The sequence below is a fragment of the Amycolatopsis sp. NPDC050768 genome (assembly GCF_040654155.1).
Taxonomy (GTDB): domain Bacteria; phylum Actinomycetota; class Actinomycetes; order Mycobacteriales; family Pseudonocardiaceae; genus Amycolatopsis.
Genome location: NZ_JBFAHL010000003.1, coordinates 227,765 through 339,518, shown reverse-complemented (window position 1 = coordinate 339,518; position 111,754 = coordinate 227,765). Strand labels below are relative to the sequence as shown.

Annotated in this window: 113 protein-coding genes, 5 pseudogenes and 1 riboswitch (1 of these 119 only partly in view); of the genes and pseudogenes, 72 read left to right on the top strand and 46 right to left on the bottom strand. The window is 70.5% G+C overall.

Translation table 11 applies throughout. The annotated features are described in order from the left end of the window. Positions 1-46: 46 nt before the first annotated feature. The 4 genes from AB0H62_RS11705 to AB0H62_RS11690 form a co-directional block, all read right to left on the bottom strand. The gene (locus AB0H62_RS11705) at positions 47-496 is read right to left on the bottom strand and encodes a hypothetical protein (protein WP_360585724.1); all 450 of its coding nucleotides are present in this window, start codon (positions 494-496) and stop codon (positions 47-49) included. 122 nt (positions 497-618) lie between these two features. Further along, a complete protein-coding gene (locus AB0H62_RS11700) occupies positions 619-2,163 on the bottom strand; it encodes an amino acid permease (protein ID WP_360585722.1) in 1,545 nt (514 codons plus the stop codon). Positions 2,164-2,238: 75 nt separating this feature from the next. Next, positions 2,239-3,225 carry a serine hydrolase domain-containing protein gene (locus AB0H62_RS11695; protein ID WP_360585720.1) on the bottom strand — a complete coding sequence of 329 codons (987 nt, stop codon included), beginning with the start codon at positions 3,223-3,225 and terminating at the stop codon, positions 2,239-2,241. Positions 3,226-3,320: 95 nt separating this feature from the next. Next, on the bottom strand, positions 3,321-4,451 hold the full coding sequence (locus AB0H62_RS11690) for a glycerophosphodiester phosphodiesterase (RefSeq protein ID WP_360585718.1): 1,131 nt from the start codon (positions 4,449-4,451) through the stop codon (positions 3,321-3,323). Between the two features lie 219 nt (positions 4,452-4,670). Between AB0H62_RS11690 and purD the strand changes: the two genes are divergently transcribed. The 11 genes and pseudogenes from purD to AB0H62_RS11635 all read left to right on the top strand — a co-directional run bounded on the left by purD (position 4,671) and on the right by AB0H62_RS11635 (position 14,686). Next, entirely contained in the window at positions 4,671-5,936 is a 1,266-nt protein-coding gene (gene purD / locus AB0H62_RS11685; protein WP_360585716.1) for a phosphoribosylamine--glycine ligase, read from the top strand. A gap of 88 nt (positions 5,937-6,024) precedes the next feature. Further along, on the top strand, positions 6,025-6,414 hold the full coding sequence (locus tag AB0H62_RS11680) for a PE domain-containing protein (RefSeq protein WP_220245152.1): 390 nt from the start codon (positions 6,025-6,027) through the stop codon (positions 6,412-6,414). Continuing rightward, a complete protein-coding gene (locus AB0H62_RS11675) occupies positions 6,395-7,006 on the top strand; it encodes a DUF3558 domain-containing protein (protein ID WP_255638546.1) in 612 nt (203 codons plus the stop codon). The genes AB0H62_RS11680 and AB0H62_RS11675 overlap by 20 nt, the downstream gene beginning before the upstream one ends. Before the next feature lie 8 nt (positions 7,007-7,014). Continuing rightward, complete coding sequence (locus AB0H62_RS11670; RefSeq protein WP_360585713.1) at positions 7,015-8,598, top strand: hypothetical protein; 1,584 nt, start codon at positions 7,015-7,017, stop codon at positions 8,596-8,598. Next, a complete protein-coding gene (locus tag AB0H62_RS11665; protein WP_360585711.1) occupies positions 8,595-9,353 on the top strand; it encodes an ESX secretion-associated protein EspG in 759 nt (252 codons plus the stop codon). The genes AB0H62_RS11670 and AB0H62_RS11665 overlap by 4 nt, the downstream gene beginning before the upstream one ends. A gap of 143 nt (positions 9,354-9,496) precedes the next feature. Then, entirely contained in the window at positions 9,497-9,808 is a 312-nt protein-coding gene (locus AB0H62_RS11660) for a hypothetical protein (protein ID WP_220245149.1), read from the top strand. A gap of 59 nt (positions 9,809-9,867) precedes the next feature. Next, a pseudogene (locus AB0H62_RS11655) lies at positions 9,868-10,176 on the top strand (WXG100 family type VII secretion target); the annotation flags it as partial. Positions 10,177-11,880: 1,704 nt separating this feature from the next. Beyond that, positions 11,881-12,096 (top strand): annotated as a pseudogene (locus AB0H62_RS11650) (transglycosylase SLT domain-containing protein); the annotation flags it as partial. A gap of 44 nt (positions 12,097-12,140) precedes the next feature. Continuing rightward, positions 12,141-13,307 carry an aminotransferase class I/II-fold pyridoxal phosphate-dependent enzyme gene (locus AB0H62_RS11645; RefSeq protein WP_220245148.1) on the top strand — a complete coding sequence of 389 codons (1,167 nt, stop codon included), beginning with the start codon at positions 12,141-12,143 and terminating at the stop codon, positions 13,305-13,307. 122 nt (positions 13,308-13,429) lie between these two features. Continuing rightward, positions 13,430-13,615: a hypothetical protein gene (locus tag AB0H62_RS11640; protein WP_220245147.1), complete on the top strand. Its 186-nt coding sequence runs from the start codon at positions 13,430-13,432 to the stop codon at positions 13,613-13,615. Between the two features lie 156 nt (positions 13,616-13,771). After that, a complete protein-coding gene (locus tag AB0H62_RS11635; RefSeq protein WP_220245146.1) occupies positions 13,772-14,686 on the top strand; it encodes an alpha/beta hydrolase in 915 nt (304 codons plus the stop codon). 14 nt (positions 14,687-14,700) lie between these two features. On the opposite strand, the gene AB0H62_RS11630 is transcribed toward AB0H62_RS11635, so the two are convergent. The 3 genes from AB0H62_RS11630 to AB0H62_RS11620 all read right to left on the bottom strand — a co-directional run bounded on the left by AB0H62_RS11630 (position 14,701) and on the right by AB0H62_RS11620 (position 17,200). Continuing rightward, entirely contained in the window at positions 14,701-15,513 is an 813-nt protein-coding gene (locus AB0H62_RS11630) for an SAM-dependent methyltransferase (protein WP_220245145.1), read from the bottom strand. 92 nt (positions 15,514-15,605) lie between these two features. Further along, positions 15,606-16,184: an HAD family phosphatase gene (locus AB0H62_RS11625; RefSeq protein WP_360585708.1), complete on the bottom strand. Its 579-nt coding sequence runs from the start codon at positions 16,182-16,184 to the stop codon at positions 15,606-15,608. Continuing rightward, entirely contained in the window at positions 16,181-17,200 is a 1,020-nt protein-coding gene (locus tag AB0H62_RS11620) for a GntG family PLP-dependent aldolase (RefSeq protein ID WP_220245143.1), read from the bottom strand. The genes AB0H62_RS11625 and AB0H62_RS11620 overlap by 4 nt, the downstream gene beginning before the upstream one ends. A 137-nt stretch (positions 17,201-17,337) precedes the next feature. Between AB0H62_RS11620 and AB0H62_RS11615 the strand changes: the two genes are divergently transcribed. The 3 genes from AB0H62_RS11615 (at position 17,338) to AB0H62_RS11605 (ending at position 19,178) form a co-directional block, all read left to right on the top strand. Further along, a complete protein-coding gene (locus AB0H62_RS11615; protein ID WP_220245142.1) occupies positions 17,338-17,847 on the top strand; it encodes a SigE family RNA polymerase sigma factor in 510 nt (169 codons plus the stop codon). A gap of 370 nt (positions 17,848-18,217) precedes the next feature. Next, positions 18,218-18,541: a hypothetical protein gene (locus tag AB0H62_RS11610; protein ID WP_255638545.1), complete on the top strand. Its 324-nt coding sequence runs from the start codon at positions 18,218-18,220 to the stop codon at positions 18,539-18,541. Between the two features lie 37 nt (positions 18,542-18,578). Further along, positions 18,579-19,178, top strand: coding sequence for a TetR family transcriptional regulator (locus AB0H62_RS11605; protein WP_360585705.1), 600 nt, complete (start codon positions 18,579-18,581; stop codon positions 19,176-19,178). A 3-nt stretch (positions 19,179-19,181) separates the two neighbouring features. Here the strand turns inward: AB0H62_RS11605 and AB0H62_RS11600 are convergent, their stop codons facing one another. After that, positions 19,182-19,886 (bottom strand): FCD domain-containing protein, encoded by a 705-nt coding sequence (locus AB0H62_RS11600; protein WP_220245139.1) that lies wholly within the window; start codon positions 19,884-19,886, stop codon positions 19,182-19,184. Positions 19,887-20,050: 164 nt separating this feature from the next. Between AB0H62_RS11600 and AB0H62_RS11595 the strand changes: the two genes are divergently transcribed. Genes AB0H62_RS11595 through AB0H62_RS11580 form a run of 4 tightly spaced genes read left to right on the top strand, consistent with a single transcriptional unit; the run spans position 20,051 to position 25,206 of the window. Continuing rightward, complete coding sequence (locus AB0H62_RS11595; RefSeq protein WP_220245138.1) at positions 20,051-21,358, top strand: extracellular solute-binding protein; 1,308 nt, start codon at positions 20,051-20,053, stop codon at positions 21,356-21,358. Position 21,359: 1 nt separating this feature from the next. Then, complete coding sequence (locus AB0H62_RS11590; protein ID WP_220245137.1) at positions 21,360-22,265, top strand: sugar ABC transporter permease; 906 nt, start codon at positions 21,360-21,362, stop codon at positions 22,263-22,265. Between the two features lie 2 nt (positions 22,266-22,267). Next, complete coding sequence (locus AB0H62_RS11585) at positions 22,268-23,155, top strand: carbohydrate ABC transporter permease (RefSeq protein ID WP_220245136.1); 888 nt, start codon at positions 22,268-22,270, stop codon at positions 23,153-23,155. Then, positions 23,152-25,206, top strand: coding sequence for an alpha-galactosidase (locus tag AB0H62_RS11580; protein ID WP_360585702.1), 2,055 nt, complete (start codon positions 23,152-23,154; stop codon positions 25,204-25,206). Before AB0H62_RS11585 ends, AB0H62_RS11580 begins: the two co-directional genes overlap by 4 nt. Positions 25,207-25,264: 58 nt before the next feature. Here AB0H62_RS11580 and AB0H62_RS11575 read toward each other — a convergent pair whose 3' ends face one another. Genes AB0H62_RS11575 through AB0H62_RS11565 form a run of 3 tightly spaced genes read right to left on the bottom strand, consistent with a single transcriptional unit; the run spans position 25,265 to position 27,821 of the window. After that, positions 25,265-26,269, bottom strand: a complete 1,005-nt coding sequence (locus tag AB0H62_RS11575) for a beta-propeller fold lactonase family protein (protein ID WP_360585700.1) — start codon at positions 26,267-26,269, stop codon at positions 25,265-25,267. After that, entirely contained in the window at positions 26,266-26,880 is a 615-nt protein-coding gene (locus AB0H62_RS11570) for a bifunctional 4-hydroxy-2-oxoglutarate aldolase/2-dehydro-3-deoxy-phosphogluconate aldolase (RefSeq protein WP_220245133.1), read from the bottom strand. The genes AB0H62_RS11575 and AB0H62_RS11570 overlap by 4 nt, the downstream gene beginning before the upstream one ends. Next, positions 26,877-27,821: a sugar kinase gene (locus tag AB0H62_RS11565; protein WP_360585697.1), complete on the bottom strand. Its 945-nt coding sequence runs from the start codon at positions 27,819-27,821 to the stop codon at positions 26,877-26,879. The genes AB0H62_RS11570 and AB0H62_RS11565 overlap by 4 nt, the downstream gene beginning before the upstream one ends. A gap of 188 nt (positions 27,822-28,009) precedes the next feature. On the opposite strand from AB0H62_RS11565, the gene AB0H62_RS11560 reads away from it, so the two are divergent. From AB0H62_RS11560 to AB0H62_RS11545, 4 genes are read left to right on the top strand one after another with little or no spacing between them, the layout of a single operon-like run. After that, the gene (locus tag AB0H62_RS11560; protein WP_360585695.1) at positions 28,010-30,067 is read left to right on the top strand and encodes a hypothetical protein; all 2,058 of its coding nucleotides are present in this window, start codon (positions 28,010-28,012) and stop codon (positions 30,065-30,067) included. Between the two features lie 33 nt (positions 30,068-30,100). Continuing rightward, positions 30,101-30,805 carry an SDR family oxidoreductase gene (locus tag AB0H62_RS11555; protein WP_360585693.1) on the top strand — a complete coding sequence of 235 codons (705 nt, stop codon included), beginning with the start codon at positions 30,101-30,103 and terminating at the stop codon, positions 30,803-30,805. A 28-nt stretch (positions 30,806-30,833) separates the two neighbouring features. Next, positions 30,834-31,982 (top strand): galactonate dehydratase, encoded by a 1,149-nt coding sequence (gene dgoD / locus AB0H62_RS11550; protein ID WP_220245129.1) that lies wholly within the window; start codon positions 30,834-30,836, stop codon positions 31,980-31,982. Next, positions 31,976-32,866 carry a DUF4380 domain-containing protein gene (locus AB0H62_RS11545; RefSeq protein WP_360585691.1) on the top strand — a complete coding sequence of 297 codons (891 nt, stop codon included), beginning with the start codon at positions 31,976-31,978 and terminating at the stop codon, positions 32,864-32,866. Before dgoD ends, AB0H62_RS11545 begins: the two co-directional genes overlap by 7 nt. 4 nt (positions 32,867-32,870) lie before the next feature. On the opposite strand, the pseudogene AB0H62_RS11540 reads toward AB0H62_RS11545, so the two are convergent. Continuing rightward, positions 32,871-33,572: pseudogene (locus AB0H62_RS11540) on the bottom strand (SDR family oxidoreductase); the annotation flags it as partial. Positions 33,573-33,649: 77 nt separating this feature from the next. On the opposite strand from AB0H62_RS11540, the gene AB0H62_RS11535 reads away from it, so the two are divergent. The 8 genes from AB0H62_RS11535 (at position 33,650) to AB0H62_RS11500 (ending at position 41,822) form a co-directional block, all read left to right on the top strand. Then, positions 33,650-34,192: a TetR family transcriptional regulator gene (locus AB0H62_RS11535; protein ID WP_360585999.1), complete on the top strand. Its 543-nt coding sequence runs from the start codon at positions 33,650-33,652 to the stop codon at positions 34,190-34,192. 148 nt (positions 34,193-34,340) lie between these two features. Beyond that, on the top strand, positions 34,341-35,768 hold the full coding sequence (purB, locus tag AB0H62_RS11530) for an adenylosuccinate lyase (RefSeq protein WP_360585689.1): 1,428 nt from the start codon (positions 34,341-34,343) through the stop codon (positions 35,766-35,768). Positions 35,769-35,860: 92 nt separating this feature from the next. Next, entirely contained in the window at positions 35,861-36,967 is a 1,107-nt protein-coding gene (locus tag AB0H62_RS11525) for an alpha/beta fold hydrolase (RefSeq protein WP_220245125.1), read from the top strand. Between the two features lie 220 nt (positions 36,968-37,187). Continuing rightward, on the top strand, positions 37,188-37,991 hold the full coding sequence (locus AB0H62_RS11520) for an ABC transporter substrate-binding protein (RefSeq protein ID WP_220245124.1): 804 nt from the start codon (positions 37,188-37,190) through the stop codon (positions 37,989-37,991). Between the two features lie 48 nt (positions 37,992-38,039). Then, positions 38,040-38,816, top strand: coding sequence for an ABC transporter substrate-binding protein (locus tag AB0H62_RS11515; RefSeq protein WP_360585686.1), 777 nt, complete (start codon positions 38,040-38,042; stop codon positions 38,814-38,816). A gap of 6 nt (positions 38,817-38,822) precedes the next feature. Beyond that, a complete protein-coding gene (locus AB0H62_RS11510) occupies positions 38,823-39,593 on the top strand; it encodes an amino acid ABC transporter permease (protein WP_220245122.1) in 771 nt (256 codons plus the stop codon). Continuing rightward, positions 39,590-40,330, top strand: coding sequence for an amino acid ABC transporter ATP-binding protein (locus AB0H62_RS11505; RefSeq protein WP_304504320.1), 741 nt, complete (start codon positions 39,590-39,592; stop codon positions 40,328-40,330). The genes AB0H62_RS11510 and AB0H62_RS11505 overlap by 4 nt, the downstream gene beginning before the upstream one ends. Before the next feature lie 133 nt (positions 40,331-40,463). Beyond that, positions 40,464-41,822: an FAD-dependent oxidoreductase gene (locus AB0H62_RS11500; RefSeq protein ID WP_360585683.1), complete on the top strand. Its 1,359-nt coding sequence runs from the start codon at positions 40,464-40,466 to the stop codon at positions 41,820-41,822. On the opposite strand, the gene AB0H62_RS11495 is transcribed toward AB0H62_RS11500, so the two are convergent. Together AB0H62_RS11495 and AB0H62_RS11490 are read right to left on the bottom strand one after the other, a co-directional pair. Beyond that, entirely contained in the window at positions 41,758-43,002 is a 1,245-nt protein-coding gene (locus AB0H62_RS11495) for an alpha/beta hydrolase (protein WP_220245120.1), read from the bottom strand. The genes AB0H62_RS11500 and AB0H62_RS11495 overlap by 65 nt on opposite strands. A gap of 66 nt (positions 43,003-43,068) precedes the next feature. After that, positions 43,069-43,860 carry an SAM-dependent chlorinase/fluorinase gene (locus AB0H62_RS11490; protein ID WP_220245119.1) on the bottom strand — a complete coding sequence of 264 codons (792 nt, stop codon included), beginning with the start codon at positions 43,858-43,860 and terminating at the stop codon, positions 43,069-43,071. A gap of 47 nt (positions 43,861-43,907) precedes the next feature. Between AB0H62_RS11490 and AB0H62_RS11485 the strand changes: the two genes are divergently transcribed. The 17 genes from AB0H62_RS11485 to AB0H62_RS11405 all read left to right on the top strand — a co-directional run bounded on the left by AB0H62_RS11485 (position 43,908) and on the right by AB0H62_RS11405 (position 59,642). After that, positions 43,908-44,792, top strand: a complete 885-nt coding sequence (locus AB0H62_RS11485) for a phosphoribosylaminoimidazolesuccinocarboxamide synthase (RefSeq protein ID WP_220245118.1) — start codon at positions 43,908-43,910, stop codon at positions 44,790-44,792. 32 nt (positions 44,793-44,824) lie between these two features. Continuing rightward, positions 44,825-45,658: a patatin-like phospholipase family protein gene (locus AB0H62_RS11480; RefSeq protein ID WP_220245117.1), complete on the top strand. Its 834-nt coding sequence runs from the start codon at positions 44,825-44,827 to the stop codon at positions 45,656-45,658. A 63-nt stretch (positions 45,659-45,721) separates the two neighbouring features. After that, entirely contained in the window at positions 45,722-46,243 is a 522-nt protein-coding gene (locus AB0H62_RS11475; RefSeq protein ID WP_255638544.1) for an NADPH-dependent FMN reductase, read from the top strand. A gap of 75 nt (positions 46,244-46,318) precedes the next feature. Next, positions 46,319-47,026 (top strand): DUF2334 domain-containing protein, encoded by a 708-nt coding sequence (locus AB0H62_RS11470; RefSeq protein ID WP_220245116.1) that lies wholly within the window; start codon positions 46,319-46,321, stop codon positions 47,024-47,026. Between the two features lie 38 nt (positions 47,027-47,064). Continuing rightward, on the top strand, positions 47,065-47,640 hold the full coding sequence (locus AB0H62_RS11465; protein ID WP_220245115.1) for a TetR/AcrR family transcriptional regulator: 576 nt from the start codon (positions 47,065-47,067) through the stop codon (positions 47,638-47,640). A 269-nt stretch (positions 47,641-47,909) separates the two neighbouring features. Next, the gene (locus AB0H62_RS11460) at positions 47,910-49,445 is read left to right on the top strand and encodes a class I adenylate-forming enzyme family protein (RefSeq protein WP_220245114.1); all 1,536 of its coding nucleotides are present in this window, start codon (positions 47,910-47,912) and stop codon (positions 49,443-49,445) included. Between the two features lie 74 nt (positions 49,446-49,519). After that, the gene (locus AB0H62_RS11455; RefSeq protein WP_360585678.1) at positions 49,520-50,125 is read left to right on the top strand and encodes an SRPBCC family protein; all 606 of its coding nucleotides are present in this window, start codon (positions 49,520-49,522) and stop codon (positions 50,123-50,125) included. Further along, the gene (locus AB0H62_RS11450; RefSeq protein WP_360585676.1) at positions 50,122-51,516 is read left to right on the top strand and encodes an aldehyde dehydrogenase family protein; all 1,395 of its coding nucleotides are present in this window, start codon (positions 50,122-50,124) and stop codon (positions 51,514-51,516) included. The genes AB0H62_RS11455 and AB0H62_RS11450 overlap by 4 nt, the downstream gene beginning before the upstream one ends. Then, a complete protein-coding gene (locus AB0H62_RS11445) occupies positions 51,513-52,601 on the top strand; it encodes a zinc-binding dehydrogenase (protein ID WP_360585674.1) in 1,089 nt (362 codons plus the stop codon). Before AB0H62_RS11450 ends, AB0H62_RS11445 begins: the two co-directional genes overlap by 4 nt. After that, the gene (locus tag AB0H62_RS11440) at positions 52,598-53,392 is read left to right on the top strand and encodes an MBL fold metallo-hydrolase (protein WP_220245111.1); all 795 of its coding nucleotides are present in this window, start codon (positions 52,598-52,600) and stop codon (positions 53,390-53,392) included. The genes AB0H62_RS11445 and AB0H62_RS11440 overlap by 4 nt, the downstream gene beginning before the upstream one ends. Positions 53,393-53,402: 10 nt before the next feature. Continuing rightward, complete coding sequence (locus AB0H62_RS11435; RefSeq protein ID WP_220245110.1) at positions 53,403-54,167, top strand: SDR family oxidoreductase; 765 nt, start codon at positions 53,403-53,405, stop codon at positions 54,165-54,167. A 5-nt stretch (positions 54,168-54,172) separates the two neighbouring features. Next, complete coding sequence (locus AB0H62_RS11430; protein ID WP_360585671.1) at positions 54,173-56,500, top strand: xanthine dehydrogenase family protein molybdopterin-binding subunit; 2,328 nt, start codon at positions 54,173-54,175, stop codon at positions 56,498-56,500. Then, a complete protein-coding gene (locus tag AB0H62_RS11425) occupies positions 56,497-57,171 on the top strand; it encodes an enoyl-CoA hydratase (RefSeq protein WP_360585669.1) in 675 nt (224 codons plus the stop codon). Before AB0H62_RS11430 ends, AB0H62_RS11425 begins: the two co-directional genes overlap by 4 nt. Beyond that, positions 57,168-57,986 carry an FAD binding domain-containing protein gene (locus tag AB0H62_RS11420; protein ID WP_220245107.1) on the top strand — a complete coding sequence of 273 codons (819 nt, stop codon included), beginning with the start codon at positions 57,168-57,170 and terminating at the stop codon, positions 57,984-57,986. The genes AB0H62_RS11425 and AB0H62_RS11420 overlap by 4 nt, the downstream gene beginning before the upstream one ends. Beyond that, positions 57,983-58,453 (top strand): (2Fe-2S)-binding protein, encoded by a 471-nt coding sequence (locus AB0H62_RS11415; RefSeq protein WP_360585667.1) that lies wholly within the window; start codon positions 57,983-57,985, stop codon positions 58,451-58,453. Before AB0H62_RS11420 ends, AB0H62_RS11415 begins: the two co-directional genes overlap by 4 nt. Beyond that, positions 58,450-59,052 (top strand): hypothetical protein, encoded by a 603-nt coding sequence (locus AB0H62_RS11410; protein WP_360585665.1) that lies wholly within the window; start codon positions 58,450-58,452, stop codon positions 59,050-59,052. Before AB0H62_RS11415 ends, AB0H62_RS11410 begins: the two co-directional genes overlap by 4 nt. Positions 59,053-59,090: 38 nt before the next feature. Beyond that, positions 59,091-59,642 carry a TetR/AcrR family transcriptional regulator gene (locus tag AB0H62_RS11405; protein WP_360585663.1) on the top strand — a complete coding sequence of 184 codons (552 nt, stop codon included), beginning with the start codon at positions 59,091-59,093 and terminating at the stop codon, positions 59,640-59,642. 43 nt (positions 59,643-59,685) lie between these two features. Here the strand turns inward: AB0H62_RS11405 and AB0H62_RS11400 are convergent, their stop codons facing one another. Together AB0H62_RS11400 and AB0H62_RS11395 are read right to left on the bottom strand one after the other, a co-directional pair. Beyond that, positions 59,686-60,321: an MBL fold metallo-hydrolase gene (locus AB0H62_RS11400; RefSeq protein ID WP_220245103.1), complete on the bottom strand. Its 636-nt coding sequence runs from the start codon at positions 60,319-60,321 to the stop codon at positions 59,686-59,688. A 28-nt stretch (positions 60,322-60,349) separates the two neighbouring features. Then, the gene (locus tag AB0H62_RS11395; protein ID WP_360585661.1) at positions 60,350-61,276 is read right to left on the bottom strand and encodes a DUF5937 family protein; all 927 of its coding nucleotides are present in this window, start codon (positions 61,274-61,276) and stop codon (positions 60,350-60,352) included. 348 nt (positions 61,277-61,624) lie between these two features. Between AB0H62_RS11395 and AB0H62_RS11390 the strand changes: the two are divergent. The 3 genes and pseudogenes from AB0H62_RS11390 to AB0H62_RS11380 form a co-directional block, all read left to right on the top strand. Then, positions 61,625-62,616: pseudogene (locus AB0H62_RS11390) on the top strand (MFS transporter); the annotation flags it as partial. A 140-nt stretch (positions 62,617-62,756) separates the two neighbouring features. After that, on the top strand, positions 62,757-64,253 hold the full coding sequence (locus tag AB0H62_RS11385) for an aldehyde dehydrogenase family protein (protein ID WP_220245101.1): 1,497 nt from the start codon (positions 62,757-62,759) through the stop codon (positions 64,251-64,253). Positions 64,254-64,313: 60 nt separating this feature from the next. After that, positions 64,314-65,477: an alpha-hydroxy-acid oxidizing protein gene (locus tag AB0H62_RS11380; RefSeq protein ID WP_360585659.1), complete on the top strand. Its 1,164-nt coding sequence runs from the start codon at positions 64,314-64,316 to the stop codon at positions 65,475-65,477. Between the two features lie 7 nt (positions 65,478-65,484). Here the strand turns inward: AB0H62_RS11380 and AB0H62_RS11375 are convergent, their stop codons facing one another. The 3 genes from AB0H62_RS11375 to AB0H62_RS11365 form a co-directional block, all read right to left on the bottom strand. After that, positions 65,485-65,766 (bottom strand): hypothetical protein, encoded by a 282-nt coding sequence (locus AB0H62_RS11375; protein WP_220245099.1) that lies wholly within the window; start codon positions 65,764-65,766, stop codon positions 65,485-65,487. Continuing rightward, a complete protein-coding gene (locus tag AB0H62_RS11370) occupies positions 65,763-66,896 on the bottom strand; it encodes an alpha/beta fold hydrolase (RefSeq protein ID WP_360585656.1) in 1,134 nt (377 codons plus the stop codon). Before AB0H62_RS11370 ends, AB0H62_RS11375 begins: the two co-directional genes overlap by 4 nt. Before the next feature lie 111 nt (positions 66,897-67,007). Next, positions 67,008-68,594, bottom strand: coding sequence for a GMC family oxidoreductase N-terminal domain-containing protein (locus tag AB0H62_RS11365; RefSeq protein WP_220245096.1), 1,587 nt, complete (start codon positions 68,592-68,594; stop codon positions 67,008-67,010). Between the two features lie 218 nt (positions 68,595-68,812). On the opposite strand from AB0H62_RS11365, the gene purS reads away from it, so the two are divergent. Beyond that, positions 68,813-69,052 carry a phosphoribosylformylglycinamidine synthase subunit PurS gene (gene purS / locus AB0H62_RS11360; protein ID WP_204092648.1) on the top strand — a complete coding sequence of 80 codons (240 nt, stop codon included), beginning with the start codon at positions 68,813-68,815 and terminating at the stop codon, positions 69,050-69,052. Beyond that, positions 69,049-69,726, top strand: a complete 678-nt coding sequence (purQ, locus tag AB0H62_RS11355) for a phosphoribosylformylglycinamidine synthase subunit PurQ (protein ID WP_220245095.1) — start codon at positions 69,049-69,051, stop codon at positions 69,724-69,726. The genes purS and purQ overlap by 4 nt, the downstream gene beginning before the upstream one ends. Before the next feature lies 1 nt (position 69,727). On the opposite strand, the gene AB0H62_RS11350 is transcribed toward purQ, so the two are convergent. Together AB0H62_RS11350 and AB0H62_RS11345 are read right to left on the bottom strand one after the other, a co-directional pair. Beyond that, positions 69,728-70,369 (bottom strand): TIGR02452 family protein, encoded by a 642-nt coding sequence (locus tag AB0H62_RS11350; protein WP_360585653.1) that lies wholly within the window; start codon positions 70,367-70,369, stop codon positions 69,728-69,730. A gap of 184 nt (positions 70,370-70,553) precedes the next feature. After that, on the bottom strand, positions 70,554-71,159 hold the full coding sequence (locus AB0H62_RS11345; RefSeq protein ID WP_360585651.1) for a TetR/AcrR family transcriptional regulator: 606 nt from the start codon (positions 71,157-71,159) through the stop codon (positions 70,554-70,556). Positions 71,160-71,242: 83 nt separating this feature from the next. On the opposite strand from AB0H62_RS11345, the gene AB0H62_RS11340 reads away from it, so the two are divergent. Next, on the top strand, positions 71,243-72,631 hold the full coding sequence (locus AB0H62_RS11340; protein ID WP_360585649.1) for a serine hydrolase: 1,389 nt from the start codon (positions 71,243-71,245) through the stop codon (positions 72,629-72,631). Positions 72,632-72,723: 92 nt separating this feature from the next. Here AB0H62_RS11340 and AB0H62_RS11335 read toward each other — a convergent pair whose 3' ends face one another. Then, positions 72,724-74,463, bottom strand: a complete 1,740-nt coding sequence (locus AB0H62_RS11335; protein ID WP_220245092.1) for an ABC transporter ATP-binding protein — start codon at positions 74,461-74,463, stop codon at positions 72,724-72,726. Next, complete coding sequence (locus AB0H62_RS11330) at positions 74,460-76,088, bottom strand: ABC transporter ATP-binding protein (RefSeq protein WP_220245091.1); 1,629 nt, start codon at positions 76,086-76,088, stop codon at positions 74,460-74,462. The genes AB0H62_RS11335 and AB0H62_RS11330 overlap by 4 nt, the downstream gene beginning before the upstream one ends. 143 nt (positions 76,089-76,231) lie before the next feature. On the opposite strand from AB0H62_RS11330, the gene purL reads away from it, so the two are divergent. Beyond that, positions 76,232-78,514, top strand: a complete 2,283-nt coding sequence (gene purL, locus AB0H62_RS11325; protein WP_220245090.1) for a phosphoribosylformylglycinamidine synthase subunit PurL — start codon at positions 76,232-76,234, stop codon at positions 78,512-78,514. A gap of 112 nt (positions 78,515-78,626) precedes the next feature. Then, positions 78,627-79,199, top strand: coding sequence for a TetR/AcrR family transcriptional regulator (locus tag AB0H62_RS11320; RefSeq protein WP_360585646.1), 573 nt, complete (start codon positions 78,627-78,629; stop codon positions 79,197-79,199). On the opposite strand, the gene AB0H62_RS11315 is transcribed toward AB0H62_RS11320, so the two are convergent. The 5 genes from AB0H62_RS11315 to AB0H62_RS11295 form a co-directional block, all read right to left on the bottom strand. After that, positions 79,180-80,268: a pentapeptide repeat-containing protein gene (locus tag AB0H62_RS11315; RefSeq protein WP_360585644.1), complete on the bottom strand. Its 1,089-nt coding sequence runs from the start codon at positions 80,266-80,268 to the stop codon at positions 79,180-79,182. The genes AB0H62_RS11320 and AB0H62_RS11315 overlap by 20 nt on opposite strands. 3 nt (positions 80,269-80,271) lie before the next feature. After that, the gene (locus tag AB0H62_RS11310; protein WP_220245087.1) at positions 80,272-81,147 is read right to left on the bottom strand and encodes a hypothetical protein; all 876 of its coding nucleotides are present in this window, start codon (positions 81,145-81,147) and stop codon (positions 80,272-80,274) included. Positions 81,148-81,363: 216 nt separating this feature from the next. Continuing rightward, on the bottom strand, positions 81,364-82,260 hold the full coding sequence (locus AB0H62_RS11305) for a lysozyme (protein WP_360585642.1): 897 nt from the start codon (positions 82,258-82,260) through the stop codon (positions 81,364-81,366). A gap of 172 nt (positions 82,261-82,432) precedes the next feature. After that, entirely contained in the window at positions 82,433-83,248 is an 816-nt protein-coding gene (locus AB0H62_RS11300; protein WP_360585640.1) for a lysozyme, read from the bottom strand. A 211-nt stretch (positions 83,249-83,459) separates the two neighbouring features. Continuing rightward, positions 83,460-84,137 (bottom strand): type VII secretion system-associated protein, encoded by a 678-nt coding sequence (locus AB0H62_RS11295; RefSeq protein WP_360585638.1) that lies wholly within the window; start codon positions 84,135-84,137, stop codon positions 83,460-83,462. Between the two features lie 58 nt (positions 84,138-84,195). Between AB0H62_RS11295 and AB0H62_RS11290 the strand changes: the two genes are divergently transcribed. The 7 genes from AB0H62_RS11290 (at position 84,196) to arfB (ending at position 89,983) form a co-directional block, all read left to right on the top strand. Then, positions 84,196-84,576, top strand: coding sequence for a sterol carrier family protein (locus AB0H62_RS11290; RefSeq protein ID WP_220245083.1), 381 nt, complete (start codon positions 84,196-84,198; stop codon positions 84,574-84,576). A gap of 186 nt (positions 84,577-84,762) precedes the next feature. Further along, on the top strand, positions 84,763-85,641 hold the full coding sequence (locus tag AB0H62_RS11285) for a helix-turn-helix transcriptional regulator (protein WP_220245082.1): 879 nt from the start codon (positions 84,763-84,765) through the stop codon (positions 85,639-85,641). A 427-nt stretch (positions 85,642-86,068) separates the two neighbouring features. After that, entirely contained in the window at positions 86,069-86,308 is a 240-nt protein-coding gene (locus tag AB0H62_RS11280) for a DUF397 domain-containing protein (protein ID WP_220245081.1), read from the top strand. Then, positions 86,295-86,666 carry a hypothetical protein gene (locus tag AB0H62_RS11275; protein WP_360585636.1) on the top strand — a complete coding sequence of 124 codons (372 nt, stop codon included), beginning with the start codon at positions 86,295-86,297 and terminating at the stop codon, positions 86,664-86,666. Before AB0H62_RS11280 ends, AB0H62_RS11275 begins: the two co-directional genes overlap by 14 nt. Positions 86,667-86,891: 225 nt before the next feature. Then, positions 86,892-88,418 (top strand): amidophosphoribosyltransferase, encoded by a 1,527-nt coding sequence (gene purF / locus AB0H62_RS11270; protein ID WP_220245079.1) that lies wholly within the window; start codon positions 86,892-86,894, stop codon positions 88,416-88,418. Between the two features lie 30 nt (positions 88,419-88,448). After that, positions 88,449-89,519: a phosphoribosylformylglycinamidine cyclo-ligase gene (gene purM, locus AB0H62_RS11265; RefSeq protein WP_354864990.1), complete on the top strand. Its 1,071-nt coding sequence runs from the start codon at positions 88,449-88,451 to the stop codon at positions 89,517-89,519. A gap of 35 nt (positions 89,520-89,554) precedes the next feature. Continuing rightward, complete coding sequence (gene arfB, locus AB0H62_RS11260; RefSeq protein ID WP_255638540.1) at positions 89,555-89,983, top strand: alternative ribosome rescue aminoacyl-tRNA hydrolase ArfB; 429 nt, start codon at positions 89,555-89,557, stop codon at positions 89,981-89,983. Here arfB and AB0H62_RS11255 read toward each other — a convergent pair. The 3 genes from AB0H62_RS11255 to AB0H62_RS11245 form a co-directional block, all read right to left on the bottom strand. Continuing rightward, on the bottom strand, positions 89,980-90,723 hold the full coding sequence (locus AB0H62_RS11255) for a GNAT family N-acetyltransferase (RefSeq protein WP_220245077.1): 744 nt from the start codon (positions 90,721-90,723) through the stop codon (positions 89,980-89,982). The two genes, arfB and AB0H62_RS11255, sit on opposite strands and share 4 nt — an antisense overlap. 192 nt (positions 90,724-90,915) lie before the next feature. Beyond that, on the bottom strand, positions 90,916-91,575 hold the full coding sequence (locus AB0H62_RS11250) for a VanZ family protein (RefSeq protein ID WP_220245076.1): 660 nt from the start codon (positions 91,573-91,575) through the stop codon (positions 90,916-90,918). A 258-nt stretch (positions 91,576-91,833) separates the two neighbouring features. Beyond that, positions 91,834-92,730 (bottom strand): Gfo/Idh/MocA family oxidoreductase, encoded by an 897-nt coding sequence (locus AB0H62_RS11245; protein ID WP_360585632.1) that lies wholly within the window; start codon positions 92,728-92,730, stop codon positions 91,834-91,836. Between the two features lie 43 nt (positions 92,731-92,773). Beyond that, positions 92,774-92,909, top strand: a riboswitch (cobalamin riboswitch). 13 nt (positions 92,910-92,922) lie between these two features. On the opposite strand from AB0H62_RS11245, the gene AB0H62_RS11240 reads away from it, so the two are divergent. The 4 genes from AB0H62_RS11240 to AB0H62_RS11225 are packed head-to-tail and all read left to right on the top strand — an operon-like array spanning position 92,923 to position 97,010. After that, positions 92,923-93,567 (top strand): hypothetical protein, encoded by a 645-nt coding sequence (locus AB0H62_RS11240; protein ID WP_360585630.1) that lies wholly within the window; start codon positions 92,923-92,925, stop codon positions 93,565-93,567. After that, positions 93,557-94,633, top strand: a complete 1,077-nt coding sequence (locus AB0H62_RS11235; protein WP_360585997.1) for a CbiQ family ECF transporter T component — start codon at positions 93,557-93,559, stop codon at positions 94,631-94,633. The genes AB0H62_RS11240 and AB0H62_RS11235 overlap by 11 nt, the downstream gene beginning before the upstream one ends. Next, the gene (locus tag AB0H62_RS11230; protein WP_220245073.1) at positions 94,630-96,228 is read left to right on the top strand and encodes an ABC transporter ATP-binding protein; all 1,599 of its coding nucleotides are present in this window, start codon (positions 94,630-94,632) and stop codon (positions 96,226-96,228) included. Before AB0H62_RS11235 ends, AB0H62_RS11230 begins: the two co-directional genes overlap by 4 nt. Continuing rightward, positions 96,225-97,010, top strand: coding sequence for an ECF transporter S component (locus AB0H62_RS11225; RefSeq protein ID WP_220245072.1), 786 nt, complete (start codon positions 96,225-96,227; stop codon positions 97,008-97,010). The genes AB0H62_RS11230 and AB0H62_RS11225 overlap by 4 nt, the downstream gene beginning before the upstream one ends. Positions 97,011-97,043: 33 nt before the next feature. Here the strand turns inward: AB0H62_RS11225 and AB0H62_RS11220 are convergent, their stop codons facing one another. Together AB0H62_RS11220 and AB0H62_RS11215 are read right to left on the bottom strand one after the other, a co-directional pair. Further along, positions 97,044-97,898 carry a 3-hydroxybutyryl-CoA dehydrogenase gene (locus tag AB0H62_RS11220; protein ID WP_220245071.1) on the bottom strand — a complete coding sequence of 285 codons (855 nt, stop codon included), beginning with the start codon at positions 97,896-97,898 and terminating at the stop codon, positions 97,044-97,046. Positions 97,899-98,001: 103 nt separating this feature from the next. Next, positions 98,002-98,190 carry a DUF3073 domain-containing protein gene (locus AB0H62_RS11215; protein ID WP_220245070.1) on the bottom strand — a complete coding sequence of 63 codons (189 nt, stop codon included), beginning with the start codon at positions 98,188-98,190 and terminating at the stop codon, positions 98,002-98,004. A 207-nt stretch (positions 98,191-98,397) separates the two neighbouring features. Here AB0H62_RS11215 and AB0H62_RS11210 point away from each other — a divergent pair, with 207 nt between their 5' ends. After that, complete coding sequence (locus AB0H62_RS11210) at positions 98,398-99,294, top strand: hypothetical protein (protein ID WP_360585627.1); 897 nt, start codon at positions 98,398-98,400, stop codon at positions 99,292-99,294. On the opposite strand, the gene AB0H62_RS11205 is transcribed toward AB0H62_RS11210, so the two are convergent. Genes AB0H62_RS11205 through AB0H62_RS11195 form a run of 3 tightly spaced genes read right to left on the bottom strand, consistent with a single transcriptional unit; the run spans position 99,275 to position 101,992 of the window. Further along, the gene (locus AB0H62_RS11205; RefSeq protein WP_360585625.1) at positions 99,275-100,213 is read right to left on the bottom strand and encodes an asparaginase; all 939 of its coding nucleotides are present in this window, start codon (positions 100,211-100,213) and stop codon (positions 99,275-99,277) included. The genes AB0H62_RS11210 and AB0H62_RS11205 overlap by 20 nt on opposite strands. Then, positions 100,210-100,776, bottom strand: a complete 567-nt coding sequence (locus tag AB0H62_RS11200; protein WP_220245067.1) for an aerial mycelium formation protein — start codon at positions 100,774-100,776, stop codon at positions 100,210-100,212. The genes AB0H62_RS11205 and AB0H62_RS11200 overlap by 4 nt, the downstream gene beginning before the upstream one ends. Before the next feature lie 49 nt (positions 100,777-100,825). Beyond that, positions 100,826-101,992 carry a folate-binding protein gene (locus AB0H62_RS11195; protein ID WP_220245066.1) on the bottom strand — a complete coding sequence of 389 codons (1,167 nt, stop codon included), beginning with the start codon at positions 101,990-101,992 and terminating at the stop codon, positions 100,826-100,828. A gap of 31 nt (positions 101,993-102,023) precedes the next feature. On the opposite strand from AB0H62_RS11195, the gene AB0H62_RS11190 reads away from it, so the two are divergent. Next, complete coding sequence (locus tag AB0H62_RS11190; protein WP_360585623.1) at positions 102,024-102,869, top strand: aminodeoxychorismate lyase; 846 nt, start codon at positions 102,024-102,026, stop codon at positions 102,867-102,869. Here the strand turns inward: AB0H62_RS11190 and AB0H62_RS11185 are convergent. The 4 genes from AB0H62_RS11185 to AB0H62_RS11170 all read right to left on the bottom strand — a co-directional run bounded on the left by AB0H62_RS11185 (position 102,851) and on the right by AB0H62_RS11170 (position 105,599). After that, positions 102,851-103,294, bottom strand: a complete 444-nt coding sequence (locus tag AB0H62_RS11185) for a hypothetical protein (RefSeq protein ID WP_220247230.1) — start codon at positions 103,292-103,294, stop codon at positions 102,851-102,853. The genes AB0H62_RS11190 and AB0H62_RS11185 overlap by 19 nt on opposite strands. 5 nt (positions 103,295-103,299) lie before the next feature. Next, the gene (locus AB0H62_RS11180) at positions 103,300-104,148 is read right to left on the bottom strand and encodes a biotin-dependent carboxyltransferase family protein (RefSeq protein ID WP_360585621.1); all 849 of its coding nucleotides are present in this window, start codon (positions 104,146-104,148) and stop codon (positions 103,300-103,302) included. Next, complete coding sequence (gene pxpB / locus AB0H62_RS11175; protein ID WP_360585619.1) at positions 104,148-104,756, bottom strand: 5-oxoprolinase subunit PxpB; 609 nt, start codon at positions 104,754-104,756, stop codon at positions 104,148-104,150. The genes AB0H62_RS11180 and pxpB overlap by 1 nt, the downstream gene beginning before the upstream one ends. Positions 104,757-104,984: 228 nt before the next feature. Continuing rightward, positions 104,985-105,599, bottom strand: coding sequence for an FABP family protein (locus AB0H62_RS11170; protein WP_220245062.1), 615 nt, complete (start codon positions 105,597-105,599; stop codon positions 104,985-104,987). A 57-nt stretch (positions 105,600-105,656) separates the two neighbouring features. On the opposite strand from AB0H62_RS11170, the pseudogene AB0H62_RS11165 reads away from it, so the two are divergent. Next, a pseudogene (locus tag AB0H62_RS11165) lies at positions 105,657-106,058 on the top strand (MerR family transcriptional regulator); the annotation flags it as partial. A gap of 117 nt (positions 106,059-106,175) precedes the next feature. Here the strand turns inward: AB0H62_RS11165 and AB0H62_RS11160 are convergent. The 6 genes from AB0H62_RS11160 to AB0H62_RS11135 form a co-directional block, all read right to left on the bottom strand. Then, entirely contained in the window at positions 106,176-106,484 is a 309-nt protein-coding gene (locus tag AB0H62_RS11160) for a DUF1416 domain-containing protein (RefSeq protein WP_220245061.1), read from the bottom strand. Further along, complete coding sequence (locus tag AB0H62_RS11155; RefSeq protein WP_360585616.1) at positions 106,485-107,321, bottom strand: sulfurtransferase; 837 nt, start codon at positions 107,319-107,321, stop codon at positions 106,485-106,487. 33 nt (positions 107,322-107,354) lie between these two features. Beyond that, positions 107,355-107,786 (bottom strand): DUF4395 domain-containing protein, encoded by a 432-nt coding sequence (locus tag AB0H62_RS11150; protein WP_220245059.1) that lies wholly within the window; start codon positions 107,784-107,786, stop codon positions 107,355-107,357. An 81-nt stretch (positions 107,787-107,867) separates the two neighbouring features. After that, complete coding sequence (locus tag AB0H62_RS11145; RefSeq protein ID WP_360585614.1) at positions 107,868-107,966, bottom strand: putative leader peptide; 99 nt, start codon at positions 107,964-107,966, stop codon at positions 107,868-107,870. A 102-nt stretch (positions 107,967-108,068) separates the two neighbouring features. Then, a complete protein-coding gene (locus tag AB0H62_RS11140; RefSeq protein ID WP_360585613.1) occupies positions 108,069-108,515 on the bottom strand; it encodes a thioredoxin family protein in 447 nt (148 codons plus the stop codon). Positions 108,516-108,522: 7 nt separating this feature from the next. Beyond that, on the bottom strand, positions 108,523-109,422 hold the full coding sequence (locus AB0H62_RS11135; RefSeq protein WP_220245057.1) for a DUF2993 domain-containing protein: 900 nt from the start codon (positions 109,420-109,422) through the stop codon (positions 108,523-108,525). Positions 109,423-109,600: 178 nt separating this feature from the next. On the opposite strand from AB0H62_RS11135, the gene AB0H62_RS11130 reads away from it, so the two are divergent. From AB0H62_RS11130 to pstS, 3 genes are all read left to right on the top strand, one after another. Further along, entirely contained in the window at positions 109,601-110,338 is a 738-nt protein-coding gene (locus AB0H62_RS11130; protein ID WP_220245056.1) for a response regulator transcription factor, read from the top strand. Between the two features lie 76 nt (positions 110,339-110,414). Next, positions 110,415-111,314, top strand: coding sequence for a mycothiol synthase (gene mshD / locus AB0H62_RS11125; protein WP_220247229.1), 900 nt, complete (start codon positions 110,415-110,417; stop codon positions 111,312-111,314). Between the two features lie 223 nt (positions 111,315-111,537). Then, positions 111,538-111,754: the start of a phosphate ABC transporter substrate-binding protein PstS gene (gene pstS / locus AB0H62_RS11120; protein WP_220245055.1), read on the top strand. 914 nt of this gene lie beyond the right edge of the window; the window shows 217 of its 1,131 coding nt (coding positions 1-217); its start codon is at positions 111,538-111,540; its stop codon lies off the right edge, out of view.

Genomic DNA, 111,754 nt, shown 5'->3' with positions numbered 1-111,754 from the left:
GCGAAGGTGGTGCCGAACGGCAGGTCCTGGCCGTCGCCGAGGGCCATCAGGGTAGCGATGACGGGGTAGGTCGCCGGCTTCTCGAGGAACGGCGGCAGAGCGTGCTGCTGTCGAGCACGATCTTGCCGGTGTTTCGCGGGAACATCGACGCGTAGACGGCGCCGCGGTAGGTGCCGTAGGACGTGCGGTAGTAGTTCAGCTGCCGCGCGCCCAGGGCTTGGCGGATGCGGTCCATGTCCTGGGCGACGCTCTTGGTGTCGAGGTACGGCAGGTAGGCGACGGCGTTCTTCGCACAGGTGTCGGCGACGCGGCGGGCGTAGGCGACGTTGGTGCCGATGTCGCCGCCGGGCGCCGGGTACGGGTCGGCGAGGGTGGGGGCGCGGTCGGCGCGGACAGTCCACAGAGGACTGGAGTTGAGTTGCCGATGCCGCGGTCGTCGAAGCCGATGAGGTCGTACTGGCTCAGCAGCCGCTTCCCGACGGCCGTGGTCGACCACCCGCTCGGCTGGTCGAGGCCGGATCCGCCGGGCCCACCCGGGCCGATGGCCAGCGGTTGGTGTTTCGTGCCGGCGATGCGCGAGATCGTGAGGGTGATGGTTTTCCCGGGTTGATACCGGGTCTATCCCAGTTCTTTGAGCTCCCGTTCGACGGCTTCCAGTTCCGCTGCGGATCCCTGCACCTTCGGGCCCGTGAACCACTTGCGCGCCGACACGACCCACCACAGGGCCGCGCCGCCGAGCACGATCAGGAACGCGATCGGCGTGTAGTTGAACGAGTCGACCGTGACGGGTGAGCCCTGCGGCAGCATGAACAGCACGAAGATCACCACGACCCACGCCGTCGCGACGATGCCGATCGGCTTGCCCCAGCGCCCGAGGTTCCACGGCCCCTTCTCGAAGCTGTCGCCGCGTCGTACCCGCAGGAACACGGGGATCACGTACGCCACGTACAGCCCGACGGTCGCGATCGACGTGACCGCCGCGTACGCCGTGGCGCTCCACAGGTACGGCAGCGCGAGGATCAGCGCGCCGCCTGCCGCGAGCCACACGGCGTTGGTCGGCGTCTGCGTGCGCTTGTTGATGCGGTGCCAGATCTTCGAGCCGGGGATGGCGCCGTCGCGGGCGAACGCGTAGATCATCCGCGAGTTGGCCGTCACCGAGGCCATGCCGCAGAACAGCTGCGCGCCGATGCAGATCAGCAGCAGGAACTTGCCCGTGACCGCGCCGGTGGCGTCGATGAAGATCTGCGCCGGCGGCACACCCGTGGCCGAGTTGACGGCGCCGTCGTAGTCCTGGATGGCGAACGTGAGCCCGATCAGCAGCACCCACCCCGCGACGAGCGACACAAGGATCGAGTTGATGATCCCGCGCGGCCCGGCCTTCGCGGCGTTCTTGGTCTCCTCCGTCATGTGCGCCGACGCGTCGTAGCCGGTCAGCGTGTACTGCGCCAGCAGCAACCCGAGCGCGAACACGTACACCGACGAGCTCCAGCCCGTCTCGTTGGCGAAGTGCCCGAACACGAACGACGCTTCCTGGTGCTTCGCCGGCACGAACACGAGCACGCCGACGATCACCAGCACCCCGATCAGGTGCCACCACACGCTCACGCTGTTGAGGATCGCCACCACGCGCACACCGAACGTGTTGAGCGCCCCGTGTACCACCAGGATGATCGCCAGCAGCAGGATCGTGTGCCCCGGCGTCGCGGAGTAGCCCCACTGCAGGTCGAGGAACGCGTTCAGGAACAGCGCCGCCCCGAAGTCGATGCCCGCCGTCACGGCGATCTGGCCGATCAGGTTGAACCACCCTGTGAACCACGACCACGCCGGCCCGTTGCGCGTCGCCAGCTTCGCCGCCCAGTAGTACAGACCACCGGCCGTCGGGTAGCTGGAGCACACCTCCGCCATGCCGAGCCCCACGAGGATCACGAAGAGGCCGACGAGCGGCCACCCCCAGATCATCGCCACGGGCCCGCCGGTCTTCATGCCGAAGCCGTACAGCGTAAGACATCCGGACAGGATCGAGATGATCGTGAACGACACCGCGAAGTTCGAGAACGACGACATCGTGCGCTTGAGCTCCTGCGCATACCCCAGCGCGTGCAGCCGGGCGCTGTCCTCGTCGTGGCGGTCGGGTTCGGCGGTCTGCTGGTCGGAGACATCCATCGGGCACCCCACCTGAAAGGTATGTGGACAGACCTTTGAAGTTCCGGAGAAGCTAGCCCGGCGCGTCTACGGGTGTCAAGGTTCCGCCACCAACTGCCCTCCGAGCCACCTGGTCAGCGGCCACGCACCCTCGGAAGTGTTGGAAACAACGGTGAACACCAGGCCGTCGGACGGGCGCGAGACGCTGCGGAACGAGACGCCGTAGTCGTAGCCCTCCAGCATCACCGTGGTGTCGTCGGGTGGGAGCCAGAAGCCGAGCCCGTAGCGGAGCTGTTCGCGGGTCGAGGTTTCGGCGCTGACCACGGCCGTCATCCGGGCCACCCACTCCGGCGGCGCGATCCGGCCGGCATGCAGCGCGGCCCAGAACGCGGCGAAATCTCCGGCCGACGAGTAGATCCCGCCATCACCACTGCCCACCGCGGGGAGGCTGAACACGTTGGTGCGCCCGTCTTCCAGGTACCCCGTGGCCGCATCGCCGGGCAGCTGGTCCGACCGGAGGAACGACGTGTGCGCCATCCCGGCGCGAGCGGTGACACGCGAAGCAACCAGATCCGCGAATGGCACACCCGCGGCCCGTTCCGCCACGAGAGCCAGTACCGCGAACCCGCCGTTGTTGTAGCAGAACTGCGACCCCGGCGGAAACCGTTGCGGGAACCCCTCCAGCGCAGGCAAATACGCCGCCGCCGACGTGAACGACTGTGGTTGCGCCGGTGGCAAGGCGTCCTCGTCGCAGTAGTCGCCGATGCCCGAGCGGTGGGCGAGCAGGTGCTCCACCGTGACCGAAGAGTCGATCAACGGCAAGTCCGCGCCCAGCAGGGCGCGCACTCGAGTGCCCAAAGCCAGCTTGCCCTCGACGATCAAGATCACCACGACAAGAGCCGTCAAACCCTTGGTACCACTGGCGATCGCGAACCGTGTGTCCACTGTGTTCGGTACGCCGTACCCGCGGTGCGCCAAGCCGTACGCACGCGCGAGCACCACCTCGCTGCCTCGGCTGACGGACACGACGCCGGAAAACCCGGTGTCGCGCGCCAACCGGTCGATCTCCTCCCCAACAACCATGCCGACAACACTAGGAACCCGTACCGACAAAAAACAGCAGGCCCGTCCACCATCGGGTGAACGGGCCTGCTGAAAGCTTTGCTGCAAAAGAAAAATCAGTGACCCAGGAAATCGTGCAGCGACTCCAGCGCCGTGTCCGCCTGGTCGGCGAAGAAGCCGTCCACGCCGGCCTTGAAGAACGCCGCCTCCTCCGCGAACACGTTGCCGAACGCCGTCGGGCTGGCGGACGAACGCAGGTTCGCCGGCAGGAACGGGTTCTCGTTGCGGAAGGTGTACGGCTGCACCTTCAGGCCAACGCGATGCGCGTCGGCGACCAGCGAGGTCGGCTTGCCCAGGTTGTCCGAAGCGTCGCGCGGGATGATCTGCGCCTTGTCCGGGCCGAGGTACTTCGCGTACTTCGCGACCTCACGCAGACCGGCCGGCGTCACGATGTCGGCGTACGTGCGCTTGTCACCGGCGGCCACGAAGTCGGCCGGCGCACCGGAGGCCTCGGTCAGCTGCAGCAGCGGCACCCGCACCTGCTTGTGCAGCTCCTTGAGGTTCGTCACCTCGAACGACTGGATGATCACCGGCGCGTCGGAGCGGTTGAGGCCGTTGCGGTTGAGGAACGCGACGAGCTTCGGCTCGGTCGGGTTGCCGATCGACTTGAAGTACGTCGAGTGCTTCACCTCGGGGTAGGTGCCCAGCGTGCGGTGCAGCTCCTTGCCGAGCCGCCGCGTGAGGTCGATGACCTCCTGGTAGGTCGCGATCTGGAAGCGGCCGTTGTAGAGCTGGTTGTTCGGGCGGTTCTCCGGGATCCGCTCCTTCGCGCGCAGCGTCTTGAGCTCCGCGAGCGTGAAGTCCTCGGTGAACCAGCCGGTCATCGTGACGCCGTCGATGACCTTGGTGGCCTTGCGCGAGGCGAACTCCTTGTGGTCCGCGACGTCAGTGGTGCCGCCGATCTCCGGCTCGTGCCGCGCGACGAGCTGGCCGTCCTTGGTCGGCACGAGGTCGACGTCGACGAAGTCCACGCCCATGCGGAACGCCAGTTCGTAGGAGGCGAGCGTGTGCTCCGGGCGGTAGCCGGGCGCGCCCCGGTGTCCGACGATCACGGGGTCATCGTGCCCGTGCGCCGCCGTGCCCGCCACCTGCTGCGGGGCCGCCGTGGCGGGACCGATCGCCAGGCTCGCGACCCCGAGCAGGGCGAGTCCGGACAGGGCGAGCACACCCACGCGTTTGCGCTTCATGGAGGACCTTTCTCTACCGGGCATCCGTCCTTTACGACGGGTTTGCCACGACTACCGCGCCACCCTCACGGCCGCAAGCGTCGGGCGGGCGGCACAGGACGGACAAGGGGCTGACAAGCCGGTAAACGGTGCATGGAATCCGCTTTCGGACAGTGCTGCGCAGACCGCTCGCGGACGGCGAAATGCCCACGCCCACCCGAGCCCGTTACCCTGTTCGGCGTGCGCGTACTGGTAATCGGGTCCGGCGCCCGGGAGCATGCACTTGTCCTCGCGGTGTCCGGCGATCCCGCCGTCACTGCGCTCGCCTGCGCGCCCGGCAACGCCGGGACAGCCGCGGTCGCCGAGCAGATGGGTGTCGAACCGGCTGATCCCGAAGCGGTCGCTGCCCTGGCGAGTGAGTGGAAGGCCGACCTCGTGGTGGTCGGCCCCGAGGTCCCGCTGGTCGCGGGCGTCGCCGACGCGGTGCGGAAGGCGGGCATCGCCTGCTTCGGACCGTCGGCCACCGCCGCGCGCATCGAGGGCTCGAAGGCGTTCGCCAAGGACGTGATGGCCGCCGCGAACGTCCCCACCGCGCGCAGCGAGGTCGTGGACACGCCGGCGCGCCTCGACGCCGCGCTGCAGCGCTTCGGCCCCACCTGGGTCGTGAAGGACGACGGCCTCGCGGCCGGCAAGGGCGTGGTCGTCACGCAGGACGTCGAGGTCGCGCGCAAGCACGCCCTGATGCTCCTCGACGGTGGCCACCCCGTCCTCCTGGAGTCCTTTCTGGACGGCCCGGAGGCCTCGCTGTTCTGCTTCGTCGACGGCCGCACCGTGGTCCCGCTGCTGCCCGCGCAGGACTTCAAGCGCGTCGGCGACGACGACGCGGGCCCGAACACCGGCGGCATGGGCGCGTACGCCCCGCTGCCGTGGGCCCCGGAAGACCTGGTGGACGACGTGGTCGCCCGCATCGTGCAGCCCGTGGTCGACGAGCTCGACGCGCGCGGCGCCACCTTCTCCGGCCTGCTCTACGCCGGCCTCGCGCTGACGTCCGAGGGCCCGCAGGTCATCGAGTTCAACTGCCGCTTCGGCGACCCGGAGACCCAGGTCGTGCTGGCGCTGCTGCGCACGCCGCTGGCCGGCCTGATGCACGCGACGGCGACCGGCAAGCTCGCGCAGCAGCCGCCGCTGGAGTGGTCGGGCGGCGCGGCCGTGACGGTCGTGATCGCGGCCGACGGCTACCCCGGCAAGCCGCGCACCGGCGACGTGATCACCGGCGGCGAGTTCGAAGGCGTGCTCCACGCGGGCACGCGGCGGCGCGAGGACGGCGCCGTGGTGTCGGCGGGCGGGCGCGTGTTGTCCGTGGTCGGCACGGGCAAGTCGCTCAAGTCGGCGCGCAAGCACGCGTACGAGACGGTGGAGCGCGTGCACCTCGCGGGCTCGCACCACCGCACCGACATCGCGCTCAAAGCGGCCAACGGTGACATCACCATGCCGGTGAACGCCTGAGTTTTCGCTTCCCGATCACCCGGCGGTTGGTAGCCTCGTAGCGGGGCCGAACGGTCACTGTCCGTAGACATCACCGAGGGGGAGCGTTATGGCGGGAAGCAGTCCGCTGTCCGACTTGGCGTCGTCCGTCCCGGCCGCGCCCGGCGTCGCGGACCTCATCGTGGCGCCGGAGAAGCTGCTGGACGTGGCGAAGGCCGTCGACGAGCAGGCCAACGCGCTCGAGGACAAGCTGCTCACCCGCCTGGGCGAGCTGCGCATCGACACGCCCTCGGCCGACGCGGTGAGCGTGAACTCCGTGGCGGCGTGGAACATGATCGTCGCGGAAGGTGATCACTCCTACGCGGCCGAAGCGCGGGCGTACGTCGCCAACCTGCGCCGCCTCGGCGAACAGCTGCGGGGCGCGGCGCAGACGTACCAGGCGAGCGAGGACGACAAGGCCGCGGCGTTCGGGGACCGTGGTGCGCACGGCATCCACTAGCGCTCTGTCTTTCAGCGCGGCCGCGGTGCTCGCGCTCGGCGTGGCCGGGTGTTCGTCCGGCGATGCCGGCACGGCTGTGCCGGTGCAGACCGCGGTGAGCTCGGCTTCGCAGGCAGCGAAGGCTTCCCAGTTGCCGTCGCGCCCGGCCGACCTCTCGCTCACCGGCGTGGACCCGTGCGACCTGCTGGGCCAGGCGCAGCTCGACGAGCTGCAGGTCAACGCCGTGCCGCGCAAGGCCGCGGATCCGCAGGACGGCCCCACGTGCGTGTTCGACGCGGACAAGACCGAGCCGTTCCACGCGTACCACCTGCGCACCGTCACCGCCGACCTGCAGGAGTGGCTCACCGGCGCGCGGCGGAAGAACAGCATGACCACGGCGCCGTTCGCGGTCGAGGGCTACCCGGCGCTCACGAACTACCGCGCGGCCGGCACGCCGTCGGACTGCGAGGCGCTCGTCGGCGTCGCGAAGGGCCAGACGCTGGCGGCGCAAGCGTTTGCGGTCACCGCCGGCGCGTTCACCCAGCAGCAGCTGTGCGATCAGGCGACGCAGGCGGCCGACCTCGCGCTGCAGTACCTCAAGACACGGACCTAGGAGGGCGCGTGGAGATCTCCGACCTCGCGGGCAAGATCCGCGACCAGCGCTTCGACGGGTGGACGGACACGTCCCTCGCGGACGAGATCCGGAAGTTCTCCGACGGCGACGGCATCGGCAGCATCGGCACGGCCGTGGACGCGCTGAAGGCCGTCGCGACCGCGCTCGCCGAGACCGACCAGGCGCTGCGCACGCAGCTGACGCAGCTCGGCGTCGAGTGGCAGAGCCAGGCGGGCGGTGCGGCCGGGCAGGTGTTCACCGACCAGGCCGGGTTCTCCCAGGACGCCATGCGGAAGGTGTCGAACACCGCCGAGCTGCTCTTCGCCCAGGGCGAGGCCTTCAACCGCACCAAGTTCAAGCTGCCCGACCCCGCCACCCTGATGAAGGGCGCCGGCGGCTACACGCTCGGCGACTCCGTGCTGAGCCTCATCGGCTTCGAGACCGACCACGCGACGGCGGTCGACACCGCGCAGAACGCACGAAGCCAGGCGCTCGAGGCGTTGAACGCGTACGCGCAGCAGAGCGGCGAGAACCTGCTGTCGTCGGAGCCGTTGAGCCAGCCGCAGTCGCTGTCGATGACGCAGCCGGACGGGCGCAAAAGCGTGCTCGACCTGGCGGGTTCGGCGGTCGACGTGACGCCGGACGGTGGCGTGCGGCCGGCTTCGGCGTCGGTGCAGTCGCGGCACGTGGATCCGTCGGTGGTGCAGCCCGTGGCGAACCGGGTGGCGGTGGATCCGCCGACGCCGGCGTACGGGATCGCGGTGCCGCCGCGCGCTGGTGGGTCGGCCGGTTCGGGAGGATCGGGTGGGTCGGCTGGGTACACAGCGCCGGCTTCGGCTCCCGGTCGGCCTGTTTCTCGGCCCGTCTCTGGCCGGCCTTCGACGCCACCGCCTCCGCCTGGTTGGGAAATGCCGCGGGGTGGCGGTCAGCCGGAGGCGCCTGGACGGCCCGGGTTCGGTGGGCCGGTTCGGGGTGGTGGGCCCGGTTTCGGTGCTGGTTTCGAGGGCCGGCCTGGTGCCGGCCCTGGTTTTGGCGGTGGTGCTGGTTCTGGTGGTGCTGCGCCGGGTGGTTCGTCGACCGGGCCTGACGCTGTGCTCGGCCGCGGTCCGGCCGGCGGGACTGGCGGCGGGACCGGTGGTGGCGACCCGGCGTTGAGCCGGGGCCGGATGGTCGGCAGTGGTCCGCAGTCACCCGTCGTGCCGGAGGAGAGCGTCGGCGGTCCCGCCGCGCCGCCGCGGCCGGGTGCGTCGGCCGGTGAGCTCGGCGCGGGTGCCGCGGCGCTCGGCGCGGGCGTGGCCGGCGGTGCGCTGGCCGGCGATCGCGAACGGCAGGGCCGGGGTTTCGGTGGTGCACCATCGAAGGGCCCCGTGCGTCCGCTTCCGGTGGAGTTGCCGGAGGAAGAGGCGATCGCGCTCCGCAAGACCGAGCAGATCGAGCCCAAGCAGCCCTCGGGCGACGCGAAGTTCCTCGCCCCCGCGGCCACGCAGAACGAGGACGACGCGGACCACGTGCGCCGCTTCGGCGTCGACGACAAGGACCTCTTCACCGACCCCCGCCTGGTCTCCGACGACGTGATCGGCGACGACGCGTGAACCTCGTCCTCTCGACGCTCGAGTTCGACGTCCTGTGGGAGTCGCTCGAGCTGGGCCGCCGCCCGGCCGCGCTCGGCGTGCCCTCACCGGGCCGCACCCATTCCGAACGCGCTGCGTTGATCGAACAGGTATGGGAGGGACTTTCGCGCCGCCGCCTCGCGCGCGGGCGCCGCGCGTCGGGCGAGCTGTTCGACCAGCTGCACCTGCTGTCACGCCCGCAGTACGCCCTCGACGTCTGGGTCTGGGCCGACCGCGAGATCCACGGGCGCGCCGTCAGCCGCGGCAGCCAGGCCGTGCTCGCCGTCGTCGACCGCGACGAGGTCTGGCTCATCCCCGCCGACGAGGGCGCGCTGGCCGAAGCCGCCGTGCCCGTCGCCGGGGAGCTGTCCGAAGGCGTCGGCCAGAGCGTGTCCGTGCCCCACGCGACCCTGGTCGCCGCCGACACCAAAGCCGGCGGCGACCCGAAAGCCCTGGTCACGGTGCTGGAGGACCACGGCCTCGCCCTGTGGGAAGCCCAGGAGCTCGCCGGCATGCTGCTCGGCCAGGAAGCCCGCGGCCAGTTCACCGCCGAACGCACCCTCCGCGACGGCACTATCCGCCGCTCGCCCCACCCCACGGCCTTCTTCGACACCGACGCGGGCCGCTACCTCTTCCAGCTCACCGACGACTCCGACGGCCACACGTGGGCCACGGTCACGCCGGCGGACAACGCGGTGCTTGTGGAGCGGGTGCACGAGCTGCAGGCGGGTTTGTGAACCGTTCCTGGCACGCCGGGGTGGATTCGTCGAAGATCCGTACCGGGAGTGCGGCCGAGGTCTTAAAGTGGGCCGGGAACCGACCTGGTCATGCCCACGTCTGATCGGTCGGATGTTGGTTTTCGTGAAGGGGAGAGCGGACCGTGGCTGTCTACGACGTCGACTCGATGGCCATCGCGGCGCGACAGGTCGAGAAGCTGAAGGACGAATACCAGAAGTCCAAGGAAAAGCTCACCGGCATGGACCACGAAAAGGACAGCCCGTTCGGCGGGATGCCCGGCTCGCAGGACGCCCACAGCGCAGTCGGTGAGTTCAAGAACGGTGTGCACAGCCAGTTCGACGCCGCGGGCCAGCACATGGACGCGCTTGCGTTCGCCATGCGCAAGGCCGCCGGTCTGATGACCGAAATGGACGAGGTCGGCAAGAGCGACCTCACCGTTCACGTCGACAGCTGAGGCACTGCCGCAAATAGGACAAAGCAGGCTCGCGGGAACAAAAGCAGGGGGAGCGTCAAGTGGCTTTGGATGGGGTCGGTGCCGGGACTCCGGACAATTGGAAAGCGTTCACGGACAAGGTAGACCAAGTCGCCAAACTCAACGTGGACGCCATCAACAAGGCGGCCGATCAGTTCCGCGGCGCCGCCACCGACGCGGCCGACCACTCGCAGGCACTGGACAACACCACGAAGGCGCTCGACAGCAGCGTCTGGTCCGGCGGCGCGGCCGACAGTTTCTTCGACTACGTCCGCACCGTCCGCAGCGCGGGCGCCAAGGTCGAGGCCCACCTCGGCGACGTGGCGACCGACCTGACGAACCTGGCGAAGAACCTCGCCGACATCAAGTCCAAGGTCACTCAGGGCAAGCTCGGGGATGCGGAGAAGGCGGTCAACGCCCGCAACCAGAAGGCCCAGACGGACATGAACGCCGCGGCAGCCGCGGCCAAGACCGCGGCAGACGAGAAGAAGCCCGGACCGAGCCCGACCGTCGAGCAGATCAAGGCGACGGCGAAGACGGACATCAACAACCTGACGACGCAGTACGACGGCGAAGTGCAGGGACTGCTGACCCAGGCCAACACCATGATCGGCCAGTCGCAGACCCTCATGAAAACCCAGATCGAGGGCGGTTACGACAAGGTCCCCCTGCCCGGCAAGGACGGCACCGTCCCCCAGAGCACCGGCGGCCTCCACACCCCCTCCCACCACGGCGGTGGGGGCGGCGGAGGAGGCGGCGGTGGCGGTGGGGGCGGCGGCCTCGGCCCCAGTGGCGGCCCGCCCGGGTCCCCGCCTCCGGGCAACGTGCAGGAGTGGATCGACGAGGCCATCAAGATCCTTCAGGCCAACGGCGTGAACGTCACGGAAGCCGACGTCAAGAACATCTGGGCGATCATCCAGCACGAATCGGGCGGTAACCCCAACGCGATCAACAACTGGGACTGCGTGCCGCTGGACACGGCCATCCTCACGCGGCGTGGGCTGCTGAAGCACCACGACGTCGAGGTCGGCGACGAGACCATCGGCTACAACCCGCAGACCCGGCGCAGCGAGTGGACCCGTGTCACGCGCGTGGTCCACCACGAGAACGCGTCGCTCGTCACCCTGGCCAACTCGCGCTGGGCGGCGACCACCACGCCGAACCACCGCTGGCTGAACCTGCCGCGGGTCGCGGTCGCCAACGACGGTCTGGTTGTCTGCCCGGAATGCGGGTGGGAACCGCGCGCGAGCACCGCGCCCGCGAACGGGGTGGCTGTGCACCGCAGCAAGATCCACGGTGTGGTCGCGGCAGCGCAGCGCAACGTCCACGCCGACGAAGCTCGCTTCGTGACGACCGACGAGGTCGGCAGTCGTGACCGGATCCTGCTCGCGGCACCCGCCGACACGGACTCGGCGCTCGACGTGACGGTGCGCGAGGCGGCGATCCTCGGCTGGATCGCGGGTGACGGCCACGTCGAGACGCGCCGCCACCGGCCGACGATCTCGATCGTACAGTCCAAAAAGGACATGGTGGCGAAGCTGCATGAGCTGCTCGACGGCGTGCCGCACGCGGTGTACGTCGACGACCGCGGTGGCTGCGGACCCCGGCACCAGTTCCGGATCGACTACGACTACGCGCAGGACCTGTTGCACCGCGCGGGAAATCCGAAGTCCGAGGCTGTGCGACAGGTTCTGGCGATGTCGACCGCGCAGCGTGAAGCGTGGCTGGAGGCCGTGACCGACGCGGAGGGCACGCGGCACCTGCGCCCCGGGTACACCAAGCCGAAGGTCACGATCTACCAGGCGCCGGGCGAGGTGCTCGAGGCGATCACGCTGGCCGTCTACCTCTCCGGCGCTCGGCCGCGTGTGTCGGTCACCGATCGCACGGGTGAGCATGAGACGTGGCGCCGCGAGGCTGCCGTGCGGGCGAACAACCCGGTGGTCACCGGGGCGTTCCTGCACCGTGAGCCGGCCGGGCGCGCCGACGTCTGGTGCGTGACGACCGAGCTCGGCACCTGGACCGCGCGCGAGGGCGACCACGTGTTCCTCACCGGGAACTCCAACGCGGCCGCCGGGCACCCGTCCAAGGGCCTGATGCAGTGCATCGACTCGACGTTCCAGGCGCACAAGCTGCCGGGGCACGACAACATCTACAACCCGGTCGACAACATCATCGCCGGGGTGCGGTACTCGCTCGACCGGTACGGGTCGATGGGCAACGTGCCCGGTATCGCGGCGATGGCGCACGGTGGGGCGTACCGCGGGTACTGACCAGCGATAGGCACGGCATCGCCGCCCCAGGTTAGCCTGGCCGCATGGTCGACATCGGTGCTTTCGGTGGGCCCGCGCTGCGGGCCGGTGTTCCCCCGTTCCACGTGATGGACGTGCTGTCCGCGGCGCAGGCGAGGCAGCGCAGTCACGGGGACCTGGTGTCGCTGGCGGCGGGGCAGCCGTCGGCGGCCGCGCCGGGAGCGGTGAGGCGGGCGGCGAAGGCGGCGTTGGACGAGCACACGCTGGGCTACACCGAGCAGCTCGGCATTCCGGAGCTGCGTGAGGCCGTCGCGGGGCATTACCGCAGGATGTACGACGTCGACGTGACCGCGCAGGACGTGGTGATGACCACCGGCTCCTCTGGTGGCTTCCTGCTGAGCTTCCTCAGCGCGTTCGACCCCGGGGCGCGCGTGGCGATGGCGCGGCCGGGCTACCCGGCGTACCGGAACCTGCTGAAGGTCCTGGGCTGCGAGGTCGTGGAGTTCGCGACGACCGTGGAGACCAACTTCCAGCCCACCGTCGATCTCCTCGACGAGCTGGGGCCGCTCGACGGGCTGATCGTGGCGAGCCCCAGCAACCCGACGGGCACGGTCCTGCCGCCCGGGGAGCTGGCGGCCATCTCCGGCTGGTGCGCGTCCCACGGGGTGCAGCTGGTCAGTGACGAGATCTACCACGGCATTTCCTACGAGAAGCAGCTCGACTGCGCGTGGCAGTACGGCCGCGAAGCGCTCGTGCTGGGCTCGTTCTCGAAGTACTTCGCCATGACGGGCTGGCGGCTGGGCTGGATGCTCGTGCCGCAGCGGTTGCACCGGGCGGTGGACGTGCTCACGGGCAACTTCACGATCTGCCCGCCCGCGATCGCGCAGCACGCGGCCGTCGCGGCGTTCACGCCGGAGTCGTACGCGGAGGCCGACGCGCACGTGGAGCACTACCGCCGCAACCGGGATCGGCTGTTCGCCGGGCTCAAGAAAATCGGTCTCGACAAGCTCGCCCCCGCCGAAGGGGCCTTCTACGCGTACGCCGACGTCTCCGCGTACACCAACGACAGCCTCAGCTGGTGCCAGCGCCTGCTCGCCGACACGGGTGTGGCCATCGCGCCGGGGGTGGACTTCGACCCGGTGGACGGCGGGAAGTTCGTGCGGTTCTCGTTCGCGGGGGCCACCGAGGACGTCGACGAAGGGGTCCGCCGCCTGGGGGAATGGCTCAGGTGAACCGGTCAGGGGGAACCCGGATATCCCCCTGAACGTTGGCCTGGACGAGAGAGTTTTCGCGCCGCGGGTGGCACGCTGGACAGCACCGGGCCGGCGTGGCGCGGAAACGTCATGGAGGAGCCATGTTCTGGAAGATCGTCGGAGGGCTCATCGTCGCCTGGATCGCCTTCATGGTCCTCGGCGCGGTGATCGGCTTCGTGTTCAAGGCCGTGCTGTGGATCGCGATCATCGGCGGCGTGGTGTTCCTGGGCACCGCGGCCTACGGCGCGATCAGCGGCAAGAAGGACGCGAAGCGCATCGGGCGCTGACAGCTCGGACTTCAGGGGGCCCCGACCTTCGGTGCGGCGACCGGCCACGACGGCTGGGCGCCGCATCGGCGTGTTCGCACCCTGACGTGATCCTCATCGCTTCCTCACATCGGTCCGCCACCGTGGAGCGCGTACCGCTCCGCCGAAGAAGGACCGATGACCACCACTCGAACCGCCGGGTCGCTGCTGGCTCTGCTGTGTGCGCTCGCCGTCACGGCCTGCTCGGCCAACACCAACGCCACCGCCAACGCCCCTGACCAGTCGGCGCAGCAGACCTCGACGCAGCAGGCCTCAACAACAGCGCCGGTCACCTCCACGCAACGGCTGCCCGCCACCCCGCCGCCGCCGTACGAGGTCACCGTGCCGGAGCGTACGCGCAAGACCGCGCAGGGTTTCCCCGTCAACACCTGTGTGCCCGACCGGTTCGACCCGCAGGTGCTCAGCCTCACCACCTCGGACGGCTTCCACCTGCCGGCGATCGAGCTGGGGTCCGGTGACCGCGGGATCCTCCTCGACCACGAGTCCGGCTACTACATCTGCTCGTGGCTGGGCACCGCGGAGAAGCTCGCCGCCAAGGGCTACCACGTGATGGTGTTCGAGTACCGCGGCCACGGCGCGGCGCAGAAGAACAACGGCTCCATAACCGGCAACTTCGACACCGACACCAGCGCCGCGCTCGCCGAGCTGCACCGCTGCGGCGCGAAGTCGATGCTGCTGGGCGGCGCTTCTTGCGGCGGCAGCTCGGCCGCGCGGCTCGCGGCCAAGGAACCGCAGCTCGTGGGCCTGCTGATCCTGTCCTCGCCGAGCAACTGCGGTGGTGACTCGGTGGCGGCCATCCGCAAGGTCACCAAGCCGGCGTTCTTCGCCGTCGAGCCGGACGACTACAGCGGCAACATGATCGGCGAGGTGAAGAAGCTCTACGAAGCGTCCGGAGCGCCCGCGGCCGACAAGCACCTGGAGATCCTGCCCGGCGGGACCCACGGCACGGACATGCTGCGGGACCCCAAAACCAAGGACCAGGTGGAAAAGCTGATCTTCGACTTCGTCGACTCGTGTTTCCGGCGAGCCTGACGCTCCACAGTGGACTAAGGAACCCGCGCCACCCCGGCCAGCGTCGTGAAGTTCGTCGGCGTGAGCGGCGCCAGGCGCGGGCCGCCCGGCCACCACAGGTGCGGGTGGGTCAGGCCGGGCGGCAGGAGCTCCAGCCCGTCGAACAGCGACGTGATCTGCTCGCGCGTGCGGTAGAGCGTGTCGAGGCCGGTGGTGGCGAAGCGGGCTTGCAGTGAGGTCGCCAGCTCGGCGGCCGCACTGCCGTCCGCGGGGTTGTACTGGTGCAGCAGCACGAGGTACGAGCCGGGCGCGAGCGCGTCGACGTAGGCCTTCACCACCGCCTGCGCCACGGCGAAGTCGGGGATGTGGTGCACCACCGCGCACAGGATGAGGCCCAGCGGACGCTCGAAGTCCAGGTGAGCCGTCACGTCCGGGTGCGCCAGCGTGCGCTCGTGGTCGAGCAGGTCGGCGCCGACCATGTGGGTGTAGTCGTTCTCCGCCAGCACCGCGCGGCCGTGGGCCTGCACCACCGGGTCGTGGTCGACGTAGACCACGTGCGCCTCGGGGTTCACGCGCTGGGCGACCTGGTGCGTGTTCTCCACCGTCGGAAAGCCCGAACCGAGGTCGAGGAACTGGTCGATACCCAGGCGGTCGGTGAGCATCCGCACCGCGCGCACCAGCCACTGCCGCACTTCCTGCGCCATCGTCTGCGCGGCCGGCGCGAGCTCCAGGATCTGGCGCAGCACGGCGCGGTCGGCGGCGTAGTGGTCACGGCCGCCCATCAGGGCGTCGTACACCCGCGCGTTGCTCGGCCGGTCGAAGTCGACCGGCGCGAGGTGGTCGGCCACAGTGCACCTACCGGAGAAGATCGGTCAGGACGCGCATAGCTTAGGTGATCGAGTTGACGCCGAGTGGGCGGCCGGGTCGCGAAGGTGAGGCCTCAGTCGAGCGCGGCGCGGGCGGCCTCGGCGCCGTCCCACAGCTGCGCCCGGATGCCGACGGCGCGCGCTCCCTCCACATTGGACTCGCGGTCGTCGAAGAACAGGCACTCCTCCGGCTTCGCGTCGAGTTTTTCCAGCAGCAGCCGGAAGATCTCGGCGTCGGGCTTGGCGAGTTTCACGTCACCCGAGAACAGCGTGACGCGGAACAGCTTCGCCCACTCCTGCTCGCGCACCCACTTGCCGAACGACGAAGGCGCGTTCGACAGCAGCGCCAGCGCGGCCCCGGCCTCCGACAGCGCTTCGAGCAGCTCCAGCGACGACGGCGCCAGGTTCGACCAGCCTGCGACGTCGATGGCCGTGAGCTCCTCCGACATCGTGTCGTCCACGTGGGCACCCAGGCGGTCGCCGATCGACGTCCAGTACGCGAGGTCGCTCGACCCGCGGTCGTACGGCTCGCGCACCGCCCAGTACACGGGCTCGAACTCCTCGGCGGGCACGCCCATCGTGGCCGCGAGCTTCGGCAGCGCGGTGGTGCGCGTGCAGAGGACCTCGCCGTAATCGAAGACGATCCAGTTCATCGCGCGCCCGCCTTGATGCGCTGCAGCGCGTCTTCGACGGCGGTGGGTTCGAGATCGCGGTGCAGCACGAAGCGCACCTTGCCGGCCATCGGCAGCGCCTGGATGCCGAGCGAACCGAGCCACTCCAGGGCCACGCCCAGGTCGGGGACCTCGGCGAGCACGATGTTGGTGTCCGGCGTGGCGACGCCCCAGCCGTGCTCGGCCAGGCCCGCGGCCAGGCGCCGGGCCCGCTCGTGGGTCTCGGCCAGCTCACCGACGTTCTCCAGCGCGACCAGGCAGGCCGCGGCGAGAATGCCGCCCTGGCGCACGCCGCCGCCGAGCATCTGGCGCATCCGGCGCGCCTGCTCCACGAACTCGACGCTGCCCGCGACGACCGAGCCGACCGGCGCGCCGAGGCCCTTGCTGAAGCACGCGCTCACGCTGTCGACGCCGACGGTCAGCGTCGCCGGCGGCACACCCAGCGCGACGGCCGCGTGCCAGATGCGGGCGCCGTCGAGGTGGACGTTGAGCCCGGCCTCCTTCGCGACGGCGACCAGCCGCGCGTGCTCCTCGGGCGGGGTGACGGCGCCGCCGGCCGCATTGTGCGTGTTCTCCAGGCACAGCAGCGTGGTGCGCAGCGTGAAATACGGGCCGGGGTTGCCGATGGAGGCGCGCAACAGCTCGGGCGTCGGGCGGCCGGGGCCGGCGTCGTGCTCCAGGATGTCGGGCATGCCGCCGGCGAGCCACGCGGCGGAGCCGAGCTCGTTGGTGAGCACGTGGGCGCCGCGCGTCGCGAGGAAGCGGTCGCCGCGCTTGAGGTGCACGGACAGCGCGATGAGGTTCGCCATGGTCCCGCTCGGCGTCCACAGCGCGGCGGGCATGCCGAGCGTCGCGGCGGCGCGCTCTTCGAGCTGGGCGATGGTCGGGTCGGTGCCGATCACGTTGTCGTCGACCTCGGCCTCGGCCATGGCGGCCCGCATGCGCCGATCCGGGCGGGTGACGGTGTCGGAGCGGAAATCGAGCGGAGTCGAGGTCACGCCGCGATCACATCACACCGCCACCCGCGCGATCAATGCGGCGGGGGGTGGAAGGAATCGGCAGTCTCGTGCAACCGTGGACGCCCCCGGTTCCGTCCTTGAGGACGGATGAGCAGAAGAGCGGAGCAGCGGACCGCGTGGACCAGCGCGACGAAGACGAGTTCGCGGAGTACTTCTCCGCGAAGCGGGACGCCGTGCGCCGGACCGCGTACTTGCTCTGTGGCGATTGGCACAAGGCCGACGACCTCGCCCAGACGGCGTTCGTCGCCCTGCACCGGAGGTGGAAGAAGATCAGGGACCGCGCCGCGACCGACGCGTATGTGCGCAAAACGCTCGTGCGCGCCGTCATCGACGAGTCGCGCCGGCCGTGGCGCCGGGAGTGGCAGGCCGACGTCATGCCGGAACCGATGCCGGACACGCCCGGCCTGGCCGAGCGCGTCGCGACGAGGGAAGACCTGCTGGCGGCGCTGAAGGAAGTGCCGCCGAAGCAACGCGCGGTGCTCGTGCTGCGGTTCTTCGAGGGCCTGGACGTGACTGCCGCGGCGAAGGCGCTGGGCTGCAGCGAGGGCAACGTGAAGAGCCAGACCGCACGGGGCCTGGCGAACCTGCGACAGGTGCTGGAACGGGAGGTGGAGGCCAATGGATGAGCATGACGCGGAGTCGTTGTTCTCCGGCCTGCCCGGTGCGGTGCCGCCTCCGTCTTTCACGAAGGACGACGTCGTCCGCGAGTCGCGCCGGCTGACGCTGCGCCGCCGCAACCGCATTGCCGCTGGTGGGAGCGCCGTTGTACTGGCTTTGGTGGGCTTCGGCGCCTACGGGCTCGTGACCGGAACGGGCGGTAAGCCCGATTCCGCCGCTGTCATGAATTCGGCCGAAGCTCCCGCGCAACCCGGTGCGTCGGCTGCGCGTCCTTTGGGTACTGGGGAGGGGAACTTCCCGGCTCTGCCACCTCAGCAGGGAGGCAGTGGAGACGGGAGGACCGGCCCTCGGGTCGAAGGCGCCTCTGGGTGCGAAAAGGTGGACTGGGAGCTCGCCACAGCCCTCGCTGGCGAGCTCCCAGGTCACTTCACCGCCACGGAAGCCTCCCAGGGCAGCATCTGTACGACGGGTGCCCGCGGAGCCGGGTTCCCCCTGCCGGACGGCTCGATCTCTGCGGCCGTGTTCCCGCGCGGGGCGCCGGTGACCTACCCGGTGCAGTCGGCGGGTGCGGTGACTGAGCGTGCCGCCACCGGTACGGGCGGGACCCTCGTGCTGGTGAGTGTGCCGGGGATGTTCGGGCACCCCGCGCCGTACGCCGGTGACCTGGCGCGCTTCGCCGCATCGCTGGCCCCCCGGTTCTGACGGGCGGTTGATGGGGCGGCTGGCAGAATGACCGGCCATGACGGCAGCAGCAACCACCCCGAAGGGCGAGCGCCGGCGAGCCACCCTCGTCGAAGCCGCGGCGGAGCTGCTGGCCGAAGGCGGGTTCGACGCGGTGCGCCACCGGGCCGTCGCCGAGCGGGCCGGCCTGCCGCTCGCGTCCACGACGTACTACTTCGACTCGCTCGAGGACCTGGTGACCGCGGCGGTCGAGCACCACTCGCAGATGGAGCTGGCCAACGGGCGGCAGCAGCTGGAGGAGCTGGCGACCCGCAACCGCGGCGTCTCGGCGACGGTGGAGCTGGTGCTGGACCTCCTGCTGGGCCCGCCTTCCGGTGACCCGGAGGCCGACGCGGAGGCGGTGCTGCTGCGGTACGAGCGCCTGGTGGCCACCGGGCGGCGGCCGTACTTGAGGCCGTTGATGCGGACGTTGTCGGACCAGTTGAACGAGCTGCTGGTAGAGATCTTCACCCGCTCGGGGACGCCGGTGGACGGCCTGGAGCTGGAGAAGCTGGTGGCCCTCGTCGACGGCGCGGTGGTGAACGCCTTGATCGCGGTGGACCCGGCTCCTCGTGCTGCGGCGGCGAGGATGTTGCAGGCCGCGCTCGCCGAAAGCTGACCCCTAGCGCCGCGACTTCTTCGCCTTGTCCAAGTCGTCCCGGGACTTCGTCACCAACGCGAACATCGCACTCTCCGCCGCCCCCGGATCGCGCGCCAGGATCGCGTCCAGGACCTTGCGGTGTGACGGCACGGGGTTGTCCGACGGTCCCGACCCGTGCACCAGCTTGTCCCGCTCCGCCAGGCCGATCGCGATGACGCGTTCCACCTGAAGGAGGAAGTTGTTGTGCGTCGCGGTCATCAGGGCGCGGTGGAAGGTCAGATCGGCGCGGACGCTGGCTTCGGGGTCGTCGCCGGCGGTGGTCATGTCGTCGAGGGCGGCTTGCAGGGCGGCCAGGTCGGCGGGATCCGCGCGTTCGGCGGCGATGCGCGCGGCGGCGGGTTCGACGACGGTGCGGACCTCGGTCAGCTCGTCGAGCAGGCCCGGATCGTCGCTGGCCGCGGTTTGCCAGCGCATGACGTCGGTGTCGAGCATGTTCCACTGCTCGCGCGGCTGGACGAAGGTGCCGCGCTTCTGGCGGGCGTCGATCATTCCCTTGGCTGCCAGCACTTTCAGCGCCTCGCGCAGGGCGGTGAGGCTGATGTCGAGCTCTTCGCGAAGCGCGGGCAGGTCGAGCACGGTGCCCTCGCCCCACTCGTCGGACAGGATCCGCGCGGCGAGCGTCTCCACGGTCTGTCCGTGCAGACCGCGGGGCCGGTGTTCGGACAATGGAGGTCCCCTCAGTCGGCAGTGCGGAGTCATCCTACCTCGGACGCGATTACGTCATAAATTATGAATACATCTTGACAGCCGCCAGCCCGGTTGCAAGTCTGTGCCAGCAGTCACTCCCCCGCAGGGGAGCGACGCTCCATTCAGACAAAGGGGTCACAGCGATGACGACTGCAGAAGGCCTGTCCCGCCGTCATTTCCTGCGCAACGCCGGCATCGTCGGCCTGGGCGCGCTCGGTTCGAGCAGCTTTCTCGCCGCATGCGCCACTTCGGCCTCCAACGGCCCGGTGAAACAGGCCGCCGGTGCGGTCACCGTCCAGTCGAACCTCTCCTCGCCGCAGGCGAAGGTCGCGATCGAGGCGCTCGCCAAGGCGTTCGGCGACAAGGGCGGCGCGACCGCGACGGTCAACACCGTCGCGTCGGAAACCTTCCGCACGCAGCTGCCGAGCTACCTGACCTCGGCGAACCCGCCCGACAGCTTCACCTGGTACCCGGGTTCGCTGCTGTCGGGCTACGCCAAGAAGGGCCTGCTGCTCGACGTCGGCGACGTGTGGCAGACGATGGGCAACTACACCCCGGCCATGCGCAGCCTCTCCGGCGACGGCGCGGGCCACCAGGTGTTCGTGCCCACGAGCTACTACTTCTGGGGCTTCTTCTACCGCAAGTCCAACTTCGCCAAGTGGGGCGTGACGCCGCCGAGCACCTGGACTGAGTTCCTCGCGCTGTGCGAGACGTTGAAGGGCAAGGGCATCTCGCCCATCGGCCTCGGCGCGGGCGGCGGTACCCAGTGGACCGCCTCGGCGTGGTTCGACTATCTCAACATCCGCATCAACGGCGCGCAGTTCCACCGGGACCTGCTCGCCGGCCGCGGCCGCTTCGACGACCCGAAGGTCAAGAAGATCTTCGACCCGTGGCGTCAGGCGCTGCCCTACACCGACCCGAACGGCACGGCGCTCGCGTTCCAGGACGCCACCACCGTGCTGCTGCAGGGCAAGACCGGCATGGTGCTCACCGGCACCTTCTTCGCCGACGCCGCTCCGAAGGACGCGCTGGACGACCTCGACTTCTTCCAGTTCCCGATCCTCGACCCGAGCGTGCCCGTCGCCGAGGAGGGCCCGACCGACGGCTTCTTCGCCAGCGCCCGCTCGCCGCACGTGGCCGAGGTCAAGGAGTGGTTCAAGTACGTGGCCACGGCCGAGGCGCAGGAGCTCTACATCAAGAACTCCTCCGGCACGGTGCTGCCCGCGAACCCGTCGGCGAAGAACAACGGCACGCCGCTGGTCGTGAAGGGCAAGAAGATGCTCGACGAGGCCAAGGAGCTCACGCAGTTCTTCAACCGCGACTCCTCCGACGCGCTGCAGCCGACGGCCGACGCCGCCCTGATCCGCTTCATCCAGAAGCCCAACGAGCTCGACTCGATCCTGAGCGACTGGCAGACGGCCGCGGCGAAGGTCTGGCAGGGGCAATCCTGACATGGCGGTGCTCGCTGCCCCGGTGAAGCGTCGACGGCGCGCGGTCCGCCGCGTGCCGCCGACGCTGCTCCTGTTCGTGCTCGTGCCCGTGGCCGTCGAGGGCTTCTGGGTCTTCTGGCCGGCGCTGCAGGGGTTCTACCTGTCGCTGACCAACTGGGACGGGGTCTCCGCGCCGACGTTCGTGGGGCTCGACAACTACGCCGAGATGTTGTCCGATGACATTTTCGGCACGGCCGCGCTCGACACGGTGATCTGGATCGTGCTGTTCGGCGGGTTGTCGGCTGCGGGCGGGCTCGGGCTCGCCATGCTGCTCAACCGCGAGCGCAAGGGCGTCGGGTTCTACCGGGCCGCGCTGTTCACGCCCGTGGTGTTCTCGCTCGTCGCCACGGCTCTGATCTGGCAGGCGATCTACCAGCCGGACGGCGTGTTCAACAACGTCCTCGGCGCGATCGGTCTGGACAGCTGGAAACACTCGTGGCTCGCCGATCCCGACACCGCGCTTTACGCGGTGCTCGTGCCGGCGTTGTGGCGCCAGCTCGGTTACGTGATGGTGCTGTACCTGGCCGGCCTCAAGGGCATCGACCCCGCGCTGTACGAGGCGGCCAAATTGGACGGTGCCACGGGGTGGCAGCAGTTCCGCCACGTGACGTGGCCGCAGCTGCGCAGCGTCAACTCCGTGGTCCTGTCGGTGATCATCATCGACTCGCTGCGGTCGTTCGACGTGGTGTGGTCGATGACGAAGGGTGGGCCGTACCACTCGTCCGAGCTGCTGAGCACCTACATGTACTCGACCGCGTTCCAGTCGCTGCGGCTCGGTTACGCGTCCGCGCTGGCCGTGGTGATCTTCGTCCTCGCCTTCGGTGTGATCGTGACCTACCTCGTGCGAGCGTTCCGGGAGGACCAGTGAGCGTGACCACGACCCGGCCGGCACCCCCTGCCGCGCCGGAGGAACGAGTTCCCGCCAAGCCCAACCACCAGCGCGCACGCCGCACGTTCGGCTTCCACCTGCTGGCCGGCGGCCTGTCCGTCCTGTGGCTGCTACCGATCGTGCTGGTCATCACGACCAGCGTCCGGTCCTTTTCGGACATCGCGAGCAACGGCCTCGGCGCGCTGCCGCACTCGTTCGACCTCAGCTCGTTCGGTGAGGCGTGGGGCGTCGGCGGCGGTGGCCACGCGATGCTCAACAGCTTCATCGTCACGATCCCGACCGTGCTGCTGTCGCTGCTGCTCGCGTCGGCCGCGGCGTTCGCGCTGAGCCGGTTCCAGATCCCGTTCCGGCGCACGATCATCCTCGTGATGCTGTCGGGCAATCTGCTGCCGCCGCAGATTCTGCTGGTGCCGGTGTCGAAGCTGTCCGAGCTGCTCGGTATTTACGACACGCTCACCGCGCTGATCATCGTGCAGGTCGGCTTCGGGCTAGGCTTCTACACGTTCGTGTTGCAGGGTTTCATGCGGTCCATCCCGGACGAGATCCAGCAGGCGGCGCTGATCGACGGCGCCGGGCCGATCACCATCTTCTGGCGCATCATCCTGCCGATGACGCGTCCGGCGCTGGCGGCGCTCGGCGCGCTGGCGTTCACCTGGACGTTCAACGACCTGCTGTGGTCGATCACCGTGCTGCGCACCGAAACCGTGATGCCGGTGACGCCGGCGTTGCTCGGCCTGCAGGGCCAGTACGTGTCCAACTGGAACGTGATCGCGGCGGGTTCGGTGATCGCCGCCGTGCCGACCGTGGCCGTGTTCCTGCGGTTCCAGAAGCACTTCATCTCCGGGCTCGCGATCGGGGCGATCAAGTGAACCAACAGTGGACGCTCGAACTCGAGTCCACTTCGTACACCGTCACGCTGGAGCCGGGTAACCGGTGGCTGGAGCTCGTCGCGTGGGGTCCGCGCGGCGTCGAGCGTGGTCCGTCGCCGCTGGCCAACCGCGGTGACGTGCACTTCATCACCGACGCGGACGCGGCTCCGGTGGAGTACGCGCCGCGCGGGCTGCGACCGTTCTCGGGCGCGGACCTCGTCGTGGCGGGGGATTCGTGGTGGCGCTTCGACGCCGACGAGTCCACGGAAACGTTGCTGCGGCTGGCTTTTGTCGACGAGGTGACCGGGCTGCGGGCGGTGCAGTGTTACCGCGCGGAACCGGGTACCGATGTGCTGTGCCGGTGGGTCGAGTTCACGAACACCGGCGGCGCGGCCATCGAGGTCGACCGGCTCGGTTCGGCGGGCGTGTGCGTGCCGACCGGGCCTGACGGCGCGCGGCTGACCTACCTGACCGGGCAGTGGGCGCAGGAGTTCACGCGCCGCTCGACCGTGCTCGAAGCGGGCGGATTCCGCATGGAGAGCCGCTTCGGCGTGCCGGGTCACCAGTACGTGCCGTGGCTCGCGGTGGAGGACGCGGGCTCGCCGGACGGCCCAGCGTACGGCGTTTCCCTGGCCTGGTCGGGTTCGTGGGAGCTCGACGCCGAGATCGAGCCGAGTGGGCTCACGCGCGTGCGCGCGGGCCGGCTGGCCAATCCCGGCCCGATCCTGCTCCAGCCCGGTGCCGAACTGTCCACTCCGGAGCTGGCACTGGCGTCCAGTGTGGACGGACTCGCCGGGCTGGCCGACGTGTGGCACGCGTACTCGCGCACGCTTGCCGGGCCGCGGCTCGAGAAGCGCCGGCCGGTGCTCTACAACTCCTGGGAAGCCACCGGTTTCGAGGTCAACGGCGCGCGGCAGCTCGACCTCGCCAAGCAGGCCGCGGACCTGGGCGTGGAGCTGTTCGTGGTGGACGACGGCTGGTTCGTCGGCCGCGACGACGACACCGGCGGCCTGGGCGACTGGACGCCGGAGCAGTCGTCGTTCGAGGGCGGCTTCGGCGCGTTCGTCGACTCCGTGCGCGCGCTGGGCCTGGACTTCGGCCTGTGGGTGGAGCCCGAGGCGATCAGTCCGAAGTCGAAGCTCTACGCGGAACACCCCGACTGGGTCTACCGCCTCGACGGCCGCCCCGCGACGCTGATCCGCAACCAGCTCCTGCTCGACCTCGGCAAGACCGAGGTGTTCGAGTACGTGCGCGGAGTGCTCGACGAGCTGCTCACCGCGTACCCGATCTCCTATCTCAAGTGGGACATGAACCGCCCGCCGACCGAACGCGGCCGACCCGGCGCGCCGGCGGCGGACCTCGACGCCGAGCACGTCGCCAACTACCACCGGCTGCTCGACCACTTGCGCACGACGTACCCCGACCTCATCGTCGAGTCGTGCGCCGGCGGCGGTGGCCGCACGGACCTGGCGACGGTGTCGCGCAGCGATGTCGTGTGGCCCAGCGACAACACCGCGCCGCTGGATCGGCTGCGGATCCAGGACGGGTTCCTGCTGATGCACGCGCCGCACCTGATGAGCTCGTGGGTCACCGACGCACCCGGCGTGTTCGACCCGCGGCCGCGCTCGCTGCGGTTCCGGTTCGTGCTCGCGATGGCGGGCGTGCTGGGCATCGGGGCCGACCTGTCGCACTGGAATGCCGACCAGCGGGCAGAAGCCGCGGAGCTGATCGCGCGGTACAAGGAGTTGCGGCCGATCCTCCACACCGGACGGTGCCGCGTCCTTTCCGGACCTGCGGCACCCACGGCGGCCAGCCAGTACACGCTCGGCGACCAGACCGTGGTGCTCGCCTGGAACACCGGTCAGCTCGTGGGGACGCCGCTCGTGCCGGGCCGCTCGTCGCGCATCAAGCTGCACGGGTTCGACGCGGCTGCCACCTACCGCGACGAGGCCGGCGTGGAGTACTCCGGTGCGCACCTCATGCACGTGGGTCTGCCCGTCGAGTGGACCGCTCAGCACGACGCGGACGCGTTCGTCCTCACCCAGGTCTGAACACAGCGAAACGCCCTGCCGGCTTCACTGGGCCGGCAGGGCGTTTTCCGCGTCCGGATCAGAAACTCAGCGGCAGCACGAAGCTCGGCGACCCCGTCGGGATCTTCGCGACCTCGGCCTTGCCCAGCTCGTCGAGCGGGAACGCGGTCAGCACGTCGTCGAACTGCGCCGCGACGTAACAAACCCCGTCCACCACGGCGAAGTGCCGAGGGTGCGCACCACAAGCCTGGTCCGCGACGGCCGCGAGCGGAGAGCCAGAGAACGACGTGACGCAGTCCGCGCCACGGTTCGACAGGTACACGCCCGAGTCCAGGATCTCCAGGTGCGCCACGATGTTCTCGCCCTCAAGCGCACCGTGCGTGGCCGGTGTAGAAGAGACCACCTCGAACGCGCCCGGCGACGTCTCCCGGACCGTCAGCACCGCACTGGACAGCTCACAGGCCACGTAGGCCAGGTCAGAGCCCGGAATCCGCACGAGCTGCCGCGGACCACTGCCCGCCGGTAGCTTCGACACGGCGAGCGGCGTCAGCTCACCGGCATCGGACAGCGTGTAGCTGCGGATCTCGTCCGTCCCCAGGTCGACGGCACTCACGATGGACCCGTCGGCGCTCGGCACCGCCATGTGGACGTGAGCGGCTTCCTGGCGCACCTCGTTCGGCCCGGTCCCACTGTGCTGCACCAGATCCGTCCGGCCCGTGATCCGCCCTTCGGCCGACAGCCCGAACACCGCGAGACTGCCCCCGGTGTAGTTGGCGCACAACAGGAACCGGCCGTCCGGTGTCACCGCGAGGTGGCACGGGTGCGCGCCGCCGCTCGGCACCTCGGAATCCAGCACGGTCAGCGCACCGTCCACAAGCGACACTGACGAGACGGCGCCGGAGTCGGTCTCGTTGGTCGTGTACAGCACCGGCAACGTCGGGTGCTTGACCAGCCACGACGGCGACCGCAGCTCCAGCGTGGAGTCGAGAACAAGACCGGCGGAATCGCGGCGGAACGTGGAGATCCCGCCGCCCTTCCCGCCCATCTCGGCGGTGTAGCAGCCGACCAGTACGACGTCCGTCACGAGCCCTCCCTCACCATCGCGGCCACCCGGGCGCGGATGTCCTCGGCGGTCCCGCGCGTGAGCGCCGAACCCATGCCGACCGCGACCGCGCCCGCCGCGAGCCACTCTGGCACGTCCTCGGGAGCGATTCCACCTGTCGGCACGAGCGGCGCCTGGGGCAGCGCCGCGCGCACGTCCTTGACCCACCGCGGGCCCAGCGCAGTGGCCGGGAAGACCTTCACCGCGTCGGCGCCTTCTTCGAGCGCCCGCACGATTTCCGTGACGGAGCCCGCGCCCGGGAACGCGGCCGCGCCGTACCGGTGACCGGTGCGGATCACGGCGGCCTCGACGTTGGGCGACACCAGGAACCGCGCCCCCGCGCGGATCGCGAGCACGGCCGAGGCCTCGTCGAGCACCGTGCCCGCCCCGATCGTGGCGTCGGGGTACGCGGCAGTGAGCTCCTCGATCGCCGCCAGTGCACCGGAGTTGGTGAGCGGGACCTCGATCGACCGCAGGCCCGCGTCCAAGGCCGCACGAGCGGCGACCACGGCGGACGCGGCATCCGCGGTCCGCACGATGCCCACCACTCCCTGGCGCAGGGCCGCGTGCGTGATCTCCCAGCGGTAGCTCATCGGTGTACCTCCTCGCCGCCACCGAGGGCGGCGCTCGTGCGGGCCAGTTCGGCCCGGTCGGGCAGTCCTTCCAGATCCGTCCGCGTGCCGACGACCAGCGCCGCCGACACCGCACCGGCCAGCAGCGCCTCGGCGGGCGAACCGCCGCGCAGCCAGGACGACAGGTAGCCGGACGTGAGCGCGTCGCCCGCGCCCACCGGGTCGACGACGTGCGTGACCAGGGTTTCCTGGCTCCACTCGTACTCGGCCGTGACCGCGCGCGCCACCTTGTCGCGCTGCTTCACTACAACAGTGCCGACGCCCTTGGCGATCAGCTCGGGCGACGTCGCGTCGAGCAATTCCAGCTCGTCTTCGCCGGCGAACACCAGATCCGCCTGGTGCAGCAGCGGTCCCACGGTCTCGCGCCACTGCGCCGGCGACGCGAGCTTGAGCCGCACGTTGGGGTCGAACGCGATCGTCGCCCCCTCCGCGCGCGCCAGCTCGAACAAGGCCAGCACGGCGTCGCGCGCGGACAGCGACAGCATCGCCGTGATCCCCGAGACCAGCACGAGCCGCGCACCACCGAGGCCCGCGGCCCGGACGTAGTCGGCGGAGAGCGAGCACGCCGCCGAACCCGCACGGTGGTACTGCACGTCGATGCCGCGGCCCGGGGTGTCGTCGCGCAGCAGCAGTCCCGTGAACCCGGCCGGGTCCACCTCGACGCCCGAGACGTCCACGCCCTCGGCCCGCAGCGCGCTCAGCACGGCCGCGCCCGACGAGTCGTCGCCGACGCGGCTGAGCCAGCGCACGCGGTGGCCGAGGCGCGCGAGGCCGACCGACACGTTGGCTTCGGCCCCGGCCACGGAAGCCTGGAAGGTGTGCGCGCGCCGCAGCGCGACGCCGGGTTCCGCGAGCAGCAGCCGCATCGCTTCGCCCAGGGTGAGGACTTCGATGTCGTTCATCGCGGGAAGCATACCGCGTGAAATCTTAATTTAGGATTTATTCTTGACGCGACCTCCGCGGCCCCGGCATGCTGCTCGCGGGCCGGAAGATCACGGCCCCCTTCGGCGCTGTTTCGACGACGAAAGGTGTCGCCACAATGCTCCCGCGCTCCCCACGCAGATCCCGCAGAGCACTCACGATCACGGCGGTGGTCGCTGCCGCCGCCACCGTGCTCGGGCTCGCGACCCCCGCTTCCGCGGCCCCGGCCTCGCTCTTCCCGCAGCAGACCACCGCGGCCGACCAGGGCGCCCCGGACTACTACAACTCCGGTCTGGCGCAGACGCCGTACATGGGCTGGAACAACTACTTCGGCATGCCGACCGTGACCGAGGCCGGCGTGAAGGGCGTCGCCGACTACCTCGTCTCCAGCGGCCTGGCCAAGGCCGGCTACAAGTACGTCTGGATCGACGGCGGCTGGAACGCCAAGGTCCCGCGTGACGCGCAGGGCAACCTCGTGCCCGACCCCGCGCGCTTCCCCTCCGGCATGGACGCGCTGGTCAAGTACATCCACGACCGCGGCCTGCTCGCCGGCATCTACACCGACGCCGGCCCGTCCGACGGCAAGAACTGCGCCGCGGGCAGCCAGGGCTACTACGAGCAGGACACGAAACGCTTCGCCACGTGGAAGTTCGACGCGATCAAGGTCGACTTCCTCTGCGGCATCGCGAACAACCTCGACCCGGCGAAGGCGTACACCGAGTTCAGCGCGGCCCTGCAGAAGGCGGGCCGCAAGATGATCCTGAACATCTGCAACCCGGTGACCGACGACTGGGGCGTGCCGCACACGCCGAGTCAGACGGCCGGCGTGTCCTACACCTTCGGCCCGCTCGTGGCCGATTCGTGGCGCACCAACACCGACGTGGCCTTCGGAACCCCGTACGAGGGGATCTACAAGGACATGCTGCGCAACGCCGACGTCAACGCGGCGCACCCCGAGGCCAACGGGCCGGGGCACTGGAACGACCCCGACTTCCTGATCCCGATGCGCAAGACGGAGCAGGGCACCCTCGAGATGAACGAGGAGGAGTCGACCACCCAGCTCGTGCTGTGGGCGGAAATGGCTTCCCCGCTCATCATCGGCTCCGACCCGCGCACGCTGCCGCAGTCGATGATCGACACGCTGAAGAACCCCGAGATCATCGCCGTCGACCAGGACAAGCTCGGAATCCAGGGTGTCCGGGTGGCCAACAACGGCTCCACGGACACCTACAGCAAGCGCCTGTCGAAGGACGGCGACCGGGCGGTCGTGCTGCTCAACCGCGGTGACGCGGACACGCAGATGACGCTGAACTTCGCCGACGCCGGCCTCACCGGCAACGTCTCGATCCGCGACCTGCGCGCCCGCGCCGACCGTGGCACGGCGACCGGCACGTACACCGTCACGGTTCCCGCGCACGGCACGGCGTTCCTGAAGCTGCACGGCACGGACCTGGTGCCCGGCACCAGCGTCGCGAGCGGCGCTTCGGCCAGCCCGGCCGTGGTGCGCACCGGCGACAAGACCGTCACGTTCACCCGTGGCCCGCTCGGCGTGCTGCAGACGCAGGGCCTCGGCAAGGGCGCCTCGGTCATCGGCGGCCCGTTCCTCGGCCAGCCGGCCGCCAACGCGCACGGCTCGAACATCGACGTCTACGTCCGTGGTCTGGACAACGCCGTGTGGCAGCTGACCTACGACGGAAAGCGCTGGGGCGCCTGGCACCGGCTCGGCGGGAACCTCACCGACTCGCCGTCCGTGACGGCCGACGGCACGCTCTACACCCGCGGCACCGACGGAAAGGTCTGGACCCGCACCACCGACGGTCGCTGGTCCTCGCTCGGCTCGCCCAACGACGCGCAGATCTACGGCCGCCCCGGCGCCGCGACCTCGACGACCGGCACCACGGTCGCCGTTCGCACCCCGGACGACGGCGTGTGGGTCCGCACCCGCGACGCCGGCGGCGCGTGGTCGGACTGGACGAACATCGGCGGCACCATCTCCAGCAGCCCCACGCTCGTGGCGCAGGGCGACAAGGTCTCGGTGTTCGCGCTGGCCAGCGACTACACGCTGTGGCAGAACGACCGCAACGGCACCACGTGGGCCGGCTGGTTCAAGCAGCCGAAGTACCCGTCCGGCAACGTCGTGGGCACCCTCGGCGGTGCGGCTGACGCGAATGGCGTCTGGCTCGGAGTGCGTGGTCCGGACGACCATGTCCGCGTAGACAAGCTCTGAGCACCAGGCTCTGAGCACGAGGAGGATTTGGCGATGTCCACACCAGACAACCCGACGGCCGTGGTGACCGGTGCCGCGTCAGGCATCGGCGCGGCGACAGCGCGGCGGCTGCAGGCCGACGGCTACCGCGTCGTGGGTGTGGACCTCGCCCCCCTCCCCGACGACCTCGCCGGCGTGCGCGGCGACGTGACCGCCGACGAGACCTGGGCGCAGGTCGTCGAGCTGGCCGGCGAGGTAGACGCCCTGGTCAGCAACGCGTACGTGCCGACGACCGGCCCGCTGCACGAGATGCCGCGGGAGCAGTGGCAGCACCAGCTCGACGTGAACCTCACCGGTTCCTACCTCGCGGTGAAGGCGTGCCTGCCAACGCTTCGAGCCCGGCGGGGTTCCGTCGTACTGGTGTCTTCGGTGCACGCGCGGTTCGGCCTGCCGGGCCACCCGGCGTACGCGGCGAGCAAGGGCGCGCTGGTTTCGCTGGCGCGCCAGCTCGCCGTGGAGTACGCGCCCGAGGTGCGCGTGAACTCGGTGCTGCCCGGACCCGTGCGCACGCAGGCGTGGGACCGGCTCACCGAAGAGGACATCGAACGCAGCGCGCGGGCGACCCCCGCCGGACGCCTCGGCGACCCGGCCGAGGTCGCCGCCGTGATCGCGTTCCTCCTCTCGCCGGCGGCCTCGTTCGTCACGGGCGCCGACCTGACCGTCGACGGCGGCTGGTCGGCCGCCAAGGATTCCGCTTAGACCGCGTCTCATAGGAAATGGGGGCCAGGTGAAGATCACCGGTATCGAGACGTTCCTCGTCGCACCACGTTGGTTGTTCCTGAAGGTGAACACCGACGAGGGCATCTCCGGCTGGGGCGAGCCCGTGGTCGAGGGCCGCGCCGAGACGGTGCGCGCGGCGGTGCACGAGATGGCCGAGCTCGTCGTCGGCCAGGACCCGCTGCGCATCGAGGACCACTGGCAGACCTTGCGCCGCGGCGGGTTCTACCGCGGCGGGCCCGTGCTCTCCAGCGCGCTCGCGGGCTTCGACCACGCGCTGTGGGACATCGCCGGCAAGGTGCACGGGGTGCCGGTGCACGAGCTGCTCGGCGGGCCCGTGCGCGACCGCGTGCGCGTGTATTCGTGGGTGGGCGGCGACCGTCCTTCGGGCATTTTCGACGCCGTGTCCGCGCAGGTGGAGGCCGGTTTCACGGCAGTGAAGATGAATGTGGCGGGACCGCTCGCGCCCATCGCGTCACCCGCGGAAGCCAACGCGGCGCTGGCCCGGGCGCGTGAGGCGCGTGAGGCGCTGGGCCCGGAGCGCGATCTCGCCATCGACTTCCACGGCCGCGTCTCGCCCGCGATGGCGCGCCGGCTGGTGAAGATGCTCGAAGAGGTCCAGCCGATGTTCGTCGAGGAGCCGGTACTGCCGGAGACGCAGGGTGGCGCGTTGGCGTCGGTCGTCGCCGCGTCGACGGTGCCGATCGCGGTCGGCGAACGGCTGTATTCGCGCTGGGAGTTCAAGCCGGTGCTCGACGCGGGCGTCGCGGTGGTGCAGCCCGACCCGTCGCACGCCGGCGGCATCTCGGAGCTGCGGCGCATCGCCGCGCTGGCCGAGGTCTACGGCGCGAGCATGGCGCCGCACTGTCCGCTCGGCCCGATCTCGCTGGCGGCGTCGATGCAGGTGGCCTTCGCGACGCCGAACTTCCTGATCCAGGAACAGAGTCTGGGCATGCACTACCACCAGGGCACCGAGGCGCTGAGCTACCTGACGGACTCCGCACTGTTCCGCTTCACCGACGGCTACGCCGCGCGGCCGACCGCGCCCGGCCTCGGCATCGAGGTCGACGAGCAAGCCGTGCGCCGCGCCGACGAGGTCGGCCACCACTGGCGTTCGCCCGTGTGGCGCCTGGACGACGGCGGGCTCGCCGAATGGTGACCGACGTCGTGTGGCTCGACAACGGCGTGCTGCGCCTCGGCGTCGTCCCGGCGCTGGGCGGGCGGCTGTTGTCGGTGACACACGAAGGCATCGAGCTCCTGTGGCGCAACCCGGCGTTGCTGAGTCCCGACCTGCAGCCGCTCGACGGCCACGTCCTGGCCCCGAACTCCGGCCGGATGGGCGACTGGGTCAACTACGGCGGCGACAAGACCTGGCCCGCGCCGCAGGGCTGGGACGGGCCCGGCCAGTGGGCGGGGCCGCCGGACCCCGTGCTGGACTCGGGCCCCTACTCCGTCTCGGGCCTCACCGAGCTGTCGGTCACCCTGACCAGTGGCGTCGAACCCCGCACGGGCCTGCGGTTCACGCGCGAGCTGACGCTGGGCTCCGGCGCTTCGTACACGCTGCGGCTCACCGCGGCGAACTGCTCCGAGGGGCCGGTGCGCTGGGCACTGTGGAACGTCACCCAGCTCCCTGGCGGCGGCACCGTCACGGCCGGGCTCGCGGGCATGCGCACGCCGGCTGTCGTGGAGCTCGTGGCGGGCACCGGAAACCCCGAGTACACAGTGGACGGTGGGACGCTCGTGGTGCCGCCGCAGGACGTCGTCGGCAAGCTCGGAGTGCCGGACACCGCGGGCCGGGTCTCGTGCACCGTCGGTGAGACCACGCTCACGCTGTCCTTCGACGTCGACCCGGCCGCGGAGTACCCCGACGCGGGTTCGCCGCTCGAGATCTGGCTGGAGCACCCGCTGCCGGAACCCCTCGCCGACCTGGGCGACCTCGATCCGCCGGCGCGCATCGTGGAGCTGGAGGCGCTCGGCCCGCTGACCACGCTCGCTCCCGGTGAGACGACATCGCTGACCGTGACCGGAACCGTTTCGGGCTGACGGCTCAGGCGTTCCAGCCGCCGTCGACGCGCAGGTCACTGCCGGTGATGTAGGAGGCGGCGGGCCCGGCGAGGAACGTGATCAGGGCGGCGACCTCGTCCGCGGTGGCGTAGCGGCCGAAGGGCAGGTCCGCGAGGACGCGCTGCCCCAGCGGGGAGTCGTGCGGGATGCCCATGTCCGTCTCGGCGAAGCCCGACACGACGGTGTTGACGGTGATCCGGCGCGGCGCGAGCTCGTGCGCCCACGAGCGCGTGTAGCCGCTCACGGCCGCCTTGGCCGCGCTGTAGTCGGCGAGCCCGGCGGTGTAGGCGCGTTCCCCGGCGATGGAGCCGAGGCTGATGACGCGGCCGCCGTCGGGCATGTGGGCGAGCACGCGTTCGGTGGCGGCGACCAGGCCGAGGACGTTGACCGCCCAGATCCGCTCGCGGTCGGCCTGCGCGATGGTGCCCGTGGTGCCGCCGATGAGCGTGCCCGCGCTGTTGACCAGGACATCGATGCGGCCGAACCGCTCGGCGACCGCGTCGACCATGGCGTTGACCTGCGCGACGTCGCCTTGGTCGGCCTGGAAGACCTCGGCCTCGACGCCCAGCGCCCGCACTTCCTCGGCAACGGCTTTCGCCTTGTCGGCCGACTGCACGTAGGCGAACGCGACGTCGGCGCCGACCGCCGCGAGGTGCCGGGCCGCCGCGGCACCCAGCCCTCGGCTGGCCCGCGCCCCACCCGACGCCCCACCCGGCCGCCGGCTCGGTTCGCGAGGCGAAGCGAACGGAGACCCGCGAAGCCATCCGCCAAGCCGCCGTGGCGTTGTTCGCTGAACACGGCTTCGACCAGGTCACCGTCACCGACATCACCCGAGCCTCCGGCGTCGCCCGGAGCACGTTCTTCCGGTACTTCCCGGACAAAGCCGAAGTCCTGTTCGAGGACGATTCGGCCTCGCATCTGCTCCTGGCGAAGGCCGTGGCGGGCGCGGCGCGAGCGGCGGAAGAACCACTCGGCGACTCCTTCGGCGCGGTGATGCGGGTGGCGCGCGCCGCCATCCTCGTGCTCGCCGATTCCAAGGCGATCCAGGCCGTGCGGTACCCGGTGCGCGAACAGCTGATCGCCGAGACGCCTCAGCTGCAGGCGTGCAGCTTGGTCAAGGAGCGCGGGTACACCGACGCGCTGGACGCGGCGCTGGTCGAACAAGGCGCGGCGCCGCTCGTGGCGAGGCAGGCCGCCCACGTCGCGACAGCGTGTTACGACGCCGGCTACATGCAGGCGTTCAGTTCGCCCGAAACGCTTCCGGAGGCGGTCGCCGCGGCTTTCGAGCGGCTCTTCGCGTTGTAATTCCCTCGCGTCCCCGCCGTCGGCTGTGCGAGGCTCTCCGCCGGCTCGGTGCACGGGGTGCCGAGGCCTTCGCGAGGCCGAACCGGTGGGAGCCGTCTGGATCCCACCGGCCCCGCCCACCTCTGACCTGCACGGGTATCGTGGCCGCGTGACGGACAAGCCCCGGATTCCCAACGTGCTCGCCGCCCGCTACGCGTCGCCCGAGCTGGTGCGGCTGTGGTCGCCCGAGCAGAAGGTGGTGCTGGAGCGGCAGCTGTGGCTCGCCGTGCTCCGCGCGCAGAACGAGCTGGGCGTCGAGGTGCCCGAAGGTGTGCTCGCGGACTACGAGCGCGTGATCGACGACGTGAACCTCGAGTCGATCGCCGAGCGCGAGCGTGTGACGCGCCACGACGTGAAGGCCCGCATCGAGGAGTTCAACGCCCTCGCCGGCCACGAGCACGTGCACAAGGGCATGACCTCGCGCGACCTCACGGAGAACGTGGAGCAGCTGCAGCAGCTGCGGTCGCTGGAGCTCATGCGCAGCCGCGTCGCCGCGGTGCTGGCGCGGCTGGCCGCATTGGCCGTGGAGCACTCGGACCTGGTGATGGCCGGGCGCTCGCACAACGTCGCCGCGCAGGCCACCACGCTCGGCAAGCGGTTCGCGACCGCCGCCGACGAGCTGCTGGTCGCGTTCTCCCGCCTGGACAACCTCATCGAGCGCTACCCGCTGCGGGGCATCAAGGGCCCGGTCGGCACGGCGCAGGACATGCTCGACCTCCTGGGCGACGAGTCCACTTTGGACCTCCTGGAGTCCAAGATCGCCGAGCACCTCGGGTTCCGCAACCACTTCGTGAGCGTCGGGCAGGTCTACCCGCGTTCGCTCGACTTCGACGTGCTGTCCACGCTGGTGCAGCTGGCGGCGGCGCCGTCGAGCCTCGCCAAGACGATTCGCCTGATGGCCGGCCACGAGCTCGTGACCGAGGGCTTCAAGCCCGGCCAGGTCGGCTCGTCGGCCATGCCGCACAAGATGAACACGCGCTCGTGCGAGCGGGTCAACGGTCTGGCCGTCGTGCTGCGCGGGCACCTGTCGATGATCGGCGAGCTCGCGGGTGATCAGTGGAACGAGGGCGACGTGTCCGACTCGGTCGTGCGCCGCGTCGCGCTGCCCGACGCGTTCTTCGCGCTCGACGGCCTGCTGGAGACCTTCCTCACCGTGCTGGCCGAGTTTGGCGCCTTCCCGGCCGTGATCGAGCGTGAGCTCGATCGCTACCTGCCGTTCCTCGCCACCACGAAGGTGCTGATGGCGGCCGTGCGCGGCGGCGTCGGTCGTGAGACGGCCCATGAGGCGATCAAGGAGAACGCCGTCGGCGTGGCCCTGGCGATGCGCGAGCGCGGCGCCGAGAACGACCTGCTCGACCGGCTGGCGGCCGACTCGCGCTTGCCGTTGGATCGCGGCGACCTGGACAAACTCCTCGCCGACCGGATCTCGTTCACGGGCGTGGCGCCGGCGCAGGTCGAGGAGGTGGCGCGGCGCGTGGAGACCGTGCTGGAGCGCTTCCCGGACGCGGCGCAGTACGCGCCGGGGCCGATCCTGTAAGCGGAGCTGACAGGACCCGACGGAAAATCCGGCTACTGCGGAGCGAGGCCGTTTCCTAGCCTCTGGGCACTGGCGACAGAAGAGAGTCGACGATGCCCCTCGCTTGCCGTGCCCTGGTTCTCCTGCTCACCGCCGTGCTGGCTGCCGCGTGTTCGAGCAGTCCGCCGCCGGCACCGGCCGCCCCGGTGCCGGCGTGCCGGGTGGTGAAGACCCCCGTCTCGGTCCCCGGCGTGGCCGCGCCGGGACAGCTCACCGGTGATTTGTGCACGCCCCCGAGCGGCAACGGCACCGTGCTGCTGCTCGTCGCCGGGGGCGGGGAGAACGCCGACTACTGGGAACTGCCCGAGCTGCGCTCCAACAGCCTCGTCCGCGCGGCCCTGGCCAAGGGCTACGCCACCTACGCGCTCGACCGGCTCGGCACCGGCCGCTCGACCGTGCCCGCTTCGAGCACATCGGTGACCTACGACGGGCAAGTGTCCACTGTGGACCAGGTGGCGACGGCGTTGCACAGCGACATCCAGCAGTTCGGCACCACCTGGCACACCGTCGTGGGCATCGGGCACTCGCTGGGTTCCGGCACGCTGGCCGGCGTCGCGGCGAGGCACGCCGGAGTGCTCGACGCGCTGATCCTCACCGGGTACGGCGCCGCCGTGACCCCGGAAACCCTTCAGCTCGACAAGCTCTACCAGGTGCCCGCGCGGACCGTCGGGACTCGGTGGCGAGGGCTGGACGACGGGTACGTGACGGTGCTGCCGGACAAGGTCGAGCAGATCGGCCTCGTCCACGGCCCGGGCACCGACCCGAAGGCGCTGCCGGTGATCGGCGCCCACCAGGGGATCCTCTCCGACACCGAGCTGTCCTCCCGGCCGCAGGGCGCCGCCGCGGCAGCGCAGGCGGCCCGGATCACGGTGCCGGCGCTGGTCGCCGTCGGCCAATTCGATCGCCACTACTGCGAGGGCAATCCTGTGGGCGCGCCGCCGGCACCGACTGCGCAGTGCGGTGGCGCGCCCGCGTTCCAGAGCTACGAGAAGAAGCTGCTGCCGAACGCGTGCCTCGCCACCCACCTGGTCGCCGGCAGCGGGCACGCGATCCAGGAGGAGCTCGCCGCGCCGGCTGCGAACGCGTTGTACCTGTCGTGGCTGCAATCCACTTTCGACGGCGGCAAAGCGCAGTGCGCGGAGACCGGCCCGATGCCGTGATCCACCTCATCCACGAGCGCGGCGAGTCCCGCTTAACGGGAAACCGATTCCGGCTCCACCGGCGCCGGCGCGAATTCCTGTGACCGCGGGCACGAAGTCCACGTACTGAGACGAAGTTACCCGATCGGGCGAAATCCCTAATCTCGGACGCAGAACCCGGAAGCGCCAGGCCGCACCCCGCGGCCTGGCGTTTTTCATGTCCGTGAGCCAGGAAGAAGTCATGCGCAAGCTCCTCAGCACTCTCGCCGTCGTAGTCGCCTCCGCCGTCACGCTCACCGCGTGCGGCTCGTCGGACGCGTCGGGCCAGACGCTGCGCGTCGGCACCCTCACGGACGCGCCGCCGAGCATCTACCTCGAAAACGGCCAGTTCACCGGCTACGACAATGAGCTGCTGCGCGACATCGCCAAGCGCGAAGGCTTCCAGGTCGAGTTCGTCGGTACCGAGTTCTCCGGCTTGCTCGCCAAGGTCGCGGGCGGGCAGCTCGACATCGGCAGCTCCACGATCTCCGCCACCACCGCGCGCAAGAAGACCGTCGCTTTCTCCAACGGCTATGACACCAGCTACACCACCGTTGTCAGCAAGAAGGGCGCGAACCTCGCCGACGCGAGCGCTTTCTCGGGCAAGCGCCTCGGCGTGGTGCAGGGGTCGGTGCAGGACGAGTTCGCGGGCAAGCTCGCGGGCGCCGAGGTCGTGCGATTCCCCGACTACAACGCGGGTTTCGCGCAGCTGCGCGACGGCGGCCTCGACGGCTGGGTGGTGCCGAAGGACATCGGCCAGAAGTACCTCGACCAGAACCCGAGCGTGCCGCTCGAGTTCGGCTACACCGTGCTGGACAAGGACACGCCTTCGGCCTACGCGGTGGCGAAGTCCGATCCGGACCTGCTGAACAAGCTCAACGATGGCCTCGCGAAGGCCATCGCGGACGGCACCGTCGCCCGCCTGCACGCCCAGTTCTTCAAGCAGGCGCCCGTGGCCGCGGAGCTCGCCAAGGGCGGTCCCGGTCTGCCGGTGAAGAACGCGTGACTGTCCTATCCTGCATCGACGGTTCCGGCCGGGAAGCTGAGGAGTGACATGAAGAAGACATTGGTCACAGCCGTCACGGCGGCGGCCCTGCTCGCCACGCTCACCGCGTGCGGCGGTGGCAGCGGCAGCGGTGGTGACACCCTGCGGGTCGGCACGCTGAGCGACTCGCGGCCCAACGCCTACCAGGAGAACGGCCAGTTCACCGGGTTCGACAACGAGCTGCTGAAGGACATCGCGGCCAAGGAGAACCTGAAGGTCGAGTTCGTCGCGGTCGACTTCTCCGCGCTGCTGGGCCAGGTCGCCAACGGCACGTTCGACATCGGCAGCGCGGGCATCGCGCAGACCGACGCGCGCAAGCAGACCGTGGCGTTCTCCGACCCGTACAACTACCAGTCGCTCGGGATCGAGGCGAAGGATGCGGCGGGCATCACCGACGAGAACTCCTTGGCGGGCAAGCGGATCGGCGTGGTGCAGGGCACCGTCTCCGACACCTGGCTCGCGGCCAACGCGCCCAAGGCCCAGGCGGTGCGCTTCCCGAACGACGCCGCGGCGCTGAGCGCACTGAAGTCGTCGGCGATCGACGGCGCGGTGTTCGACGCGGCCTCGGCCGAGGACTACTCGGCGAAGAACCCGGGCCTGAAGGTCACCAAGACGATCACCACGACGATCCCGCACGGGTACGCCGTGAAGAAGGGCAACACCGACCTGCTGAACAAGCTCAACGACGGCATCAAGAAGGCCGTTGCCGACGGCACCTGGAAGAAGGTGCATCAGCAGTTCGAGCCGAACGAGCCGGTGCCCACCGAGTTCGCCACGGGGCAGTAGTTCACGATGGATCAGTTTCTCGACACGTTTCTCAACTGGGACTACATCTGGCAGGTCTTCCCCGACCTGCTGAAGACAGGCCTGGTCAACACGCTGATCCTCGCCGGGGTGTCGGCGGTCATCGGCACCGTGCTCGGCATGGTGCTGGCGGTGATGGGACTGTCCAAGAAGGTCTGGCTGCGCTGGCCCGCGCGCGTGTACACCGACATCTTCCGCGGCCTGCCGGCGATCCTGACGATCCTCGTGATCGGCCAGGGTCTCGGCACGCTCGCGCGGCCGATCGTCGGCCACAACCCGTACCCGCTGGGCATCACCGCGCTGAGCCTGATCGCGGCGGCCTACATCGGTGAGATCTTCCGCGCGGGCATCCAGAGTGTCGAAAAAGGACAGCTGGAGGCCAGCCGCGCGCTGGGCATGACCTACACCAAGGCGATGCTGCTGGTGGTGATCCCGCAGGGCGTGCGCCGCGTGCTGCCCGCGCTGGTGAACCAGTTCATCGCGCTGGTGAAGGATTCTACGCTGGTGTACTTCCTCGGGTTCCTCACCTCGCAGCGCGAGCTGTTCCGCATCGGCCAGGACCTGGCGGCCAACACGGGCAACCTCTCGCCGCTGGTGGCGGCCGGCGTGGTGTACCTCGTGATCACCGTGCCGCTCACGCACCTGGTGAACTACATCGACAAGCGCCTGCAGACCGGCCGCAAGGTCCGCGCCGACCCCGGCGACGACGGCGGCGGCAGCAGCCTGACGCTCGTGAACACCGAAAGGGTGAGCCTGTGACCACCGCCGTGCGTTCGTCCAGTGTGGAGCTGCGCGACATCCACGTCAGCTTCGGCACGCTCGAAGTCCTGCGCGGCGTGGACCTGAATGTGGCCAGCGGCCGCACCACGTGCGTCATCGGCCCGTCCGGCTCGGGCAAGTCCACGCTGCTGCGCTGCGTCAACCGGCTGCAGGAACCCGACAGCGGCGACCTGCTGCTCGACGGCACCAGTGTGATCCACTCGAACCCGGACGCGCTGCGCCAGCGCGTGGGCATGGTGTTCCAGCACTTCAACCTGTTCGGGCACCGCAGCGTGCTGGACAACATCGTGCTGCCGTTGCGGAGCGTGAAGCGACTGTCCAAAGAGGAGGCCACGGCGATCGCGCAGGCGCGGCTGGCCGAGGTCGGCCTGGAGGACAAGGCGCCGTATCGGCCGTCGGCGCTGTCGGGCGGGCAGCAGCAGCGCGTGGCCATCGCGCGGGCGCTGGCGATGGACCCCGAGGTGATGCTGTTCGACGAGGCCACCTCCGCGCTGGACCCCGAGCTGGTCAAGGGCGTGCTGAACCTGATGGCGGGCCTGGCTTCGCGCGGCCTCACGTTGATCGTGGTGACGCATGAAATGGGCTTCGCGCGCAGCGTCGCCGATGAAGTGGCGTTCATGGACGCCGGCCGGATCGTGGAGCAGGGCAGCCCGGACCAAATCTTCGAAAACCCGCGCAGCCCGCGGTTGCAGCAGTTCCTTTCGCAGGTGCTCTGAGCGCTCTCGGCAATTTCCCCGAATTGATCGCGCGTATCACGAAATTCGGTGACTTGACCGGAGAGTTCGTGAGCGTAGTCTCGGCCCCGCACTTCATCGCATTCACGCTCGAGGCGAGAGCGAGGACGACGAGATGGGTGGAGCCGGGGAGCTCGCCGCGCAGGTCAAGGGCGGGGTCTATTTTCCAGGCGACGTGGGGTACGACCGGGAACGGGGCGGGTTCAACCTCGCGCTCGACCACCGGCCCGAGGTGGTGGTGGCGGCCGCGGACGAATCCGACCTGGTCGCGAGCGTGCGCTTCGCCGCGGAGCACGGGTTGGCTGTCGACGTGCAGTCGACCGGCCACGGCGCGCACCGCTCGATGGGCGGCGGCTTGCTCGTCACCACGCGGGGCCTGAACCGGGTCGAGGTCGACCCGCGGCGGCGGGTCGCGCGCGTTTCGGCCGGGGCGACGGCGCGCGACGTCCTCGTCGCCACTGCCGCACACGGCCTGACCGCGCCGGTCGGGTCCGCACCCGGCGTCGGCTACGTCTCCTACTGCCTCGGCGGTGGCCTCGGCATGCTCGGCCGGCGTCACGGTTACGCCGCCGACCACGTACGCCGCTTCGAGATAGTCACGGCGGACGGCCGCGAGCTCACCGTGACGGCCAAGCAGCACCCCGAGCTGTTCCGTGCCCTGCGCGGTGGTGGCGGTAACCTCGCCGCGGTCACCGCGCTGGAAACCAGCCTGGTGCCGCTGCGCGAGCTCTACGGCGGCAGCCTGTTCTTCACCACCGAGCGCGCCCCGGTGGTCATCGAGCGGTTCCGGTCGAGCCTGGCGACGGCGCCGCGGGAGCTGAGCCTGTCGCTCGCGTTCCTTGCCTTCCCGGACGCGCGGGGCGTGCCCGAACCGCTGCGGGGCCGGTTCTGCTGCCACCTGCGCGTGGCCTACCTCGGCGCCGCGGACGCCGGCCGGCGCTTCGTCGAGCCGCTGGTCACGGCGGGCCCGTTCCTCGACACGGTGACGATGATGCCGATGACCGACCTCGGCTCGATCCACGCCGACCCGGTGGGCCCGATGCCGGTCGACAGCGAGAGCCTCGCGCTGACCAGCGAGGACGCACTGGAGGTCGTGCCGTCGCTCGTGGATCCGCGCGCGCCGTTCATGCTGGAGCTGCGCCACCTCGGCGGCGCGCTGGCCGACGAACCCGAGGTCGCGGACGCCGTCGGGCACCGCGCGGCGCGGCTGAACCTGTTCACGTCGGCTCACCCCGGCGCCGCACCCGGGTCGCAGTCGCACGTGTACGAAGCCGTCTCGGAGTGGAGCTCCGGCGGTCCACTGAGGACGTTCCTGCCGACGAGCCACACCGACGCGTCGTCCTGCTACGAACCGGCCACGGCCGCGGAGCTCGCGCGCCTCAAGGACGTCTGGGATCCGGGTGACGTGTTCAGCTTCGCCCCGGCCGTGGGCGCACCAGCTCTTCGAGCCAGTCGAACATCCGGTTCTCGGTGAGCAGCCGGCCCATCGGCTGCACGTGCTCGTTGGCGCCCTCCTCCACGGTGAACCGCAGCAGGTCGGCGCGGCCGCCGCGCCCGCGCACGAGCTCGGCGAGCCGGCTGGACTGGCCGGGCCAGAACTGCTCGTCGTCCGGGTCGGTGATGAGCAGGGGCGTGCTGATGGCGGCGACGGTTTCCTCGTCCAGCTGGTACTTCTCGACGGCTTTGAAGAGGTCGTACCAGTCTTCGTGCGAGTAGGGCCGCGCGCGGAACGTCAGGGTGCGGCGCAGGCCGGGCAGGCGGACGGCGAGGCCCATGTCGCGGTTGAACGCGTCGCGCTCGCCGTGCGCCAGCGCGGTCCGCATGCTCCTGGACAGGTGGCTCGTCCAGGAAGTCGACACGTCGACCACGCCCGGGTCGATCACCGCGGCGGCCAGGCGGTGCTCGAACGCGAGCGCGCGGGGCAGCCAGTAACCGGCCTGGCTGATGCCGTAGCCGGCGAGCTCGGCGACGTCCGGACGGTCGACGAGCGTGTCGACGACCGGGGTCAGCACGGCTTCCCAGTCGTGACGGAAACAGGTTTCGCGCTCGAACAGCATCGACTGCTGGCCGGGGCCGTCGTAGAGGAACGCGTTCCAGCCGCGGGCCAGCGCACCGGCCGCGGCGGAGGTCCACAGGTCACTGAGGGCGCCGTCGCTGCCGTTGGTGATGACCAGCGTCGGGCGCGAGGTGCCGGACGCGTCGGGGCGCAGGAGGTAACCGGGCAGCTCCGTGCCTTCGTAGGGAACCGGGACGCGGAGGAAGGCGCCGTCGGAGCAATCCACGACGGCTTCCCAGCATTCCCGGTGGGACTTGAACGCTTCCTTCAGCGCAGCCGTGTCGTCCCCTGTGGACAGTCCGTCGACGACGCAGGCCCAGTACGTCGCCGCTCGCAGGTAGTGGGAGCCGGCGCTGACCAGGTGCCCGGCTTCGCGCGCCTTCGCGGCTTCTTCCTGCACTCGGGCCGCCGTCCGCTCCCATTCGGGCGCCCAGTCCGTCGCCCGGTCGACGCGGGCGATCGTCGCCAGCACCTCACCGACCTCACTCGCCCCGCGCACGGCGCGGCCGAGCACTCCGCGCGTGGCGAAATCGAGCTCGTCGTCGCGGAAGAATCCCGCGGAAATGACCTTGTTGCCGTGGGAAACCAACGCCACCATTTGTGCCTCCCCATCTTTCGTCCACACTCGCCTCTCGGTGCGGACGTTGACAAGGCGAGGTTTTGCTCAGCCGACGGGGGAAGCGGTGATCGTGCATTCCTCGGCGGCGCCCAGATTCAGCACCGCAGCAGCGGATCCGCCGTTCACGGCGACGGCCAGGTGGCCGGCGGAGTCGGTGAAAACCAGGTTCGTGCCCGGGGGCACGTCGCCGAACGTCCGCCCGATCGTCGCCGACACCGCGACGCGTTCGCTGTGGACCGTGACGCCGCCCCTCAGGCCGGTCAGCTCGAGGTCGGCGGGGGTGGCGGCCAGCTGGACGTTGCCGAAGTGGTCGACCGTCAGCACGTCCGACACGAGCTTCCCGGGGAACGCGGCGATCAACGGCTCAGGCAGCCGGACCAGGTCGTCGACCTCGGGCCCGAAGCTCGCGGGTTCGGCCCCGAGCGCGAGGCGGGCGGCGGCGGGGGCGAACACGTCACGGCCGTGGAAGGTCGCCGACGCCGGGTCGGGCACGTCGATCTCGTAGGCCTCGATCACGCCGCCGAGCGCGGCCGCGGCGGGCAGGAGCAGGCCGTTGTCGGGCCCGACCAGCGGGCCTCGGTGGGTGACGACGACGATGCTTCGCCTTGCGGTTCCCACACCGGGGTCCACCACGGCCAGGTGCACGGCGTCCGGCAGCGACGGCACGGTCTGCGCCAGCACCGCCGCGCCTGGGCGCACCTGCTGCGGCGGTACGAGGTGCGTCACGTCGAGCACGCGCACGTCGGGCGCCAGGCGCGCGATCACCCCGTGGCAGGCCGCGACGAAGCCGTCGCGCAGGCCGTAGTCGGTGGTGAACGAGATCCAGCGGTAGCGCATGACCTGCATCATCCTCGGTCCCCGGGGCCTCGGGTTAGGGTGCAGCCGTGACGAAGCTCGCCGAATACCCGAAGATCGCCGCCGGCAAGGTCCGGGAGCTCTACGCCGTGGGGGACGACCACCTGTTGCTGGTCACGTCCGACCGCATCTCGGCCTACGACTTCGTGCTGGACACGCCCATCCCCGACAAGGGGCGCGTCCTCACGGCGATGAGCGTGTTCTGGTTCACCCAGCTCGCCGACCTCATCCCGAACCACCTCGTGGCCTGGGACGACCCGCGCATCCCCGCCGAGGTCCTGGGCCGGGCGCTGCTCGTGCGGCGCCTGGACATGCTGCCGGTGGAGGCCGTCGCGCGCGGGTATCTCACGGGATCCGGCTTCGCGGACTACCAGCGCACCGGCTCGGTCTGCGGCGTCGAGCTGCCGGGCGGCCTGGTCGAGTCGGCACGGTTGCCCTCGCCCATTTTCACGCCGGCCACGAAGGCCGAGCTGGGTGAGCACGACGAGAACGTGTCGTTCGAAACGGTCGCCGCGCAGATCGGCTTGGCGCGGGCGACCGAGGTCCGCGACGCGACGCTGGCCATCTACCGCCGCGGCGCCGAGTTCGCGGCCGAGCGCGGCATCCTGCTGGCGGACACGAAGTTCGAGTTCGGCCTCGACGCCGAGGGTCGGCTCGTCCTCGCCGACGAGGTCCTCACGCCCGACTCGTCGCGCTACTGGCCGGCCGACGGCTACGAGCCCGGCCACGCCCAGCCGTCGTTCGACAAGCAGTACGTGCGCGACTGGCTCACCGGTCCGTCCGGCTGGGACCGCGCGTCGAACACCCAGCCGCCGCCGCTGCCGGACGACGTCGTGGCCGCCACGCGTGCCCGTTACGTCGAGGCCTACGAGCGGATCAGCGGGCTTTCGCTGGCCGACTGGCCGGGCGCCTGAAACTGTCGGTGGGCGCTGGCAGACTGGATCACATGAGCGAGGCTTTGGTACTGGGCGGCGGCGGGGTCGCGGGGATCGCGTGGATGACGGGCCTGCTGGCGGGCCTTGCCGACGCGGGGCGTGACGTCAGTGGAGCGGACCTGATCGTCGGCACGTCGGCGGGCTCCACCGTCGCCGCGCAGATCGGCAGCGGGTTGAGCCTGGGCGAGCTGTACGTCCGGCAGACGGACCCCGCGCGTCAGTCCCCGGAGATCCCGGTCGAGGTGGACCTGGAGAAGTTCGGCGAGCAGTTCGGCGCCGCGGTTTCGGCCGGCTCGGTTCTCGAGGTCCGGCGCGCGGTCGGCGAGTTCGCGCTGTCGGCCTCCACGGTGCCCGAGTCGCGCCGCCGCTCGGTGATCGAGGCGCGGCTCCCGTCGCACGAGTGGCCCACCCGCGCGTTGGCGATCGTGGCGGTCGACGCGCTCTCCGGCGAGCCCCGCGTCTTCCGCAACGACTCGGGCGTGTCGCTGGTCGACGCCGTGGCCGCCAGCTGCGCCGTCCCGGGCATCTGGCCGCCGGTCTCCCTCGAGGGCCATCGCTACGTCGACGGCGGCGTGCGGTCCGCGGACAACGCCGACTACGCGGCGGGCTACGACCGGGTGCTGGTGGTCATGCCCCTGGGCTCGGCCGATGTCTTTCCTACGGAGAAGCCCTTCGCGGACGTCGTGGCGTCGCTGCGCGCCGGCGGCTCCTCGGTGGCCGTGGTGGAACCCGACGAGGCCTCCCTCGCGGCGATCGGCCAGAACCCCCTGGACCCGGCGACGCGCCGCCCGTCCGCCGAGGCAGGGCGGGCGCAGGGGAAGGGCTTGGAGATCGTCTGGTCGTGATCGCTTCATGAGTGAGGCAGAAAACAGGCAGCCGACCCGACTTTCACTGGCAGACTGGCGTCCGTGATCCTGCTCATCTGCGGCAGTCTGCGGGGCGGTTCGGTGAACGCGGCGGTGATCGGGACCGCTGCGGGGTTCACCGAGTCCAAGGTCTACGCGGGCCTCGGCGACCTCCCCCACTTCAACCCCGACGACGACCAAGACCCCCTGCAGCCGGCCGTCGTGGCGTTGCGCGCGGAGGTCGGTGCGGCCGACGGCGTGCTGATCTGCACGCCGGAGTACGCGGGCGGCCTGCCGGGGTCGTTCAAGAACGTGCTGGACTGGACCGTCGGCGGCGGTGAGATCTACGGCAAGCCCGTGTCGTGGATCAACGCGTCGTCCGTCGCGGCCCCCACCGGCGGCGCGGATGCCCACGAATCGCTGCGCAAAGTCCTCACCTACGCCGGCGCGCGCATCGTCGAAGACGCCTGCGCGCGCATCCCCATCCCGCGCCACACCGTGTCCGACGGCGTCATCACCGACCCCGACCTGCGGGGCCGGATCGCGATGGCCGTGAGCAGGTTGGTGGAGGCCACCAAAGCCTGACACCGCGCAACTCTCATGTGTCCTTTCTGCGCAGTTCACGGCGTTGTCAGGCAGGCGCCACCGGGCTGAGGCGCAATGGGACACGTGGATGCTCGCCTGCTGGTATCGCTGTCCGGGGCCACCCCGCGCACGCTGCACCGCTGCGCCGACCTCGCGTCGGAGCTGGAGCGGCGGCGGGTGCCGCTGTCGATCCTGCACGTCGCGCGGACCGAGGACGGCCCGGTGACCGCCTGGGTGCGCACGCGTGCCGCCGCGGGGGATTCGGTGCTGCTGCACGGCTACGACCACCGCATCATGCCGACGCACCGCACCGTCCAGCTCGGCCGTCGCGCGGAGTTCGCCGCGCTGCCCGCGCACGAGGCGCGCTTGCGCCTGATCGCCGCCAAGGCCGCGCTCGACACCACCGGCGTTGCCGTCGACGGCTTCGCGCCGCCGCGCTGGCTCGCCTCGCAGGGCACGCTGCAAGCGTTGCGGGAACACGGGTTCACGCTCTGCGCCGACGCGGGTTCCGTCCGTGACCTCGTGACGGGCGAGGTGCTCCGGGCCCGCGTGCAGGAGTTCACGAGCCAGTCGCACCGCACCGAGACGGTCCGCTGCTTCGCCCTCGTGCTGGCCTCGGCCCGCGCCGCCCGCCGCGGCGGCCTGGTGCGCCTCGGCATCGACGCCGCCGACCTCACGCGCCCCGGTCTGCGCCAGGCCCTGCTCGACGCGGTCGACGTCGCCATCGAAAACCGCGCCTTCGGCAGCACCTACGGTTCACTGCGCCGCGCGGCCGCCGCCTGACCCCACGCGCCAAGCCCGCGGCTGGAATCATGGGCCGCATGGCGGAAACGAAGACCACGGTGAGCCCGGCGGCAGTCCGCGACGCCGCCCTCACCCTGTTCGCCGAACGCGGCTACCACGGCACCGCGCTCAGCCAGATCGCCGCGGCGCTCGGCATCCGCACGCCCAGCCTGTACAACCACATGCGCGCCAAGCAGGACCTCCTGCGCGACATCGTCGCCGACACCACCGAACAGGTCTGGGCCGACTACGAGTCCGCCGTCGCCGGCATCGACGACGTCGCCGAACGCCTCCGCCGCGCCACTCGCGTCTACGCCCTTCGCCACGCCACCCACCGCCGCGAAGCCCTCATCGTCAACCGCGACATCGCCAGCCTCGAAGATCCCGCCCGCACGGCCGTCCTCGAGCTGCGCCGCCGCCACGCCCAGGCCTTCCGCACCCTCATCGAACAGGCCGGCCCCACCGACGAGGAATCCGCGACGCTCGCGGCGTTCGGCATCCTGGAGATGTGCGTCAGCATCGCTCGCTGGTTCCACGAAGACGGGCCCCTGTCGGCGGAGGCTGTGGCGGACAAGTACAGCGAGTACGCATTGCGCGTCGCGGGCCTCGCCTGAGGATTCTTTCGCCGACGCACACCTGCTTCGCCTGACCACCTCGCCGAGTTTTCGGCGAGTGCCGCGACCTGACCGCAAGCCCCGCGCGACCGCGCCGCGACTCCGATTTCGCCCGCCAACACCGGCCTGGGTGGAAGGCCACGCGCCGCGCACCTGTCCCTCGGCCAAACCACCCGAATCCCCACCCGACCGCACCTTGCCCCCGCCGCCCCTCCTCCCTACACTCCATCAACTAACTATCATTAGTTAACCTCGCGGTGGAGATGTCGATGCTCAGAGTCGAGTTGATCCGTCCCATCCCTCAGCTGCTGGTCGGGCACGCGGCGCGCTTCGGGGGCAAGGTCGCGTTCTACGACGATCGCCGGGCGGTGACCTACGGGGAGCTGGCCGAGCGCACCCGACGGCTCGCCGGGAACCTCGTGGATCGCGGCGTGGCCCGGGGTGCGCGGGTGCTGATCTACCTGGAAAACAGCGTCGAGACGGCCGAGGCGTACCTCGCGACCACGCGGCTCGGCGCGGTCGGCGTGTGCGTGAACCCCAACGCCGCGCCCGCGGAGGTCGCGTACCAGCTCGCCGACAGTGAGGCGCGCGTCGTGATCACCGACGACGCGCACGTCGAGCACGTTCGCGCCATGGTCGAAGGCCGGGAAGCGCTGGTCGTGCTGGTCACGGAAAACGAAGCACCCGAAGAGAACTACGAATACCTCGCCACCACTGAACCGAAATCCGCGCCCCGGGACGACCTCGGGCTCGACGACGTCGCGTGGATGCTCTACACGTCCGGCACCACCGGTCGCCCCAAGGGTGTGCTGCTCACGCAGCGCAGCTGTCTGTGGGTGGTCGCCGCGTGCTGGGCCCCGATCGTGGGCCTCACGTCGGCCGACCGGGTGCTCTGCCCGCTGCCGCTGTTCCACTCCTACGCTCTGGATCTATGCGTGCTCGGCGTCTTCGCCGTCGGCGCGACGGAGCGGATCTTGCCGCGCTTCTCCACGCCCCGCGTGCTCGAACTGCTCGAACAAGAGCCGTTCACGCTGATGCCCGGCGTGCCCACGATGTTCCAGTACCTGCTGCACGGCGTCCGCGGCACGCAGTGGCGCAGCACCACGCTGCGCATGTGCGTGTCGGCCGGCGCGATCATGCCGGCGGCGCTCAACGCCGAGTTCGAGGAGGCGTTCGGTGTGCAGCTGCTGGAGGGCTACGGCATCACCGAAACGTCCACAATGGTCACCATGAACACCCCGGACGGCGGACGGGTACTGGGTTCGTGCGGGCTGCCGCTGCCCGGCGTCGGCGTGCGCCTCGTTGACCCCGTGACCGGCGAGGACGTCGGCGTCGGCGAAGAGGGCGAGCTGTGGGTCAGCGGCCCGAACATCATGCGGGGCTACCACAACCGCGCCGAGGCCAGCGCCGAAGTGCTGCGGCTCGGCTGGTACCGCACCGGCGACCTCGGCCGCCGTGACGCCAACGGCTTCCTCACGATTTCCGGCCGCACCAAGGAGCTCATCATCCGCGGCGGCGAGAACATCTACCCCGCCGAGGTGGAAGCCGTGTTGTTGAAGGTGCCCGGCGTGGCCGACGCCGCCGTCGTCGCGCGCAAGCACGCCGACCTCGGCGAGGTGCCGGTGGCGTTCGTCGTGCCCGAACAACCCGGCGACCTCGACGTGGCGACGCTGCGCGCCGCTTGCGCGCAGGAGCTCTCGCACTTCAAGGTGCCCGAGCAAATCCTCGAAATCGACGCCATCCCCCGCACCGGCTCCGGCAAGGTCATGCGCTTCCGCCTGCAGGAACGCCTGGTCGACGCCTGATTCCGGCCGCGGGTTGACCGTACCGAGCCCTGCCCCTACGCTGCGAACTAACGTTAATTAGTAAGGTGGTGCACGTGGACCTCTCGAACACCTTCACCGTGGACCTGCCGGTCGACGCCGCTTGGCGCGTGCTGACCGACCTCGAACGCGTCGCGCCCTGCATGCCCGGCGCGGCCCTGCTCGGTGTCGAAGACGGCGTGTACCGCGGCGCGGTGAAGATCAAGGTGGGCCCCGTTTCCGCGAAGTACCAGGGCACGGCGCGCTTCGTCGAGAAGGACGACGGCGCCCACCGCGCGGTGCTGCGGGCCGAGGGCAAGGACGCCGGCGGCCAGGGCAACGCGGCCGCGACCGTCACCGCCACGCTCACCGCGCAGGGCAGCGGGACGAAGGTCGACGTGCGCACCGACCTGGCGCTGTCCGGGCGGGTCGCGCAATTCGGCCGCGGCGTGATCGCCGACGTCACCGGCAAGCTGCTCGGCCAGTTCGTCCAACGCCTGGAAGCGGAAGTCGCGAGCGCCGCGCCGGTCAAGCCCGTGAACCTCGACGACGTCGAACCGCTCGACGTGATGGCGAGCGTCGGCGGCACGGTCGCCAAGCGCGCGGTGCCCGTCGCGGCCGTCGCGCTGCTGCTCGTCGTGCTCGTAATCCTCCTGGCGCGCAAGGGAAAGGCGGCGCAGTGACCGTGGTTCGTGAACCCCACCTCTACGTCGGTGGCCAGTGGATCGCCGGCGGTGGCACCGACTGCGAGGTCGAGAACCCGGCCACCGAGGAGCTCGCGGGTGTCGTCACGCAGGCCTCGCCCGCCGTCGTCAACCTGGCCGTGGCCTCGGCCAACGCGGCGTTCGACGGCTGGGCCACCACCCCGGTCGCCGAGCGGGCCGCCGCGCTGCGCCGCCTGCACGACGTGATCACCCAGCGCGCCGACCGATTCGCCGAGCTCATCACGCTCGAACAGGGCTCCCCACCACCGGTGGCACGGAAGTTGCATGTGGACACTCCGCTCGCCGTGTTGGCTCAGACGGCCGACGCCCTGGAAGAGTTTCCCTTCCGGAGCAATCTGGGAAACTCCGTGATCGTGCGCGAGCCCGTCGGTGTCGTCGCCGCGATCACGCCGTGGAACCTGCCGCTGCACCAGATCGTGGTCAAGGTGGTCCCGGCGCTGGCGGCCGGCTGCACCGTGGTGCTCAAACCCGCCGCGCTGACGCCGCTCACCGCGTTCGAGCTGATGCGTGCCTTCGACGCCGCGGGGTTCCCGGCCGGCGTGATCAACCTGGTCACCGGCAGCGGCGGCGACGTCGGTGACCAGCTCACGCGCAGCGCGAGCGTCGACCACGTGTCCTTCACCGGCTCGACGCCGGTGGGGGCACAGGTCGCGGCCGCGGCGGCGGAGACGATCAAGGGTGTCACGCTGGAGCTGGGCGGGAAGTCCGCGAGCGTCGTGCTGTCCGATGTGGACGACGCGCTGCTGGCCAAGGCCGTGAAGGTCACCGTGGCCACCTGCTACCTCAACGGCGGCCAGACGTGCACCGCGCTCTCGCGGCTGATCGTGCCGGCCGACCGCTTGCAGCAGGTCGAGGAGCTGGCGGCCGCCGCGTCCGCGAAGTACGTGCCTGGCGAGCGGCTCGGGCCGCTGATCTCGGCCGGGCAGCGCAAGGAGGTCGAGAGCTTCCTCGGCTCGGGTGAGGCCCGCGTGATCACCGGGCCGGTCGAGCTGCCCGAGCGTGGCCACTACGTCACCCCGACCGTCTACAGTGGCGTGGATCCGGACTCCCGCCTCGCGCAGGAAGAGGTCTTCGGCCCTGTGCTGGCCATCCTGTCCGCGGAGTCCGACGACCACGCCATCGCCATCGCCAACAACTCGCGCTACGGCCTCGGGGGTGCACTGTGGACCGGTGACCCGGACCACGCGCTGGAGTACGCCGCGCGCATCCGCACCGGTCAGGTCGACGTCAACGCGGCGCCGTTCAACCCGCGCGCGCCGTTCGGCGGGTACAAGGCGTCGGGCATCGGTCGGGAGATCGGCGACTACGGCATTTCCGACGTCCTCGAGATCAAGGCGGTGCAGCTGTGACCGAAGTGAACGCGTTGGTGCTCCGGGAAACCGGCGCTCCGATGACCGTCGAACGCATCCGCCTGCGCGATGTCGGCCCGGGTGACGTGCGGGTGCGCATCGACGCCACCGGCGTCTGCCACTCCGACCTGTCACTGGCCCGCGGCGTGCTCGCGCAGCAGCTCCCGGCCGTGCTCGGGCACGAGGCGTGCGGAACGGTGCTGGAGGCCGGCGCCGAAGTCACGGATCTGGCCGAAGGCGATCGCGTGATCCTGCTGTGGATCACGCCGTGCGGCGACTGCGTCCACTGTGGCCGAGGTGAGGCGCACCTGTGCGTCAACGGGGCCGCGCGTGGCAGCGAACCGTACGCGTCGGACGCGGACGGAAACCCTGTCTACGCAGGCCTGACGGTCGGTTCGTTCGCCGAGCAGACCGTCGTCCCGGCTGCCGCGGCGGTGAAGGTGCCCGACGACATCGGCTCCGCCGACGCCGCGTTGCTCGGCTGCGCCGTGACCACCGGCGTCGGGGCCGTCACCAAGACCGCGCGCGTCCAGCCCGACTCGTCGGTGCTGGTCGTGGGTCTCGGCGGCGTGGGCTTGGCGGCGATCCAGGGCGCGAAGCTTGCGGGCGCCCGCACGATCATCGCCGTCGACCGCAACCCCGACAAGGCGGCCTACGCCACGAAACTCGGCGCCGACCACTTCGTCCCGGCCGACGACACCACGAAAAAAGCCGTGCGCGCCCTGACCGGCGGCGAAGGCGTGGACTACGCGTTCGACTGCGTCGGCTCCGCCCGCACGATCCGCGACGCGTGGGGCATGACGCGCCGCGGCGGCACAGCGTGCGTGGTCGGTGTCGGCGGCAAGGACGACCTCGTGTCGTTCAGCGCGCTCGAACTGTTCCACTTCGCCCGCACCCTCGTCGGCTGCGTCGCCGGCTCGCTCGACGCGGCCCACGACCTGCCGAGGTACTTCGAAGACGTCCGAAGTGGACGGCTCGACCTCGCCGCGATGGTGACCGGCCACGGTGGACTCGGCGACATCGAGAGCGCGCTCGCCGACATGGCCGCCGGTCAGGGCGTGCGGACGCTGGTGGTGCCGGCATGAAGGTCGGAGCGCTCACCATCGAACCGGTCTACGACGGCTACGGCCGCGAGCCCGCCCGGGAAGTCCTCGTACGTCCGGACGTGCCCGACGCGTGGGCCTGTCACGAGCACTTTCTCGACGAGCGCGGCGACCTCGACCTCACGCTCGGCGGGTTCCTGCTGCGCACCGGCGACCGCGTGGTGCTGATCGACGCCGGTGTCGGCACGATCGACAACGACAAGTACCACGGCGGGCAGTTCCTCGAGAGCCTGCGTGAACACGGCGTCGCTCCCGACGACGTGACCGACGTCGTGTTCACGCACCTGCACTTCGACCACGTCGGCTGGGCCACCAAGAAGGGCCAGGTCGTGTTCCCGAACGCGACCTACCGTGTGCACGCGGCCGACTGGGCGCACTTCGTGGACGGCCCGGACGCCGAACCCGGCGCGGTGCGCAAGCTGTCGCCGCTGGCCGAGCGGCTGGAACCGTTCGAAGCGGACACCACGCTCGCGCCCGGCCTCGACACCCGGCACGTGCCCGGCCACACACCCGGCTCCACGATCTTCGTGGTCTCGAGCGAAGGCGAACGTGCACTGCTGCTCGGCGACGTCGCACACTCCACAGTGGAGCTCACCGACCCGACGTGGGAGGCGATCTTCGACGTCGACCGCACGGCCGCGCGGAAGGTGCGCGCCGGCTTGATCGAGGAGCTCACCGACAGCTCCGACGCGGTGGCCGGCGCGCACTTCCCGGGCCTGCGGTTCGGTCGCGTCGTGACCGTCTCCGGCGAGCGCCGGTTCGAGCTCATCTGAAAGGGAACCCATGGACCTCAAGCTCAGCGGCAAGAACGTGCTGGTCACCGGCGCCGGCCAGGGGCTCGGCCGCGCGATCGGGATGGCGTTCGCCGGCGAAGGCGCCAACGTCGCGTTCCACTACAACACCTCCTCCGACGGCGCCGAAGCCGCAGCGAAGGAAGCGGCCGCGCTCGGTGTGAAGGCCATCGCAGTGGGCGCGAACCTGCGTGACGGCCACTCGGTGCGCACGGCCGTCGACGACGTGGTGGCGCAACTCGGTTCGATCGACGTGCTGGTCAACAACGCCGCGGCCACGCAGAGCAAGCCGTTCCTCGAGACCACGGAAGAAGACTGGGCGCCACAGATCGGTGTGACGGTGGAGGGCACGCTGCGGATCACCCAGGCCGTCGCGAAGCAGATGGTCGACGGCGGTGGCGGCGCCATCGTGAACCTCATGGGCGATTCCGGCCGCGTCGGCGAGTCACGGCTGCTGGTCACGGCCACCACGCGCTCGACCACGGTCGGCCTCACCAAGTCGCTCGCCAAGGAGCTGGCCCGCCACGGAATCCGCGCCAACGCTGTTTCCATCGCGCTCGTTCAGACGTCCAGTTTGGACGACCACACAGGACACGCGGACGACGCCAAGATGAAGAAGATCCTGTCGGCATACCCGTTGCGCCGCCTGGGGCGCGCCGAGGACGTCACCCCGACCGTGCTGCTGCTGGCCTCCCCGCTCTCGTCCTGGACCACGGGACAGATCGTGTCGGTCAACGGCGGCTACACGATGCCGTGACGACCATGGAGGAGAACCCTGCCGGCGCCGTCGGGAAGGTCGTGCGGCGCAAGGAAGACGCACGGCTGATCACCGGGCGTGGGCGGTACGTCTCCGACCTGCAGCTGCCGCGGATGCGCCACGTCGCGTTCCTGCGCAGCCCGTTCGGCCACGCCCGGATCACGCGGGTTGACGCGTCTGCCGCTCGCGAGCTCCCGCGCGTGCACGTGTTCACCGGCGACCAGCCGGAGTTCGCCGCTGTGCCATTGCGAGCGCTATCGGCGCTGCCGTCCTATGTGGAGACCGAGCAGCCTTTGCTGGCACGGGAGAAGGTGCGGTTCGCGGGCGAGCCGGTGGCCGCCGTCGTCGCCGACGACCGCTACCGCGCCGAAGACGCGCTGGAGCTCATCGACGTCGACTACGAACCGCTGCCGGTGAACATCACCGCCTGGCTGCCGCCGACCGAGCCGCTGCACGCCGACGCGCCGGACAACGTCCTGCTGGAGCGCACTTTCGACACCGGCGAGGTGCCGGACGCGCTGGCCGGCGCGGACCTCGTGGTCGAGCGCGAGCTGATCACCAACCGCCACGCGGGCAACCCGATGGAGTGCCGCGCGGGCGTCGCGCTGTGGGACCCGGCGGACGACCGGCTCACGCTGTGGTCGGGCACGCAGGTGCCGCACATCGCACGCAACATGATCGCCGACCTGCTGGGCATCCCCGAGGGCAACGTGCGGGTGATCGCGCCCGACGTCGGCGGCGGTTTCGGCGTGAAAGCCGTGGTGTATCCCGAAGACGTCGCGTTGTGCCTGATCGCGCGGCAGCTGCGCGGGGTGCCGGTGAAGTGGGTCGAGGACCGCGCGGAGCACCTGCTCGCGGCCACGCACGCGCGTGATCACCGCTACGTCGTGAAGGCGGGGTTCCGGTCCGACGGTGAACTGGTGGCGCTCGATGCGGACGTGACGTGCAACGTCGGCGCATATTCGGTGTACCCGTGGACGGCGGGGATCGAGCCGCTGATGGCCGGCGGCCTGCTGTCCGGGCCGTACCGGTTGCAGCACTACCGCTGCACCGTGCGCGGGGTCGCGACGAACACGGCGCCGTCCGGGCCCTACCGGGGTGTCGCACGGCCGGCGAGCGTGTTCGCGATGGAGTCGGTGCTCGACGCGGCGGCGGCCGAGCTCGGGATGTCCGCTTTGGACATTCGACGGCGGAACCTGATCACGCCGGAGGAGATCCCGTACCGGATGCCGTCGCGGCTGGTCGACGACTCCGGCTGGTACGGCGAGTGCCTGGAGAAGGCCGTGGAGTCCATCGGGTACGAGGACTTCCGCGCGGAACAAGCCCGGCGTCGGTCGGCCGGCGAGAACCCGATCGGTCTCGGGCTGGCCTGCTACAACGAGCTCACCGGCTTGGGCCGCGCGGCCGCGGCCGGCCCGCGGATGCCCTTCCGCACCGGCCACGACGCGTGCACCGTGCGCGTGAACCCCGACGGCCGGGTGACCGTGCTGTCCGGCGTGACGTCGCAGGGGCAGGGACTCGAGACGACCGTGGCACAGATCGTCGCGGACGCCGTCGGAGTGTCCTATGCGGACGTCGACGTCCGGATCGGCGACACGAACGAATCACTGTGGGGCTTCGGTGCGTTCTCCTCGCGGCAGGCCGTGATCGGCGGTGGTGCGGCGCACCGCTCGGCGGTCACCGTGCGGGAGAAGATCCTCCGGCTCGCGGCCGAACTGTACGAGGCCAATGTAGACGATCTCGGCCTCGTGAACGGTGACGTGCGCGTCGCTGGCGAGGCCAAACCCGTCGGCACGCTGGCCGAGCTGGCGCGCGTCGCGTACCTGGAGTCCAACCGGTTGCCGCAGGGCATCGAGCCGGGACTGGAGGCCACGCAGTTCTACGACCCGATCCGCGGAGCCTTCGCGGCCGGCGCGCAGGCCGCGGTCGTCGAGGTGGACCGGGCGACGGGTGAGCTGAAGATCCTCAAGTACGTGTGCGTCGAGGACGCCGGCACGGTCATCAACCCGCAGGTCGTCGAAGGTCAGATCGCCGGCTCGATCGCGCAGGGCATCGGCGGCGCGCTGTACGAGCACCTGATCTACGACGAGGGCGGCAACCTGTCCACGGGCACGCTGATGGACTACCTCATGCCGACCAGCGCCGAGGTGCCCGAGCTCGTGATCGGTCACCTTTCGCACCCCGCGGACAACCCGCTCGGCGTCCGCGGCGTCGGCGAGGGCGGCACGCTCGGGCCGAACGCGGTGCTCGCGGGCGCGGTCACCGACGCGCTCGGCGTGCAGGTCCCACACCTGCCGCTGACGCCGGGCGCGATCTGGGAGGCACTGCGATGATCACCACCGAGATCCACGGCGAGGTCGGTGTCATCGCCCTCGACCGGCACGAGCGGCGCAACGCGCTGGACGTCGAGCACTGTGTCGACCTGCGCAAAGCAGTTCTGGACGTCGGCCCGCGGGTGCGCGCGCTGGTGATCACCGGCCGGGGTACGAGCTTCTGCGCAGGGGCCGACCTCGGTGGCGTTTACGGCGACGGGTTCCGCACGGCGCTGTACGGCGCGCTGCGCAGCGTCACGGCGCTGCCCGTGCCCGTGCTCGCGGCCGTCAACGGGCCCGCGATCGGCGCCGGCACGCAGCTCGCGATCGCCTGTGACCTGCGGGTGGCGGCGCCGTCCGCGGTGTTCGCGGTACCGACCGCGCGCAACGGCCTGGTCGTGGACCCATGGACGGTCCGCCGCCTGGCGTTACTGGCCGGCGGAGGGGCTGCCCGGGCGATGCTGCTGGGTGGTGACCGGCTGGACGCTGGTCTTGCTTTTCACCGTGGACTCGTCGACCGCCTGGGTGACCTCGATGCCGCGTTGGAGTGGGCCGCCGAGATCGCCGATTTCGCGCCATCGTCTCTGAAGTATTCGAAACAGGCGCTGGACACGCTGTTCGAAGGCGCGCCGTGGGATTCCACTTTGGACACTGCGTTCGAGGAAAGCTGGCCGCGGGAGGTGTCGAAGTGAAACCGGCACCGTTCGACTACGTCCGGGCGCACAGCGTCGACGAGGCCGTGCGCACGTTGGCCGAGGCCGACGGCGACGGCAAAATCCTCGCCGGCGGCCAGAGCCTGATGCCGGTGCTCGCGTTGCGCATGGCGCGCCCGCAGGTCCTGGTCGACGTCAACCGGATCCCCGGATTGGCCACGATCACGCCCACCGGCGAAGGCGTCCGGCTCGGCGCGCTGGTCCGGCACGCGCGGCTGATCGAGCAACCGCACCACCCGCTCCTCGCCGAGGCCGCACGTTGGATCGGGCACACGGCGATCCGCTCGCGCGGCACGAGCGGCGGCAGCATCGCGCACGCCGACCCGTCGGCTGAGCTCCCGGTGGTCGCCGCCGCGTTGGAAGCGACCGTCCACATTGCCGGGCCAGGTGGTGTGCGCGTGGAGACGGCGACCTCGTTTTTCGCGGGACCACTGGAAACCACGCTGGCCGAGGACGAGATGATCACCGCGGTAGACCTGCCGGTGCCGTCGAGGTGGGGGTTCGCCGAGTTTTCCCGACGGCACGGTGACTTCGGGCTCGTGCTCGTGGTAGCGGCCGAAGTGGACGGTCGGTGGCGGCTCGCGATCGGCGGCGTCGGAGGGGTACCGCTGCGTCCGGCGGAGGCCGAGCAGCTGCTGAACGACGGCGCCGATGTCGATGCCGTCGCCGCGGCCGCCGCTGCGGAAACCCAGCCGCAGAGCGACATCCACGCGTCGTCGGACTACCGGCGGGCGATGACGGCGGAGTTCGTCCGCCGTGCCCTGGCACCTCACGGGAAGCGAGCCGCGGCATGAGAGCCGAGTTCAGCGTCAACGGAACCCGTTACGACGTCGACGTCGAGCCGCGCCGGACGCTCGCCGACGCGTTGCGCGAGGACCTCGGCCTGACCGGCACGCACCTGGGCTGCGAGCACGGCGTGTGCGGCGCGTGCACCGTGCTGGTGGACGGCGAGCCCGTGCGCGCGTGCCTGATGCTCGCCGTGCAGGCGGACGGGTGTTCCGTCAGCACGGTCGAGGGCCTCGCGGCCGACGACGGCACGCTGCACCCGTTGCAGGAAGCGTTCTGCGCGAAGCACGGGCTCCAATGTGGATTCTGCACACCCGGCATGTTGATGACGGCGCTGGACCTGCTGGACCGCGAACCCGCGCCCTGCCGGGAACGCATCCGGGAGGAGATGTCCGGCAACATCTGCCGGTGCACCGGGTACGTCGGGATCGTCGACGCGGTGGAGGCCGCGGCGCAGGAGCTGAACCCGCGATGAGAACCGCCGCCTGGCTGCGGCTGGCCGACGTGCCGGCCTCGGCCGCGCGGGAGACGTGGCGAGTGCTCGAGCGCCACGGCTGCGCGACCTTCTACGTCGACGGCGATCTCACGTTGTGCGCGGCTCTGGCGGTGGAGACCACCTCGGCTGAGATCTGCTGTTTCGTTGCGCCTCGGCCCGCGGAGGTGCTGCCCGGCGCACGGACCGTCCAGTACCTCAGCGACGGCCGCTTCGTGCTCGGGCTGCGTCCGGCCGATGACGACGACGGCCCGTTCGGCTCGATCACCGCGCACGCCCGCCTGGCCGAGGAAGTACTCGGCGCGCTGGGCCCGGTGCCGATCACGGTGGCCGGCAGCCGGGGTACCGTGCGATTGGCGGCGGAGTTCGCTACGTGCCGCCAGACCATGGACGTTCCGGGCGAACCGGACGACCTGGCCGCCCGCTGCGCCGCGCTCGGCCGACCGGTGCCGACCAGCTCCGTCGTGGTGACGCAGCGGCGGGAGTTCGTGGCGGACGAGGTCGTGTTCCCGGTCGACCGGCCGCTGACGGATGCCGAGTTCGCCGGTTTCGGTGCGCTCGTGCGGGGGAGGAACTGGTGACGGCAGGCTAAACGCGCGCCGCGGTCAGCGAAGAAGTGGTGCTGGACACGGCGCTCACGCTGTTCGCCGAACGCGGTTACCACGGCACCGCGCTCAGCCAGATCGCCGACGTGCTGCGGATCCGTACCCCGAGCCTCTACAACCACATGCGGTCCAAGGAAGACTTGCTGCGCGCCATTGTGGACTGCACGACCGCCGCGGTGCTCGACGACTTCGAGCGCGTGACCGGCGAAGACGGCGATTGGCCAACCCAGCTCGCGCGGGCCACCCGCGTGTACGCGTTCCGCCACGCGACCCACCGGCGCGAGGCGCTGGTGGTCAACCGCGACACCGATTGTCTCGGCGAACCACATCGCACGCGGTTCCAGGACCGGCGCCGCCGGCACGAGCACGCCTTCCGCAGGATCATCGCCGGTGGCGTCGACGCGGGGGTGTTCCACGTGGGCTCGCCCGCGCTGGCGTCGTTCGCGATCCGCGAGATGTGCGTGAGCATCGCCCGCTGGTTCCGCGACGACGGACCGATGCCGGCCGACGCCGTCGCCGACGAGTACAGCCGGTTCGCACTGCAGATCGTGGGTTCGCGACCCTGAGCTCCCGGGGTGGTCACCCGTCGGTCACCACCCCGGAGTGTCCTCAGAGGTCGGTGGCGACGCCGCGCTCGACGACCTTCACCTCGGTGCCCTGCGGCGCGAGGTTCTCGAACAGGCCGTAGTGCAGCGCGGGGCTCGACAGCACCGCCTCGTGGATCGGCACGGACTTGCGCGGCGCGACCGCCCGCAGGAAGTCCACCGCCTCGCCGGCCTTGAGCCACGGCGCGCCCGTCGGCAGGCCGAGCACGTCGATCTTCTGCTCGGGCACGAAGAACGAGTCGCCCGGGTGGTAGAAGGCGCCGTGGTCCAGCACGAAGCCGATGTTCGGGATCACGGGGATGTCGCTGTGGATGACGGCGTGCTCACCGCCCACCACGTTCACCGCGGTGCCGCCGATCTCGAAGGCGTCACCGACGTTCGCGACCTCGTACTGCAGGTTCAGCTTCTGCACGGTCTCGACCGAGCCCGGGTCGACGATCAGCTTCGCGTCCGGGTTCGCCGCCAGCACCTTCGGCAGGCGCTCGCCGTCGATGTGGTCGAAGTGCTGGTGGGTGATGAGGACGGCCGACAGCTCGCGCTCGCGCTCGAAGTCGGTGGAGAACGCGCCCGGGTCGATCAGGATCCGCTCGCCGTCGGTTTCCAGAAGTACACAGGCGTGTCCGAAATGGACGATCCGCATCAGGATTCTCCTTCACACATGGTCACATTCACCCTATGCCCGCGCAGAGCGCGTCGCCAAGCTCGGTCCGCCGGTAGAGCACCCGGTGGCCCTGGCGCGTCGTCGCGGTCAGGCCCGCGGCCCGCAACGCCGTGAGGTGCGCGGAAACGGTCCCCTTCGCCAGCCCGAGCCGCACGGCGAGCTCCGTGGTGGTGGCCGGCCGGTCCAACGTGGTGAGCAACATCGCCTTCGTCCGCCCCACCACTCCGGCCAGCGCCCCCGGCGCCGCCGCCGGCTCCGTCCACAGGCCGGCCACACCCCTCGCGGGGTACAACAACGTCGGCTGCCACGGCGCCACGGTCACCACCCCGACCGACGGCCACGCGAACACGCTCGGCACCAGCAGCAGCCCCCGCTCGTCGAGTGTGAGTCGCTGCCGTGCCGCTATGTCGACCAGCACGGAGTCCTTGGTGAGCCGCACCTTCGGGTGCAGCCCCTCGAACACCCCCGCCACGCCCTGCTCACCCAGCCGCCGCGTCCGGTACGCGATGTCCGCCGCGAGCACCTCCCGCATCCGCGCCCACTCCGGCTCGACGGTGTGATGCCACACGGTCTCGAGATGCTCCGCCAGCAGGTCCCGCGCCGCGGCCGGATCCCGCGGCAGCTTCGTCAGGTCGGCGTCCACCATCCCCAGCTCGACCCGCACCTGCCCCGGCGGCGTCCCCCTGACCACGGTCAACTGCTCGTCGGCTGTGGTCTCGGGCGTCGCCGGTGGTGGTGAGGGGAACTCCGTGATGTAGTGCCGCGCCCCGAGCACCGCCGCCAACTCCGGCACGTCCAGCCGCTCCTTACCCAGCCACTCGACCCCACCGGGCAACCGGCGCCTCCCCACCCACCCGCGCACCACCCCGATGACCTCCTCGAGCGGCGAGATCGCGAACCGGACTCCGGCGGTGCTGAGGACCAACTCGACCATGGATTCGGATATACCCGAACGTCAGCGGCCTCACGCTGCTTGCGCTGCCCCATCCCTCGCGGGACAGACCCCCGCCCTCCCGGGACAGACCCCCGCCCTCCCAAGGGGGGCGTCCCCAGACCCATTCTATCGGGTGGCGACGACAGAAACGGACAAAAGGCTCGCCCGGGCCACTGGTTGTCCACAACTCGCCACACCCTGTGGATGACTCGAGAAGCCACCCACAACATTCGGCCAAAAACGAATCAGTTCCGGCAAGGCGCCCGCGGAACCAGGCTCAGAGGCATGTTCACCACCACGTATTGGCGCTGGTCAGCAGGGGTTCAGTTGGCGCGGTTGCCCGCAGGGATGGCGCCGCTCGCGTTCACGACGGTGGCGGCGGCGGTGACCGGGTCGTATCGGTTCGGGGGTGTGTTGATGGCGGTGTTCGTCGTGGCCGAGATGGCGGGGGCGGTGCCGGTGGGGAGGTTGCTGGATCGGGTGGGGACGGCGCGCGGCCTCAGGACGCTGCTCGCGGTGGTCGCGGTGGGGCTGGCCGCCGTGGCGATGGCGGCCGAGGCCAACGTGAACGAAGCAACGCTGATCGCGCTCGTGGTCCTGCCGGGATTGGCAGGAGGTGGGGTCGCGGGTGGGTGCAGGCGTTGCTGGCGGCGATCGTCGACGAACACCAGCTCACCAGGGCCGTCGCCGTCGACGCGATGATTCTCGACGGGGTGTTGGTGGCCGGGCCGGTGCTGGTGGCCGTGGCGAGTGTGAGTGGTCCTTTCGTGCCGTTGTTCGCGATGGCCGGCGCGGCGGCCACCGCCGCGTGTCTGGTGCCCCGGCGGGTCGTCAAACCACGGACCAAAGCAAGAACCAAGGTCCCCCTCAAAGCCTGCCTGCCCTGGCTCGGGTGTCAGTTCACCGTCGGGCTGTTGCTGTCGACGATCGAGGTCGCGCCGCTGCCCCTGGTCGAGCGACTCAACGCACCGCCCGCGGCGGCGCCGGGAGTCGTCGCCCTGCTGTGTGGCGCGAGCATCGCCGGCAGCGCGGGCTACGCGTGGCGCGGCCGTGATCGGGGGCCGAGGCTGTTCCTCGCCGCCTTCGTGGCCGGCGGGACGCTCGTCGCGGCCAACCTCGGCTGGGCGGGCTTGATCACCGGAGTCGTGCTGATCGGCGGCGCGACCGGACCGCTCGTGACGATCGCGTCCGTGAACATGCAGCGACTGCTGCCGGAGAACCGCAGGTCGGAAGGCTTCTCGGTCTCGGTCACGGTGCAGTCGTGCGGGTTCGGGCTCGGATCGCTGGCCGTGGGGGTGCTGCCGTTGTGGCTGGCGCCGCTGCTGGGCGTCGCGGCCGCGGTCACGATCGGGTGGTCTCGACGACCCTTTCCCCGTGGTGCCCGCCGGTACGATGCTGACGGGAGCGTCGGGCGACTATTGGCACTGCGTCAGCAACCTCGTAGCCTGAACCACAACGCCGAAGAGCAGGGGAGACGCCGATGACCGCCGTCCAGCCGAAGCCGACCTCGGTCGGTGAGACCTTCGATTCGCTCAGCCCGGCGACCGACGAGGTCGTGGGCACGTACCCGGTGCACACCGCCGAAGACGTGCGCGCGGCGGTCGAGCGGGCGCGCGTGGCGGCGGAGTGGTGGGACGGGCTGGGCTTCGCGGGGCGCGCCGACCGGCTGCGGCAGTGGAAGGGCGTGATCACGCGCCGCCTGCCGCAGCTGTGCCAGGTCGTGCGCGACGAGACGGGCAAGCCGATCGCCGACGCCCAGCTCGAGTCCGTGCTCGCCATCGAGCACATCGCGTGGGCCTCGAAGCACGCGCGCAAATACCTCGGCCGCCAGCGCCGCTCGGCGGGCCTGCTCATGTCGAACCAGGCGGCGACGGTGGAGTACCGGCCCCTCGGCGTCGTCGGCGTGATCGGCCCGTGGAACTACCCCGTGTACACGCCGCTCGGCTCGGTCACCTACGCGCTCGCCGCCGGCAACGCCGTGGTCTTCAAGCCCAGCGAGTACACCCCGGGCGTCGGCAAGTGGCTGGTCGACGCGTTCGCCGAGGTCGTGCCGGAGCAGCCGGTACTGCAGCTGATCACCGGGTTCGGCGAGACCGGTGGCGCGCTCGTGACGTCGGGTGTGGACAAGATCGCGTTCACCGGCTCGACGGCCACCGGCAAGAAGATCATGGCCGCGGCGGCCAACACGCTCACGCCGGTCGTGATCGAGGCCGGCGGCAAGGACCCCGTGCTCGTGGACGCCGACGCCAACCTCGACGCCGCCGCCGACGCCACCGTCTGGGGCGCCTTCTCCAACTCCGGCCAGACCTGCATCGGCGTCGAGCGGGTGTACGTCCACGAGCGCGTGCACGACGAATTCGTCGCCAAGGTCGTGGAAAAGTCGCAGAATGTGCGCGCCGGCTCCGACGAGGACGCCCAGTACGGCCCCGTCACCATGCCCTCACAGCTTGCCGTGATCCGCCGCCACATCGCCGACGCCCTCGAACGCGGCGGCCGCGCGGTGCTCGGGGGTGTGGACAGCGTCGGCGATCGTTATGCCCAACCCACGATTCTCGTCGACGTGCCGGAAGACTCCGAAGCCGTGCGCGAGGAGACGTTCGGCCCGACGGTCACCATCGCCAAGGTCCGCGACATGGACGAGGCTGTGGACAAAGCCAACGCCACCACGTACGGCCTCGGTTCCACCGTGTTCTCGAAGTCCCGCGGCGTCGAGCTCGCCACGCGGCTGCGCACCGGCATGACGTCGATCAACGCGCCGCTCTCGTTCGCCGGCATCGCGTCGCTGCCCTTCGGCGGCGTCGGCGACTCGGGCTTCGGCCGCATCCACGGGCCGGAGGGCCTGCGCGAGTTCGCCCGGACCAAGGCCGTCGCGCGGCAGCGCTTCACCGCGCCGATCACCCTGACTTCCTTCAGCCGCAAGGAATCGACCGACGCATTGGTCGCCAAGCTCATCACGGTCATGCACGGCAAGCGCTAGGGTCTGGACCGCGCCCCGGAACGCCGGGGTGCGGTCCTCCCGAGCCCAGAAAGAGCCCGAATGACGCGTTACGGCGATTTCCAGAACGAGATCTACTTCGCCGGGCTCACCGGCCGCGTCCCGACCATGCCGATGGTCTACGCCGACCTCGAAGCCCGTGCCGCGCAGGCACTCCCGCCCTCGGTGCTGTCCTATGTGGCCGGTGGTGCCGGCGACGAGGCGACTCAGCGCGGCAACGTCGACGCGTTCGCGCGCTGGGGCCTGGTGCCGCGGATGTTCGTCGGCGCCAAGGAACGCGACCTGTCGGTGGACCTGTTCGGGCTGAAGCTGGCGTCGCCGCTGTTCATGGCGCCGGTGGGCGTGGTCGGCATCTGCACGCAGGATGGCCACGGCGACCTCGCCACCGCCCGCGCCGCCGCGCGCACGGGCGTGCCGATGGTCGCGTCGACGCTCTCGGCCGACCCGATGGACCAGGTCGCGGGCGAGTTCGGGGAGACGCCCGGGTTCTTCCAGCTCTACACGCCGACTGACCGCGACCTGGCCGCGTCTTTGGTGCAGCGCGCCGAGACGGCGGGGTTCAAGGGGATCGTGGTCACGCTCGACACGTGGGTCACCGGGTGGCGCCCGCGCGACCTGAGCACGTCGAACTTCCCGCAGTTGCGCGGTCATTGTCTCGCGAACTACTTCACGGATCCCGTGTTGCGGCGCCTCCTCGGCAAGGCGCCCGAGGAGGACCCGATGGCGGCCGTCGGGCTGTGGGCCCAGCTGTTCGGCAACCCACTGACCTGGGACGACCTGCCGTGGCTGCGGTCGCTGACGTCGTTGCCGCTGATCGTGAAGGGCATCCAGCACCCGGACGACGCGCGGCGCGCCATCGACGGCGGGGTCGACGGGATCTACTGCTCCAACCACGGCGGGCGCCAGGCGAACGGTGGGCTCCCGGCGCTCGACTGCCTCGCCGGCGTGGTCGACGCTTCCGGCGACACGCCGGTGCTGTTCGACTCCGGGGTTCGCTCGGGCGCGGACGTCATCAAGGCGCTGGCGCTGGGCGCGCGGGCAGTGGGGGTCGGCCGGCCCTACGTCTGGGGCCTCGCACTGGGCGGCGTCGACGGCGCCGTCCACGTCCTCCGCAGCCTCCTCGCCGAAGCCGACCTGATCATGGCGGTCGACGGCTACCCGACGCTCGCCGACCTCACGCGCGACAGCCTGCGGAAGGTTGGTTAGGTCGGACCTAGGTTGTGGCCAGGCTGTGGACAGCTGGTTGGGTCCGACCTAAGTGGGGATAGTAGGACCAGCCGCCGCGGCAGGCGGCCTGGAGCCATTCTCGGATCCGGGCGCCGCTGTAGTCGGACACGCCGATCGCCCGTACTTCGCGCGCCCGCACGAGGGTGTCGAAAGCGGCGGCGTCTTCGCGATCGGCGTGTCCGGGTCGTCGTTGCGGGTGTAGCAGAGGCTTATTGCCGCCGAGGTTGAGCGGGAACACGTCGATGCCGCTGGCGCCCAGTGCGCTCACGGGAGCACATCCGTGCGCAGGCGGGTCTGGACGAACTTCTCTATCCGCCAGGAGCCATCGACCTTGGCGAACTCGCCGTGATAGTGACCGTAGCCGCGCACCTTGAGGGTGCTGCCGTCGATCCAGTCCTCCATGGTGACGGTCGAGGACGCAGCCACCGGCGAGTGGACCTCGGTGGTGAAGGAGAACAGGTGGTGGATCGCGGTGGCGTCGCCGACGCTGGTGGTGATGACGTCCTCGATCTCCTTCGGGCCGGTCATCTTCATGACCTGGACGCCTTGCGGGTCATGGATCGTGAAGGTCGCTTCCGGTGCGAACAGCCGCGAGAGCTGGTCGAACTGTTTGTGGTCGGCGTAGTAGGCATACCGGGCCATGAACTGGCGGATCTCGTCGACGATGACCAGCCGCTCGGTATCGGACACCGCGAAGAATCGGCGGAATCGCTCGGCGGTGGCCTGCGGGTTGTCGAACGCGTACGCGTGGGAAGCCTGCGCAATGACATCGGTTTCGATGTTCTCGGCCACCTGTCGGGCGCCGGCCAGCAGCTGGCCGCGGTAGTAGCCGTGGTCGCCGTTGAGCACCAGCACAGGCATCGGGAGCCGGGTCGTGAACTCGGCCCGGTTGGCCTTGCCGTCCTCGATCATGGCGCCGTAGTGCTGGAAGCCGCCGCGGATGCCGTTCGGGCCGGTGAAATGCGGCAGATAGTGGGCGGCGCCGTATTCCTCCGCGTCCGGCCGCACCGAGGTCAGCCGGTAGAACGGTGTGAGGTACTCGGTTTCCTTGCCCTGCGTGAGGAACGTGGCGAGATCTACCTGGCCGTGGAAGCCGAAGCCATACGTGCCGCCTTCGGCGGACGGGTTCATCATCTCCTCGAGGCCGAAGCCGGGGATCAGCGTCTCGGAGAGCACCAGCCGGCGGACCTCGTCAGGGTGCCGTGACGCGTCCGCGTAGACCACCATGCCGCCCACATCCATGCCGACCAGGTTGATCGGTCCGAGACCCAGCTCGAGCACGATCTGCCGGCGGCGGTCGATGCGCACCTCGTAGTCGTCGATCGTGCGCCACTTCGCGGCCAGCGAGGCAACCGCTGGGTCCGAGCAGGCTGGGACAAGTACCTGGGGCGAACCCAAGGATCGGTTTGACCCAGCTGGGGACAACTGGCTGGGTCGGACCCAGCTGGGGACAACTGCCTAGGTCCGACCTATCTGGGCGCAAACTGGGGACAACTGGCTGGGTCCGACCTAAGCCGAACGGCCCCGGATCAAGTCGGCGGCCTTTTCCGCCACCATGATCGTCGGAGCGTTCGTGTTGCCGCGCGGCACCACCGGCATCACCGAGGCGTCGACGACCCGCAGACCCTCCACCCCGCGCACCTTCAGCGAAGGGTCGACCACCGCGAGCTCGTCCGAGCCCATCGCGCAGGTGCCCACCGGGTGGTAGAGCGTTTGGGTGTTCTCGCGGATGTGGTCGGTGAGGGCGTCGTCGGAGAGGTCGTGGGTCGTGGGCAGGAAGGGTTTGTCCAGGAACCGCGCGAGCGGCCCCGACTTGCCGATGTCGATCAGTGACCGCAGCGCCGTCTTCATGATGTCCAGGTCGATCGGCTCCGCGTAGTAAGCCGGGTCGATTTCCGGCTTCCACAAGGGATTCGCCGACTTCAGCCGCAACCGGCCGCGGCTGGCGACGTCGACCAAGGTCGCCGCCGAGGTGAAGCCAGGGACGGTGGGCTCGCGGAAACCGTTGTCGTAGAACAACGTCGGCGCGACGTGGATCTGCATGTCGGGAGCGGCGAGACCGTCGCGGGTCGGGAAGAACGCCCCGGCCTCGCCGATGTTCGACGCGAGCGGCCCGCGCCGCGTCAGCTGCCAGCGGATGAGGCCCGCCGGCGTGGCCGCGTCGACGAGGTCGGTGGTGCCCTTGGTCGACCAGATGATCCCGGCCGCCGGGTGGTCGTGCAGGTTCGAACCGACGCCCGCCAGCCCGGCGACGACGTCGATCCCCAGCTCACGAAGGTGCTCCGCCGGCCCGACGCCGGACAGCATCAGCAGCTGCGGCGAGTTCACCGCGCCCCCCGACAGCAGCACCTCCGCGTCGGCGCGCGCCGTGATCTCGACGCCCTTGTGCAGGTAGGTCACCCCCACCGCGCGCGTGCCCTCGAACACCACCCGCGTGGCCTGCGCGTGGGTGTGGACAGTCAGGTTCGGCCGGGTCAACGCGGGCCGCAGGTACGCGTCGGCGGTGGACCAGCGCCGCCCGCGCTTGCAGGTGACCTGGTAGACGCCGGCGCCTTCCTGGGTCTCGCCGTTGAAGTCGTCGGTGCGCTTCAAGCCCCAGGCCACGGCGCTGTCGACCCACGCGCTCGAGAGCTCGTGGGTGAAGCGACGGTCTTCGACCTGCAGCGGGCCGTCGGTGCCGTGCAGCGCTCCGCCGAGGCGCTGGTTGCCCTCGGCGCGCTTGAAGTACGGCAGCACGTCGTCCCAGCCCCAGCCGGTGGCGCCGTGGGAATCGCGCCAGCCGTCGTAGTCGGCGCGGTTGCCACGGATGTAGATCATGGCGTTGATCGACGAGCTGCCGCCGAGCATCTTGCCGCGCGGCCAGTAGGCGGGCTTGCCGGTGTGCTTCTGCTCGACGGTCTCGTAGTTCCAGTCCCAGCGCGTCTTGAACAGCGACGCGAACGCGGCCGGGATGTGGATCTCGTCGGCGGTGTCCTCGCCGCCGGCCTCGAGCAGCAGCACCCGAGCGGCCGGGTCCTCACTCAGCCGGGCCGCCAGTACGCAGCCCGCGCTGCCCGCGCCGACGATGACGTAGTCGAACGAGTCCTGACCGGCCACGATGCCTCCAGCTGCTCATGTTGGCGTGCTGTCAACGACTCATCATGGCCCAGCACGCGGGCCGGGGAAAGGCCCCGCGAGCAGCATCCTCTCCCCGCGCGGCGCGGGCCAGTTGTGACCTGCGTTTCTGTGCGCGGCACCGGACGGGCGCCGGGCGCCACGGGTCAAGTACGCTCGGCCCGTACCCCACGACCTGCGTGAATAAGGAGCAGCCTGCCGTGGCCCGAGTCGTCGTCGACGTCATGCCGAAGCCCGAAATCCTCGACCCGCAGGGCCAGGCGGTGGCCCGCGCGCTGCCGCGTCTGGGCTTCACCGGCGTCACGGAAGTGCGCCAGGGTAAGCACTTCGAGCTCGAAGTCGACGACACCGTCGACGACGAGACGCTCGCCAAGATCGCCGAGGGCTTCCTCGCGAACCCCGTGATCGAGCAGTGGACCATCCGCCGGGTGGACGCGTGAGCGCGCGCATCGGCGTCATCACCTTCCCGGGCACGCTCGACGACGGCGACGCCGCCCGCGCGGTCCGCTACGCCGACGCCGAGGCCGTGCCCCTGTGGCACGCCGACGCCGACCTGCGCGGCGTCGACGGCGTGGTAGTCCCCGGCGGCTTCTCCTACGGCGACTACCTGCGCGCCGGCGTGATCGCCCGCTTCGCGCCGGTGATGACGTCGGTCATCGACGCCGCCCGCAAGGGCATGCCGGTCCTCGGCATCTGCAACGGCTTCCAGATCCTCTGCGAAGCCGGCCTGCTGCCCGGCGCGATGATCCGCAACGTCGGCCTGCACTTCGTGTGCCGCGACCAATGGCTGCGCGTCGACGACAACACCACGGCGTGGACCAGCCGCTACGACAAGGGCGCGGAGATCCTCATCCCGCTCAAGAACAACGACGGCTGCTACATGGCCGACCAGTCCACTTTGGACATGCTGGAAGCCGAGGGCCGCGTCGCGTTCCGCTACGTGGACGGCAACCCCAACGGCTCCCGCAACGACATCGCGGGCGTCCGCAGCGAAAACGGCCGCATCGTCGGCCTCATGCCCCACCCGGAACACGCGATCGACGCGCTGACCGGACCGTCGGACGACGGGCTCGGCATGTTCCTGAGCGCGGTCGACGCGTTCGCGAAGGCCTGATTCACCGGCCGAACGTGCGGGCGAACGCGGCGTAGGCCGGTTCGCCCGCACGCCGGTCCAGCACGGCGAAGGCGACGTGCTCGAAGTGCGGCCGGGCGGCGAGAGCTTTCCGGAACGCGCCGGCCACCACCGTCGGATCGTTCTCGAACAGCCCGCAACCCCATGCCCCCAGCGCAAGCTTGCGGTGCCCGTGGCTCGCGGCGATCTCCACGACGCGCTCGGCCCGCCGCTCCAGGACGGCCGGCACGGAGGCTTCGTGCTCCGGCTGGTTGCGCTTGATCGCGCCCAGGTTGGGGGCGGCCGCGGTCAGGAACGAGACGGTTGTCGCCTCGGGCAGCAGGGCACCGTGGTCGTCGCGGAACACCGGCACGCCCGGCGAGTGGATGACGCGGTCGCTGTAGCGGAGGTCGGTGTTCGCGCGGTGATACTCGTAGAACTCCCGCGCTTCGAGCAGGCACGCGTAGAGCGCCGAGCTGCGGGCGATCGCCTCTTCCTGCGCTTGGGCACCGTTCAGGAATCCTCCGCCGGGGTTGTGCGCGGAGGCGAACACCAGGCAGGCGACGTCACCGCCGAGCTGTCGCGCCGCGGCGACGCTGGACTCGTTGGTGACCTCGATCTGCGGGGTCGCGGTGGCGGCGGGCACGGTGCCGACGGGCGTAGGCGCGCTCTTTGCCTGTTCAGACAGGTACTTCCGCGGTTGTCCACAACCTGGCCGCGTTGTGGACAGCTCCGTCGTTGGTAGCTTCAGCGGCGCTTCTTGTCGGTGCTGGCCGATAAAATGGACATGGGCGCGCCCCCCTAGGGAGGGCGGGGGTCTGTCTCGCCGTTCAGCTCGATGGCACGGCTGGGAGGTTGACCAGCGCCGCCGTGGAGAAATCCGCGGCGAGCCGAGCCGCCGACGTCAGGTCGAGGCCGTGGTCGATTGCGTGGCGGGCGGAGGTCGTGGCGACGCCGACGAGGATGTTGGCGAGCCGGCGTTCGTCGTCGCGTGGGGGCAGGCCACGGGCGGTGAGGTAGGCGCGGATGCGGCGGGTGACCTGTTCGTCGATGTCGGCGAGGAGGAGCTCGCGCACCGCGATCGTGTCGCTGGTGATGTCGACGCCGAACAGGAGGCGGAAGCCGTCCGGTTCGGCGGCCGCGTAGTCGAACAGGGCCTGGGTGTCGGCGGCGACCTGGGTGCGCAGGCCGAGGCCGTCGTTGCGTTCGTACTCGGCGAACAGCCGCGCTCGGCAGGCCGCCGCCTCGCGGTCCAGCAGGCGTCGGTAGAGGGTGTTCTTGTCGCCGAAGTGGGCGTAGAGCGTGGGTTTCGTCGAACCGCTGCGGTCCGCGATCGCGTTCATGGTGGTGGCGCGGAAGCCGCACTCCACGAAAACCGTCCTGGCGGCATCGAGCAGCTCGTCGTCGGTGGGGCGGGCGCGGGTGGAGCGGTTCATCCGGCAAGCATATCCGCCCGGCTTTACCTGGCGGTAAAGCTGCGCTAGCTTTACCGCCAGGTCAAGCACAAAGGAGCGCCGGTATGCGTCGACGCCTGGTCACCTCATTCACCGCGGCACTGCTGCTGGCGGCGGCTCTGGTCGCCCCCGGCACGGCGACCGCCGGGCCGAGGAAGGGCTGCGAGCTCCCAGCCGAGGCGACGGCTTCGCCCGCCGAGGAGGCGATGGACCCCGCCGCGGTCGACGCCGCGGTGGCCTACGCACAGACCCACCTGCGCGCGTCCGTCCAGATCTTCCGCGACGACTGCCGGATCGGCCGCGGCCTGCTCGACCCGGTCACCGACCAGGTGCCGATGGAAATCTTCAGCGCCACGAAGTCGGTCGTCTCGATCCTCACCGGCATCGCCTACGACCAGCACCGGATCGGGCTCGACGACCCGATCGGCAAGTACCTGCCCGCGGGCATGGGCGACGCGGCGCACCGCGCCATCACGATCCGCGATCTGCTCACCCAGACCTCCGGGCTCGACGAGTCGATCCTGGCGGAGCTGGCGTCCATCGGCCTCGATCCCGACGTCGCACAGGAGGCGATGGCCCAGCCGCTCACCCACGAGCCGGGCACGCACTTCGAGTACAGCCAGCGCACGCCCGACCTGCTCGCGGCGGTGCTCCAGCGCGCCGTCGGCGAGGATCTGCAGGACTTCGCGCAGCGGGAGCTGTTCGACCCGCTCGGCATTCCGCGGGGCAGCTACCTCTGGCTGCGCGACCAGGCCGGAAACAGCTACGGCTACGCCAACCTGTTCATCCCGCCGGCGCAGTTCGCGAAGCTCGGGCTGCTGATGCAGCACGACGGCAGCTGGCGCGGGCAGCGCATCCTCTCCAGCGGCTACATCACCCAGGCCAGGGCGAACACGCCCACCAACCCGTGTTACGGATTCCTGTTCTGGCACAACGGCGGCAGCTCGTGCACATCGGCCAACTTCCCCCACGCGCAGACGGTGGCGGGCCCGATGATCGGCAGCGCCCCCGACGACCTGTTCGCGATGGTCGGCGCGTTGCAGCAGAACAACTTCATGATCCCGAGCCTCGGCATCACCGTCACCTGGACCGGCGTGCTCGGCGACACGGCACCGAACCTGGCCGGCCTGCTCAGCTCGTCGCCGTCCGGGTCGGACCTGTACTACAACTTCTTCCGCATCCTGCTGCGCGGCGTCCAGGACACGCCCGTGCCTGACCCCGGGCCGTTCCGCACGCCGCCGCTGGACCTGGACGTGAACCCGGTCAACTACCTGGATCCGGCCGTGCTGCTGCGGGATCTGGCGCCCAACGCGAACTGCAACGTACTTGATCTGCCGGCAGCCCGGCTGATCAGCCGAGGCGGAAGATCATCGCGTCGTTGTAGCTGTTGTAGTCGTGTCCATCGCGCGGCGGCGGGTTTAGACCTTGCCGTCGGCGGGCGGGACGGTTTCTGATCGTTGACGACGACCAGCGTGTCGCCGACCGCCCATGAGTCGATTCCCTGGTTGTACTGGGGAACCTGCTGCGTGCCGACGCGCGCGACCGGTTACGTCGCGGCTGCCACCAACCGTGCGTACGGGCCGTCGGCCGCCAGCAGTTCCGAGTGCGAGCCCAGCTCCGTGATCCGCCCGCCCTCGACCACGGCGACGCGGTCGGCCGCGGCGGCCGTGTGGAGGCGGTGGGCGATGGCGATCACCGTGCGGCCCTCCAGCACGGCGTTCAGCGACCGCTCCAGCTCACGCGCGGAACCCGTGTCCAGCAACGAAGTCGCCTCGTCCAGCACCAGCGTGTGCGGGTCCGCCAGGACGACCCGCGCCAGAGCCAGCTGCTGAGCCAACGCCGCTGGGACCGCGTACGCGCCGGAGCCCAGCCGCGTGTCCAAGCCGTTCGGCAGGGAGGCGAACCAGTCCGCCGCACCCGCCGAAGTCAACGCGGCCAGGAGTTCCGCGTCCGTCCAGTCCCCGCCATCACGACGTGCCGGTAGGGACAGGTTCTCCCGCAACGAACCCGAGAACGTGTGGTGCTCCTGCGTCAGCAGCAGCACCTCGCCGCGCAGCAGATCCTCCGCCAGCGAAGAAACCTCCGTGCCACCAACGCGAATCGAGCCCGACGTCGGCGCCGAGATGCCCGCAAGCAGCCGGCCCAGCGTCGACTTGCCGGCACCCGAAGGCCCGACGATCGCCAACCGCTCGCCCCGCGGCACCGACAAGTCGATCCCGTGCAGCACCTCGCGATCGGCTGTGTACCCGAAGTGGACGTCGCGCACCTCGATGTCGCGCCCGGCCGGCACCGTGGTCACCTCAGAGCGCGCCGGAGCAGGCTGCACACCCAGGATCCGCCGCGCCGCCGCCAGCGCCACCTGCAGGTCCTCCATCCAGAACAGCGCCTCGTTCAATGGCGCCGTCATCGCCTGGGCGTAGGCGAGCATCGTGGTGATCGTGCCGAGCTGGGCCCAGCCCTGCGAGTACGCGAAGAACCCGAGGCCCAGCATCGCGGCGATCGGCAGCACGTAGCTGATCTCCAGCGACGGCAGCCACCGCAGCTGCAGCGCGCGCATCCGGCGCTCGCCGAGCACGGCCTCGTCCAGGGCGTCGCGGCCGAGGCGGATGCGGCGGTCGGTGAGGCTCAGGGCCTCGGTGGTCCGCGCGCCCTCCACGGTCTCGTGCGTGGCCGACTGCAGGTCGCCCCAGCGGTCGAGCATCCAGGCCATCAGCTTGGGGATCCGGCGCTGGTACCAGATGTTCACGGGTACCAGCAGCGGCAGCGCCACGAGCAGCGCCAGCGCCAGCAGCGGCGACGTGATGATCATCGCGACCGTGGTCAGCAGCACCGTCACCACCGCGATCAGGATCTCCGGCGCCGCGAAGCGCACGGCGTGGTCGAGGCGGCTGATGTCGCTCGTCGCGCGGCTGAGCAGGTCGCCGGTGCCGGCGGCCTCGACCGTGCCGAGCGGCAGGCTCAGGGAGTTGGCCACGAACCGTTCGCGCGTCTGCGCCAGCACGCGCTCGCCGAACATCCGGCCACGCAGGCGCGCCGCCTTCTTCGCCCAGGCCTGCAGCACCAGCGCCACCACGAAACCCATGGCCAGCAGGTCGACGCGCACCGTGCTGCTGCCGTCGACGACGCCCTGCACGAGCAGGCCGAGCAGCTGCGGCCCGGCCAGCCCGATCAGTGTCGCGAGGCAGAACAGTCCGAGCATCACCGAGAACTCGCGCCGGTGCTCGGCGGCCGTGCGCGCCGCCCAGCGCCGCACGTCGCGACCCGACGCGAGGGGGAGCCGTTTCACACCGTCACCGCTTTTCCGCTCACGACCTCGTCCGCCACGTGAGTCCACAGTGGACTCTGGCTGAACACCACGGTCGTCTTCCCGCGCCGCAGGTCCGCGACGCGCTGGGTGATCCTGGCCTCCGTGTGCGCGTCGACGGCCGAGGTCGGCTCGTCGAGCAGCAGCACGTCGGCGTCCGTCGCGAGCGCCCGCGCCAGGCTCAGCCGCTGCCGCTGGCCGCCCGACACCTCGCGCCCGCGCTCGCCGATCAGCTCGTCGACACCCCGGGGCAGCGCCTCGATGATGTCGTCGGCGTCGGCCGCGTACAGGGCCGCTTCCACGCTCACGTCACTCGGCAGCGCGGAACTCAGCTGTTCGCGCAGCACACCTGAGAACCACAGGTCCTGGTTGTGCGCGTACACCACCCGCGCCCGCAGCTCCGCCAACGCGACCTGGTCCACGGGCACGCCGCCGACCAGCACGGGCTCGGCGGCGTCCGTGAACCGCGCCAGGCGGTCGGCCAGCGTCTCCGCGTCGGCCCCGAGGTCGACGACGGTGAGCTTGCCCGCCTCGAGGTGGATGCCGGTCTCGGTGTCCACCAGGTCGAGCGGCCCGGCGGGCAGCGGCACCGGTGACGCCGGCTCGGCCAGCCGAGGCCGCAGCGACAGCAGCGCGCAGATCTTGCGCGCCGACACGAGCCCGGAGCTGACCGCGCTCACGGCCTCCGTCGCCGTGTCCACGGGCACCACCAGGAACGCCGAGACCCCGTAGAACGCCACCAGCTCGCCCACGCCGATCGTGCCGTCGAGCGCGAGCCGCGCGCCCAGCCACGTGATCGCCACGGTGACCAGGCCCGGCAGCACGATCGCCGCCGCGGCCAGCCACGCCTCCGCGCGCCCGACCTCCACGCCCGAGCGGCGCACCAGCTGGCTCGCGTCGTGGAACCGCTTCAGGAACCGCCGCTCGCCCCCGACCCCACGCAGGATCCGCAGGCCGGACACGATGTCGGCGCCCAGCGCGTTGACGTCGCTGAGGTTCTCGCGCTGCACCGTCTTGCGCTTCTGCAACGGCTTCAGCAGCGGCCCGATCCCGAGCACCGCCAGTGGCACGCCGACCAGCGCGACGACGCCCAGCAGCGGCGACGAGCCCAGCATCGCGATGCCGATCACCACGAACGCCACCACGGAACCCACGGTCCGGCCGATCACCTCGTAGGTGTTACCGATCCAGTTGATGTCCGACGACGTCACCGCCACGACGTTGCCGGTCGTCGTCGCCTCGCGCAGGGTCGCGCCCAGGCGCGTGGTGTGCGTGGTGACCAGGCGCTGCGTGGTGCCCGCGCCGTGGATCCACATGCCGTACGACGTGAAGTGCAGCCACGTTCCGAAACCCGCCTGGAACACGCCCAGCCCGGCCGCCACCAGCGCCCAGCGCCAGATCGCGCCGGTGTCGCCCGCCGCGATCGCGTCGATGCCGCGGCCGATCACCAGCGGCAGCAGCGCGCTGGGCAGCGACCAGCAGGCGCCCGTGAACGCGGCCGTCACCACCAGCCACGGGCGCGAACGCAGCACCGCGAGCAGATAGCGGCCGGCCGTCGGCCGTGCGGGCAGCCGAGGCGAGGCGAAGGGATATGTGGCGGAGAGCACGATTGTCGACGGTAAGCCGCTTCACACGGCCCGCGCGACTGATTTATCCCCTGGCGAACGGCGGATGACCGGGGGATGCCACTGAGGGTGTGACCCGGCCGACACGTAGTCTTGGAGGTGTGGCGAACCCTGACACGGACACCGTGACCAGCACCGTTGACACCACCGCGCGGGCCGCGGAGACCCCCGACACCACGCAGCCGTACGTCGAACTCGGCCTGGCCGAAGACGAGTACGCGCGCATCCGCGAGATCCTCGGCCGCCGGCCCACCGACGCCGAGCTGGCGATGTACTCGGTCATGTGGAGCGAGCACTGCTCGTACAAGTCCTCGAAGAAGCACCTCGGCTACTTCGGTGAGACGGCCACCGACGAGATGAAGTCGAAGATGCTCGCGGGCATCGGCGAGAACGCCGGCGTGGTCGACATCGGCGACGGCTGGGCGGTCACCTTCAAGGTCGAAAGCCACAACCACCCGTCCTATGTGGAGCCTTACCAGGGCGCCGCGACGGGCGTCGGCGGCATCGTGCGCGACATCATGGCCATGGGTGCCCGTCCGCTCGCGGTGGCCGACGCGCTGCGCTTCGGCCCGGCCGACGCGCCCGACACCAAGCGCGTGCTGCCCGGAGTGGTCGCCGGCGTCGGCGGCTACGGCAACTGCCTCGGCCTGCCGAACATCGGCGGCGAGCTGGTGTTCGACCCGTCGTACAGTGGCAACCCGCTGGTCAACGCCCTGTGTGTCGGCGCCATGCGCGTCGAGGACCTGCACCTCGCCTTCGCTTCGGGCACGGGCAACAAGATCATCCTGTTCGGCGCGCGCACCGGCCTCGACGGCATCGGCGGCGTGTCCGTGCTGGCGAGCGACACGTTCTCCGGTGACGAGACCGCGGCCGGCCGGCGCAAGCTGCCCAGCGTGCAGGTCGGCGACCCGTTCACCGAAAAGGTGCTCATCGAGTGCTGCCTCGACCTGTTCAAGGAGAAGCTCGTCGTCGGCATCCAGGACCTCGGCGGCGCCGGGCTGTCCTGCGCGACGTCGGAGCTCGCGGCCGCGGGTGACGGCGGCATGCACGTCTACCTCGACCGCGTGCCGCTGCGCGCCACCGGCATGACGCCGGCGGAGGTGCTCTCGAGCGAGTCGCAGGAGCGCATGTGCGCGGTCGTCTCGCCGGAGAACGTCGAGGCGTTCATGGCCGTGTGCGCCAAGTGGGACGTGATCGCCACCGACATCGGCGAGGTCACCGACGGCGACAACCTCGTGATCACCTGGCACGACGAGGTCGTGGTCGACGTCCCGGCACACACCGTCGCGCACCAGGGCCCGGTCTACGACCGCCCGATCCAGCGCCCGGCGAGCCAGGACGCGCTGATCGCCGACACGTCGGCCTCGCTGCCCCGGCCGTCGACCCCCGAAGAGCTGCGGGCCGACTTGCTCAAGCTCATCGCGTCGCCGAACCAGGCGTCGAAGGAATGGGTCACGGCGCAGTACGACCGCTACGTGCGCGGCAACTCCGTGCTCGCGCAGCCGTCGGACTCCGGCATGATCCGCATCGACGAGGAGAGCGGCCGCGGCGTGTCGGTGTCCACCGACTGCAACGCGAAGTTCGTCTACCTCGACCCGTACCGCGGCGCGCAGCTCGCGCTCGCCGAGGCGTACCGCAACGTCGCCACGGGCGGTGCGACGCCGGTCGCGGTGTCCGACTGCCTGAACTTCGGCGCCCCGACCGACCCGGCCGTGATGTGGCAATTCGAGCAGGCCGTGCACGGTCTGGCCGACGCGTGCGTCGAGCTGGGCATCCCGGTCACCGGCGGCAACGTGAGCTTCTTCAACCAGACCGGCGACACGGCCATCCTGCCGACGCCGGTGATCGCCGTGCTCGGTGTGATCGACGACGTCACCCGCCGCATCCCCACTGGCATCGGCGCGGAGGCCGGCGAGACGCTGCTGCTGCTCGGCGACACCCACGACGAGCTCGACGGTTCCGCGTGGGCGCGCGAGCTGCACGGCCACCTCGGCGGCGTGCCGCCGCGCGTCGACCTGGCCCGCGAGAAGCTCATCGGCGAGATCCTCGTCGCCGGCTCGCGCGACGGCATGATTTCCGCCGCCCACGACCTCGCCGACGGTGGTCTGGCGCAGGCCCTGGTCGAGACTGTCCTCATCGGACAGTGCGGTGCGCGGGTGTTCCTCGATCGCGACCAGGACCCGTTCGTGCAGCTGTTCTCCGAGTCCTCGGGCCGCGTGCTCGTGGCGGTGCCGCGCACAGAGGAGCTGCGGTTCACGGAGATGTGCACCGCGCGCGGGCTGCCGTGGCGCAAGACCGGCGTCGTCGACCCGGACTCCCGTGCGCTCGAGCTGCAGGACATCACGGAGTTCTCGCTCGACGAGCTGCGCGAGACCTGGGAGAAGACGCTGCCGGCGTTGTTTGACTGAAGTTCTTGATCGCAGAAAGGGCCGCTTCCCGGACACCGGGGAGCGGCCCTTCGCTTGTGCCGTGTCCCGCTTGTCAGTGACTGACAGATGTGTCTCGGCTAGACTCGGCCGCATGGTCGGCGAAGGGTTGCGCGAGGTCACGCGCAGGGCGGTCACCGCGGAGATCGCCGCGAAGGCGATGGATCTGTTCACCGAGCAGGGTTTCGAGGGCACGACCGTGGACCAGATCGCGGCCGCCGTGGGGGTGTCGACGCGCACCGTCTTCCGGTACTTCGCCGGCAAGGAAGACATGGTCGTCGGCAACCTGATGGAGCTCGGGCACGAGCTGGCCGCGGCTCTCGAAGCGCGGCCCGCCGACGAGGCGCCGTGGCCGGCGTTGCGCGCGGCGCTGCAGGTGTGCGTGGAGTCGCTGGAGGCCGCCGGGCTGTCTCGCGCGACGATGCTGGCCGAGACGCCCGCGTTGCGCACGGCGTTGCTGCGCAAGCACTTGCAGTGGCAGGAAGTGCTGGTGCCGGTGCTGGCCGAGCGGCTGGGTGGCGACGAGTTCGCGGCCCACGCGCTGGGCTCGGCCGCACTGTCCTGTTTGGACGTCGCGGGCTACGAGTGGACGCGCGTGGCGGGCGGGAAACCGTTGGGCGAGTTGCTCGACGAGGCGATCGAGGCGGTCAGCTCGCCGGCACGGTGAGGCGCGCGGCGCCGTCGTCGTCGAGGGGTTCGAGCAGCCAGCCGTCGGGTAGTTGATTGTCCTTTGTGGACAAAACCTTCGTGTTGTAGAGCGAAAGGTGCTCGGGCACGCGCGCGAAGCGTAGGTCGGCGTGGCCGCCGAAGGACGCGTGGCGCAGGTCGAGTGAGTCGTCGAAGGCCGCGTCGGTGAACACGGCGTCCTTGGTGAACACGGCGTCCTTGAACGCGGTGCGCCCGGCGAACGTCGTCTCCGTGAAGTCGGCGTTCTCGGCGAACACCGTGCCGCTGAACCACGCGTAGTCCAGGAACTTCGTGCCGCGGCAGCGGAAGTTGCCGATCAGGCGGCCGTTGCCGGTGCCGGCGGCGGTGAAGTACGCCCGGTCCGTGATCACGCAGCCGCTCAGGTTCGTGCTGCTGTGCAGCGACGCGTAGCGCAGCAGCAGCCGGCCGATCTTGCGGCGGGACAGGTCGAGGTACTCCAGCACCGCGCCGGTGAGGTCGAGGTCGTAGCTCGGAGCGTCCACTTCGGACGCCCACGGCAGCAGTTCGGCGACGAGCCGCTGCGCGGTCAGGCGGACTTGGAGCTCTCGCTCGACCTCGGGCCCGTCGCCGAGCCCGTCGCCGCGCTCGGGATTCTCGTACCGCGCGTGCTTGAACGGCCGCCGCAGGTAGGCGCACAGCACGTCGAGCACGGTCTGCGTGTACGTCGGCCGGCTGCGCGCCAGACCCGCCAACGCGTGCAGCGCACCGACGCGCACCTGGTCGGCCTCGTGCCCGAGCAGCTCCACCGACTTGGCGAACCGCTCGTCGGACACGCGCTCACGGTCCTGTTCGGCCCGGCGCATCTCCAGGTCGTGGCGCTGCCGCTCGATCTCCTGGCGCGCCTCTTCGACGCGGCGGCGCCGGTCGTTGAGCCACAGCGCGTAGAGCGCCACGACGGCGCCGCCGGCCAGACCGGCCGTTTTCAGGGCATCGCTGCGGCTCGTGGCGGGGTCGGTGAGCAGCCAGCCCCCGACCCCGCACAGCAGCAGCACGGACGCGACGAACGTCCAGAGCAGTGGGGACCGCACCGATCAGAAGGCGATGACGAAGAAGAACCCGATGCACCAGTTGCCGCCGACGCTGGTGGCGATCACCGAGCCGTTGGCGTCCTTTCCGGACAGGCTGCCGTCGAGGTTGGCCGTGACGGTCGCGGTGCCGTCGTAGCTCTCGACCTTGAGCTGCGGGGTGCCGGTGGTGGCCTCGTCGATGCTGTCCTTGGAGAACGCTTCGCTGCCCTGGCAGGTCATCGCCGTGGCGCCCGCGCCGTCCTTGGCGTTGATCTTCGCGACGAACGCGTCCACGGCCTGCTTGCCCTCGGCCGGCGTGTTGCCGCCACCACCGGTGCCGGGGATGTCGGTCTCGTCGGTCGGCAGGCCCGGCTCCGACGGTTCGCCGGTGGGCAGCTGCGGCCGCGACGACTGCGCGGGCGGCGGCACCTGGTTCTGCGTCTGCGCCGTGGAACCCGAGTCCTTGCTCAGGAAGAAACCGGGTGCGACGAATCCGGTGATGCCCAGCGCCACTACGACCACCACGGCCACGGCGATGCCGATCCACAGCCCGGTCTTGTTGTTCTTCGGCGGCTGGGGGCCACCGCCGTACCCGCCGCCGTACGGCTGGTTCGGGTCCCAGCCCTGCTGCGGATACTGCTGGGTGCCCGGGTACTGCTGCTGGTACGGCTGGCCGTACGGCTGCTGCCCCGGGTACTGCTGCTGCGTGTTCGGGTCCCAGCCCTGCTGCTGGCCGCCCTGCTGCGCGTTGGGGTCCCACCCGGGCTGCTGGCCCGGCTGCTGCTGCGCGTTCGGATCCCACCCCGGCTGCTGGGGAACCCCGCCCGTGCCGGGCTGCTGCCAGCCCTGGCCGTAGGGGTCCGGCTGGCCGCCCTGCCCTGGCTGCGGTGGGTAGGTCATCTCCGGTTCCGCCCTTCCTGGTGCACCGTTTCGCGCCGTGGTCTGACGACCGGCGAGCGCCGGCGGTTCCTCCCCACGTGAGGTGCATTCTGCAAGGTCGGGAGCCACTGCACAAAAGACGTGACGAGAACGAAGCTCCCGGCCGCCCCGCAGGTAGGGGCGGCCGGGAACCTCAGGCGTGAATCAGTGGTGAATCAGCTGTCACCCAGGAGTGGATCAGCCGTTGGCCAGAGCCTGGACCCGGTCGAGGGCACCGTTGAAGGTGTCCTGGTCGAGCGGGCTCGAGGTGTACTGCCAGACGGTGTAGTAGCCCCAGCCGTTCGGCAGCGCGCCGGCCGACGACGCGTACCGCGCGACCCAGAGCGGCACCGTGGACGAGAAGTTCTGCGACGTGCCCACGCACTGGTTCCACCAGCTCGCCGAGGTGTAGATGACGGGCCAACGGCCGGTCTTGGCGTGGTAGGTGTCGTGGAAGGCGCGGATCCACGAGCCCATCGCGGCCTGGCTCAGGCCGTAACAAGTGGCGCCGTACGGGTTGTACTCCATGTCGAGCGCGCCCGGCAGGGTTTTGCCGTCCTTGGACCACCCGCCGCCGTGGGCGACGAAGTAGGTCGCCTGCGCCGCTCCGCTGGAGGTGTTCGGGGTGGCGAAGTGGTACGCACCGCGGATGAAGCCCTGGTTGTACGAACCGTTGTACTGCTGGGCGAAATACGGGTTGGTGTAGCTCGTGCTCTCCGTCGCCTTGGTCCAGACGAACCGTTTGCCCTGGTTCCACCAGCTCGCCCAGTTGACGTTGCCCTGGTAGCTGGCGACGTCCATGCCCGGCACAGTGGCCAGGGCCTGGTTCGGGATGGCGGCCGCGGGCTGCGGCTTCTGGGCGGCGACTTTGGACGCCGGTGTTGAGGAATCGCCCTCCACCCGGCGGATTTGGGACCCCAGTTCGTGGTTGTGCGCCTGAATGTCGGCGTTTATCGCAGTAATCTCACTGGCCGATTGGTCCGGGTTGTAAGGAGCGGCCGTTGCCTGGGCCGTGGAGCCGAGCAGGAGCGCCACGGTGGGGATGGCCAGGACGGAGAGCAGGGTCGCCCGCCGTCCTCTTCGGGAAGTGGACATCGTTGAATCCCTTCACAGATACCCTCGCTGAGGGCGGCTATTGCAGGTAGCCGCCCGGGGGAGATTCTTGATGACGTCCCTCGGTTTGTCAGCAAGATCCGTGAAGTTAAAAGGTCGCCTGGGTGATTTTCATCGGTAGATGACTACTTATTCCCAGCGTCGTAACGAATGTTCACCCGATTGCCAGATCGCGGAGGGTTGCGAGGGGACCGTTGAGCCAGTTCTGGTCTCCCGGCAGCGAACCCGTGTCCGCGAACTGCCAGATCGCCTGGCTGTGCCAGCCGGCCGGCAGCTCGCCGATCTGTGTGTTGTAGCGCGCGAGCCACAGTGGATTCGCGCCGAGCGCAGGGCTGTTGCCGGTGCAGCGTTTCCACCAGCTCGTGGACGTGTAGATGGTGGGCAGGCGCCCGGTTCGTGCCCGGTAAGTGTCCGAGAAGGACCGGATCCACGCGACCATGCCGGCGGGGTCCTTGCCGTAACAGGTCTCGCCGTAGGGGTTGTACTCCGCGTCGAGCGCGCCCGGCAGCGTTTTGCCGTCCGCGGACCAGCCGCCGCCGTGGGCGAGGAAGTAGTTGGCCTGCGTCGCGCCGTCGGACACGTCGGGGCGCGCGAAGTGGTACGAACCGCGGATGATCCCGGCCTGGTACGAACCGTTGTACTGCTGGGCGAACTGCGGGTTGACGAAACCCGTGCCCTCGGTGGCCTTCACGTAGACGAACCTCGCGCCGGCCTTCGCGGCCGCGGTCCAGTCCACCGCGCCCTGGTGGCCGCTCACGTCGTGACCGAGGACCTGGTCGGTCGCGGTGTACTCGACGTTCGGCGCGCCGGCGACGCCCTCGTACTTCTCGATCTGCGAGCCGGCGTAGTGGTCGTCGGCGCCTTCGTAGCTCGGCGCGGCCGTGGCCGGGGTGCACAGCGCGAGCCCGGAAACGACCGCGGCGCTCCACACGGTGGCGCTCCAGCGCAGCAGCGGATTACGACGCTTCACCCTGGGCTCCCAACCGGACGCGTGTACTCCAACGAAGGCAAACGATGCCCGCAAGCCGCCGTTCCGGCGACTCGGTGATCACCTGATGGAGTGATGACCGCAGGTCGGGGTGGGGTCGGGATCCGTGAGGGTGACGGGTCGCGGGTACGAAAAAGCCCGCTGTCCACTCGGGACAACGGGCTGTTTCGAAATGTCTCAGCCGGAGTGGAACTCAGCGCCGTTCTTCGGCCAGTGCCTTCAGCAGGTGCTCGGCCGGCACGACGGCGGTGATGCCGTCGTGCGGGTTGATGGCCACGGGGTGTCCGGCGAGCAGGCCGACGATGTCGCGCCCCAGCACGGCGCGCGCGTGCGGCCACTCGCGCGGCACGAGCGACTTGGCGGTGTAGGCGGGGACCATCACGCGGCCGTCGGCGTTGTGGAAGCCGATGACCGTGCGCTGCACGGGGGACATGGCGTAGACGAACAGCGTCGAGTCGAGGATGACCTTCGGCAGGTCTTCGGCCGGGCGGTGCTCGGTGCGCACGAGTTGCAGCAGCCGCTCGAGCTCCGTGCCGGGCTCGGGGTAGCCGAGCGCCTTCGGCGAGGGCCGGTAGCGATCGTTGGGGTGGAAGTCCTCCACGACGTCGCCCGAGGCGTTCACCGGGTACGCGCCCACGACGGCCCACGACGGCACGGGGCCACCCGGGTCGAAGGCCTCGTCGATGACGTAGAGCCAGCTGTTGGGGTTGGCGCGCGCGTTGGCCCGCATCTCGGGGGTGATTTCGGGTTTGCCCTGCGGTCCGCGCCGGCCGTGCCGCCCGGCGGTGGCGGGTTTGCCCTCCGGTTTGCCGCGGCGCGCCGCGGGGGTGGTCGGGGAAACCATCCGATCTGCCTCGTCCCGCTGCGCCATCGCCGTCCCTCGCTGCCGGGTGCTGAATGTTCGTCCGACGTCACTCTACTGTTGGGCTATGGCCTCTTCGCGTTCGGTCGATCCCGCTGAGTTACGGGCGGCGGTGCTGGCCGTTTCGGGCTGGTTGCGAGGTGACGGGCCGGATCCGGCGCGGCCCGAGCTGGCCGCCGCGGTGCGGCTGAGCCTCAAGGCGCTCGCCGCCGACGCGCCCGGGCGCAGCGTCGAAGTGCGCGTGCCGCCGTTCGCCGCCGTGCAGTGCGTCGAGGGTCCCCGCCACACCCGGGGCACGCCACCGAACGTGATCGAAACCGACCCCCGCACGTGGCTCGAACTGGCGACGGGCCTTCTCGATTGGCCCAGCGCCCTCGACGCGGCGCGAGTGACGGCCTCGGGCTCGCGGGCCGACCTTTCACACTGGCTCCCCGTGGTCCGGCTCTGACCACCTGGGGCCTTGACCGGTGATTACTCACCTGGCTGTGTCGTCGGGTGCCGACTCTCCGTAGAATCGTGACGACAAACCCGACGCGTGCCGAGCCGTGCTATACGGGTTGGCTCTGTACGTGTACTTTGGGTAGTCGGGCTGGAATCCCCCAGGTAAACGAGCGGCGTACGGAAGGTCCCGGTCATGAACGCGGTGAACGCGTCCGGTGGCGAGCAGAGTCTCGGCCCGACAGCGCGCCGGATGATCCTCGGCTCGCAGCTGCGCAAGCTGCGTGAGGAAGCCGGGATCACGCGTCAGCAAGCGGGCTACAACATCCGTGGTTCCGAGTCCAAGATCTCCCGCCTCGAGCTCGGCCGCGTCGGTTTCAAGGAACGCGACGTCGCCGACCTGCTCACCATGTACGGCGTCGCGGACGACGAAGAGCGCCGCGCCTTCCTCGACATGGTCAAGCAGTCGAACGAGGCCGGCTGGTGGCGCAAGTTCGGCGACACCGTGCCCGGCTGGTTCACCGACCTCGTCGGCCTGGAAGAAGCCGCGTCGCGCATCCAGATCTGGGAACCGCTGTTCGTCTCCGGCCTGCTGCAGATCGAGCCCTACGCCCGCGCGATCTTCAGCCACGGCCGCCCCGAGATGGCCGACGAGAAGGTCGACCAGCTCGTGGCCCTGCGAATGCGCCGCCAGAAGATGCTGGCCAGGCCCGACGCGCCCCGCGTGTGGGCGGTCCTCGACGAGTCGGTGCTCTACCGGCCGATCGGCGGGCCGAAGGTGCTCAAGCAGCAGCTCGAGTACTTGCTCGAGGTCACCACGTTGCCGCACGTGTCGGTGCAGGTCCTCCCCTACTGCCGCAGCGGTCTGTCGGCCGAGCACGCATTCACGCTGCTGCGCTTCGCCGAGTCGGAACTGCCGAACATCGCCTACATCGAGTACCTCACGGGCGCCCACTACCTCGACAAGCGCGACGAGATCGAAAAGTACGGCCGCGCGCTCGACCTGCTGGCCGTCGACGCGGAGACGCCGGAGCGCAGCCGGGCTCGGTTGGCCAAGCGGCGCGCGGAGATCTGAGTCTCGCCGAGTTCGTGGTCTGCCTGAGCCGCTGAGCGGTCCTCGGCCGCGTTGCGGGTGTGCCGGCGTCATGTCACTCTGCCGGGCGTCGAGGCGCCCACAGAGCGTCGAACCGGCGGTCGCTGAAATCTCGGCGCTCACACGCTGTTGCGGCTGTTCACCCGCTGGGATCGCCGGTTTGTCGGATTTTCGCTCAGCGCCACTTTCCCGGCGTCAACAGCGACCCAGCGTGATTTTTCACCCCTTCGAGTGGCGATGTGATCGTCCGACCGAGACTTTCTACTGAAGTCTGTCGTCACGCAGTGAGAAACTTGCAGAAACTTCTGCACGTGCATTTACCGCTGCATGAGCGCGTGCTAGCGTCCCAGTCACAGGTAGATGCACGTGCAGATTCCTGAGCTTTTCACCGTCCCGGAAGGTGGGGATCATGGCTGAGCGGTTCGAGAACGGCATTCCGGCCGATCGTCTGACCGGCGCCCAGTGGCGCAAGGCGAGCTACAGCGGCGCTGTGGGCAACTGCGTGGAGGTCGCTCCGCTGGCGTCCGGCGAGATCGCGATGCGCAACTCCCGCTTCCCGACCGGCCCGGCGCTCGTGTACACCCGTGCGGAGATGGCCGCGTTCCTCGCCGGCGCGAAGGACGGCGAATTCGACGATGTCCTCGGCTGACGCGCTGGAGACCGTCGAAACCGGTCTCCAGGAGCTCATCGGCCGCGGGTACCAGTTCGTGCACCAGACGGACGCCAACGGCGAGTTCGAAGCCGTGGTCGGCGTCCGGGTCCACGACAACGTGGTGGACGTCGTCCGGCTCAACGCCGAGGACGACGCGGTTGCCACGCGGGTACCGGGGACTGAGGACAACGTCTTCGAGCCCGAGAAGTGGCTGTGGCGCCGCCGCGGTGAAGTCTCCGAGGTGCTGACCGAAGTGCTCGCGCTCCCCGATGAGGAAACCAAGGCGCTCGCCCCCGCCAAGGGGTGCTGGGTGCCCGGGCGCGGTGGCACCTCGAAGTGGCTCGCGGCCCGCTGAGACACCCTTGATCTTCAGGCCCCGTGCGATGTGGACAGCCACGTCGTGCGGGGCCTGGTTCACGTTCGGGGTCGAGAACCAAGATCCACAACGCGAGCACGGCTCTCCCCGGGCGGTCGTCACAAGCTCGTGAAGTGGGGAGAACCACGTCGCGCACGGCCAGACCGGCCTTCATACCCCTTACACTTGGACTTGGCCCGCCCACGTCTTCCTGGGAGCACCTCGGTGGTTTCCGACCCCTCCGCCCTTCCTGACCAGCCCGACCCGGAACCCCGCGAGGAGTGTGGCGTCTTCGGCGTCTGGGCTCCCGGGGAAGAGGTCGCCAAGCTGACCTACTACGGCCTGTACGCGCTGCAGCACCGCGGGCAGGAGGCGGCCGGCATCTCGGTCTCCGACGGCTCGCAGATCGTGGTCTTCAAGGACCTCGGCCTGGTCAGCCAGGTGTTCGACGAGCAGGTGCTGCAGTCGCTGCAGGGCCACATCGCCGTCGGGCACTGCCGCTACTCCACGACCGGCGCCACGATCTGGGAGAACGCGCAGCCGATCTTCCGCACCACGGCCACCGGCAGCGGCCTGTCGTTCGCGCACAACGGCAACCTCGTCAACACCGCCGAGCTGCGCGACCGCACGAAGGCCGCCGGCCTCAAGCCGCACGCGGGCCTCACCGGCTCGTCCAGCGACTCCGACCTCGTCTGCGGCCTGCTCGCAGCCAACGCGGCCGACAAGGGCATCGAGGCCGCGGCCATGGAGCTGCTGCCGACGCTGAAGGGCGCGTTCTGCCTGGTTTTCGCCGACGAGAACACCCTCTACGCCGCCCGCGACCCCCACGGCGTGCACCCGCTCGTGCTCGGCCGCCTGGAGCGCGGCTGGGTCGTGGCGAGCGAGACGGCCGCGCTTGACATCTGCGGCGCGTCGTTCGTGCGCGAGGTCGAGCCGGGTGAGCTCATCGCCATCGACGCGGAAGGCCTGCGCTCGTCGCGGTTCGCGAACCCGGAGCCCAAGGGCTGCGTGTTCGAGTACGTCTACCTCGCCCGCCCCGACACCACGATCGCCGGCCGCAGCGTGCACGCCACGCGCGTGGAGATCGGCCGCCGGCTCGCCGGCGAGCACCCGGCCGACGCCGACCTGGTCATGCCAGTGCCGGAGTCCGGCACGCCGGCCGCGATCGGCTACGCGCAGGGTTCGGGTATCCCGTACGGCACCGGCCTGGTGAAAAACGCCTACGTCGGGCGCACGTTCATCCAGCCGTCGCAGACGATCCGCCAGCTGGGCATCCGGCTGAAGCTCAACCCGCTGCGCGACGTGATCCGCGGCAAGCGCCTGGTCGTGGTCGACGATTCGATCGTCCGCGGCAACACGCAGCGCGCGCTCGTGCGCATGCTTCGGGAGGCCGGCGCGCTCGAGGTCCACGTGCGGATCGCCTCGCCGCCCGTGCGTTGGCCGTGCTTCTACGGCATCGACTTCGCCTCGCGCGCCGAGCTCGTGGCCAACGGCGTCGACCTCGACGGCATCCGCCGCTCGATCGGAGCCGACTCGCTGGGCTACATCTCGCTCGACGGCCTGGTCGCGGCCTCGGAGCAGCCGAAGTCGCGCCTGTGCACCGCGTGCTTCTCCGGCGAATACCCCATCGACCTGCCGGATGACGCGTTGATCGGCAAGCACCTGCTGGAAAGCATGGATTCGGTCAATGGCAAAGCGACTCCGGTCAGCCCGGCCGGGTACGGTGCCGAAGACGCCGTCCGGCGTCCCTAGTCAGATTTGTCCAGTAGGGAGTCCGCTTCCGTGAGCGAGTCCACGAGCGCCACGTACGCAGCCGCCGGTGTCAGCATCGAAGCCGGTGACCAGGCCGTCGAGCTGCTCAAGCCCCACGCCGAGCGCGCCACCCGCCCCGAGGTGCGCGGTGGCGTCGGCGGGTTCGCGGGGCTGTTCTCGCTCAAGCTCGACAAGTGGAAGGAGCCGGTGCTCGCGTCGTCCACCGACGGCGTGGGCACCAAGATCGCGGTCGCGCAGGCTCTGGACAAGCACGACACCGTGGGCATCGACCTGGTGGCCATGGTCGTCGACGACCTGGTCGTGACCGGCGCCGAGCCGCTGTTCCTGCAGGACTACATCGCCGTCGGCAAGGTCGTCCCAGAGATGATCGCGGCGCTCGTCGGCGGCATCGCCGAGGGCTGCGTGCAGGCCGGCTGCGCGCTGCTCGGCGGCGAGACGGCCGAGCACCCGGGCCTGATGGGCGAGCACGACTACGACATCTCGGCCACCGGCGTCGGCGTGGTCGAGGCGTCCGCGCTGCTCACGCCCGAGAAGGTGCGCCCTGGTGACGTCGTGCTGGCCATGGGTTCCTCGGGCCTGCACTCCAACGGCTACTCGCTGGCCCGCCACGTGCTGCTGGACATCGCGCGCATGCCGCTCGAAGGGCACGTCGAGGAGTTCGGCCGCACCCTCGGCGAGGAGCTGCTGGAGCCGACGAAGATCTACGCCAAGGACTGCCTGGCGCTGGCCGCCGAGACCGAGGTTCGCACGTTCGCGCACATCACCGGCGGCGGCCTCGAGGCGAACCTCGCGCGCGTGATGCCGCGGGGCCTCGTCGCACGGCTGGAACGCGGCACGTGGACGCCGGCACCGGTGTTCGCCCTGATCGGACAGCGCGGCAAGGTCGAGCGCGCCGAGCTGGAGAAGACGTTCAACATGGGCGTCGGCATGGTCGCGATCGTGTCGGCCGAGGACGTCGACCGGGCGCTGGCCGTGCTGACCGCGCGCCACGTGCCGGCGTGGATCCTCGGCGACGTGCAGCCGGCCGACAACCCCGACGGCCCGCGCGCCGTGCTCTCGGGCGACCACCCGCGGTTCTAGAAAACGCGGTTGTCGCGGCTGGAAGACTGGACGACGTGGCAGAGGACGTGGTGATCGGCTCCCGGTTCGTGATTCCGGCGGCCGAGTTGAGCGAGCGCTTCTCCCGGTCGTCCGGACCGGGCGGGCAGGGCGTGAACACCACCGACTCGCGCGTGGAGCTCTCGTTCGACGTCGCGCGGTCGGCGGTGATCCCGGAGCCGTTGCGCGAACGGATCGTGGCGCGGCTGGCCGGTCGCCTGGTCGACGGCGTGATCACCATCGCGGCCAGCGAGCAGCGTTCGCAGCTGCAGAACCGCGACGCCGCCCGCGAACGCCTCGCCGACCTGCTGCTCAAGGCTTCCGCGCCGCCGCCGGCCAAGCGGCGTCCCACCAAACCCTCCCGGGGTTCGAAGGAACGCCGCCTGGCCGCGAAGAAACGCCGCAGCGACGTGAAACGCGGCCGCGGCGGCCGGTTCGACGACTAGCTCACCGACAGGTGCACGCACTCGCCGGCCGGCTGGTAGCCGACGCGGCGGTAGACCGTGGCGATGCCCAGGTCGCCTGGGGTGAGGAAGGCCGTGGGGCCGCCTCGCTCGTGAACCAGGCGGGTGAGGTGCGCCGTGATCGCCGCGGCGATTCCCCGGCGGCGGTAGGCCTCGGCGACGGCGATGCCGGCGATCTCGGCCGCGCCGTCCACGATGTCCAGCGCGAACCCGCCGCCGATCACCGCGCCCGTCGCGGTGTCCTCGGCGCGCACGGCGCGATCGCCGAACGAGCGGGTGGTCGCCAGCTCCGCGTCGGACACCTCCGGGGACGCGCCGAAGGCCACGTTCTGCGCCGAACGCAGGCTGCGCAGGTCGGTGTCGGTCTCGGGAACACGGAGCACGATCCCGGCGGGTGCCGGGTGGTCCACGAAGTCGGCCGGGGTGCAGGTCATGAGCGGGATGCGCCGCTCGAGCGAGTACCCCCGCGCGACGAGGAGTTTCTCCAGGCCGGGCGCGGCTTCGGTGAAGAACTCCAGCCGGGGCTGCAGGCCGCGGCCCGCGTACGCCTCGGTCAGCGCAGTGATCTCCGCCGGTGACGGCTCGGCGCCGTCGTCGGGGATCGCGTAGTTGAGCATCGGGTGGCCGGTGGTGCGGGAGAAGGTCGCGAGGAACGGGCCGATCCGTTCGACGTCACGGCCTCGGGGTGCGGTGGCACGGACATACGCCTGAAGGGCGGACATGCTGGGTGATCCCTTTCGGGGTCGAAGGAGACCCACGCGCGCTGCCGAGAAGGGCAGGGCATGGGAAGGACGGCTGACGGGCTCGCGTCAGGCCTGACCTCGGCCGTCGCGAGCAGCGGCGGCAAACATAGGCGTTCCTTCGTCCGAAGATCCGAGAGCTTTCAGTGTCCCAGCGGGGGCAACCGATTTAACTCAGCGCCGTTCGCGGTGGCTCATCCCGGCGTAGCGCGTGTCCCACACCGAACGCGGCACGCGCAGGCGGACAGGCGCGTTGCAGACGGTCCGCCGCACCTGCTGCGGGATCGCGACCACGGGCACCACGTCGAAGTAGCGCCAGCCGCGGCGGGTCAGGGCGGCGCCGAGCGTGGCGCCGATGGTGTTGAGCAGCACGTCGTCGGTCGAGGTCACGCGGCCGCTGTGGATGAGGAACTGCGTGGCCTCCACCAGCACGGACGAGCTCAAGGCGGTGAGCGCGATCCGGCTGAGCGACCGCAGCCGGCGCAGGCGCAGCGGCGCGAGCGCGCCCAGCGGACACAGGAGCAGCAGGTTGCCGACGACTTGCCAGAGCGAACCGTCGTCGGACAGCGCGGCGGAGAGGTCGGCACCGGGCACGAGATCGAGCGTGCTCCCCGAAGCGGCGCCGACGGGCATGATGACCAGGCAGAGCACGAGCGCGCCGATCGTCACCGCCGTCACGTCGACGGCCGCGGTCGCCGACGCGTGGCCGAGGCTGATGCCGCTGCTTCTTCGCCGCCTCCGTGCGGCGAGCAAGGGCCAGCAGAGCAGCGCGTACGGCAGCGCGATGGCCGTGATCGGGATGATCCCCCAGAAAGCGCGCAGCAAGGCGCCCATGCGCTTCCCTTCTCGAACCCCTCTGAACTGTTTCTTCCCGCCTTCCCAAGATCAACCTTCGCATTGCCGGTTCGAGTCGGCATGCTCAGCGGGCCGCACTATTCGGTGATCTTTCCGGTGGCGCGAAACGGCTTCCCGTGGTTCGGTCGAGGCGCGGACCGTCCATAGTGGATGCTGTGGACAACCCTGTGGAAGGATTTCGCCGACTTGGTGAAAAGCCTTGTTCCACAACGGAAAACAAGGGTTCGAGCCTGTGTACTACCCGGCGAGCTCGCGCGCCTTCTCGATGAGTGCGGACAGGTGCAGGCCACGGTGGACGTCGCACGGATGCGTGGTCGTTCCACTCGCGACCATGGCCGCGAAGTCGTCCAGCAAGGCCGTGTAGGACTCCGCGGCGGTGCCTGGTTTGCGGCCGAGTGTCCGGTAGCCGTGCTCGCCGTAGACCGCGACCTCGACCACGGTCGGCTGAACCGGCAGCCGCAGCGACAGCGTCGCGGTGCTCGTGGCGCCGCCCTCGTGGGCGAACATCAGCTGCCACAGGTCATCGGGGCCGCGGTGGGCCGCGAGCACGTCGGTGATGCGGCCGAGGGCGGCGTCGAGCAGGTCGAACGCGTGCGGGCCGATGTCGGCGAGCGCGCCGCCGGACGCGTCGAGGCGCCAGGCAGAGGTCGAGTACTGCCCGCCGAGCAGCGCGCCCGACAGCCAGCGCGCGCCGCCGCCGCGCCAGCCGCCCGAGGCGGCGAGGCCGTCGAGCCACTCGCGCGTCTGCTGGGAGAACCGCAGCGTGAGCATCACGAGCGACGCGACGCCGGCTTTGTCCACGGCGTCGGCCAGCCGCTGCGCGCTCGCCAGGTCGGCGGCGATGGGCTTCTCGAGGATCAGGTGCTTGCCGGCCTCGGCCGCGCGCGTCGCGATCTCCGCCTGCACGGCGGGCGGCACGGCGAAGGCGAGGGCGTCGACCAGCGAGAACAGCTCCTCGAGATCGTCGGTGCCGACGGCGCCGTGGGCCTCGGCCAGCGGACGGGCGCTGGTGATGCGGCGCGCCCACACGGCGGTGAGCTCGGTGCCGGGGTGTTCGGTCACGCCCGGCGCGTGCACCGTGGTCGCCCAGGGACCGGTTCCGACGAGGCCGATGCGCAGCTGTCCGACGTCCACGCCCGGAAGTGTAGGTGTGTCCGGCGCCGCTTCCGGCGGGTACCTCCGGTGGGTTAACGTCGGTCAGCTGTACACCACGATCGGGGGAAGCCGGTGGGAATCCGGCGCTGACCCGCAACCGTGAGCGGCCGCCCGTGCGGCCGTGAGCCGGATCGCCCGCCGTGGTCCGACTCGATGCGAGGTTCATCAACGATGCAGTTGTTCCCTGCCCGGCTCCTTGCCGTGGCCGCGCTCCTGGTCACCGCCGGTCTGTCCGGCGCGAGTACCGCCACTGCGACCGTGCCCGGGAGGGGCACCGCGGGGTACTGCCCCGACGCCACGGGCGTGACGGTGGTCGTCGACTTCCAGGACCTCGGTGGCGATACCCTGATCCGCTGCGCGCCCGGGCCGCAGGCCGACGGCGTGGCGGCCATGCAGAACGCGGGCCTCGACCTCGCGGGCGTCGGCAAGTACGGCCTGGCGCTGATCTGCAAGATCGAGGGCAAACCGGCCGACCAGTCGTGCTCGGGGATGCCGCCCGAGAGCGCGTCGTGGAGCTTCTGGACGGCGACCGACGGTGGCAAGTGGGCTTCGAGCCAGGTCGGCGTGCAGGGCTGGAAGCCGCCGGCCGGGAGTTTCGAGGGCTGGTCGTTCGCGCACAACAAGTCCTTCCAGGACTATCCGCCGCCGCGGGTGGCACCGGTGCGGAAGGCCAACGCGCCTGTTCCCGCGGCCGCGGCTACGGATTCCGGCGGCAACGGCTTCCCGTGGAGCCTGGTGATCGGGCTCGTCGTGATCGCGGTGCTCGTCGTCGCGGGTGTGGTCGTCGGGCTGCGGCGCAGGCGTGCTGCCCGGTAACGCGCGGGCTCTGCACCCGGGCGCGTGGTGGGTGTGGGCGCTCGCGCTCGCCGTCGCCGCCAGCCGCACCACCAACCCGCTGCTGCTCACGCTGGTGATCGCCGTGGCCGGGTTCGTGGTGGTGAACCGCCGGGGCGACGCGCCGTGGGCGCTGGCTTTTCGCGTGTACGCGCTGGTCGCGGGCGTGATCGTGGTGTCACGCGTGCTGTTCCGCATCCTCATCGGCGGCGAGGACGGTGGCCACGTGCTCTTCACGCTGCCGGCGATCCCGCTGCCCGCCGCGGCCGCCGGGATCGAGCTGCTGGGGCCGACGTCGGCCGAGGAGCTGCTCGGCGGCTTCTATGACGGGCTGCGGCTCGCCACGATCGTGCTCTGCGTCGGCGCCGCCAACGCGTTGGCCAACCCGAAACGCCTGCTCAAGGCCGTGCCCGGCGCGTTGGCCGAGGTCAGCACAGCCGTCACGGTGGCGCTTTCGGTGGCGCCGCAGCTGGTGGAGAGCGTGCAGCGAGTGCGGCGCGCGCGGCGGCTGCGGGCGGCCCGCGGGCGGGGCCTGAGGTTTGTGAAGGGGGTTTTCGTGCCGGTGCTCGCGGACGCGATGGACCGCTCGCTCCTGCTGGCAGCGGCCATGGACTCGCGCGGCTACGGCCGGCGCGGCTACCTCGCGCCGCGCGTGCGCGTGCTGATCGCGACCTGCGTCCTCGCGGGGCTGTTCGGGGTCGCCGTCGGGGTGTACGGGGTGCTCGACGGGTCGTCGAGCTGGCTCGGCGTGCCGATGCTGGTGGCGGGCTTGGCCGTGGCGTCCGCCGGGTTCGTGCTGGGCGGGCGGCGGATCCAGCGGACGGCGTACCGGCCTGATCCGTGGCGGTTGCCGGAGACGTTGGTGGTGCTGTGCGGAGTCGCGTCGGCGGGGCTGCTGCTGGCTGCTCCGCCGGCGCAGCTGGCCACGTCGGTGAGCCCGCCGAGCTGGCCGACGTTGCCCTTGCTGCCGACGTTGGCCGTGTTGATCGCGGTGTTGCCGGCGTGGCTCGCGCCGCGGCCGCTGCCGGTCGCCCAGGTGGCACGATGATCGAGTTTTCACAGGTCACCGTCACCTATGACGGAGCTTCCTCACCGGTGCTGCGCGGCGTCGACCTCGTGGTGGAGGAAGGCGAGCTGTGCCTCGTGGCCGGACGCACGGGGGTCGGCAAGTCGACGTTTCTCGGCGCAATCAACGGGCTCGTGCCCCACTTCACCGGCGGGACGCTGGCCGGGCGTGTGCTCGTCGACGGCCTGGACACGGCCACGCACCCGCCGCGTGAGCTGGCCTCCGTGGTCGGCGTCGTGGGGCAGGACCCGCTCGCGGGGTTCGTCACGGACACCGTCGAGGAAGAGCTCGCGTACGCGATGGAGCAGCTGGCCGTGGCGCCCGACGTCATGCGCAAGCGCGTGGAGGAGACGCTCGACCTGCTGGGCATCGCCGAGCTGCGCGACCGTCCACTTCGGACGCTTTCGGGCGGACAGCAGCAGCGCGTGGCGATCGGGTCCGTGCTGACGGCGCACCCGCGCGTGCTCGTGCTGGACGAGCCGACGTCCGCCCTCGACCCGACGGCCGCCGAGGAGGTGCTGGCCGCGATCACGCGGCTGGTCCACGACCTCGGCACCACGGTCGTCGTCGCGGAGCACCGGATGGAGCGCGTGGCGCAGTACGCCGACCGGCTGCTTTACCTGCCGGGCGACGGTTCCGTGCGGTCCGGACCGCCGGCGGAGGTGTTCGCAGACGCCGACGTGGCGCCGCCGATCGTGGAGCTCGGCCGCTTCGCGGGCTGGTCGCCGCTGCCGCTCTCGGTGCGGGACGCGCGACGGCGGGCCGGGCCGTTGCGGGAGCGGCTCTCGTCGGTGACCCGCCCGGCCGCGGCCGGCGTGCCTGCGGAGGACGCACTCACCGCGCAGGGGGTGCAGGTGCGCTACGGGGGCGTAGCGGCCGTGTGTGGGGTGGACCTGCGGCTGGGCCGGGGCGAGGTCGTCGCGCTGATGGGACGCAACGGGTCTGGCAAGTCTTCGCTGCTGTGGGCGCTGCAGGGCAGTGGGCCGCGCTCGGGCGGGACCGTCGACGTGCTGGGGGCGGACCCGGCGTCGGTGCGGCCGCGGGCGGCGCGGTCGCGTGTCGGGCTGGTGCCGCAGACGCCGTCCGACCTGCTGTACCTCGACTCTGTGGCCGCCGAGTGCCGGCAGGCGGACGTCGAATCGGGCGCCGCCGCGGGCACGGCCCGGACACTGCTGGACCGGCTGGTTTCGGGTGTCTCCGCGGCTGCGAACCCTCGTGACCTCTCGGAAGGACAACGGCTCGCGCTGGTGCTGGCCGTGCAGCTGGCCGCCGCGCCGCCCGTCGTCCTGCTCGACGAGCCGACGCGCGGCCTGGACTACCCCGCGAAGCGCCACTTCGCCTCGGTGCTGGCCGCGTTGGCCGCCGAAGACCACGCGATCCTGCTGGCCACGCACGACGTCGAGTTCGTCGCCGTGGCCGCGCACCGCGTGGTGGTGCTGGCCGAAGGCGAGGTCGTGGCCGACGGCCCGACTGCCGACGTCGTCGTGTCGTCCCCGGCGTTCGCACCGCAGGTCGCGAAGGTCCTGGCGCCGCAGGAATGGCTGACGGTCGCCGAGGTCGAGCAGGCGCTGAGGTGACGGACTTCCTCGGGCCCGCCGTGCGGATCCGGCTGCGAACCGCCGCCGTGCTCGTGCTCGCCGTGGTCCTCGGCCTGGCGATGTTCTGCTGGCCGCTCTTCGTGTCCACGCCGCCTTCGGGCCACACGGCCGACGCGCCGTTCATCTTCATGGCGACCCTGCCGGTGCTGATCCTGATCCTGCTCGCCGAACTGTCCAGCGGCGGCCTCGACGCGAAGGCGCTGGCGCTACTCGGTGTCCTGTCCGCGGTCGACGCGGCGCTGCGGCCGCTCGGCGCCGGCACGGGCGGCATCGAGCTGGTGTTCTTCCTGCTCGTGCTCGCCGGTCGCGTCTTCGGCCCGGGCTTCGGCTTCGTGCTGGGCGCGACCTCGCTCTTCGCGTCCGCGCTGCTCACGGGCGGCGTCGGGCCGTGGCTGCCGTTCCAGATGCTCGCGTCTTCGCTGGTCGGCCTGGGTGCGGGGCTGCTGCCGCGGGGTGTGCGCGGCCGCTGGGAGATCGCGCTGCTCGCCGTCTACGGCGTGGTGGCCGCGTACTTCTACGGGCTCGCGATGAGCATGTTCACGTGGCCGTTCCTCGCGGGCACGTCGGCGCTGGACTTCGTGCCGGGCGCGCCGCTGGGCGCGAACCTGCACCGGTTCCTGGTCTTCACCGTGCTGACGTCCACACTCGGCTGGGACACGGGCCGCGCGATCACCAACCTCGTCGCGATCCTGGTCCTGGGCCCGGCCATCCTCACGATCCTGCGCCGCGCGGCTCGGCGAGCGGCGTTCACCCGACCCTGAGCGAACGCCCGGCCTCGTCGAGCACGTCGAAAATCAGTAGGTGTAGAAGCCCCGACCGGACTTCTTGCCCATCAGACCCGCGTCGACCATGCGCAGGAGAAGCGGCGGGGCCGCGTAGAGGGGCTCCTTGAACTCGTCGTACATCGAGTCCGCGATGGCCTTCACGGTGTCGAGGCCGATGAGGTCCGACAGGCGCAGCGGGCCCATCGGGTGGGCGGTGCCGAGCTCCATGCCGCGGTCGATGTCCTCGGCGGTGGCGAAGCCGGACTCGACCATGCGGATCGCCGAGAGCAGGTAGGGCACCAAAAGCGAGTTGACGATGAAGCCGGCGCGGTCCTGGGCGCGGATCACCGTCTTGCCCAAGGCCCCGGCGTGCTCCTCGGCGCGGCGGGCCGTGTCGTCGCCCGTCAGCAGCGACGGGACCAGCTCCACCAGTGGCAGCACCGGCACGGGGTTGAAGAAGTGGATGCCGACGACCTGCTGCGGCCGGTTCGTGGCCATGGCGATCTTCACGATCGGGATCGACGAGGTGTTGGACGCGAAGATCGCGTCTTCCCGGGAGACGATCTTGTCGAGCTGCCCGAAAACGTCGACCTTGGCCTGTTCCTGCTCGAGGATCGCCTCGATCACGAGGTCACGGTCGGCGAGCTCGGCCAGCTCCGTGGTGAAGCGCAGCCGGCCCAGCGCCGCATCGGCGTCCTCGGGCGACAGCTTGCCGTTCTTCACGCCCCGCTGCAGCGACTTCTCGATGCGCGCCTTGCCGGCGTCGAGAGCAGGCCGGCTGACCTCGGTGATCACCACGTCGAAACCCGACTTGGCGTGCACCTCGGCGATGCCCGAGCCCATCTGCCCGGCACCCACAACGCCGACTCGCTGAATGTCTGTCACCGGCTAGCTCCTTCGTCACGCAGGCACAGAAAATGGGCAGCACGCGACGCGCGAGGGTGGTGCCGGGCAGTGCCCGGACTCCACCCTCGCGTCTCGCGTCTGCTCAACGCCGGTATTCGTCGTACCCGTCGTCGTACGGGTCCTCGTTGTCGTCCTCGTCCTCATGCCCGTTGCCGGGAGAGGAATCACTCGACAGCTCGCGCTGCAAAGCATCGAAATCGGTGTCGTGGGAGCTGTACTTGAGCTCGCGCGCCACCTTCGTCTGCTTGGCCTTAGCCCGGCCGCGCCCCATGGCTCGACCCCCTCGCACAGGGGCGGGGCGGCCGGGGGAATCGGCGGCCCCGCATCGTCTCGACAGTTCTTTCCTGGTCACACCGTACCGTGTCCCGGGGGTTCGATGCGACGTGGCACGGTGTGCCGGTGGCGACAGTGTCCGCCGGACGCTGGTTACCGGCCTGTCGGGGGTGATCCGCGCAGGTGGGCGTGCCACGATGCTCAGGTGCTCCGTCCCTTCGTGGCGTATCTGAGGGTGTACGAACCCCTGCTCGCGCTCGGTGACCCGCCCGACGACCGCCTGCGTGAAGCCGTCGCCGCGGCGAAGCTGCGCCGGGCCGCGATCGGCGAACGCGAGCAGGCCGTGTGGCTCAAGTCACAGGCCGCCGCGCCCGCCCGGTTGCTGCCCGCGGAGCTCGCCGACGGCCGGCCCGCGCCGAGCTTGCTGACCGACGTCCTCGTGCTCGACCCGGCGGAGGTGCCGGCCGGGCACCCCGGCGCCGGCCCGTTCGTCTGCCCGCTCGAACTGCGCGCCCGCGCGGCCGCCGCGCTGGTGACGTTCCTCGGCGACACGACCCCGGCGTTGAAGAACGCCGTGCTCGACGCCGGCGGGGTCTCGGCCGACCGCGCCCGCTCGCGCACGAAGGCCGCGATGGCCGACCTGACCACGGCCGCCGCCCACACGCTCACCACCACCTGGACCGTGCCGCTGCCGTGGTTCGTCCTCGTCGACCCCGACGAGCGCAAGCTCGTGCTCGGCTCCGGCCAGGACGATCCGGTGCGCGAGCTTTCGTGGCGCATGTCGATGTCCGACGCGCTGACCCGCGCGGTCGAGGCCGGCGAGCTGATCGAGGCCGCGTTCGGCGACTCCGGTCCGGGCCGCGTGCTGTCGCAGACGCGCCAGTGGCTGGAGAGCTTCGACCCCGACTCCGTAGTGGAACTGGACTACGGCGGCCTGGTACAGCTGTTCGCCGATGCGATCCTCGAGTCCGACACCACGGCCGAGGAGGTCCACGACATCCTCGAGGCCCTGCGCACCGGCAACGTCGAGGAGCTGGCCGAGCTGTTCTCCGAGCTGCGCGAGTTCTGGGGCGACCTCGCGGCTAGGGAGCGCTCCAACTGACGCGCAGCCGGCCCACGGGCCGGCCACCCCCGAGCACGGGCGGGTTCGCGAGGGCTTCGAGGTCGGAAACGTCCACGCCCAGGTACGCGAGCACCGCCACGGCCAGCGGCGCGCAGCCGCGCTTCGCGCCGTCCGACAGCTTCAGCGCCACCGCCGTGCCGTCGGCCAGCGCGAACGCCAGCACGCCCTCGGCGCCGATCTTCGACAGCAGCCCCGGCACCGCGCCCATCAGCGCGGTGTCCTCCCGGTCCGTGCCGGCGACCAGCCACGGGTGCGCGCGCATGGCGTCGGCGACGCGCAGCTCTTCGGACCCCGCAGAAGCCTGCACCAACCGGCCGAACGCCCGCGCCAGACCGGTGAGCGAGTAGGCGAACAGCGGCGCACCGCAGCCGTCGACGCCGGTGGTGGCGATCGGTTCCCCGGTCAGCTCCACCACGGTGTCGGCGAGTGCCTTCTGCAACGGGTGGCCCGACTGCTCGTAACCGTCGGTCGGCCAGCCCGCGGCGACGCAGGTGGCGAGCATGCCGGCGTGCTTGCCGGAGCAGTTCATCGTGACGCGCAGCGGTTCGGTCGCCGCGTGCATCGTCGGCTCGTGCAGCGGGTACGCGGGCGGGCAGGCCAGCGCCGACTCGTCGAGGCCGGCCGCCGCGAGCATTGCCGCGACGCGCTCGACGTGGCCGGCCTCGCCGGAGTGGGAACCGCAGGCCAGCGCGAGGTCCGCGCCGTCGTGGTCCAGGCCGGCGCGCAGCATGCCGACACCCTGCAGGGGTTTGGTCGACGACCGCGGGAACACCGGACTCGTCACGCCGCCGACCTCGTGGATCACGGTGCCGTCTGGCGCCGTGATCACGAGCGAACCGCGGTGCACGCTTTCCACGAGGCCGGACCGCTCGACCTCGACGAGAACCGGTTCCGTCACTCTTCGGTGCGTCCGAGCTCGGAGTCGAGCAGCTCGTCGACGGTCGCGGAGCCGCGCTGGTAGCGGCCGGCGATCTCGGCGTTGAGGGTGTCCATCACGCCTTGCACCTGGCGCCGGAACGTGGACACCGAAGACTCCTCGGTGGCGTACGTGTCGAGCGCGGAAGCGAGCTTGCCGTCGGACAGCGTGCCGACGTCGGTGAGGTCCGTGTCGCCGATCAGCGCCTCGGCGTGGCGGCGGTGCTCGCCGGCACGCGAGGGTTCGAGCTGCTGGTGGCGCCCGGAACCGGTGGCGGGCCCGAGCGCGTTGTCGGCGAGGATCGTGGCGAGCTGGTCGACGATGCTGTTGACGCCACCGGACGACCGGCGCTGCTGCTCCGCGCGCACGATGTCGATCCGCGCGTGCAGCAGCCGGCGCAGGTACGAGAGGTCGGTCTCCTCCTGCGCGGCCTCGTCACGGCGTTCGCGCAGCACCGGCAGCGGCAGGTCGCCGAGTCCGGTGAGGTATCCCGGGGCGAGGACGCGGTCGATCCGCCGTCGCCCACCGGGACGCACTTCGATCACGGGCACATCCTGCTCTAGATTCCCCGACAATGCTACCGCCGGGTTCACTTCAGCCCCGCAACCGTTGTGCGGCCTCCCGACCAGGGGCGGCGTGCTCACCCGGCACGGAGTCCGGGTCCACGATGGCCTGAACGGTGCGGTCAGTGTTGTTTTCAGAATCCTCGGCCGCGTCGTCTTTCCCCAGGCCGGCCAGCAGTTCCGCGCCCGCGGGCACGGAGCGCTTGACCAGGGCCAGCGCGATCGGGCCGAGCTCGTGGTGCTGCACGACGGTGCCCACGCGGCCCACCACGCGTTCGCCAAGGCGCACCGGGTCACCTGTTTCGGGCGTGATCTCGGGTGAACCGTCGAGGTGCAGCAGCGCGAGGTAGCGCGGCGGGCGCCCGACGTTGTGCACCTTCGCGACGGTTTCCTGGCCGCGGTAGCAGCCCTTCGCCACGTGGGCGGCGCTGCCGATCCAGCCGACCTCGTGCGGGATGGCGCGGTCGTCGGTGTCCACGCCGACCCGCGGGTGCCGCGATTCCACGCGCAGCGCGTCGAACGTCCAGCTGCCGGCCGGGCGCGCGCCCGCGTCGGTGAGGCGCTGCCACCACGTCGCGAGCTCTTCGCGCGGCACGAGAAGGTCCACACTGGACCGAGAAGGCCACGGCATGCGGCGCGCGAAACCGCCGCCGGGCAACGCCGACACGGAATACGGCTCGGTGCCGACCTCCACCCCGACCGCGGTGAGCACGCGTTCGGACTCGGGCCCGAGCACGGTGAGGACGGCGAGTTCCGTTGTGGCGTCGCGGATCTCGACCTTCGACCAGAACTTCATCGCCTCGAGGTATTCACGCAACGTCTGCTTGCCGCCCTTGGGCAGTGCGCTCGTCGCGACGGGGCCGGGGTCGCTGTCGAGCCAGACGGTGCCGTCGAGGTGCGCCAGCACGAAGTGCGTGTCGACGTGACCCTGGCTGTCGAGCACGAGGGCTTCGGTGCCGGACCCTTCGGGCAGCTCCGTCACGTGCTGGGAGATCACGAGGTGCAGCCAGCTCAAGCGTTCTTCGCCTGAAACAGCCAGGACTTCGCGGTGCGAGCGGTCGATCACGACCACGCCGCGGGCGGCGGTGCGCTGCTCGGCGAACGGATCGCCCCAGTGCCACGGAACTCCCGCCTCGGGGTGTCCGTCAGGCGCGGCGATCGAGCGGGGGGCTTCGAGCAACGGCGAGCGGTAGGCCATAACCACAAGACTAGGTGAGTACCGTGACACTATGCGCGTCCTCGCCTTCCTCGATGGAACCCTGGCCGACCCCGAAGCCGCCCACATTCGTGTGGACGACCTCGGTTTGCTGCGCGGAGACGGGGTGTTCGAGACCATCCTCGTGGCTGATAAAAAACCGCGGGAACTGCGCCCGCACCTCGACCGACTCGCCCGTTCCGCGGCGATGCTGGAGCTGCCGGCGCCCGACCTCGCCGCCTTCGAGACGGCCGCCCGCGCCGTGATCGACAACTGGGCCGGTGGTCGGGAAATCGCGTTGAAACTCGTGTACACGCGGGGTGTCGACGGCGATCCGGCCGGCACGCCGACCGCGTTCGCCATCGGCATGGAGATCGACGAGAAGGTGCGCCGCGCCCGCGCCGAGGGCGTCGCCGCGGTGACACTGGAACGCGGCTTCGGACCCGAGGTCGCCGAGCGCGCGCCGTGGCTGCTGCTGGGCGCGAAGACCGTTTCGTACGCCGTGAACATGGCCGCCCTGCGCGAGGCAGGCCGTCGTGGCGCACAGGATGTGATCTTCACCGCTGCCGACGGTTCCGTGCTGGAAGGCCCGACGTCCACGGTCGTACTGGCCCGCGAGCGCACGCTCTACACGCCGCCGTCCACCGTCGGGATCCTGCCGGGCACCACGCAGGCGGCGCTGTTCCGCGGTGCGGAGAAGGCGGGCTGGACGGTGAAGGTGGAGCCGTTCTCCGCCGCCGACCTGGCGACGGCCGACGGGGTGTTCCTCGCGTCGTCGGTCCGGCTCGTCACCCGCGTGCACACGCTGGACGGCACCGCCCTGCCCGGCTCGGCGGAGCTGCACCGCGAGCTGGTGGCGGCCTACGAAGGCGAGTACTGAGCCGGCGCCTCGCTGATCACCACGGCGGACGCGCGCACGCCTTCGGCCTCGTAGGCGGCGATCTTGTGGTGCCCGACCAGGATCAACGGCCGGGTGCCCGACAGCACGACGGCCACGGGACGGTGGCCGGTCCGGATCGCGGTGCGGTAGTAGGCGACGCGCGCTTCGTCGTCGGGCGGCCAGGTCGCGGTGGGCACGAGGGGCTCGTCGGCGTCGAGACGGGCGGGGCCGTCGACCTGGTAACACCCGTCGACGAGCAGGGCCAGCAGGTCGCGCAGGGTCTCGGCCAGCGGACGGCGCAGCTGACCCGTGGCCAGCGCGATGCGCAACGACTGCGGCAGCTCCATCTGCGTGCCACCGTTTCGTTCCAGGACCCTGTTCAGCTCCAGGACACCTGTCCCACCCGCGACCGTTACCCGTTCCACGCTCATCAAGACGAGCGGAACCGCACAGAGGTTCCAGGGCGTGCCTGAGCGAGTGCGCCGAGTGACCCGCGTCTCACCACTGCGGCCACCGGGTAGCCGCCGGTCGTGGGGTGATCGGCGAGGAAAACGACGGGCAGGCCGCTCGGCGGGACCTGGATCGCGCCGGTCAGGAGGCCCTCGCTGGGCAGCTCGGCGGTGTTCGCGCGCCGCAGCGGCGGGCCGTCGAGGCGCAGGCCGACGCGGTTGGACTGCGGCGTCACCGTCCACCACGCGCCGAGACCCTCGACGAGGTCGGTGAACCAGTCGTCGCGCGGGCCGAGGACCACGGGCACGACGAGCCGCTCGGGTGCCGCGGGGGCGACCACCACGTCGGCTCCCGCCGGCACTCCGGTGACCGCGCCGAGCGGCAGCGAAACGCCGTCTTCCAGCGGTTCCGGCCCGATGCCCGACAGGACGTCCCGCGAGCGGCTGCCCAGCACCGGCTCGACGGCGATCCCGCCCGAAACCGCCAGGTAGCTGCGCAAACCGGCCGACGGGTGGCCGAGCGCAAGCGTTTGCCCCTCCCGTAGCGAGACGGCCGAGTGGGAACCGACGTGCCGGTCGTCCACCTGCACCGGCACGAGGGGTCCGGTCACGGCGACCGTGCACGGCGCCGTCGCCCGCACGGTAAGCCCACCCAGCAACGCTTCGATCCCGGCCGCGTCCTCGGGGTTGCCGACCAGGCGGTTGCCGAGGCGCAGGGCGGCGACGTCGAGAGCACCGGAAGGGGGCACGCCGAGGTGCGCGTATCCGGGCCGGCCGAGGTCCTGCACCAGCGCGAGCGGTCCCGTGTGGACGATCTCCAGCGCGCGCATCACACGCTCCGGAAGCGCACGCGGTCACCGGGCGCGAACAGCGCGGGCCGCTCGGCGGCCGGGTCGAACAGCGTCGCGTCGGTGTGCCCGAGCAGCCGCCAGCCCCCGGGTGACTCGCGCGGGTAGACGCCGGTGAACTCGCCCCCGATGCCCACGGACCCGGCGGGGACCTTCGTGCGCGGGGACTCGAGCCGGGGTTGCCGCAGTGCGTCCGGCAGCCCGGTCAGGTAGCCGAAACCGGGCGCGAAGCCGGTGAACGCGACGGTGTACTGGGCTTCGGTGTGCAGCTTGACGACGTCGGCCTCGGAGACCCCGGCATCGCGCGCCACGAGCGGCAGGTCCTCGCCGTCGTAGTGGACGTCCAGCGTGACCTCACGCGGCGACCCGGCGGGCGGGTGCGTGAGGTCGGCGCCGTCGAGCAGCTCCCGCACCGACTTGAGCGCGGGTGACCCGGGCTCCGCCACCACCAGCAGGCTGCGGGCCCCGGGCACGAGGTCGGCGATCCCGTCGACGCCGGCGGCCTCGACCGTGGCCCGGGCGGCGGTCATCTGCGCGAGCGAGTCGCAGTCGAGCAGGGCGGCGTGCTCGCCGCAGGGCCGCCAGAGCATGGACAGAGCGTACTGTGCCGATCGTTACCAATCCGACCACAGTCACGGCCGAATGGCTTCGTAGCAACGGTTACGTGCCGCGTGGGGGTCGGCCTGCTTTTGGCCGGATTGGTAACCGTGCCGATCGTTACCAATCCGACCACAGTCACGGCCGAATGGCTTCGTAGCAACGGTTACGTGCCGCGCGGGGGGTCGGCCTGCTTTTGGCCGGATTGGTAACGGCCCTGCTCAGCCCACGACGCGGTGCAGCAGAGCCGACACGTGCGGCTGCATCTCCTGGCCCATCATCGCGCGCTCCTCGACGTAGCCGAGGCTGCCTTCGATGAGGCCGTAGAGCCGCTGCGCCGCGGTGACGTCCTTGGCCGTGGCCGTGCGGATCACCGCGTCGGTGCCCAGCTCCCACGACGTCTGGTTGCGCGGCTTGCCGTAGTAGAGCTCCACGATGCCTGAGCTGTGCGTGAGCAGCAGCTCGATCGTGTCGTCCTCCTTCGGCCGCCAGAACCCGCTCTCGCGGGCGGCGGGGCGGATGACGTTGCCCTCGTCGTCGAGCAGCCACGCGCGGGCCTCGTGCGTGAGGAACGGGCGGCCGTCGTGCGCGATGGTGAGCTGCTGCGCGAACTTGACCGGCCCCTCGATGGTGGGGTAGTCGACCTCGCCCTCACCGCGCCAGACGCCGACCATCGGCAGCAGCGCAAGGCACGCGTCGTTCAGGTTCGGGCCCTCGCGCAGGTTGGCCGTGTCGTTGGGGATCGGCAGGTCGTCCCACAACGGCAGGTTGCGCGCGCGGGTGCTCGCCGCGCGCTCCTCCGCGGCCGCGATGGCGTCGTCGCCACTGGCGGTCATGGTGCTCAGCGCTGGTCGGCGTACAGCCGGTAGACGACATAGCAGGCGAACCACACGATGGCGACTGCCGCCAGGGCCAGCAGGATCGTAAACAGGGTCTCCACAGCGAGGACAATAGTCGGCCCGGGGCACTCAGGCTCCGCGCAGGGTCGTCACGGTGAGCACAGTCACGACGAGCAGCACGCCACCGGCCACGGCCATGGCCGCGTGCAGCCCGGCTGTCAGGTTCGCGCCGTCCGCGAGGAGGGCGCCGAGCGCGGCCACCCCGAGGGCCGTGCCCGTCTGGCGGGCGGCGTTGCCGGTGGCCGACGGTCCACCGGGATGTGGTCCATCGGAGAGACGGCCGCGAAGCTCGGCGTCGCGGTGTCGGCGCCGCGCTACTGGGACGAACGCGGGCTCGTGCGCCCGGCCACGCGCCGCTCGGGCAAACGCCTCTACGGCGAGGCCGAGCTGCACCGGCTGACCATCGTGAAGATGTTGCAGGACACGGGTTTGCTCAGCCTCGACGACATCGCGCTGATCAAAAGTGAAGGGGCCCCAGGAAAAATCCCTGGGGCCCCTTCACGGAAAAGCGAGTCAGCCGACCGAGATCGCCAGCTGGTGCAGACCCGGGCCTTCGGCGGTGACGGAGGCCTCGCCGTTGCCCGTGCGGTGCAGCGCGCGCACCGTCCACGAGCCCGGCGCGGCGTAGAAGCGGAAGTCGCCCTCGGGCGAGGCGACCACCTCGCCGGTGAAGTCGCCGCCGCCGTCGAGCAGGCGCACGAACGCGCCGCCCAGCGGGCCGTCGGAGCCGGTCACCTTGCCGGCCAGCACGACCTGACCGTTGGTGTCGAAGTCAGCGGGCGTGGCCACCTGGACCGGGGCGCCGCAACCGTCGTCAGCCATCTATTTCGCTCCCAACTCGACCGGCACGCCGACCAGCGAGCCGTATTCCGTCCACGAACCGTCGTAGTTCTTCACGTCGGAGTAGCCGAGCAGCTCGTGCAGCGCGAACCACGCGATGGACGAACGCTCACCGATGCGGCAGTACGCGATGGTCGCCTTCGCGTCGTCGATGCCGGCCTCGGTGTAGAGGTCCTTGATCTCGTTCTCGGTCTTGAAGGTGCCGTCCTCGTTGGCGACCTTGGCCCACGGCACGTTCAGCGCGCCCGGGATGTGGCCCGGCACCTGGGACTGCTCCTGCGGCAGGTGCGCCGGGGCGAGCAGCTTGCCGGAGAACTCGTCGGGCGAACGCACATCGACGAAGTTCTTCGCACCGATGGCCTCCACGACCTCGTCGCGGAACGCGCGCAGCGAGAGGTCCTGTTCGTTGGCGTGGTACTCGGTGGCGTCGCGCTTCACGTCGTCGGCGTTGAGCTCACGGCCGTCGAGCTCCCACTTCTTGCGGCCGCCGTCGAGCAGCTGCACGTTCTGGTGGCCGTAGAGCTTGAAGTACCAGTATGCGTAGGCGGCGAACCAGTTGTTGTTGCCGCCGTAGAGGACCACGCGGTCGTCGTCCGAGATGCCCTTCTCCGAGAGCAGCTTCTCGAACGCGGCCTTGTTCACGAAGTCACGGCGCACGCCGTCCTGCAGGTCGTTGCGCCAGTCGAGCTTCACCGCACCGCGGATGTGCCCGGCGTCGTAGGCGGTCGTGTCCTCGTCGACCTCGACGAACACCACGCCGGGTGTGTCCAGGTTCTCCTCGGCCCACTGAGTGGTGACCAGGGCGTCTTCACGGCTCATGGAAGCGAACTCTCCTTCTGGGGTTTGGAACTGCTAGGAAGCCCGCGCGGGGCTGAAGCGCTTGAGCAGCAGGTACATCTCGCAGCCGAGGCAGAAGTTGAACGCGCCGTTGAGGAACGCGGCGAACAGCGCGAACGCCGTCGCGACGATGCCGAGCGGGGCCACGCCGGCGACGAAGCCGATCGTGCCCACGAGCGCGAACACGAAGCCCACGGCCTGCGCGAACCGCAGCGGCGCCGCGTCCTCGCGCTCGGTCGGGGGGCCGAGCCGCGGCGCGACGAGCGCGCGGTACAGCACGGAGTACGGCGCCGGCTTCAGACCGACGAACGCGCCGATCGCGAAGATCACGGTCTGCAGGGCCAGCAGCGGCCACCACTGCGTCACGAGCACCACGGCGAGCACGACGGTGGTGATGATCGCGGCGAACCGCGGGCCACGCGGGTCGACAGCCGGTCCGGCGGGCATGGTTCCTCCTGCTGAGGGCGAGGCGAGGGGCGTGCGAGAGCACGGACGGTAGAGCGTGCGAAAACCGGCGGACGACGTGCTTCAGTGCCGGCGCGACGAGCGCGGACACAAGCTGCTGCGCACGCGGCACAAATCCACCGCGCGGCGCTGCGTCAGGAGGGTGATGGGCAGCTCGTCCACGTCAGCGAGGGTACTCAGTGCTCCAACCGGCTGGGAACCGCGTTCATACCTTGGGACGAGTCCCGCCCATTGGGAAACAGCCGGTGAGGCGGTCTCCGCCGGTCAGCGAACGTCGGCTTCGGCCAGGTGCGGACGCAGGGCTTCGAGCAGCTCCGGGCCCTTTGGCACGCCGCCCACGCGCAGCAGCTCGCGGCCGTCGGCGGTCAGCGCGAGCGTGGTGGGGGTGCGCAGCACGGACAGGGCGTGGGCGACCTCGGGCTGTTCGGTCACGTCGAGGTCGACGTGGTGCAGCCCCTCGGTCTTGTCGGCCAGCGCCGACAGGATCGCGCGAGTGTGGCGGCACGGCGCGCAGAACGTGGTGGAGATCTGCACGAGCGTGACGGCCGAGGCCGGGTCGAGCGCTTCGGCGACCGGAGCGGGTAGTTGGGCGAGGTCGCGGGCCGCGGCGGCCGGTTTGGCCGCGCGCACCCGTCCGTTGCGGGCCTTCAGCAGCAGGCCGGCCAGAACCGCGACCACCAGCGTGGCCAGCAGCACCCAGACTCCGATCACCGGGCACTCACCCCTTCGACGTCGTCAGGTCCGAGAAGTTCACGTTGGTCGCCTCGCCCGTGATCGTCACGGAACCGCTGTCCACGCGCACCGCGGTCGGGGTGACCGAGAGCGGCAGCGTGCCCGTGTCGATCGAGGCGCGGAAGTTCGGCAGGAGAGCCTTCTGCACTGACTCCGGAACGACGGTGGTCTCGTGGTCATTCCCGAACTGCAGCCGGTGGGGGGTGATCGTGATCGTCTTGTCCTTGAGCTCGATCAGCGCGAAGCAGAAGATCTCCACCTTCTGACCGGCCACCTGCACGTCACCCGACAGGCGCATGCCGGCGGTGTTGCCGTCCTCCGGCTCGCCCGCCGCGTTGGTGGGGGTCGGGTCCGGCTCCTGGCCCTGGTCGGTGTCGCCGTACTTGACGTAGGCCTCGGTGCTCTGGTCGATGCGCAGGTTCTGGATCTTGTCCAGCGGCGAGATGCGCGCGATGTCCGACGCCTTGATCGTCACGGCGCCGGTGAGCTTGCCGATCTTCACGTTTTTCGTGTTGCCCGCGGTGAGGTCCGACAACGGCGCTGTTACGTCTTCGAGTTCGGCGCTCACGCCAAGATCGCGCAGCTCACCGCCCACGGGTACGCCGTCGGCCGATACGGTGATGTGACTGTAGTCACCCGAGAGCGCCTGCGTGAGGAACGGGAAACCGTGGATGTCGACCGACGGGTCGTCGGTCAGGCCGAGCTGCTCGCGCGCCTTCTGGGAGATCGTGTGCTCGGCGAACGCGGCGGCCCCGAAATCGGCTCCGACCAGCAGGATCACGATGACCCCGAGCACGATTACCCAGCGGCGGACGCGCCGTCCGCGACGCCGGTTGTCCGGCCGAGGAGCCGGTCGGTCGTCCCGCGTCACGGGCCTGCTCACCATCGCGTCGGTTCTCCTGTTCGTCGGGGGCCGGGGCGCTTCCTGGGGTTCGGCCAGGTGTGATCGATCCAGCACGAGCTAGGTGACGTGTTGTTCACCCGGTATTCTCACTCAGCATCGACCGAGGCCCACGTTCGAGGCCGTGCGCCAGGCCCTGACTTTGTGAAGGCGGTGTGGCTCCATGAGCCTGGACCTTCTGGTACTTACCGCGGAAGCCGACCCCACCTCTGTGCTTCCCGCGCTGGATCTGCTGCCCCACACCGTACGCGTCCGCGAGCCCGAGGTGACGGCCCTGCTCGACGCCGGGCACCGCGACGTCATCCTGCTCGACGCCCGCAGCGACCTCGCCTCGGCGAAGAGCCTCTGCCGCCTGCTCAAGGGCGCCGGCGACGACGAGGCGAGCACGCCCGTGATCGCCGTCGTCGGCGAAGGCGGCCTGGTGGCCGTGAGCTCCGAGTGGCGCACCGACGACATCCTCCTGCCGACCGCGGGCCCTGCCGAAGTCGACGCGCGCCTGCGGCTCGTGACGACCCGCGACGGCGTCTCCGGCCAGGTCGAGGCCGAGCTGCGCGTGGGCGACCTCGTGATCGACGAGGCCACCTACACCGCACGCCTGCGCAAGCGCACCCTCGAGCTCACGTACAAGGAGTTCGAGCTCCTGAAGTACCTCGCGCAGCACGCCGGGCGCGTCTTCACCCGCGCGCAGCTGCTGCAGGAGGTCTGGGGTTACGACTTCTTCGGCGGCACGCGCACGGTCGACGTCCACGTGCGGCGCCTGCGCGCCAAGCTGGGCCCGGAGCACGAGCAGATGATCGGCACCGTCCGCAATGTCGGCTACAAGTTCGAGCGCCCGGCGAAGTCCGGTCCGAAGCAGCCGGCGCCGGCCATCGAATCCGTGCCCGAGTACATCAACCGCTGACGCGCGTGATTCCCCCAACGAGCCCCTTCACGCGGCGCTGCGCGTGGGTAATGTCGGCTTCGTGGCGGAAACAGAGCTGACGGGCTGGACGGCCGAACTCGGGGCTGACGCGGCGGAAGCGGTGCGTGAGGTGCTGCTCGCGGCGAAGGCGGCCGACGGGCGGCCCGAGGTCGACGCGACCGGTCCGTTGCCGCGCGAGTTCGCGGGCGGGCTGCACCTGCTCGCGCGCCTCGACGGCAAGCCCGCCGGCTACGCGCACCTCGACACCGAGGGCGACTCCTACGGCCGCCAAGTTGCGGAGGTCGTGGTGCACCCCGACTACCGCCGCCGCGGTGTCGGCACCGCGCTGGCCCGCGAGCTCGACGCGAAGGCCGCCGAGGGCGCCCGCGTCTGGGCCCACGGGGACAGCGCCGCGGCCGCCGCCCTGGCGAAGGACTTCGGCCTCGGCCGGCAGCGCGAGTTGCTGATCCTGCACGTCGAGGTCGAAGGCGCCGACTGGCCCGAACCCGTGCTGCGCGAAGGCCTGCGGCTGCGCACCTTCGTGCCGGGGCAGGACGAAGAGGCCATGATCGCCGTCAACGCACGCGCGTTCGACTGGCACCCGGAGCAGGGCGCGTTCAGCGTCGACGAGCTGCGCGCCGAAGAACGGCAGCCGTGGTTCGACCCGGCCGGTTTCTTCCTGGCGGAGAACGAGAACGGCGACGTTGTCGGCTTCCACTGGACGAAGGTGCACGAGCCCGTGCCCGGCCGCTTCGGCGGTGAGCCGGTCGGGGAGGTCTACGTCGTGGGCGTCGATCCGGGCACACAGGGTGGCGGTCTCGGCAAGGCGCTGACACTCGCGGGCCTAAGGTACTTGCGCGAGAAGGGATTACGCCGAGTAATCCTTTACGTCGAGGGCGACAACGCACCGGCACTGACGGTCTATTCGAAACTGGGGTTCACGCGTTTCGAAACCGACGTTCAGTACGGTCGGTAGTCACCGCCGACGGGGGCGCGCCCTGTGTTACTTTCTGCGTACATGCAGGTCACGGCAGGGACACGACACCCTTTCGGCGTAGTCGCCCTGCTCACATACGGTGCCTTGTTCACTTTGCGTTCATGTGAGCAAGGGGGACCGTCCATCGGGGCTGCCTAATGTCCGGATCCGGCGCGCTGAGACGCGCGCCGATCCGGCGAAGTCTCCGAGTGGAGGAAATGCAGTGAAGATCATGCGGCCCCTTGGTGCCGTGGGCATCGTGGCGAGCGCCGCCCTGGTGCTCGCTGCCTGTGGTAGCGACCCTGCGGCGAGCAACAGCAGCAACTCCAGCTCGGCCGCCGCCCCCGCCGCCACCGGCACCGCGCAGGTCGACTGCGGTGGCAAGAGCCCGCTGTCCGGTGAGGGCTCGACGGCTCAGAACAACGCCATCGACGTCTTCA

Bases quoted from the DNA above. Each gene is read 5' to 3' on its own strand.
- AB0H62_RS11700 (WP_360585722.1), bottom strand. From the start codon at position 2,163: ATGGATGTCTCCGACCAGCAGACCGCCGAACCCGACCGCCACGACGAG.
- AB0H62_RS11695 (WP_360585720.1), bottom strand. From the start codon at position 3,225: ATGGTTGTTGGGGAGGAGATCGACCGGTTGGCGCGCGACACCGGGTTT.
- AB0H62_RS11690 (WP_360585718.1), bottom strand. From the start codon at position 4,451: ATGAAGCGCAAACGCGTGGGTGTGCTCGCCCTGTCCGGACTCGCCCTG.
- AB0H62_RS11680 (WP_220245152.1), top strand. From the start codon at position 6,025: ATGGCGGGAAGCAGTCCGCTGTCCGACTTGGCGTCGTCCGTCCCGGCC.
- AB0H62_RS11645 (WP_220245148.1), top strand. From the start codon at position 12,141: ATGGTCGACATCGGTGCTTTCGGTGGGCCCGCGCTGCGGGCCGGTGTT.
- AB0H62_RS11640 (WP_220245147.1), top strand. From the start codon at position 13,430: ATGTTCTGGAAGATCGTCGGAGGGCTCATCGTCGCCTGGATCGCCTTC.
- AB0H62_RS11635 (WP_220245146.1), top strand. From the start codon at position 13,772: ATGACCACCACTCGAACCGCCGGGTCGCTGCTGGCTCTGCTGTGTGCG.
- AB0H62_RS11625 (WP_360585708.1), bottom strand. From the start codon at position 16,184: ATGAACTGGATCGTCTTCGATTACGGCGAGGTCCTCTGCACGCGCACC.
- AB0H62_RS11605 (WP_360585705.1), top strand. From the start codon at position 18,579: ATGACGGCAGCAGCAACCACCCCGAAGGGCGAGCGCCGGCGAGCCACC.
- AB0H62_RS11595 (WP_220245138.1), top strand. From the start codon at position 20,051: ATGACGACTGCAGAAGGCCTGTCCCGCCGTCATTTCCTGCGCAACGCC.
- AB0H62_RS11590 (WP_220245137.1), top strand. From the start codon at position 21,360: ATGGCGGTGCTCGCTGCCCCGGTGAAGCGTCGACGGCGCGCGGTCCGC.
- AB0H62_RS11570 (WP_220245133.1), bottom strand. From the start codon at position 26,880: ATGAGCTACCGCTGGGAGATCACGCACGCGGCCCTGCGCCAGGGAGTG.
- AB0H62_RS11565 (WP_360585697.1), bottom strand. From the start codon at position 27,821: ATGAACGACATCGAAGTCCTCACCCTGGGCGAAGCGATGCGGCTGCTG.
- AB0H62_RS11555 (WP_360585693.1), top strand. From the start codon at position 30,101: ATGTCCACACCAGACAACCCGACGGCCGTGGTGACCGGTGCCGCGTCA.
- AB0H62_RS11545 (WP_360585691.1), top strand. From the start codon at position 31,976: ATGGTGACCGACGTCGTGTGGCTCGACAACGGCGTGCTGCGCCTCGGC.
- AB0H62_RS11525 (WP_220245125.1), top strand. From the start codon at position 35,861: ATGCCCCTCGCTTGCCGTGCCCTGGTTCTCCTGCTCACCGCCGTGCTG.
- AB0H62_RS11520 (WP_220245124.1), top strand. From the start codon at position 37,188: ATGCGCAAGCTCCTCAGCACTCTCGCCGTCGTAGTCGCCTCCGCCGTC.
- AB0H62_RS11515 (WP_360585686.1), top strand. From the start codon at position 38,040: ATGAAGAAGACATTGGTCACAGCCGTCACGGCGGCGGCCCTGCTCGCC.
- AB0H62_RS11510 (WP_220245122.1), top strand. From the start codon at position 38,823: ATGGATCAGTTTCTCGACACGTTTCTCAACTGGGACTACATCTGGCAG.
- AB0H62_RS11500 (WP_360585683.1), top strand. From the start codon at position 40,464: ATGGGTGGAGCCGGGGAGCTCGCCGCGCAGGTCAAGGGCGGGGTCTAT.
- AB0H62_RS11495 (WP_220245120.1), bottom strand. From the start codon at position 43,002: ATGGTGGCGTTGGTTTCCCACGGCAACAAGGTCATTTCCGCGGGATTC.
- AB0H62_RS11490 (WP_220245119.1), bottom strand. From the start codon at position 43,860: ATGCGCTACCGCTGGATCTCGTTCACCACCGACTACGGCCTGCGCGAC.
- AB0H62_RS11480 (WP_220245117.1), top strand. From the start codon at position 44,825: ATGAGCGAGGCTTTGGTACTGGGCGGCGGCGGGGTCGCGGGGATCGCG.
- AB0H62_RS11470 (WP_220245116.1), top strand. From the start codon at position 46,319: ATGGGACACGTGGATGCTCGCCTGCTGGTATCGCTGTCCGGGGCCACC.
- AB0H62_RS11465 (WP_220245115.1), top strand. From the start codon at position 47,065: ATGGCGGAAACGAAGACCACGGTGAGCCCGGCGGCAGTCCGCGACGCC.
- AB0H62_RS11460 (WP_220245114.1), top strand. From the start codon at position 47,910: ATGCTCAGAGTCGAGTTGATCCGTCCCATCCCTCAGCTGCTGGTCGGG.
- AB0H62_RS11440 (WP_220245111.1), top strand. From the start codon at position 52,598: ATGAAGGTCGGAGCGCTCACCATCGAACCGGTCTACGACGGCTACGGC.
- AB0H62_RS11435 (WP_220245110.1), top strand. From the start codon at position 53,403: ATGGACCTCAAGCTCAGCGGCAAGAACGTGCTGGTCACCGGCGCCGGC.
- AB0H62_RS11430 (WP_360585671.1), top strand. From the start codon at position 54,173: ATGGAGGAGAACCCTGCCGGCGCCGTCGGGAAGGTCGTGCGGCGCAAG.
- AB0H62_RS11425 (WP_360585669.1), top strand. From the start codon at position 56,497: ATGATCACCACCGAGATCCACGGCGAGGTCGGTGTCATCGCCCTCGAC.
- AB0H62_RS11415 (WP_360585667.1), top strand. From the start codon at position 57,983: ATGAGAGCCGAGTTCAGCGTCAACGGAACCCGTTACGACGTCGACGTC.
- AB0H62_RS11410 (WP_360585665.1), top strand. From the start codon at position 58,450: ATGAGAACCGCCGCCTGGCTGCGGCTGGCCGACGTGCCGGCCTCGGCC.
- AB0H62_RS11400 (WP_220245103.1), bottom strand. From the start codon at position 60,321: ATGCGGATCGTCCATTTCGGACACGCCTGTGTACTTCTGGAAACCGAC.
- AB0H62_RS11395 (WP_360585661.1), bottom strand. From the start codon at position 61,276: ATGGTCGAGTTGGTCCTCAGCACCGCCGGAGTCCGGTTCGCGATCTCG.
- AB0H62_RS11385 (WP_220245101.1), top strand. From the start codon at position 62,757: ATGACCGCCGTCCAGCCGAAGCCGACCTCGGTCGGTGAGACCTTCGAT.
- AB0H62_RS11380 (WP_360585659.1), top strand. From the start codon at position 64,314: ATGACGCGTTACGGCGATTTCCAGAACGAGATCTACTTCGCCGGGCTC.
- AB0H62_RS11345 (WP_360585651.1), bottom strand. From the start codon at position 71,159: ATGAACCGCTCCACCCGCGCCCGCCCCACCGACGACGAGCTGCTCGAT.
- AB0H62_RS11340 (WP_360585649.1), top strand. From the start codon at position 71,243: ATGCGTCGACGCCTGGTCACCTCATTCACCGCGGCACTGCTGCTGGCG.
- AB0H62_RS11320 (WP_360585646.1), top strand. From the start codon at position 78,627: ATGGTCGGCGAAGGGTTGCGCGAGGTCACGCGCAGGGCGGTCACCGCG.
- AB0H62_RS11310 (WP_220245087.1), bottom strand. From the start codon at position 81,147: ATGACCTACCCACCGCAGCCAGGGCAGGGCGGCCAGCCGGACCCCTAC.
- AB0H62_RS11305 (WP_360585642.1), bottom strand. From the start codon at position 82,260: ATGTCCACTTCCCGAAGAGGACGGCGGGCGACCCTGCTCTCCGTCCTG.
- AB0H62_RS11295 (WP_360585638.1), bottom strand. From the start codon at position 84,137: ATGGCGCAGCGGGACGAGGCAGATCGGATGGTTTCCCCGACCACCCCC.
- AB0H62_RS11290 (WP_220245083.1), top strand. From the start codon at position 84,196: ATGGCCTCTTCGCGTTCGGTCGATCCCGCTGAGTTACGGGCGGCGGTG.
- AB0H62_RS11285 (WP_220245082.1), top strand. From the start codon at position 84,763: ATGAACGCGGTGAACGCGTCCGGTGGCGAGCAGAGTCTCGGCCCGACA.
- AB0H62_RS11280 (WP_220245081.1), top strand. From the start codon at position 86,069: ATGGCTGAGCGGTTCGAGAACGGCATTCCGGCCGATCGTCTGACCGGC.
- AB0H62_RS11275 (WP_360585636.1), top strand. From the start codon at position 86,295: ATGTCCTCGGCTGACGCGCTGGAGACCGTCGAAACCGGTCTCCAGGAG.
- AB0H62_RS11255 (WP_220245077.1), bottom strand. From the start codon at position 90,723: ATGTCCGCCCTTCAGGCGTATGTCCGTGCCACCGCACCCCGAGGCCGT.
- AB0H62_RS11250 (WP_220245076.1), bottom strand. From the start codon at position 91,575: ATGGGCGCCTTGCTGCGCGCTTTCTGGGGGATCATCCCGATCACGGCC.
- AB0H62_RS11240 (WP_360585630.1), top strand. From the start codon at position 92,923: ATGCAGTTGTTCCCTGCCCGGCTCCTTGCCGTGGCCGCGCTCCTGGTC.
- AB0H62_RS11230 (WP_220245073.1), top strand. From the start codon at position 94,630: ATGATCGAGTTTTCACAGGTCACCGTCACCTATGACGGAGCTTCCTCA.
- AB0H62_RS11215 (WP_220245070.1), bottom strand. From the start codon at position 98,190: ATGGGGCGCGGCCGGGCTAAGGCCAAGCAGACGAAGGTGGCGCGCGAG.
- AB0H62_RS11195 (WP_220245066.1), bottom strand. From the start codon at position 101,992: ATGGCCTACCGCTCGCCGTTGCTCGAAGCCCCCCGCTCGATCGCCGCG.
- AB0H62_RS11190 (WP_360585623.1), top strand. From the start codon at position 102,024: ATGCGCGTCCTCGCCTTCCTCGATGGAACCCTGGCCGACCCCGAAGCC.
- AB0H62_RS11180 (WP_360585621.1), bottom strand. From the start codon at position 104,148: ATGCGCGCGCTGGAGATCGTCCACACGGGACCGCTCGCGCTGGTGCAG.
- pxpB (WP_360585619.1), bottom strand. From the start codon at position 104,756: ATGCTCTGGCGGCCCTGCGGCGAGCACGCCGCCCTGCTCGACTGCGAC.
- AB0H62_RS11170 (WP_220245062.1), bottom strand. From the start codon at position 105,599: ATGACCGCCAGTGGCGACGACGCCATCGCGGCCGCGGAGGAGCGCGCG.
- AB0H62_RS11160 (WP_220245061.1), bottom strand. From the start codon at position 106,484: ATGGCTGACGACGGTTGCGGCGCCCCGGTCCAGGTGGCCACGCCCGCT.
- AB0H62_RS11155 (WP_360585616.1), bottom strand. From the start codon at position 107,321: ATGAGCCGTGAAGACGCCCTGGTCACCACTCAGTGGGCCGAGGAGAAC.
- AB0H62_RS11150 (WP_220245059.1), bottom strand. From the start codon at position 107,786: ATGCCCGCCGGACCGGCTGTCGACCCGCGTGGCCCGCGGTTCGCCGCG.
- AB0H62_RS11135 (WP_220245057.1), bottom strand. From the start codon at position 109,422: ATGGTGAGCAGGCCCGTGACGCGGGACGACCGACCGGCTCCTCGGCCG.
- AB0H62_RS11130 (WP_220245056.1), top strand. From the start codon at position 109,601: ATGAGCCTGGACCTTCTGGTACTTACCGCGGAAGCCGACCCCACCTCT.